The sequence below is a fragment of the Brevibacterium sp. CCUG 69071 genome (genome assembly GCF_021023135.1).
Taxonomy (GTDB): Bacteria; Actinomycetota; Actinomycetes; order Actinomycetales; family Brevibacteriaceae; genus Brevibacterium.
In genome coordinates, this window is the sequence record NZ_PGFV01000001.1 from 1 (window position 1) to 115,343 (window position 115,343).

Below are 115,343 nucleotides of genomic sequence, written 5' to 3' on the forward strand. Positions count from 1 at the left end.
CGGTGGTGATAGTGGTGGGGAAACGCCCGGTTAACCGTTCCGATCCCGGTAGCTAAGCCCATTTCATGCTGATGGTACTGCAACTTGGTGGTTGTGGGAGAGTAGGTGACTGCCGCAATATTTTTTGATGGGGAGGGTGTCTCGCATTTGGTTGCGAGGCACCCTCCCTTTCTTGCATTCACAGGTCGTTTCCCGTCGATGGCCTTGCCTGCACCGATTGTTCGCCTAACTCCGAGCAGAATCAGGCCCGACTCTGCTCGAAGATGGCCAAACAATCGCAGTGAGGGCGGTTCTCGCCGCTGCTCACGACTCGGTGAGCCCGATGAAACGACGGAACACCTCGGCGCCTTCGACGGATATCTTATCTTCGTCCTCCGTGAGAGCGGCAGCGTCGAGGACCATGCCATGCTCCGTGCGGGCCCGGCCGTCCTGGGCGACGGCTCTGTGCCCACCGTTGGGGGCGTAGCCGAGCTTCTCGGATACACGACGACTGGCCTCATTCCCGTCGAAATAGGCAGTCTCGAATCGTGCGGCCGAGAATTCCTCAGCGAAGGCTCGGACCACCGCGGCCCTCATCCTCGTCCCGATGCCGTGCCCCTGTTCCTGTCGGGCCAGCCAAGATCCGGTGGTCACTGTGCGCGTCTTGAGGTAATCCTTCGCGCTTACCCCTTGCACCCCGACGACCCGTCCGGAGGCCCTGACAGCGAATTCGACGGTCCAGTCCTCAGGTGTGAATTTGGCACGCGTCGACCATTGGTACTGGGCGATGGACCGGGCAATCGAGACATCGTTCCCGGTATCCCAGTCGACGAGGAATGCTTGCACTCCGTCTCGGCGGACCCCGCCTCGCGCGATCTCAGCCAGCTCCGGATAGTCGGATTCTCTGATCGGGGACAGTTCGATGTCGCCCGAGCGGATGGTCAGGGCGAACGGCGGCCAGATTTCATGGAGATCCATGGCCCGATATTAGACGATGACGCTTCGCAGCGGCACGGATAGCGATTTCTGCAAGTCGCCCTGTATCCGTCAATGACCACCACACGTCCATTATCCGGTCGTTGCATCTCATAGTTTCAACATCGGGTATTTTCGTGTGCATGAGCTTACATCCTTCACTGCAGCCAATCTTCGACACCGTTCTCCATCGCAATCCCGGAGAGTCGGAGTTTCACCAAGCGGTACAGGAAGTTCTTCACTCCTTGGGTCCCGTCGTCGACAAGCACCCCGAGTATCTGGAGCTCTCCGCTTTCGAGCGCCTGTGCGAACCGGAACGGCAGATCATCTTCCGGGTCCCCTGGATCGATGACGCCGGCGTCGTCCAGATTAACCGTGCCTTCCGCGTGCAATTCAACTCCGCACTCGGACCCTATAAGGGCGGTCTGCGCTTCCACCCCTCGGTCAACCTCGGCATCGTGAAGTTCCTCGGCTTCGAGCAGATCTTCAAGAACGCGATCACCGGCCTGCCCATCGGCGGCGGCAAGGGCGGCTCCGACTTCGATCCGAAGGGCCGCAGCGATCAGGAAGTCATGCGCTTCTGCCAGTCATTCATGACCGAACTCTACCGACACATCGGCGAGTACCGCGACGTCCCCGCTGGCGACATCGGTGTCGGCGGACGCGAGATCGGCTACCTGTTCGGCCAGTACAAGAGACTGACGAACTCCTACGAAGCCGGAGTGCTGACCGGAAAGGGTCTATCTTACGGCGGTTCGATGGTCCGCACCGAAGCCACCGGCTACGGTGTGGTCTACTTCCTCAAGGACATGCTGGCCGCGGCGAAGAAGAACCTTGACGGACGCACCGTGTCCATCTCCGGATCCGGAAACGTCGCTGTCTTCGCAGCTGAGAAGGTCGAGGCATTCGGCGGCACGGTCATCACCCTGTCCGATTCCTCCGGATACATCCACGATCCCGACGGCATCGACACCGAGATCGTCAAGCGCATCAAGTTCGAAGAGCGCGGGCGGATCTCCGAGTACGTCGCACAGCGCGGAGGACGCGCCTCGTACCACGAGGGCGGAAACGTCTGGAGCGTCGAGGTCGATGTGGCGCTGCCCTGTGCGACCCAGAACGAACTCGACGGCGACTCCGCGAAGGCTCTCGTGTCCAACGGAGTCATCGCGCTGGCTGAGGGTGCGAACATGCCCTGCACTCCGGAGGCCGTGAAGATCTTCTCCGACGCCGGCGTCCTCTTCGCCCCGGGCAAGGCCGCCAACGCCGGGGGAGTGGCCACCAGTGCTCTCGAGATGCAGCAGAACGCCAGTCGCGACTCCTGGGACTTCGACTTCACCGAAGCCCGCCTCGCCGAGATCATGGGCGATGTCCACGACAGCTGCGCGGCCGCAGCCGATGAGTTCGGCTCGCCCGGCGACTACGTGGCCGGAGCGAACATCGCAGGCTTCATCCGCGTCTCCGAGGCCATGCTGGCCCAGGGCGTCGTGTGAGCCTGCGCACCGCTGATTGAATCAGAATCCAGCAGATTCAGGTTCAGTCAGACTCAGGTTCAAGACGGGTTGATTCAGGTTCGATCAGATTCAGGGTCCATCGCCTGATCCGCAGCATCCTCCGGGATGCGCAGATCAGAGCGGTGGGCCCTGAACTCATTCACTAACTCATTCACTAACTCATTCACTGTCGAGTCAGCGCGCAGTCGAGTCAGCCGCGCAGTCGAGTCCGCGCACTGTCGAGTCCTCGCACTGTGGAATCAGCGCGGACCGATCGTGCCGTATCCCTTGCGCCAGCGCAGCAGCGGTCGGCTCGTCCCCGCCCTCTCACCGGCACCCTGGGAGATGACTTCGCCGACCACGAGGTTGTGGGTGGCCACCTCGAGCACCTCGGTGGTGCGCAGCTCGAACCAGGCGATCGCCTCGGCGAGCACCGGCTGCCCGGCCTGCGGCGCGGGAAAGGTGTCGATGCCCTTGAGCGAGCCGTAGAGGGGCTGGCCCGGCGCGCCCAGGCGCTCAGAGATGTCCCGTTGGGAGGAATTCAGCAGCGAAATCGCGAAATATTCGCTCGTCTCCAGGGTCTCCATCATCCGCGAACCGCTGTAGATGCTCACCGCCATGGTCGGGGGATCATAGGAGACATCGAGGAACGAGTCGACTGTGATCGCATGCAGGGCGCTGCCGCGCTTCGCCGACACCACCGCCACGGCGGCTGCGATGTCGTCGCTGAGCTCGCGATAGCGCTCTGTGAGGGAATCCTCGTGAGTTCGGTCCATGACACTCATTCTAGGCAACTACAATGGAGCCATGACCTATCCAGCTTCAGGCGGTTCAGCAACGATCGAACGCGAGCAGTCCGAGCAGCTTGTCGAACCCGGAGACCATGAACGCTTCAGCCACTATGCGCCGAAGGACAAGATCATGGAGTCCATGGTGACAGGGACTCCACTCATCGCCCTGTGCGGGAAGGTCTGGGTGCCCACCCGCGATCCGGAGCGGTTCCCGATCTGCCCGAAGTGCAAAGAGATCTACGCCTCGATGTCTGAAGGACCCAAGGAGTAGATGTCCGCGGAACGTCTCCCAGGGACCTCCGCTGCTGAACAGCTTCCACCGGCTTTCCCCGAACGTGCGGCGTGGGGAACGGCCGGAAAGCTGCGTGCGTGGCAGGCTGAGGCTCTCGATCTGTACTTTGAGCAGCAGCCGAAGGACTTCCTCGCAGTGGCGACCCCCGGAGCGGGAAAGACCACCTTCGCGCTCCGCCTCGCGGCCGAACTTCTGGCACAGCGGGTCGTCAACAGAATCACCGTGGTCGCCCCCACCGAACACCTCAAGGTGCAGTGGGCCGACTCGGCTGCCCGCGTCGGCATCAGACTCGATCCGCACTTCAAGAACTCACAGGGCAAGCACGCCCCCGGGTTCCACGGCGTCGCCCTGACCTATGCCCAGGTGGCGGCCAAACCCGTCCTCCACCACAATCGCACCGCGGCCGGTCGCACCCTCGTCATCCTCGATGAGGTCCATCACGGCGGCGACGCCCTGTCCTGGGGCGACGCCGTACGGGAGGCCTTCGGCCCGGCCGTTCGCCGACTCTCCCTGACCGGTACGCCGTTCCGCTCGGACACCTCGCCGATCCCGTTCGTCACCTATGCGCCGGACGAGAACGGGATCCGCACCTCGGTGGCGGACTACTCCTATGGATACGGACGAGCCCTGAAGGACTCCGTCGTCCGCCCCGTGCTCTTCCTCGCCTACGCCGGCGCCATGTCCTGGCGGACGAAGGCCGGTGACGAGATGTCCCACGTCCTCGGCGAGGAGACGACGAAGGACATCAACGCCCAGGCATGGCGGACCGCCCTCGACCCGAAGGGCGACTGGATCCCCGCCGTGCTCAAGGCCGCGGACCTCCGGCTGACCGAGGTGCGACGCACCGTTAATGACGCCGGCGGACTCGTCATCGCCACCGATCAGGAGTCCGCCCGCGCCTACGCGAAGCGCCTGCACGAGATCACCGGCGAGAAGCCGACCGTCGTACTCTCCGACGAAGTCGGTGCCTCCGAGCGGATCGAGAAGTTCCAGAACTCGACCGACCGGTGGATGGTCGCCGTCCGGATGGTCTCCGAAGGCGTCGACGTGCCCCGACTGTGCGTTGGGGTCTACGCGACCTCCTCGTCGACCCCGCTGTTCTTCGCCCAGGCCATCGGACGTTTCGTCCGTGCCCGCAAACGCGGAGAGACCGCCTCGGTGTTCCTGCCCTCCGTGCCGATCCTGCTGGCCCTGGCCAACACGATGGAGGTCGAACGCGACCACGCGCTCGACCGCCCGAAGAACGAGGACGAGAACGATGTCGTCGTCTTCGACGAACAGGCCATGGAGCAGGCCAACCGGAGCGAAGGCGCCTCGGCTGACCAGCTCGGCTCCTTCGAAGCCCTCGGCGCCGAAGCCCTGTTCGACCGGGTGCTCTTCGACGGCGGCGAATTCGGCACCGGCGGAGCGATCGGCTCCGAAGACGAACTCGACTTCATCGGCATCCCCGGCCTGCTCGAACCCGACCAGGTCCACGAACTCCTGCGTACCCAGCAGGCCAGGCAGGCCCAGCGGAAGACCGCAGCGGCACCGCCGGCGCCCGAAGTCGAGACGAGCGAACTCGACCACCGGGCGATGAAGGAGGAGCGCAATCAGCTCCAGAGCCTCGTCGGGGCCTGGTCGAGGCGGACGGGTACGCCGCACAAGACCGTCCACGTCGAACTCCGCAAAGCCTGCGGCGGTCCGGCCGTCGCCCAAGCCACCCGGGAACAGATCCAGGCGAGGATCGCCAAGCTGCAGGGCTGGTTCGTCGGCAAGAAGTGAGAGCCGGGCGCCGGAGTTCTCCGTCCCGGGCAGTGTCAGCCGCGGGAAGAGCCCTCAGCCCTGGTAGAACACGGTCGGAATCGCCGGTTCCCCGTCCTGCAGCCGCCGCGCCGATCGCGGCAACTCGGCCAGGGACTCATCGTGCCTGGCACACGCCTTCGTCACGCCGTCGGGTCCGATGAACGAGTCGTCGATCTCCCCGTTGACGACGAGGTCGACGCTCAGGGCGCGACCGTCACCGAGATCGTCGGGCAGGGTGGGAATTCCGACGGCCTCTTCGACGGCGATGGCCCCATCGATGATCCGCAGAGCGTCCTTGTGCCCGCCGCGGGAGGGCTTGCCCGTCGAATTCTTCGCCACCGCGGTCCACGTTCCCGCTTCGTCGGCGCGGGCGACCAGTTTGTACACCAGCCCCGCCGCCGGGGCACCCGAACCCGTGACCACGCGGGTGCCGACCCCATAGGAGTCGACGGGGGAGGCTGCCAGCGCCGCGATCGCGTATTCGTCGAGATCGCTGGTCACGGTGATGGTGGTGTCATGGGCGCCGAGGCGGTCGAGGCCGGCTCGGACCTCACTGGCCTGTTCGACGAGGTCGCCCGAGTCGATGCGCACCCCGCCCAGCCGATTGCCGGCGAGATCGATAGCGGTCGCCAGCGCCTCCTCGACGTCGTAGGTGTCGAGCAGAAGGGTGGTGTCGGTGCCGAGTGACTTCAGCTGCGCGGCGAAGGCCTCCCGCTCCGAGTCATGGAGGAGGGTGAAGGAATGGGCGGAGGTGCCTATCGTGCGCAGCCCGTACTTGAGTCCCGCTGCGAGATTCGAGGTGGAGGCGAAACCGCCGATCACAGCGGCCCGCGCCGCCGCGACGGCGGCGTGCTCGTTCGTCCGTCGCCCGCCCATCTCCGCGCAGGGCCGGTCGCCGGCCGCCTGCGCCATGCGAGAGGCCGCCGAGGCGACCGCGCAGTCGTAGTTCATCGCTGAGAGGATGAGCGTTTCGAGGATGACGCCCTCGGCGAAGTTCGCCTCGATCGTGAGCAGCGGGGAACCCGGGAAGTAGATCTCGCCCTCGGCATATCCGCGGATGGTGCCCGAGAACGAGTAGTTCGCGAGCCAGTCGATGGTCCGCGCATCGACGATCTGCTCCCGGCTGAGGTAGGACAGCTCCGCATCGTCGAAGCGGAAGTCCCTGATCATCTCGAGGATCCGACCGGTGCCGGCGACGACTCCGTAGCGGCGACCGGCGGGCAGGCTGCGACCGAAGACTTCGAACAGGCTCCTGCGGTGAGCGGCGCCCGATTCCAAGGCGGCCTGCACCATTGTCAATTCGTACTGATCGGTGAAGAAGGCAGTCGAATCAGCGCGTGTGAGATCACTCATAGGCGCGATCTTACGTCACGACAGCGTCTGTGTTCTGCCGTAAGCTGGAAAGGTGAGCAATCCAACGACACCAGTTCTGGAGCCGGAGGTCGACGTCCGGCCTGCGGAGGATCTGGCCAAGCCCTGGAAGACCGTAGTCTTCAACGACCCGGTCAATCTCATGAGCTATGTCAGCTACGTATTCCAGAGCTACTTCGGGTACTCCACCGAGAAGTCCCACGCGCTCATGCTCGAAGTCCACGAGAAGGGCCGGTCCGTGGTCGCCACGGGAGGGCGCGAAGCCATGGAGCGCGACACCCAAGCGATGCACGAGTTCGGTCTGTGGGCCGCGTGCCAACCCGAAACAGGATCCGACTGACACATGGCAGCCATTGACGCTCGAGGGGACGATGTCGTCCTCAAGCTCGAGGACAACGAACGTTCCCTCATGCTCACCGTCTTCTCCGACCTCGCGGCACTGCTCTCCGAAGGACAGGAGGGCACCGAGGGCGACGACCGTCCCGACTCGGAGAACTGGGAGGCGCGGCTCGGCCTCGTCGAGCGTCCGCGCCCCGAGGACCCGGCCCTGCTGCGGCTGTTCCCCGATGTCGACCCTGAGGACGCCGAACGCTCCGAGGAGTTCCGACGGCTCACCGAGTTCGACCTCAAACAGGCCAAGGCCCACAATGTGCGCATCGTGATGACAGGTCTGGGCCGAGGCGAGTCGATCACCCTCAGCCGCGATGAAGTGCTCGCCTGGATGAAGGGCCTCAACGATCTGCGTCTCGTCCTCGCCGTCCGCCTCGGCATCGACACCGAAGAGACGCAGGAGGCGATGTACGCCAACCGGGCGGACCTCGGGGAGTCCGAAGAGCTGACCCTGACCCTCTACGACTTCTTGACCTGGATCCAGGATCGACTGACGACGACCCTGCTCGAGGGAATGCAGGACGGGGAGGAACGATGAAGCTCACCGCCATCGGCACCTCCGGATCCTTTCCCGGACCGAACTCCGCCGCCAGCTGCTACCTCATCGAAACCGACGAGGAATCGCCGACCCGCATCGTTCTCGACCTCGGGTCGGGCGCGCTCAGCCCGCTCCAGGCCGTCATCGACACGGATGCGCTGGACGCGGTCGTGCTCAGCCACCTCCATCCCGATCACTGCATGGACATGACCGGTCTCTACGTCAAGCGCTGCTTCGACCCGAGATTCTTCAACGGAGACATCACCGACACCGGGACGATCCGCACCCGCACCCCCGTCTACGCACCGGCCGGCGCGCAGGAGAGACTGACCCGGGCCTACTACACGGACCCGGGCAAGTCCCCGGTCGCCAACGGCGGCGACGACTCGGACCTGTCCCATGCCTTCGAATTCTTCGACATCGACCACGGGGACAGCCACCAGATCGGCAGTCTGCGGGTCGAGAGCTTCCTCGTCGACCACCCCGTCGAGGCCTATGCACTGCGCATCACCGACGTCCAGGGCCACGTCATCACCTATTCCGGTGACAGCGACGAATGCGAGAACCTCGTCGAGGCCGCACGGGGCGCCGACCTGTTCCTCTGCGAAGCCGCCTTCCAGGAGGACCGCGACACCGCCCGCGGCATCCACCTGACCGGCCGACGCGCCGGACGTGTCGCCCAGACCGCCGAGGCGGCAGCGCTCGTGCTCACCCACATTCCGTCCTGGACCGACTGCTCGATCGTCCGCGGCGAGGCCGCCGGCGAATACCGGGGACCGATCGAGCTCGCCAAGCCCGGGGCCAGCTGGACCCTCTGACTCAGGGCCCGGAGTCTCAGAGTCAGACGATCCGGCACGAATCCAATCAACCGAGAATCGAAAGAGGCAGACAGTGCGCGCAGATGGACGCAAGGCCGATGAACTCCGCGAAGTGACGATCACCCGCAACTGGATCAACACCGCCGAAGGCTCCGCGCTCGTGGAGTTCGGCAACACCCGTGTGCTCTGCGCGGCCTCACTGACCGCCGGTGTGCCCCGGTGGCTCAAAGGTCAGGGACGCGGCTGGGTGACCGCCGAATACGCGATGCTCCCGCGCGCCACCGACTCCCGCAACACCCGCGAGTCCGTCAAGGGCAAGCTCGGTGGGCGCACCCACGAGATCTCCCGGCTCATCGGCCGCAGCCTGCGTGCGATCATCGATCTCGACAAGCTCGGAGAGAACACGCTCGTCCTCGACTGCGATGTCCTCCAGGCCGACGGCGGGACTCGGACCGCCTCGATCACCGGGGCCTATGTGGCGCTGGCCGACGCCATCGACAAGGGACGTTCGACCGGCATCATCCCCGCCGCGCACAACCCGATCACCGATTCGATCGCGGCGATCAGCGTCGGCATCGTGGGCGGCGAACCGGTCCTCGACCTGCCCTATGTCGAGGATTCGACGGCCGAGACCGATATGAACGTTGTGATGACCGGCTCCGGGAAGTTCGTCGAGGTCCAGGGCACCGCCGAAGGCGCACCCTTCGACCGGGACGAACTCGGCGCGCTGCTCGACCTCGCGGCCAAGGGCTGCACCGATCTCACCGCCATCCAGTCCGAGGTCCTGGCCCGATGACCGCCTTCGTCCTCGCCACCCACAACGAGGGGAAGAAGCGCGAACTCCTCGCCATCCTGACCCCCGCCCTCGGCGCAGGCACCGAGGTGAGGACCGCCGGCGAGATGGGACTCGGAGACGTTCCGGAGACCGGAGTGACTTTCGCCGAGAACGCCCTGATCAAGGCCCGTGCCGCGGCCGCGGGAACCGGTCTCACGGCCATCGCCGATGATTCGGGTATCGCCGTCGACGTGCTCGGCGGGGCTCCCGGCATCTTCTCTGCCCGCTGGTCGGGTCGGCACGGCGACGATCGAGCCAACCTCGACCTGCTCCTGGCGCAGCTCTCCGACATCGCCGCCGAACACCGTGGGGCCCAGTTCCGCTGCGCCGCGGCCGCCGTGACCGCCGACGGACGCGAGTTCACCGCCGAGGGCGTCATGCCCGGGCGCCTCGCCACCGCCCCGGCCGGAGAGAACGGATTCGGCTATGATCCGATCTTCGTCCCCGAGGGCTCCGAGCTCAGCGCCGCCGAGATGAGCGCGGAGGAGAAGAACTCCCGCTCCCACCGCAGGGTCGCCTTCGACAAGCTCGCCGCGATCCTCGCCGAACAGTCGGGACTCTGAAGCCGGGCCTCAGGGCAGGGGGCGCCGCCTCAGGGCAGGGGATGCCGCCTCCGGCCGCCATGTGAACAGGACCGCCTCGTCTGCTGAGATCTTCGGTTAGACTCTGACCATGCCCGGTGACGAACTCGTTCACCGTGGTCAGAGGGCTCAGGATCCCCGCTGCGGGACCGGCGAAACGAGGAGAGCGATGAAGACTCCGCGCATCATGGCGTGGGTGGCGGCAGCAGCCGCCACAAGCCTGTTCCTGACGGCCTGCTCGGCGGGGGCTTCGGACTCCGGTGAGGATGCTGCGAAGAAGGATTCGATGACGATCGCGTTCACCGCCGAACCCGTCAACCTCGACTTCACCTCCACCTCGGGCGTCGCGATTCCCGAAGCCCTGATGGAGAACGTCTACGAATCGCTCGTCCGCGTCGACGGCGAAGGCGGGATCCAACCGGCGCTGGCCGAGGATTGGGACGTCTCCGACGACCGCAAGACCTACACCTTCCACCTGCAGGAAGGCGTGAAATTCTCCAACGGCGCCGATCTCACCAGCGAGGACGTGAAGTTCTCCTACGAACGGGTGCAGAAGGACTGGAAGAACGCGCTGAAGTCGAAGATGGACATCGTCGGCTCCATCGACACCCCCGATGACGCCACCGTCGAGATCACGCTGAAGAAGCCCTCGAACACCTGGCTGTTCAACCTCACCAGCCTCGTCGGCGCGGTCTTCGACACCGAGGGCACCGGCGACCTGGCCAATGAGGCCATCGGCACCGGACCCTTCGAGATCGAGAAGTTCAGCCGCGGCCAGTCCATCGACTTCACCGCCAGAGACGATTACTGGGGCGAAGCGCCTGCAGTCCAGAACGTCCAGTTCAAATACTTCAAGGATGCCGTCTCCGCCTCGAACGCGCTGAAGTCCGGTGAGATCGACGTGGTCTCGAACCTCCAGGCCCCCGAACTCGCCGGAGAGTTCCAGAGCAGCGACTATCAGATCGTCTCCGGGACTACGAACGGCGAGGTCGTGCTGTCGATGAACAATGCCGAGGGCATCTTCAAGGACAAGGCGGCCCGAGAAGCGGTCATGCACGCCATCGACCGCAAGGCCGTGCTCGACACCGCCTGGGCCGGCTACGGGGAGCTCATCGGGTCGATGGTCCCGCCGACCGATCCCTACTACGAAGACCTCACCTCGGTGTGGGACTACGACCCGGAGAAGGCGAAGGAGCTCGTCAAGGAGGCGGGCATCGACGGGGAGGAATTCGCCTTCACCGTCCCCAACCTGCCCTATGCGAAGGCGATCTCCGAGATCGTGTCCTCCCAGCTCGAGGAGGTCGGACTCACTGCGAAGATCGAGACCCAGGAGTTCCCCGCGGTGTGGTTGGACAAGACCTTCACCGAACACGACTTCGACATGTCGGTGATCAACCACGCGGAACCCCGCGACATCCTCACCGTCTTCTCGAAGGACTACTACATCGGCTACGACGATGCGAAGACCGCGAAGGTCGCGGAGAAGGCCGACACCGGCACCGAGGAGGAGTACATCTCCGGGATGAAGGAGATCGCCAAGACGATCACCGAGGACGCGGCCTCTGACTTCCTGTTCCTGTTCCCGAACCTCGTCATCGCCAAGGCCGATGTCGCGGGCATCCCCGCCAACCGGGTCTCCGACGCCTTCCGGATCTCGGATCTCAGCTGGAACTGAGCGCAGCCTCCCATGCTCACCTATGTGGCCAATCGTGCGCTCCAGTTCGCACTCGCGCTCATCGTCGCCTCGGTGGTGGTCTTCGCACTCATGAGCGTCCTGCCCGGCAACGCCGCGCAGGTCGCCCTGGGCACTAACGCCACCCCTGAGGCGGTGGCCGCGCTCGAGGCCCAATACGGCCTCGACCAGCCTCCGGCCACCCGCTACCTGGGCTGGGTGACTGGGATGCTCGGCGGGGACTTCGGCACCTCCTACGTCACCGGTGCCGCCATCACCCCGGTGATCGTAGGCAGCGTCCAGGTCACGGGCATCCTCGTCGTCGCCGCGATCGCCCTGGCCATCGTCATCGCCGTGCCGCTGGGCACCTTCGCCGCCCTCGAACAGCGCAACTGGATCGGGGTGACGATCTCCGCGCTCAGTCAGATCGGCATCGCCGTCCCGAACTTCCTCGCCGCGGTCATCCTCGTCATCGTCTTCTCCCTGACCTTGGGCTGGTTTCCCTCCCAGGGCTGGATGGCCCCGATCGAAGGCTTCGGCGGATTCCTCGCTCGGCTCGTCCTGCCCGTCGTCTCCCTCGCCCTCGTCCAGGCCGCGATCCTCACCCGCTACGTGCGCTCCGCGGTCCTCGACGTGATGCGCGAAGACTATATCCGCACCGCCCGAGCCAAGGGGCTGACGAGGACCAGGGCACTGTTCGCCCACGGGCTGCGCAATGCCGCGATCCCGGTCATCACCGTCGCGGGAGTGCAGCTGGCGACCCTGCTCGTCGGCGCCGTCATCATCGAACAGATCTTCGTCATCCCCGGCATCGGCTCTGAGCTCGTCCGCGCCGTGGCCAACCGCGACCTGCTCGCGGTGCAGGGCATCGTCATGGTCCTCGTCCTCCTCGTGCTCATCATCAACCTCATCGTCGACATCCTCGTGCCCGTAGTCGACCCCCGGATCCGGAACGCCGCATGAACGAGAACCCGAGCCCCACCTCGGCGGGGGAGACGAACCCCCGCGATGCCGTCCGCGCCGATGGGATGCCCGCAGCCGGCACCACGAGGACTCCTGCCACCGGGCGCCGCGGGGGAGGACTGCGAGCGAATGCGTCGATGATCATCGGAGCGATCCTCGTCCTCCTCATCGTCCTTCTGGCGCTCGTCTCCTTCGTGTGGACCCCCTACGACCCCAGCGCCGTCGACCCCGTCGCCCGACTGCAGTCCTCGAGCCTCGAACACCCGCTGGGTACGGACAAGTTCGGGCGCGACACCCTGACCTGGGTGATGTACGGTGCCCGGATCACGCTCATGGTCGGTCTCGTCGCCGTCGGCATCGCCCTGCTCATCGGCACCCCGATCGGGATCATCGCCGCCGTCGTCGCCCAGTACCCGTGGGGCGTGTGGCTGGGAGCGGTGATCATGCGCGCCAACGACATCCTGCTGGCCTTCCCCGCGCTGCTGCTGGCGATCATCTTCGCCGCCGTCTACCAACCCGGAACCGGGCCGGCGATGGTCGCCGTCGGCATCGCCGCGATCCCCGGCTTCGCTCGCGTCGCCCGTTCGGGCACCATGCAGGTGCTCGGCTCCGAATACGTGCGCGCCGCGAAGGCCTCGAACCGCAGCGCGCCCGCCATCGCCGTCGTCCACGTGCTGCCGAACATCGCCGGCATGGTCATCGTCCAGGCCTCCGTGGCCTTCGCGATCTCCGTCCTCGCCGAGGCGGGGCTGTCCTTCCTCGGACTCGGCACCCAGGCTCCCGTCCCCTCCTGGGGGCGGATGCTGCAGGAGTCCCAGCAGTTCCTCTCCACCCACCCCGAGCTGGCGTTGTGGCCGGGACTGTTCATCGCCCTGGCCGTGCTCGGCTTCAACCTGCTCGGCGATGGTCTGCGCGACCGCTTCGACCCGAAGATGGAGGTCCGCCGTGGCTGAGCAGCTGCTCGAGATCCGCGATCTGAGCATTACCCCTGCGGGCAGTCAGACCCCGGTGCTCTCCGAGGTGTCCCTGTCGCTGGCGCCGGGGGAGCGGGTTGGCCTGATCGGCGAATCCGGTTCGGGGAAGTCACTGACCGCCTCCTCCGTCATGGGTCTGCTGCCCGAGGAGCTGCACGCCGGTGGAACCGTCAGCCTCGCCGGCTTCGAGGGCAACGTCCTCGAGGCGAAGGAATCGCGGCTGGCCCGGATGCGTTCGGACCTCGTGTCGATGGTGTTCCAGGAGCCGATGAGCGCACTCAACCCGCTCATGCGCATCGGTGACCAGATCGCCGAGGTGCTGCGCATCCACGGCGGTGCGAGCCGTGCCGAGATTCCCCGGCGGGTCCGTGACCTCCTGACGAGTGTGCACATGCCCGATCCCGACGGTGCCCGCTTCGCCTACCCGCATCAGCTCTCCGGGGGTCAGCGACAGCGCGTGATGCTCGCGATCGCCCTGGCGAACTCGCCCCGGCTGCTCATCTGCGACGAACCGACCACGGCCCTCGACGTCACCGTGCAGAAGCACATGCTCGAACTCATCGCCGAACGTGTGGATGCGGTGGAGGCCGGTCTCCTGTTCATCACTCACGACCTCGCGGTGGTCGCCGGAATCTGCGACCGGGTGATCGTGATGAACGCGGGCCGGATCGTCGAGACCGGCAGCGTGGAGGAGATCTTCACGAACCCGCGGCACGAGTACACGCGCGGACTCCTCGCCTCCTCCGACCTCGAGGCCACCGATGAGAACGGGAAGCTGTTCACGCTGCGCACGGCGCTGCGGTACTCCGGGCCGGGGGATGCGCCGGCGCCCCGGGGCAGGGCGGCGCTCGCAGCGGCCGACGGGGCGGTGTGCTCGGATGGGGCAGGACGCTCGGACTGCGCAGGACGCTCGGACTGCGCAGGACGCTCGGATGGGGCAGTGCGTTCGGACGGCGCAGCAGACGTCGTCGACCGGGTGCACCCCGGCACCACCTCGGCGTCGGGCACCGCCCCGTCGTCGGGCACCGCCCCGTCGTCGGGCACTGCCTCGGCGTCGGAACAGGGTGCGCTCATCGAGGTCACCGGGGTGACCAAGCTGTTCCGCCCACGGGGACTGCTGCTCCGGCGCAGGGCGGCGGTGCAGGCCCTGGGCGGCATCGACGTCAGCGTCGCCGCGGGCAGCCGACTGGGCATCGTCGGCGAATCCGGATCGGGCAAATCGACTCTGCTCAATATCCTCTCCGGACTCGACCGGCCCACCTCCGGACACGTGCGGGTCGGGGACATCCGCGTCGAATCGGCGAGCACCTCGGCGCTGCGGAGGCTGCGAGAGAACCTCCAGATCGTCTTCCAGGATCCCTTCGCCTCCCTCGACCCGCGGATGCGGGTGGAGGACATCGTGGCAGAGCCGCTCGTCGCTGCGGGAGTGCCCGGCGATGAACGCACCGGCCGGGTCGAGGAGATGCTGCGAGCCGTCGACCTCGACCCCTCATCGATGCGACGCTACCCGCACCAGTTCTCCGGAGGACAGCGGCAGCGGATCTCCATCGCCCGCGCCCTGGTCACCCGCCCTCGCATCCTCGTCGCCGATGAACCCGTGTCCGCACTTGACGTCTCCGTCCGTGCGCAGGTACTCAATCTGCTCACCGATCTCGTCGACGACTACGCGCTGACGCTGCTGTTCGTCTCCCACGACCTGGGCGTCGTCCGTCACCTGTGCTCCGAGGTCATCGTGATGAAGGACGGCGGAATCGTCGAAGCCGGCGCGACCGAAGACATCTACGCCGATCCCCGCGAGGACTACACCCGTAAACTCATCGCAGCCACCCCCAGCCTGGCGGGAGCACTCGCAGCGCGAACCTGACCACGCTGCGATCCCGTCGACACGAATGCAGAAGAGAGAGGACGGCACTTGAGCACCTACACCCTTGCCGACCACACCGCGGCGGCACTGACCGCAGGATTCGCGACCGGAGATGTCGACCCCCGCGAGGTCCACGCCGCAGTCGTGGAGAGGATGGACGACTGGGAACCGGTCATCAACGCCCTCCACCACCGCGACGACGAACGCTCCCGCAGCGCCGCCGAAGCCAGTGCCGAACGCTGGCGGGAAGGCCGACCCCTCGGTCCTCTCGACGGCGTCCCGGTGACGATCAAGGAGAACATCGCCCGTCGCGGTGTGCCCATGCCCAGCGGCCACGCCTGGGTCGAGGTCCCGGTCTCGACCCACGATGCGCCGATCACCGAACGACTCGAGGAAGCCGGGGCCGTGATCCTCGGATCCACGACCATGCCGGACTGGGGGATGCTCTCCTCCGGGGTCTCCTCCCTCCACGGGATCACCCGCTCACCGCTGGATCCGAGCCTGACGACCGGGGGATCAAGTGCCGGCGCTGGGGCCGCGGCCGCCGCCGGATACGGGCCCATCCACATCGGCTCCGACATCGGCGGATCGATCAGACTGCCCTGCACCTGGCTGGGGCTGGCCGGACTCAAACCCAGCTTCGGCCGAGTGCCCCTCGACGCTCCGTACATGGGACGCTGCGCCGGACCGCTCGCGCGAACCATGGCCGACGTCAAGGCCGCGATGGACATCATCTCAGCCCCCGATGACCGGGATTTTTCGCGCCTGCCGCGCTTCGCCACCGATGACCAGGGTGCGCTGCCCGGTGGGGGTCCATCCGGGTTCTCTCCACGGGGGATGCGGATCGGACTCCAGCTCGACGCGGGCTGCGGCGTTCCGGCCACCTCGGAGACCGTGCGGATCATCGCCGAGGCGGCCGATCGTTTCGCTCGGGCCGGTGCCGAGGTCGAGACGGTCGAGGCCTTCATCGATGACGACCTGCTCACCGACATGGACCTGTTCTGGCGGGTCCGATCATGGAACGATCTGCGGGCGCTGCCCGTCGAGGAGCAGGCGCTCATCCTGCCCTACATCCAGGCGTGGGCGCAGGGCGGGGCCGATGTCACGGGCCTGCGACTCATGGAGTGCTACAACAGTGTGCAGGAGATCCGCCGGCGCACCGTGGCCGCCACGGCTGGCTTCGATCTCGTGATCTCGCCGACCGCTCCGGATGGGGCCTTCCCCGCTGAGCAGCCGATGCCCTTTCCGCAGGTCCACGAACCGATGGGGCATATCGGCTTCACCATGCCCTACAACATGTCCGAACAGCCGGCGGCGACCGTGCTCGCCGGCTTCACCGCCGACGGACGGACGGTCGGGGCGCAGATCTCCGGACGCCGGTTCGCCGACGAGGTCGTCATGGCCGCCGGTGCATGGTTCGAAGCAGAGGCGGACATCGAGCTGCCGAAGCGGGCGGAGCTGGGCTGAGAGCACAGCCGGAGCGGGGCTGGACGGAATAGAGAAGGCGGGGCGAACCGAATGGTTCGCCCCGCCTCTGCGTGGGATCGATCAGAAGTCGAAGAACTCGACCTCGAGCTTGTCCCCGTTGATCTTCACGCTGCCGGAGACCGACAGGGTGTTGCCGTTGGAGAAGTACGAAGACCCGGCCTTCTTGCCCTGCACGGTGAAGTCGAACTTGCCCGGCTTCTCCGTGAAGAACGACCCGGTGTTCGTGTCACCGGAGCCGAAGTCTGCCTTGACCTTGGGCATGTCCTTCATGTTCCACTTCGCGGTGTCCTTCTTGGCCAGATCATCGAGCTTGTCGTCGCTGCCGCCGACCGGGATCTCGGTCGGATCGAACTTGATGAAGTCGCACTTCGGTTCGATGCTCTTGTTGTCGAAGCACTTCTTGAGTTCGGCCTCGACCTGCTTCTGAACTTCCTTCTGGAAGTCATCCGTGGGGGAGAGGTCGAGGTTGAGAGTGGTCGGGGACACCTGATCGGTGTTCGGCTCGCTGCCGGGGGCGAAGGCCTGTGGGAAGTTGACCGCCGCGGTGTCCTGGGCCTCGCTGACCCACTTGCTGGACGGGATCTGGAAGTCGTAGTTGCCCGGGTAGACCGCGAACGAGGTGGTGCCCGCCTTGGCCTTGTAGTCCTCGCCGTTGACCGAGAGTCCATCGGCGGCGGGAATGTCGAGGGAGATGACGTTGAGAGCGGGTCCGGTCAGTGTCCACTTGTCGAAGAACAGGTCCTGCTTCCCGTCCTTCTTCGCGGTCAGTTCGACGTTGTAGGTGCTGCCGTCGAGATCGTAGGACACGACGACCGTGCCGTTATCTCCGTCGACCTGGGAGGAATCGACCTTCGCGTTCTCGATCTTCGCCGTGGAGGCATCGGTGAAGTTCTTCGACAGCAGATCGAGGTTGGTGCCCTCGGGTCGCGGTGACGGGGCGATCTTCTCCGCCGCAGCGAAATCGCCCTCGCTCAGTGCCGAGACATAGTCCTCGGCGACCTGATCCGGGCCGTAGTTGTTCTTGTTGACATTGTGCACGACGAGGAATCCGACGAGCACGAGGACGATGACGAGCGCAACCGAGCCCAGAGCGATGAACAGGGGAAGTCGGCTCTTCTTGCGCTCCGGGCGGGTCTCGGCGAGAGTGGCGGTGCCGGCCTGAGCGCCGGCGAATCCCGGTGCCGGAGCGGGCTGCGGAATCGCCTGCGAACCGCCGGGGCCGGAACCGGTGCGCTGGGCGTCCGGGCCGGAGCCGGTCGGGTACTGGCCGTTCGGCTGGGAGCCTGCCTGGCCGGGTGCGGACTGCGCCGACTGATAGCCGGCTCCACCGGGGTAGGGGGCACCACCCTGGTACTGACCACCCTGGTACTGGTTGTCCTGGTACTGATTTCCCTGCTGCTGATTCGGCTGCTGGTTCGGCTGGTACTGGCCGGGCTGCTGGTACGCACCGGCCTGCTGGTCGCCCGAGTACTGACCGGGCTGCTGGGCTCCGGGACCGTACTGCGGTGCTTCGTTCGGTTCGGAGGGAGCCGAGCTCTGCGCGGAGTTCAGCGGGGGAGCCTGGCCGTCCGTGTAGGACGGGGCCTGCGGAGCGTCCGTGGAGGACGGTGCCTGGGGTTCCTGGTCAGAGGTCTGCGCTTGGTCAGATGCTTGGTCAGCCGCCTGGTCGGAGGGCTGATCTTCGCCGGATGTCTGTGCGTCCTCACCGAAGGAGGGAGCGGGCATCGCCTGCGTGGCATCGGTGGTGTCGGCCGTGGTCGAATCCTCAATGTGGTCATCCGCCGGGGTCTCCGCACCAGTACCCGTGTTGCCGTTGCTCGGGGGGTTGCTGGGAGGTGGCGGGAAATTGGGCTGATCGTTCCCGTTGCTCATCGCTGGATTCATCCTTCGTGTTTGCAAGCCTGTCCTGGCGCAATTGTACTTCCCGCGAGTGGGAATCGCGTGGTCAATACCGAGAAGCGAGCATGACGTCAGCGAAAATGGTACTGATGCACACTTCTCCACATCCTCACACCACTCGCCACCCGGTCCTGCTGGGACTGCTGGAGGCTCTCAGGATCGACCTCATCGTCGTGCCCTCAGCCTTCGTCGTCGCCACGATCTTCTGGATCATCGGACTCGGCTCGCAGCTGCCGTACTCGATCATTCCCGAATGGGCCTTCGCCCTCTGGTCGGTCGTGCACGGGTTGAGCGTATCGACCATCGGATTCGACTTCTCTCTGGCCCCGAGCCTCGTCTCCTTCGGTGTGTGGCTCTTGGTCGCTTTCGGTGCCAAGCGTCTGGTCACCTCGGTCTCCGGGGACGACCAGGTGGAGATCGATGACGATGCGGCGCAGTGGTGGAAGACCATCGCACTGTCCTTCGGCGGATTCGTCCTCGCCTATGTGGTGCCTCTTCTCGTTCTGGCGCTGGTGCTCGGGCAGGCCGTCGTGACCCCCTTCGGATTCCTCCGACTCCTCCTCTTCTCGGTCTCTGCGCTCGCCGTGGGATTCATCTGGGCGCGCGGTGTCTGGGACATCCCCGGCCTGCGGGTGATCGACCCCGACACCTGGGACACCGGGGTGCGACTGTGCCGCAGACTCCTCTGGGGCTCGCTGATCCTCTCGGTCGTCATCATCGGCGTGGGTCTCGCTCTGCGCTGGGACGATGCAGCGGAGACGCTGCAGAGCTACAGCTCCCCGGCAGCAGCGGGAATCGGCCTGCTCATCATCCAGGTCCTCTTCGCTCCCGGAGCTCTCTTCTCGGCCCTGTCCTGGGTCGCCGGCACAGGAGTGGCGATCGGCGGGGACGGGCCGAGCTCGGTCTTCCATCCGAGCCCGGGCCCGGTCCCTGATGTGCCCGTTCTGCAGCTGCTCACCGAAGGGTATCCGGCGTGGACCGCCGCGGCCCCCGTGCTGCTCGTCCTGCTGGGCCTGCTCAGCGTGATACTCGGCCGCGAACGAGCCCGCGCCGTGATGGAGTCCTCATGGCCCGGACTGGGAGTCGCGCTGGCCTGCAGCTTCGTCATCTTCGAGATCCTCGCCCTGTTCTCCAGCGGTGCCATGGGTCCGCTCGGACTCTCGGACTTCGGGCCTTCGGCACTGACCGCCGGACTCGGTGTCACGGCGTGGTTCGGTGTGGGGCTGTGCGGGGGACTGGCTCTGACGAAGCTCTCGCACATGCAGTACGGTGCGAACTCGGATGCCGCAGATCAGGACGCCGATGACGATGCGGCCGCGATCGACGACCCTGCCGCCTCTGAGATCGAAGCCGACGAAGTCCTTGCCGAAGAGACCGAGGACGAGACTCGGTAGAATACCCGGAAGTTCAGGGTGCCCGACGATCAGAACACCCGTAAATTCAGGTGACCTCGACGATCAGAACACTTGGAAGTTCGCGCGAGTCCGCGCAGACTCAGTTCGTGCCGGGAATGTTGAGGTCCTGACCGGTGATCTGCTTGAACCAATCGCCGAGACCGGTCTGGTAATCGCTCGTGCACGAGAGCTGCGCCTGCTGGGTGATCGCATCGCGCACACATTCCTCGTACTTGGTCTGAACCGGCCACAGAACGACCGAGGACATCGTCGAGAAGATGAGATAGATGCTCAGCAGACCGCCGAGGATGCCCAGAGACATGTTGCGCTTCTGCTTCGTCTTGACCACAGCGATGATGTAGCGGATCGACCAGACGACGGCGGCGATGGCGAAGGCGATGGCCGCGAGTTTGAACGGCAGCGGGTAGGTGAACGTCAGGACCGATGCGAGGATCAGCAGGATCAGGACGAGACCATGCCGCGCGGGTGCGGCCTGCTTCTCCTCGTCCGGAGTCGGCGCGTTCTTCTCTTCGGTGCTGTTTGGTGGCGTCACACCGCTAGTTTCTCACAGTCGACTGACAAATGCCTTGGCGGGTGGGCCTGGGCAGCGACGGGGGCGACAGCCGTTAGAATGGCCGGGTGCGCATCGTTCTTCTGGCCTCCGGCTCCGGTACCCTCACGCAGGCAGTCCTCGATGCGTTTGCCGAGTCAGGGCCCGGCGACCCCGGTGACCACGGAGTCGAGATCGCAGCCATCGGCTCGGACTCCCCGTCCGCCGGTGTCCTCGAGAGGGCCCGCGCGCACTCTGTGCCCACCTTCGTGCTCAGCCCGAAGGACTGCGCGGACCGTGACGATTGGAACCTCCGCCTCCGCGATATCGTGGCCGAGCACCGCCCCGACTGGGTCGTCTCGGCCGGATTCATGCGTATCCTCGGCGCCTCGTTCATCGCCGCCTTCGACAATCGCATCATCAACACGCATCCGGCCCTGCTGCCAGCCTTCCCAGGAGCCCACGGAGTCAGGGACGCGCTGGCTCACGGTGTCCGGATCACCGGTGGGACCATCCACCTCGTCGACGCCGGCGTCGACACCGGACCGATCATCACCCAATACGCCGTGCCGATCACCGATGAGGACACCGAGGACACCGTGCACGAGCGCATCAAAGCCCGTGAGAGAGCCGAACTCGTTCGACTGCTCGCTCATCTCGCCCACCATGACCTCGTCATCGACGGTCGGCATGTCCGTGGATATGCCACCTCGGCGGCGGCCCCGATCTGACCACCCGCCGATGTCCCATACGGATCGGCAACCGAGCCTTCAAGGAGGACCTGTGACAGGAACCCGCGCGATCAGAAGAGCGCTCATCAGCGTCTACGACAAGACCGGTCTGGAGGACCTGGCCCGCGGACTCGCCGCCGCCGGAGTCCAGATCGTGTCCACCGGATCGACGGCTGCCAAGATCTCCGAGGCGGGTGCCGAGGTCACGAGGGTCGAAGAGCTGACAGGGTTCCCCGAATGCCTCGAAGGACGGGTCAAGACCCTGCACCCGCGGGTGCACGCCGGAATCCTCGCCGATATGCGCAAGGCCGACCACCTCAGCCAGCTCGATGAGCTCGAGATCGAACCCTTCGATCTCGTCATCGTCAACCTCTACCCCTTCGCCGACACCGTGGCCAGCGGGGCCGGCTTCGACGACTGCGTCGAACAGATCGACATCGGTGGTCCCTCCATGGTCCGCGCCGCGGCGAAGAACCACCCGAGCGTCGCCGTCATCACCGACCCGGCCGACTACGCGGCCGTGATCGACGCAGCGGAGAACGACGGCTTCGACATTGCGGCCAGGCGTGCCTTCGCCGCCCGCGCCTTCGCCCACACCGCCGCCTACGACACGGCCGTGGCCTCGTGGTTCGCCGCCGAACTCTCCGGAGAATCCGCCTCGGCGGACGATGCGCAGGCCGAATCCGTTACGCAGCCGGCGTTCGCGGGCGTGACGGGAGAGAAGATCACGGACCTGCGCTACGGGGAGAACCCCCACCAGGCCGCCGCCGTCTACTCCGACGGGACCCGCGGAATCGCCGGGGCGAAGCTCCTCGGCGGCAAGCCCATGTCGTACAACAACTACACCGACACCGATGCCGCGATCCGCGCCGCCTTCGACTTCGATCGCCCGGCCGTGGCGATCATCAAGCATGCCAACCCCTGCGGCATCGCCGTCGCCGACACTGCGGCGGCTGCGCACAAGGCCGCTCACGAGTGCGATTCGCTCTCGGCCTACGGGGGAGTGATCGCAACGAACCGTGAGGTCGATGCGGAGCTCGCCGCTTCCATCAAGCCGATCTTCACCGAGTGCCTGGCCGCTCCGTCCTTCTCTGCCGAGGCACTCGAGATCCTCTCGACGAAGAAGAACCTGCGTCTGCTCGAACTCGGCGATGTCGACTTCTCCGCCTCCGAGATCAAGCCGATCACCGGGGGGTTCCTCGTCCAGGATCGCGACGCCTTCCAAGCCGAGGGCGATGCCCCCGGCAACTGGACGCTGGCCGCCGGTCCTGCCGCCTCGGCGGAGGTGCTCGCCAATCTCGAGTTCGCGTGGAAGGCCTGCCGCGCAGTGAAGTCCAACGCCATCCTCGTAGCCAAGGACGGGGCCTCCGTCGGCGTCGGCATGGGTCAGGTCAACCGCGTCGATTCCGCCAAGCTCGCCGTCGAGCGAGCCGGAGCCGACCGGGTGACCGGATCGGTGGCCGCCTCCGACGCGTTCTTCCCCTTCGCCGATGGCCTCCAGATCCTCATCGATGCGGGAGTCACCGCCGTCGTCCAGCCGGGCGGATCGATCCGCGACGAGGAGGTCATCGCCGCCGCGGAGAAGGCAGGAATCACGATGTATCTGACCGGGAGCCGCCATTTCTTCCACTGAGAAGGTCACGGCCTACCCGCGCCATGCCAGGCGCGGGCGAGGCCCGATCTCCAAGCGCTGGATCTACTGGAAGCGGCGCTACTCGAACCCGGCCAGGCGTGACTGGGTGCTCCTGGCATGTCTGCTGGGCATCGGCATCGCCGGAGCCTGCGCCTTCGTCGACTTCCGCTTCGGGGCGATAGTGCTCGCGCTCTTCCCTGCCGGCCTTGCCGCCGTCCGTGCGCTGCCCACTGTGTGGGGAGAGGCCTGGACGAACAGGTCGAAACTCGTCGACATTGTGACCTGCCTGCTGTTTGCGGTGCTGCTCGTCGGCATCGCCTTCGTCGTCCCGCTTTCACGGTAGAGTTCGGCCTGCTGTCACGGTAGAACTCGTTCCGCTTTCGCGCTGGAACGTGTCCCGCTTTCGCGCTGGAACACTGGCGAATCGAAGTTACTGAGGGTGTAGTCGAAGTCACCTTGTGCATTCGCTGGGAAAGGCAGAAATCCGGTGTTGTGGCACCCGAATCAGTGGCAGGGTGAAACACGTCAGCAGGTTCGCTTCGAACCTTTTCCGATGAAAGGAGACAGCATGGGACTGGACGATCTCACTAACAAAGCCAAGGACGCCTTGAATAGCGATAAGGGTGAAGAGATCAGCGATCAGGGCCTGGACAAGGCCTCTGATGCCGCCAACAATGTCACCGGTGGAAAGTTCGAAGACCAAATCAATCAGGGTCGCGACGGAGCCGACGACAAGCTTGGCAACGAATGATCTTTAATCCATAGCCGCGTCCGGCATGGATGGGCGCCGAGGAGAACGACAGTTCTCCTCGGCGCCTTCTTCTTTTCTGGCGTCGGTCACCGTGAATTCTGCCGTGGGCCACCGTGAAGCTCGGAAAAGTCGTCACCAGTGACGACTTCTCCGAGCTTCACGTTGACCGACGGGATTGAGTGCCGCGCCGGGTCCGACCGCGTGGCCGAACTGTGTCTCAGCCGAGCTTCTCGATCGGAGCGTAGCGCAGCAGGAGCCGCTTCGACCCCAGGGAACCGAAGTCGACGACCGCAACCGTCTTGTCGCCGACACCGTTGACCTCAGTGACCGTGCCGAGACCGAACGATTCGTGGGAGACCTTCTCGCCCACCGCGACCGTGATGACTTCCCGATTCGGTCGAATGCGATTCGGGAAGCCGGCGACAGGACCGGAGGACGATGAGGTCGACCTGGACCGGGAGGACCCACCGAAGCCGCGCGAGGAACCACCACGGGAGGAACCGAAACCGCCCGACCCTGATCCATAGCCGCCGGACCCGGAGCCGTAACCTGATGAGCCGTAGCCGCCGGAGGAGAATCCCGAGCCCAGGGCAGAGGAGAAGCTGCCGGTGCTCTCCCACTCGATGAGGTTCTCGGGAATCTCCGCGAGGAATCTGCTCGGCGGGTTGTACTGCGGCTGACCCCACATGCTGCGAGTCTCCGCGCGTGAGACCAGCAGGCGCTGACGGGCACGGGTGAGGCCGACATAGGCGAGTCGGCGCTCCTCCGAGAGCTCATTGGGATTCTCGAAGGAGCGAGCGTGCGGGAATCCGCCGTCCTCGAGTCCAGTGAGGAAGACGACCGGGAACTCGAGTCCCTTGGCCGTATGCAGGGTCATCAGCGTGACCTGACCGAGTTCCGCGTCCGGAATCTGATCCGTGTCCGAGGCCAGAGCTACCTGCTCGAGGAACTGCTCGATCGAAGCCGCTCCGGCTCCCGGGGCAGGACCATCCGCAGTCTCGGCCTCGGTGGCTGCTTCGTCGGTCTCGGGAACGGACTCCGTGCGATCTTCGCTCGCGGCATCCTCGGTCGGCACGCCTGCGAACGCATCGGCAGCGACCACCTCGGCGACGGCCGATTCCGACGTCGATTCACCCTCGGCCACGTCGCCCTCCGTCGGCTCACCCTCGGCCGCCTCGGCCTCTGCCTCGGTGGCGGCGAGCTCTTGGGTGGCCACGAAATCTTCGGCCACGGCGACGAGCTCGGCGAGGTTATCCACCCGGGACTCGTCCTGCGGGTCGGTGCTCTTCTGCAGGGACTCGAGGTAGCCGCTCTGTTCGAGGATCGCCTCGATGACACGTGAGAGCGGCGCAGCCTCGGCGATGGTCGCCAGATCCTGCATGAGGTCATAGAACTTCGCGACCGAACTCGCCGCCCGCGAACTCAGGTGCGCGATCTCATCGAGGCGCCCCAGCGCGGTGTAGAAGCTGATGCCCTCCCGGTCGGCGAAGTCGGCGATGATGCCCTCGGTGCGGTCGCCGATCGAGCGTTTGGGGACGTTGAGGATCCGGCGCAGGTTCACATCGTCATCGGGATTGGCCACGACGCGCAGGTAGGCGAGGGCGTCCTTGATCTCCTTGCGCTCGTAGAAGCGCGTGCCGCCGACGACCTTGTACGGGATACCCGAGCGCACCAAGGCGTCCTCGATGGCACGGGACTGCGCGTTCGTGCGATAGAAGACGGCGAAGTCCCCGTAGGTGTACTTCTCCTCGTCGATGAGGTCATCGATGCGATCGACGATGAAACGGGCCTCGGCCTGCTCGTTCTCGGCGACCCAGCCGATGATCGGACGGCCCGAGCCCTCGGAGGTCCACAGCTTCTTCTCCCTGCGGTCCTCGTTGTTCGCGATCACCGCGTTCGCGGCGTCGAGGATGTTCTGCGTCGACCGATAGTTCTGCTCGAGCAGGATCGTCTCTGCGTCTGGGAAGTCCTTCTCGAACTCGACGATATTGCGCACCGTGGCCCCACGGAACGCGTAGATCGACTGGTCGGCATCGCCGACGACCGTCAGCTCCGCACCGGAGGGACCGCCTGCACCGTCACCGGCCAGGGCCCTGATCAGCGCATACTGGGCCGGGTTCGTGTCCTGGTACTCGTCGACGAGGATGTGGCGGAAGCGACGACGGTAGGAGTCAGCCACCTCGGGGAAGGCCCCGAAGAGGTGAACGGTCTCGGCGATGAGGTCGTCGAAGTCGAAGGCGTTGGCCAGGCGCAGCCGAGAGGTATAGCGCTTGAACACATCGGCCAGCACTTCGTCAGCGGGATTGTTCGGGCGCGGCGAGAAGTCGTCGGGGGTCTGCAGATCGTTCTTGAGGTTGGAGATCCGGTGCAGCATCGCCCGCGGCGCGTACTTCTTGGTGTCGAGGCCGAGCTCCTTGAGGATCTGCGAGACCAGGCGCTGCGCGTCCTGGGCGTCGTAGATCGTGAAGTTCGACTTCATGCCCAGGACCTTCGCCTCGCGGCGCAGGATCCGCACGCACGAGGAGTGGAAGGTCGAGACCCACATGGCCCGGGAGGCCGGTCCGACGATGGTGCTGACGCGTTCGGCCATCTCCTTGGCCGCCTTGTTCGTGAAGGTGATCGCCAGCACCTCTCCGGGGTGCGCGCGGCCGGTGGCCAGGGCATAGGCGATGCGGCGGGTGAGGACCGTGGTCTTGCCCGATCCGGCACCGGCGACGATGAGCAGGGGAGACCCGGTGTGGATCACGGCCTCCCGCTGCCGGGGATTGAGTCCGGTGAGGAGTTCTGCCGTGCGGGAGTCGGCTCCGGCGGCGGCCTTGGCGGGGTGTTCAGCTGCAGCAGTCATGTCGGGGACAACGATACCGTCCGCTGCTGACACGACACGATCCCGCCGTCCCTCCGCACTCCCAAACACAGGTGACGTCGGCCCAGCACCCTGGCGCGAGGGTGCTGGGCCGCCGTCGGGTAGCACTCAGCGGAGGAAGACGGCGATGAGGACGTTGAGGACGGCGAAGGAGAAGGTCAGGTGCGCCAGTCTCGCCGAGGGGTTGGTCACGGACGCAGGAGCGATGGTCTGAGTCGCAGGTCCCGCTGGTCGGGCTGGCCCCGCAGGTCCTGCGGTCGTCCCCGGGAGGCCGGGTGTGAGCTGCTCGGTGGCCTCCTTCTCCTGCCGCCGACCGAGGAAGGCGAAGACGGTGACGAGGATCGCGATGACGAGCTTCAGCCCGATCTTGACATGGTCGACCTGCCCATCGCCCATCTCGGCGAGGGTGAGCAGGGCCAGTCCGGTGAGCAGCTGGAGGTAGGAGGCGTGGAGCATTCCCGCCAGCACTTTGGGGGACCGGATGACCGTGAAATACCCGCCGACGATGATCGCCATGCCGAGCAGATGCAGGGTCAGCAGTATCTCCCGTAGAATTTCCATAGCGTTCATCGTAGTGGCATGATGGTGTCTCGTGAGCGCGGGCCCTGAACTGGTGCACGCTGTTCCGCCCTGGTGTAATGGCAGCACGCCGGCCTTTGGAGCCGTGCAGTATAGGTTCGAATCCTATGGGCGGAGCTGGCCCAATCCGACTTGCGAAGGATTCAACAATGTCGCAGACCCGACCCACCGCCGTCATCGTCCTGGCTGCGGGCCAAGGAACTCGAATGAAGTCGACCCTTCCCAAGGTCATGCACCCCATCGGCGGACGGTCCCTGCTCCATCATGCGGTCGCCGCGGCCGCCGGCACCTCCCCGGAACACCTCGTCGTCGTCGTCCGGCACGAACGCGAACAGCTCGTCGCTCACCTCGACTCGCTGCCGGTCGCCTCGACGCGGACCGTGCTCATCGCCGACCAGGATGAGGTCCCCGGCACCGGGCGCGCAGCCGAATGCGCGCTCACCCAGCTGCCCGAGGACCTCTCCGGCACCGTGGTTGTGACTTACGGCGATGTGCCGCTGCTGACCGCGGAGACGATCAGCAGCCTCGTCGAGGTCCACGAATCCGCGCGCAATGCCGTCACCGTCCTGTCCGCCGAGGTGGACGAACCCACCGGATACGGCCGCATCGTCCGCGACGCCTCCGGTGCGCTGCTGCGCATCGTCGAGCAGAAGGACGCGAGCGAGGACGAACGCGCCATCCGCGAGATCAACTCCGGCATCTACGCCTTCGACGTCGCCGACCTCCGCGCCGGCCTGGCCTCTCTGACCACCGACAACGCGCAGGGCGAGAAGTACCTCACCGACGTCATCGGCCACTCCCGCGAAGCCGGACGCCCCGTCGCCGCAACCGCCACCGATGACCTGTGGCAGGTCGAAGGCGCCAATGATCGAGTCCAGCTGGCCAAGCTCGGCAAAGAACTCAACCGCCGCCAGTGCGAGAAGTTCATGCGCGCCGGAGTCTCCATCATCGACCCCGACACCACCTGGATCGACACCGACGTCGCCATCGGCCAGGACGTCACCATCCTGCCCGGCGTCCAACTCCTCGGGGCCACCGACATCGCCGCCGGTGCCGTCATCGGACCCGATTCGACGCTCAAGGACACCGAGGTGGGAGCCGGCGCACACGTTGTGCGCACCCATTCCGAACTCGCCGCCATCGGCCCCTCGGCCAACGTCGGACCCTTCGCCTACCTGCGACCGGGGACCAGCCTCGGCGAGGGCGGGAAGATCGGCACCTTCGTCGAGACGAAGAACTCCGAGATCGGCAAGGGCGCGAAGGTTCCGCACCTGTCCTACGTCGGCGATGCGGAGATCGGGGAGGGCTCGAACATCGGAGCCGCCTCGGTGTTCGTCAACTACGACGGCGTCAACAAGCACCGCACCGTCGTCGGCAAGCATGCACGCATGGGGTCGGACAATATGTACGTCGCCCCAGTGACAGTGGGCGACGGCGCCTACTCGGGTGCGAGCACCACGGTGCGCAAAGATGTCCCTGCAGGAGCGCTCGCCATCACCGTGGCGCCACAGCGCAACCTGGAGGGCTGGGTCAAGGCCAACCGTCCCGGCACGCCTGCAGCGCAGGCCGCCGAGGCCGCAACCGAAGGGGAACCGGCAAGTGAATGAGATTACGACGGCGGGCGAGAAGAAGCTCGTCCTGGTCAGCGGGCGCGCGAACGCCGAACTCGCTGAACAAGTCGCAGAGAACCTGGGGACCGAGCTCCTCCCCACCGACATCTACAACTTCGCCAACGGCGAGATCTATGTCCGGTTCTCCGAATCGGTCCGCGGCTGCGACGTCTTCGTCCTGCAGTCGCACAGCGCACCCATCAACGAATGGCTGATGGAGCAGCTGATCATGGTCGACGCACTCAAGCGCGCCTCGGCCAAGCGGATCACAGTCATCGCCCCGTTCTTCCCCTACGCCCGGCAGGACAAGAAGCACCGCGGACGCGAGCCCATCTCCGCCCGTCTCGTCGCCGACCTCTACAAGACCGCCGGTGCCGACCGCATCATCACCGTCGACTTGCACACCGCGCAGATCCAGGGCTACTTCGACGGCCCGGTCGACCACCTCATCGCGATGCCGATCCTCGCCGGCTACGTTAAGGACAAGTATCCGACCGACCTCGCCGTCGTCTCACCCGACGCCGGCCGCATCAAGGTCGCGGAGAACTGGTCGAATGCCCTCGGCGGGGTCCCGCTGGCCTTCATCCACAAGACTCGCGACATCACCCGGCCCAACGAAACCAAGGCCAATCGCGTCGTCGGTGAGGTCGAGGGGCGGATGTGCGTGCTCGTCGATGACATGATCGACACCGGCGGCACCATCGTCCAGGCCGCCGACGCCTGCATGGCCGCCGGGGCCACCGGCGTCATCGTCGTCTCGACCCACGCGGTGTTCTCCGGGCCCGCCGTCGAACGCCTGTCGAACTCCGTGGCGCAGGAGGTCATCGTCACCAACACGCTGCCGCTGACCGAGGACAAGATGTTCGACAAGCTCACCGTGCTCTCGATCGCGCCGCTCATCGCCCGCGCCGTGCATGAGGTCTTCGAGGACGGATCGGTCACCAGCCTCTTCGAGGTCTGAGCCGATACGGTCCGGGCGGGCTCGGTCTGAACTGACCGTGTCTGAACCGACCAGATCCGAACCGACCAGATCCGAACTGACCCGATCTGAACAGCGGAGGCCCGACCGGCCCTCCGACGAACCCCGAACCGCACCTGCGGTTCGGGGTTCGTTCTACACTGGAGACAACCGAGCGAAGGGAACCGCGACGATGTCGTCTCACGATTACAACCGGTACCGCGTTGACGTGACCGGCGGGCAGCTGTCCGTCGGGGTCTGGGAGCCGATGGCCGCCGAGCCCGGCCGCGTGCCCACCGTGTGCGTCATCCACGGCATCACCTCGAACCATCTGTACTTCGCCGGACTGGTCTCCGCCCTGCCCGGGGTGCGCATCATCGGCCCCGACCTGCGCGGACGTGCGGACTCTCGGCTGCTGCCCGGCCCCTACGGCATGGCCGTCCACGCCGCGGATGTCCGCGCCGCCATCGACGCCTTCGCCCCCGAAGGGCCGGTGACCCTCGTCGGGCACTCCATGGGCGGATTCGTCGCGATGACCGTGGCCGGCACCGCGACGGATGAGGAGTCCTCCGCCGAGGCGGCCCGTCGTTTTCGCGGACCCGTGCTCATCGACGGCGGACTTCCCCTGCCCGTTGCCGATGCGCACGGTGATCCGCTCGATGATCTCAATGATGAGGAGCTCGACACCGACGACCTCATCGCGGCCGTGCTCGGCCCAGCCGCGGAGCGTCTGGCGATGAGCTTTGCGAGCGTCGAGGAGTATCTCGCCTTCTTCGCCGCCCACCCGGCCTTCGTCGACGGGCTCGACACCGTCGCCACGGAGAGCTTCGTCTACGACCTCGCAGCCAAGGACGACCACAGCTTCCAACCCTCGACCTCGATCGAAGCGATGCAGTCCGACTCGGCCGATATGTACACAGGACAGGACTACGCGCAGGCGCTCGAGACTGTGATGGGCGATGAGCGCAGGCAGGCCGAGGTCACCTTCCTGTTCGCCGAGCGGGATCTCGTCGCCGCCGAACCAGGGCTCTACCCTCCCGAACTGGTCGCAGACTACACGGCGAGGTGGCCGAAGATGAACGTCATCGACGTTCCGGGCACGAACCACTACGACATTCTGCTCACCGAGACCGGCCTCGAAGCCTGCGCCGAGGCGGTGACCGGCTGACTTGGAAGCGACGAGGACTCTGCCGTAGACTGAGCTGGTTGCCTCGGCGAGGGAGACTCCTGTCTCCGTGATCGACGCGGTCCTGACCCACGCAGCTGCGTGGCCCGAACTCGGGCCGATGAACGCAGCCTTCCGTGCGGATGGTGGCTGTTTCGCCGTGGTGCTGATGAATACCTCACCACGAAGGAGAGAAAATGGCTGACTTCAAACTCATCGCCGAACCCCGTGACGAATTCGGCAAGGGCGCTGCCCGCCGCATCCGCCGTTCCGGACGCATCCCCGCGGTCGTCTACGGCCACGGCGGAGAGCCCGTCCACATCTCGCTCGAAGGCCACGCCACCATGATGGCCCTCAAGCACGCCAACGCCCTGCTGGAGATCGAGAGCACCGACGGCTCGAAGAACGTGCTGGCCATCGCCCGCGACGTGCAGATCGAGCCCGTCCGCCGCGAGATCGAACACCTCGACCTCATCATCGTCAAGCGCGGTGAGAAGATCGAGGTCGACGTGCCCGTCCACGTCATCGGCGAAGCCGCTCCGGGAACCATGGTCTCCCAGGAGGAGTCGACCGTCGCCATCCTGGCCGATGCGACCAAGCTGCCCGAGCTCATCGAGGTCAACGTCGAAGGCCGTCCCGCAGGCGAGCACCTGCTCGCCGGTCAGATCGAACTGCCCGCCGGTGTCGAACTCGTCGCCGATCCCGAGCTGCTCGTCGTCAACGTCTCCGAAGAGGCCGAGATGGACACCGAGTCCGATGCGGATGAGACCGACGAAGAGACCGCAGAGGGCGAAGAGACCGCAGGCGAGTCGTCGGAAGGCGACTCCGAAGGAGATGAGTCCTCCGACGAGGAGTGATCTCACTCATCTGCTCCCGCGCATCGGCTGCGCCGATGTGGGGGACGCAGCCTGAGTCGAGAGTTCGGTGGGTCGTTGAGTCAACGGCCCACCGAACTTGTTCCACAAGCATACGAGGAGTGAAGGACGGCGATGACGAACGAAGCCTGGCTGGTGTTCGGTCTGGGCAATCCGGGCCCGAAGTACGAATCGACCCGCCACAACATCGGGCAGATGGTCGTTGCCGAACTCGCTCACCGCATCGGAGTCACCCTCACCCGCACGAAGCTGCGCTCGAACGTCGGCACCAGCCGGCTGCCGACCGGCACAGTGCCCGGTCTGCCCGGACCGCGGGTGGTGCTCGGCACGTCGACGGGGTATATGAACGAGTCGGGCGGACCGGTCAGACAGCTCGCCGACTTCTACTCGATCGCACCCGAGCGCATCATCGCCGTCCATGACGACGTCGACATCCCCTTCGACACGATCAAGGCGAAGCGCGGCGGGGGAGAGGGCGGCCACAACGGACTGCGCTCGATGACCTCGGTGCTGGGGACGAAGGACTATCTGCGCATCCGCGCCGGGGTGGGGCGACCGGTCGGTCGGCAGGACACCGCCGACTACGTGCTCAAACCCTTCTCCAAGGACGAACGGACCACGCTGCCGATCTTCGTCTCGGATCTCGCCGACGCCGTCGAGATGCTCATCAACGAGGGCCTCGAGGCGGTCCAACAGCGATTTCACTCGCGCTGAGACAGGCGCGGGGAACGGCTGACCGAGCCCGCGATCGTCACTTCTTCGTCGCGGCGAGCTCCGGGCGCTTGCGGTGGAGCAGCCACGCGGCGAAGACGCCGCCGGCGAAGCCGAAGAGGTGGCCCTGCCAGGAGATGCCGTCGCCCTGCGGGAGCATCCCGAAGACCATCGAGGCGCCGTAGGTGACGAAGACGATGAGGCCGATCGCGAAGTAGATGATCTTGCGGATGACGTCATCGGTGAACCAGGTGCGCACGGCGAGGTAGCCGAAGAACCCGAACACGATGCCCGAGGCGCCGATGATGTGATGTCCGGGCCAGGTCGTCAGCCACGCGCCGAGGCCGGAGGCCAGAGCGGTGATGCCGGTGACCAGCCAGAATCGGCGGGCCCCTTCGAAGGCGATGAACAGTCCGAGGACGAGGAACGGGAACGTGTTGGCCATGAGGTGGCCGAAGCCCGAATGCAGCAGCGGCGAGGTGACGAGGCCGTAGAGCGAGAGCGGGTTCCACGACTGCAGGCTGAGGACATCGAGGTCGGCGGGCAGGATCGCATCGACGATCTCGACGACCCACATGATCGCCAACAGCACGATGACCGGGACGAAGCGTGAGAGGTGATGGTTGCGGTCGACGGTGGTGCGCAGCTGTGCGACCTGCGGTGATTCCGAGGAGGGGGATTCGGCGCCGAAGAGGAACTGGGATTCCGCTGCGGAGAAGCGAGGGGACTGTTTGGAACTCATGGTCCAATTGTGGGTCATGAAGATTGGAGAACCCCGAAAAACCGGGGGTGCCGGACAATCGTGACCGATCCGTTAACCCTGTTACAGACTCGAGATGTTCGGGCCTGCGCACCCGCGAACCGCCGTTCGTGAGCGCAGAGAATCACCCGCACGCGGTCAGATCGAATCGGGCGTTCTCGGGTCGGATCGATTCGGTCGTTCCCGGGTCGGATCGATTCTGTCGATCCCGCTCGGATCGGATCAGCCGTTTCCGGGCCGCACCCGAGTGGAGCCGAGCGTCTCGCCGTCGTCATCGAGGGCCTCGACGATGATCCGCGATCCTTCCGGTTCGACATCGGCCGCGGTCTCGAAGCCCTGACGGTCGACGACGGCCGTCTCATTCAGATTCTCTTCGTCATCGCCGCTGAGGATCCGCCAGGCCGCCACGTCCGTGGCACCGTTCCAGCTCATGTGGATCCGCGTCACTCCCGCCTCGGGCTCGGACTTCGTCGCCGTCGGCGGTGCCGTGGGCCTGCCGTGCCAGTCGAAGCGGTAGGCCCGGTAGTTCGACCCGCCGGTGAAGGTGAGATCTGAGAGCAGCTGCCCGTCCTTCGTGAACTCCGAGACGTAGGGCTGCGAACCCCACCCGACGACGACATTGCCGTTGTCGAGTTCCTGCAGATTTCCCTGACTGCCCGAGGACCGATCGTCGGGGGCCGGATACTCGGTGACCACCTCGGCGCGTCTGCTCTTCTCATCCACGTCGAGTCGCAGACCCCTGGTGTCCCCGAGACGCGGAGCCGCATGATTGTCGAACAGGGTCAGGGTCCCGTCGTCCTGACGTTGGGCATCGTGCTGCCAGGCGAAGGCCGCACCCTCGCCCATCTCGAAGTCCGTGGCCTTGCCGCCGAGGACCCAGTTGAGATCGGCCGACTCCCGGTCGAGCTGGTACACGGCATGGGTGTTGCGGGCGGAGACGAGGAGGGACTTCCCACCGTCGTCGTCGGACACGGAATTGAGGTGGATGTAGTCGAAGGGTTCCTCCTCAGTGCCTTCCCCGTCCTTGAGTGGGGCCTCCGACTGATCGACGGGAACGTCGCCGAGCGAGCGCCATTCGAAGAGGGGCTTTCCGGTCTCGATGTCGACCTCCTGGACCACACCTTCCCAGACCCAGCCGTCGGTGGCCCCGCCGACAGAGCTGAGATCGGTCTGCGTCTTGATATAGGAGAGCAGGAGCATCGTGTCGTCGTCGGTGATCGTCGTCTCGTGCAGATCGGAGGTGTCCGTGGGCAGCTGACCGCCCATGCCGACGCGGGCGATCTCCTGATAGCTGTCGTCGAGCACGACGACCTCCCCGGCCGTGTGAGGGGTCTCCGCCAGACCCTCCCACCAGGTGAGCACCGGCTCATCCTGGTACTCCTGGACCCGCAGGTCCCACATCTGTCCGGAGTTCCCGCGGATCCAGAGGGGGTCGCCCGCGGAATCGAGGATGAGCCCGCCGACCCAGGAGGTGTCATCGGCGTCGGTCTGACCCTTCGGGGCGATGAAGGTCTCGAGCTCCTCGTCGTCGGACGGCATGGTCGTCGAGTCGATATCGACCTTCGGCGGGTCGAGCTCAGGGCGGGTGTGGAAGTCCCAGCGTTCGGCGACAGCGACCTCGTCATCGCCCTCGGCGGTGCACCCGGACAGCAGCAGCGCCGTCGCGGCCAAGCCCGCAAGGACGGTTCTCGTTGTGACCATGGTCTCATCCTCACACGTTTCGCTCCCGGCTTAGAGTCCAGTACCCGCCCTCCCGCGCCGAGGTGGTCCGCCTTTGCCGCGCCTGCGCGGTGTCCGTGCCGTGGACTAGAATCGTGTGGTGCTCAACGGACTCGATCTCACACGCCGCAATCCGACCATCACCCGCCTCGTCGAAGCATTCAACGATGCGAGCACGACCGGCGGAACGATCGACGCGATCAAGGGCCTGTGGCCTTCGATCCTGCGCCGCACCGTCCTGGCCGGTGCCGAAGGGCAGGCCTCCTCGGCGCCTCAGCTCATCGTCACCGCGACCACGCGAGAGGCCGAGGACCTTGCCGCGTCCCTGGCCGACTGGGTTCCGGAGTCGACGATCGCGGTCTTCCCCAGCTGGGAGACCCTGCCGCACGAGAAGCTGTCCCCGCGGTCGGACACGGTGGGCCAGCGCCTTGAGATCCTCCGCCGCCTGGCCCATCCCGTTCCGGGCCGGGAGCTGACATTCATCATCGCGCCGGTGCGCGCCTTCCTCCAGCCGCTGGCCAAAGGCCTCGGGGACATCGAACCGGTGGAGCTGGCCGTCGGTGACGACTGCGAGATCGAGGGCCTCGCGCAACGGCTGACCGAACTCGCCTACTCCCGCGTCGACATGGTCTCGCGCCGAGGGGAGTTCGCGGTGCGCGGCGGCATCGTCGACATCTTCCCGACCACGGCCGATCACGCCCTGCGCATCGAGTTCTTCGGCGACGAGGTCGATGAGATCCGCGAATTCTCCGTCAGCGATCAGCGTTCGATCCCCGCCGAGGAGGATGATCGACCCCTGCAGCTTTCGGCCCCGCCCTGCCGGGAGCTGCTGCTGACCGAGTCCGTGCGGCAGCGCGCGGCCGATCTGGCCCCGAGCCTGCCGGCGGCGGCCGACATGCTCGAGAAGATCGCCGGCGGCATCGCCGTCGAAGGCATGGAGTCCCTGTCCGCCGTGCTCGCCGACGGTATGGAGCCGATGATCGCCTTGCTGCCGGCGGCGACGAAGATCATCGTCACCGAGCCCGAACGCGTCGAAGCCCGCGCGGCCGATCTCGTCGAGACCACGAACGAGTTCCTCGAGGCCGCCTGGTCGGGCGCCGCGGGCGGGGGAGAGACTCCGATCGACCTCTCGGCGGCGACTTTCCGCACCTTGGCCGAGATGGAGGAGGGGGCCGGCCTGATCGGTCTGGCCTGGTGGCGCCTCGGCGGCTTCGCCACCGATGAGGAGCTCGTCTCGCCGACCGAGAATGTCTTCGCGATCCCCGCACGAGCCCCGAAGGGCTACGCAGGAGACGTCGAGGCGATCCTCGCCGATGTCAAAGGCCTCGTCCACGAGAAGTGGCGCATCCTCGTCCTCACCGAGGGTCAGGGTCCGGGACGCCGCATGGTCGAGGTGTTCTCCGAAGCCGGAGTGCCCGCGACCTTCGTCGACGATCCCACCGACCTCCCCGAGGCGCTGGTCACCGTGACCACGGCCGCGTCCTTCGGCGGCTTCGTCTTCGACGACCTCCGACTCGCGGTGCTCACCGAAGCCGATGTGCTCGGCCGCGCGGCGGCCACTTCGACGCGGGACATGCGCCGACTGCCCACCCGGCGCAGGCGCAACCAGGTCGACCCGCTCAACCTCGCTCCCGGCGACTACGTCGTCCACGACCAGCACGGGGTCGGCAGATTCGTCGAGATGACCCAGCGGACCTCGGGTCGGGGTGCGGACAAGCACACCCGCGAATACCTCATCATCGAATACGCCCCGGCCAAGCGCGGCCAGCCCGGGGACCGCCTGTACGTGCCCAGCGACGCTCTCGACCAGGTCAGCCGCTATGTCGGCGGGGAGAGCCCGAGTCTGAACAAGATGGGCGGCGCCGACTGGCAGACGACGAAGGCCAAGGCGCGCAAGGCCGTCAAGGAGATCGCCGGCGAACTCGTCCGCCTCTACTCGGCACGTCAGGCCACGGTCGGCCACACCTACGGCCCCGACACTCCCTGGCAGCGGGAGCTCGAGGACGCCTTCCACTATGTGGAGACCGCCGACCAGCTCACGACCATCGACGAGGTCAAATCCGATATGGAGAAGCCGGTCCCGATGGACCGACTGATCTGCGGCGACGTCGGCTACGGCAAGACCGAGATCGCGGTTCGGGCGGCCTTCAAGGCGATCCAGGAGGGCAAGCAGGTGGCGGTGCTCGTGCCCACCACCCTGCTCGTCCAGCAGCACTATGAGACCTTCGCCGAACGCTATTCGGGGTTCCCGGTCACGGTGGGGGCGCTCTCACGCTTCCAGACCAAACAGGCCTCGGAGAAGGCCAAGGAGGATCTCGCGGCGGGCACCCTCGACCTTGTCATCGGCACCCACCGGCTGCTCAGCGGCGAGGTGCGGTTCAAGGATCTCGGGCTCGTCATCATCGATGAGGAGCAGCGCTTCGGCGTCGAGCACAAGGAGACGCTCAAGGCGCTGCGCACGAACGTCGACGTGCTCGCGATGTCGGCGACCCCGATCCCGCGCACCTTGGAGATGGCGGTGACCGGGATCCGTGAGATGTCGACCCTGGCGACTCCGCCCGAGGAGCGCCACCCGGTGCTGACCTATGTCGGTAAACGCGAGGACAAGCAGGTCAAGGCTGCGATCCGACGCGAACTCATGCGCGAGGGCCAGGTCTTCTACATCCACAACCGGGTCAGCGACATCGAGTCTGTGGCCGGCCACCTCGCCGAACTCGTTCCCGAGGCGCGGATCGCCATCGCCCACGGCAAGATGAACGAACACCGCCTCGAGCAGGTCATCGTCGACTTCTGGGAGAAGAAGTACGACGTGCTCGTGTGCACGACCATCGTCGAGACCGGCATCGACATCGCGAATGCGAACACGCTGATCATCGACCATGCCGACCGTTTCGGCCTCTCGCAGCTCCACCAGCTGCGCGGTCGGGTGGGACGCGGCCGGGAACGGGCCTATGCCTACTTCCTCTACCCGCCGGAGACGCAGCTGACCGAGACCGCCCACGATCGGCTGACGACCCTGGCCGCCCACACCGAGCTGGGTGCGGGCATGCAGGTGGCGATGAAGGACCTCGAGATCCGTGGGGCCGGCAACCTGCTGGGCGGTCAGCAGTCCGGACACATCGAAGGGGTCGGCTTCGACCTCTATGTCCGGCTCGTCGGTGAGGCGGTTGCGAAGTTCCGCGGCGAGGACACCGAGCCCGAAGCCGATATGCGCATCGAACTGCCCGTCGACGCTCACCTGCCCGCCGAGTACGTCGATCACGAGAGGCTGCGACTCGAGGCCTATCGGAAGCTTGCGGCGGCGGCGAACGAGCAGGAGCTGCAGGAGGTCCTTGACGAACTCGTCGACCGCTACGGTCCCTACCCGGAGCCGGTGGGCGTCCTCGCCGACGTCGCCCGGCTGCGGATCCGAGCGAAGGCCTCGGGCGTCAACGACATCGTCAGCCAAGGCAACTTCATTCGCTTCGGACCTCTCGAACTCGCCGATTCCCAGGTCGTGCGGCTCAAACGCCTGTACCCGAAGTCCCTGCTCAAACCCGCGATCCGGTCGGTTCTGGTGCCCAAGCCGAAGGCCGGCAGCGGTTTCGATGCGAAGGAGATGACGGACTCGGACATCCTGCGCTGGGCCCATCAGTTCCTCGACGCGATCGTGCCCGTCGTCGCCTCCGAGGCGGTCGAGGCCGGTTCGGAGTGACCGAGCGATCTCGACTCTCCTGAGGGTGGGCGGGCTCGACCGGCCGCTGCTGTGACCGCCGCTGCGGTCGGCGGTCGAGGCGGTCTCTGAGAAGTCGATGGCTGTTCGCACGCGATTTCCCCCGGGCGTGCGTTCATGGCGTAGAGTGCGAAGCACGGGAAAATCCGCTCCATTCGACCAAGGAGATCTGCCATGGGCGTTGACGACAAGTTCGAGAACAAGGCCGAAGAGTTCGGCGGCAAGGCCAAGGAGACCGTCGGTGACGTCACCGGCGATGACGAGCTCAAGGCCGAAGGCGCGACCGATCAGCTCAAGGCCAAGGCCAAGGATGTCGGTGAGAAGGTCAAGGACTTCGGCGAAGACGTCAAGGACAAGTTCACCAAGTAATGAAGAAGTCGGCCCCCATCGCAGCTGCGATGGGGGCCCTTCTTGTCAGCGGACCGATGACCGGAGAGATTCGGGCGAAGTCGGTGATTCCGATGATTCCGGCGGTGTCGGAGGGAAGGGAACGGACGTGAGCCAAGCGCGGACCGACGGCGTGATCGAGGCGATGGCGACCCTGCGCAGGCGCTGCCCGTGGTCGAGCATCCAGGATCACACGAGTCTCGAGAAGTACGCCCGGGAGGAGACAGAGGAACTCGTCGAAGCCCTCGACCGCTTCACCGCCGAGGCGAGTGCAGGCAATCGGGCGGCCGTGGTCGAAGAGCTCGGCGACGTCTTCTACCAGGTCCTCTTCCACTCCGCCCTGCTCGACGAGAGCGACTCTCAAGACTACGGACACACATTGGGTCTCATCCTCGACGGCCTCGAGCAGAAGCTCATCCGCCGGCATCCGCTGGCCTTCGGCGATGACGGCAAGGACGGTGAGATGCCCGCGCTCGAGTACGTTGAGCGCGAATACCGACGGATCAAGGCCGAGGAGAAGACAGCGGGGGAGACGCAGCGGTGAGTCTGGAGCGAATCGATATCGAGGGCACCTTCAACTTCCGTGACATCGGTGGTTCCCCCACCTCGGCGGGGGATTCGACCGTCAGCCGAGGAAAGATCTTCCGCGCCGACGGGCTCGCCCAGCTGACCGATCGGGCACGGGCGGATCTCGGGTCCTTGGGTGTCGGCACCGTCGTCGACCTCCGGGACATCGGGGAGAGGTCGAAGCTGCCGGATGCGCTGACCGGACTCGACGTCGAATACATCGAACTGCCGATCTTCGGTGACCACTTCTTCCCCACCACACCGCTGAGTCGGGAGGAGATGAAGGCCGCGGCGAAGGCCACCGGGATGGACCTCAGCGACCGCTCGCTTCGTCGAATCTACGATCTGATGATCGCTCACTTCGGCGACAGGCTCGCGCTCGCCGTCGACACCGTCGCCGCACATGCAGAGACGGGAGTGGTGTTCCACTGCTCGGCCGGCAAGGACCGGACCGGCATGGTGGCCGCGTTCCTGCTCGACCTCCTCGGCGTGGGCAGGCAGGACATCATCGAGGAATACGCGATCACCTCCACGCATCTCTCCGGTGGCTTTCTCGAGTCGATCACCAGGAACTTCTCCGATGCCGGAATTTCGGGCAACCTCGCCGAGACCGCGACGGCGGCACCGCCGGAACTCCTCGATCGGATCCTCGACCAGCTCGCGGACGAGTACGGTCCCCGCGGTGTCGAGGATTACCTGCTGGCACACGGAATGGACCCCGCGACCCCGGACCGGCTGCGGTCGGCTCTGCTCGGGCCGGCGGCGTCCTCGGAACCGGCGTGAGCCCGGCGGCGCGGTGCATTAAGCTGTTCATCAGGCACATGTTCCCCATGTGAAACCAATTGCAAAGGAGTAATCAGTGGCTGAGATCGTTGCCGCAAACGCCCGTGAAATCCTGGATTCCCGGGGAAATCCCACCGTCGAGGTGGAAGTGCTGTTGGCCGATGAGTCCGTCGGCCGTGCCGGAGTTCCCTCCGGCGCATCCACAGGTGAGTTCGAAGCTGTCGAACTGCGCGACGGTGACCCGGAGCGCTACCTGGGCAAGGGCGTCGCCAACGCCATAGAAGCCGTCGTCGACGAGATCGACGAGGTCATCGTCGGCCTCGAAAGCGATGACCAGCGCCTTGTCGACCAGGCCCTGATCGAGCTCGACGGGACCGACAACAAGTCCCGACTCGGTGCCAACGCGATGCTCGGCACCTCGCTGGCCGTGGCCCGAGCGGCCGCCGTGTCCGCGGACCTTCCGCTCTACCGCTACCTCGGTGGACCGAACGCCCATGTCATGCCCGTGCCGATGATGAACATCCTCAACGGCGGATCCCACGCGGACTCCAATGTCGACATCCAGGAATTCATGATCGCTCCGATCGGTGCGGCGAGCTTCCACGAGGCCCTGCAGTGGAGCGTCGAGGTCTACCACGCGCTCAAAGGCGTTCTCAAAGACCGCGGACTCTCCACCGGTCTCGGCGACGAGGGCGGCTTCGCGCCTAACCTCGAGTCCAACGCCGCCGCTCTCGACCTCATCCTCGAAGCCATCGAACTGGCCGGCCACCGTCCCGGCCGTGACATCGCCGTCGCTCTCGATGTGGCCTCCTCGGAGTTCTGCAACGACGGCGTCTACGACTTCGAAGGCGGGAAGAAGACCGCCGAGGAGATGGCCGCCTACTACGAGGAGCTGCTCGCCAAGTACCCCCTCGTCTCGATCGAGGACCCCCTCGACGAGAACGACTGGGACGGCTGGGCGACGCTGACCGCATCGATCGGTTCAAAGGTCCAGCTCGTCGGCGACGACCTGTTCGTGACCAATCCCGAGCGCCTGCAGCGCGGCATCGACAACTCGACCGCGAACTCGCTGCTGGTCAAGGTCAACCAGATCGGCACCCTGACCGAGACCCTCGATGCCGTGGCCCTGGCCCAGACCAACGGGTACACGACGATGATCTCGCACCGTTCGGGCGAGACCGAGGACACGACGATCGCCGATCTGGCCGTGGCGACCAATGCAGGTCAGATCAAGGCCGGTGCTCCTGCCCGGTCAGAGCGTGTGGCGAAGTACAACCAGCTGCTGCGTATCGAAGAGCAGCTCGGCGACGCCGCCCGCTACGCCGGTCGCGGCGCCTTCCCGCGCTTCGATGGCTGAGGCGCTGCCACGGGTCGTTCGGGGCCGCGAGCCGCGGTCCTCACGCCGCGCCGTGTGAGCTTCTAGCCGCATAACCTACCGCGAGTGACATGTCCTACGGGTGCAACTGTAGGACGTGTCACTCGCGGTTTTTGTCGTTCACGCGGGAGCCTTTCGCGACGAGGCGATGGCCCGTGAGATTTCGAAGAATCTGGCGTCTCTGAACAGCTCCTTCCAGCTGACCCTGATGATCCGCCACCCTCGATCGCGGAGCCACTGCTCACGGCGTCGCTCTTTCTCGAGCTCATCGCGAGGGACGCCCGAGCCGAGGTAGAGCTTGCCGATCCCGTCGATCTCCACGATGAGGCGAGCTGCCTGATGGCAGAAGTCCACGCGAATGGTTCGGCCCAGGGATTCGGCCCAGAACTTGACCTGGGGTTCCATGCCGCGGATGCCGTGCTGATAGAAGCGCACCGCGGCGATCGATTCCGCAGGCGATTCGCGCCGTGCGTCGGCGAGTTCGAGAGCCAGCACAGCCTTCTTCGTATTGCGCTTCTCACGGCACTGAGCCAAGACCACACGGATCCTCTCCTTCGTCGTCATCTTTCGGTGCAGCGCATCGTCGAGCATGGTCACCGAGATGTCGAGGCCATAGCTGCGTGCGACATCGACGAGGGTGCGCTCGAGCGTGGTCACTTCGCCGCCGTCGATCATTTGGTGGTGTGATCGGGGAATCATGCCGCCCCGGACATGAATGCTCTTGAACCGGCGATTGATGCCCAGCCGCATCACCTCGGCTTGCCGGGTGACCGGGTAGGCGACAGGCAGACCGTGGATGAGAGCGGCGGAGATATGTGAGAAGATCTCCGGCTCGCGAGAGGAGTCCGGATCGTCGCTGTTGCGTCGCTGTCGGACGGCGAAACGCGCCATCACCGAGGCGTTGAGTGCCGCGGTCTCGTCGCGGATGTCTCCGTATTCCTTAAATGGTTCGTGGAGATTGGCCTCGATGCTCGCCCACAGCGGTCGATGAGCCTTCTCCTCGCAGACGTGTTTGACGAGGTACACGCCGTAGGAGAGTCGACGGAGGCAACACCATTGTGCGCGGCGGATGTCTCGATGAGTGAAGCCGAGCCGGGTGATCTGGTGAGTGCGCAGCAGTTTGTACATTCATCTAAGATGCATCAAACGATAGTAAACAGCAATGAACACATATGAAAGTGTGGATAAGCCTGTGGATAACTCAACGGGGTGGGGCGGCGGCGCGATTGTGAGGTGGTGTGGTGGTGCGAGCGTCTTCGCGGCCGAGTGGCGTCGCGCCTCGGGCATTTGGAGTGCCTGTGAACGGCATCCCTACGTGAAAATGACATAACATACCGGAAGCCCGCGAGGTTATGTCACATGTGTGTGTTTATGCGGCGCGCGACGACGGCGGCGCGCGCGACGACCGCGGCGCGGGCGGCGACGCGCACGATGACCGCGACGCGCGCGAGGCCGTGAGGGAATCGAACACGCCACGCGGCGCAAATCCTCGCACCTTCACCCGGGGCACGGCAGACTTGGATGTGTTGCGTCCGCCTTCCCCATCCCCGGCCGCAGAGGAAAGAGTCATGGTTCCGAGCAAGCCCAGAAGAAGCGCCCCCAAATCGGCTCCGGGCAGAGCCACTCCCCGTCGACGCCCGACACCGGTCGTCGAGGCCGACACCACCGCCGAGGTGCACCGCCGTCGGCTCTCCTGGCGCACCGGAATATTCCTCGCCGTCATCGCCATCGTGCTCCTGGCATTCCTCTCACCCATCAACTCCGCACTCAAGCAGGCCCAGCAGATCGCGGCCCTGAACAACGAGATCGAAACCACGAAGTCCGAGGTCCAGAGCCTCGAGGAGAAGAACGAGAACCTCAAGGACCCCGACTACATCAAACGCAAGGCCCGCGAGGACCAGTACTACGTGGAGGAGGGGAAGAACGCAGTCATCGTGACGAACCAGGAAGCCATCGAGGATGACGATTCGGATACGGATCGCCCGGTTCGCAAGCAAGCCTGGTACCTTGAGTTGCTGGAGTCGATTCAAGAGGTCGGCAATACAGTGGAGAAGGGCTGATGATCACAGACTGCACCGAGGCGGATTTCGCGAAGCTCGAGGACCAGCTCGGACGCGTTCCCCGCGGAGTGGTCGGCATCGCCGCACGCAGCACCTCCGGTGACCCGCTCGTGGTGGCGACCGCGCCCCGCCTCGAAGACGGCACCCCGTTCCCCACGACCTTCTACCTCACCCACCCGGCCTACGTCGCCGAATGCTCACGCCTCGAAGCCTCCGGAATCATGGCCGAATGGACGACCGAGCTGAGCGAGGACGAAGAGCTCTCCACCGCCTATGCGCGGGCCCATTCCGCCTACCTCGCCACGCGCTCCGAGATCGGTGAGAAGGCGGGAATCGCCGAGGTGGTCGAGATCAAGGACTACTCCGCCGGCGGCATGCCCACCCGGGTCAAATGCCTCCACGCCCTCGTCGGGCATTCCCTGGCCGCCGGGCCGGGAACCAATCCGATCGGCGACCGTGCGATCTCCTTCATGACCGATGTGCCACCTGTCTCCGAGACGAAAGAGTAGGACACTCATGCGTGTAGCCGCCTTCGACTGCGGAACCAACTCACTCCGCCTGCTCATCGCCGATGTCGCCGAGGACGGCACCCTGACCGACCTGCGTCGGGAGACCCGGATCGTGCGTCTCGGCCAGGGGGTCGACGCGACGGGGGAGTTCGCTCCGGAAGCGCTCGAACGCACCTTCGCCGTGGCTCGGGAATACGCCGAGGTGGCCGCGGAGTATGCGCCGGAGAAGCTGAGGTTCGTCGCCACCTCGGCGAGTCGAGACGCACGCAACCGTGACGAATTCTTCGCCGGCATCTTCTCCATCCTCGGCGTCGTCCCCGATGTCGTCACCGGCGACGAAGAGGCACGCCTGTCGTTCCTCGGCGTCACCGCAGACCTGCCGACCGAAGCCGGCCCGTTCCTCGTCATGGACCTCGGCGGAGGCTCGACCGAACTCGTCCTCGGCACCAGGGACGTCGAGGCCGCCGTGAGCATGGACATCGGCTCGGTGCGACTAACCGAACGTCACATGCCCGTGGAGACGCCGAACGACGAGCAGATCCGAACAGCATTGACCGACATCGACGCACAGCTCGACCAGGCGGCGCAGGTCGTCGATTTCGCAGCCCCGCGCACGTTCATCGGCGTCGCCGGGACCGTCACCACCATCACGGCCGGAGTCCTCGGTCTCGACAGCTACCAGCGGGAGAAGATCCACGGGGCCCGTCTCAGCGTCTCGGACGTCGACGCCGAGGCCCGGCAGCTGCTGAGCCTGGACCGTGAAGCCCGGGCAGCGCTGCCGTATATGCATCCCGGACGCGTCGACGTCATCGCCGCCGGCGGACTCCTGTTCTCCCGGGTCATCGCCCGGATCGCCGAGGCGGTCGAGGCCGGCGGGGGAGACCTCGACATCATGATCTCCGAAACGGACATCCTCGACGGCACCGCGCTCGATCTTGCGCGCTCGCAGTCGTGAAGCCGACCCGGCCCTCGATTCTGCGTCCGCGCGCCTCACGCGTGAGTCGCGGGAACGTCGCTGAACGGAGCACCAGGCTCACCGTGATCGGGACCCTCGTCCTCGGACTCGTCATCGGCACGACGCAGCCCGCCCTGGCCGCTCCCGAGGCAGGCCCGGGGCAGTGGTTCATCAAGGACTACGGCATCGACAAGATGTGGAAGAAGTCGACCGGCAAGGGTGTCAAGGTCGCTGTCATCGACTCCGGAGTGAATTCCGACCACGAGAACCTCGAAGGAGTCGTGAGCAAGGCCAAGGACTTCAGCGGACTCGACAAGGACGGGACCACCCCGATCGGCGGGAAGTCCACGATCCACCATGGCACCGCGGTCGCCGGTGTCATCGCCGGCCAGGGCACAGGCGCTGGGCCGATGGGCGTAGCTCCCGATGCCGACATCCTCTCGGCCTCGATGTGGTTGGGCCCGGACCGGCCGAAGGAGTCGGGGTCCACCCGAGAACAGGCCGACAAGGCGATCCGCTGGGCCGTCGATTCGGGCGCCCAGGTCATCAACATGTCTCTGGGCTGGGACGACCCGGCCTGGCCCGAGAGCTGGGACGAGGCCTTCGCCTACGCGTATGAGAAGGACGTCGTCATCGTCGCCTGCGTCGGCAATGCCTCTCAGGGAGCGACGCAGGCCTGGTCGCCCTCGACCGTTCCAGGCGTCATCGGCGTGGGCGGCCTCGGTGAGAACGGCAAGGTGCTCGCCGACTCGACGGCCCCCGGAACCGCAGTCGACCTCATGGGACCGGCCGCCGACATTCCGATCCCGTACTACTCCGGAGGATACGCGGAGGGTCAGGGCTGCTCCTTCGCCTCTCCCGTGGTCTCCGGGGTCACCGCGCTCATCCGCGCCGATGACCCGGACCTGTCCGCCGACGAGGTCCGTGCCAAACTGCTCTCGAGCGCCGAGCCTGTCTCCGGGCACAAAGGCACGAGCAAGAAGGACAAACCCGATCCGATCGTCGGCTGGGGGCGACTCGACCCCGAGGCGGCGCTGAAGTCCGATGTCCCGAAGTCCGTGCCCTCGGCCGAAGAGGAACTCGCCGACTGGGTGAAGATGCACCGTCGCGGCGATGCCGACTCCACCGAGACCGAAACGGCTTCCCCGGCCGAGGATGAGAGTCCGAAGGCGGTGGCGCCCACAGACGTCGCGGCCTCGGAATCGACTCCGAAGCTCGGCTTCTCCGTGTTGGCCGCTGGTGGGTTGGTCGCGGTGGTGCTGCTCGTGATCTCGACCGTGGTCTTCCTCCGCCGCCGCAGGTGATTCGAGGCCCGCTGCCTCTCCTGCGCGAGCGGTCCGCGGCCCGAGCTGACGCTTCCGGTGCCTCTGATCTGGGGGATCGGCATCCGTCGCAGAAACAATTAGTGAAAGTTTTCACAAGGGCCTAGGATGGGGATATGGCACTCATCAGAAACTCAAAACTGCGTCCTCGAATCCTCGTCGTCGGTGGCGGCTACCTCGGTCTCGTCACCGCACAGAATCTGTTGAAGAACCTCGGACGGGGCGAAGCCACCGTCACCGTGGTCGATCCCAACCCGTACATGACCTACCTGCCGTTCCTCCCCGAGGTGGCAGCCGGTTCGATCGAACCTCGCCACGCCGTCGTGCCGCTGCGCCGCAACCTCAACGGCGCCGAGGTCATCACCGCCAAGGTCACCTCGATCAACCACGCCGACAAGTTCGTCACCGTTGAGCCTGAGAACGACGAGGCCTTCGAGCTCGACTACGACCACATCATCATGGCCGCCGGCTCCGTCGCCCGCGCCCTGCCGATCCCGGGTCTCAAGGAGCACGCGATCGCGCTCAAGCGCATCGAAGAAGCCGTCGCCCTGCGTGACCACCTCCTCTCGCGTCTGGCCGATGCCTCGCTGATGGAAGATGACGAAGAGCGTCGCAAGGCACTCACCTTCGTCTTCGTCGGCGGCGGCTTCGCCGGCATCGAGCTGCTCACCGAGCTCGAGGACGTCGTCCGTTCCGCCGTGGCTCAGTACGAGACGCTGACCGAGGCCGATGTGCGCTTCGTGCTCGTCGAGGCCCTCGATCGTGTGATGCCCGAGGTCGGCGAGGCTCAGGCCCGCTGGGTCGTCGAGCACATGCGCGAACGCGGCATCGACGTCTACCTCGAGACCTTCCTCCAGGACTGCACCGACAAGCACATCAAGCTCTCCAACGGTGAGGAATTCGACGCCGACACGATCGTCTGGTCGGCCGGTGTCAAGGCCAACCCCATCCTCGTCGATTCCGATCTGCCCCTGGACGAACGCGGTCGCGTGACCGTGCGTGCCGACCTCCGCGTCGAGGGAGACGACGGCGTCGTCGAGGGCGCCTGGGCGGCCGGCGACAATGCCGCCGTGCCCGATCTCTCCGGTGGCGGCGTTGGCGGCTACTGCGTGCCCAACGCACAGCACGCCGTGCGTCAGGCCCCGGTGCTGGCAGCCAATGTTCTCGCCGCTCTGCGCGGAGAGACCGAGTTCAAGCAGTACTTCCATAAGACCATTGGCACCGTCGCTGGCCTCGGACTGTACAAGGGCGTGTCCCAGATGGGCGACTTCGAGGCTCGCGGAGTCCTCGCCTGGCTCATGCACCGCGCCTACCATGGTTACGCGATCCCGACGGTCGACCGCAAGGTCAAGGTCTTCGGCAACTGGATCATCAATGCCGTCGTCGGTCGCGACAGCATGCCGCTGGCCGATCTCGATGTGCCGCGGAAGAACTTCGTCGAGGCGGCGAATTCGAAGCCGGCACCGAAGAAGGAAACCGCAAAGGCCTGATTGCGTGAAATCTCAGCCGGGCCCGCTCGGCTGAGAACTCTGATGAACCGCGAAACGCCGGGGATGCTCAAGCAGCATCCCCGGCGTTGCCCGTCTCCGCGATCAGTTCGCGACGGTGAACCTCGCGTCGATGTGCGCAGGTGTGACGATCTCATCGACCATCGCCACGGCGAAGTCTTCCGCTGAGATCGAGTCTCCCGCGGGGACCTCGAGTTCGGTCTTGTAGCTGCCGGTGCGCTCACCCGGGCCGATCTCCGGTGCGGGGAGATGAGCGTCCACGGTGACCAGTCGCCCTCGCGCAGCAGTTCGAGTGCGCGGGTGCCGGTCTCCGATTCCGTCTTGTATTCGGCCGGGAATCCCTCGGTGTCCTTGAGCATGGTGTCCCCGACGAAGAGGGAGCCTGCTCCGCCGACGACGAAGATGCGGGTGTCGCCGCTGGCCTCAGCCAGCGTCTTGAGGGCGTCGAGCCATTCCTGGTGGTCTCCGCCGGCACGGCTGGGGCCGGTGGTCGAGACGATGACATCGTGGTCGGCGGTGATCTGGGCATCGAACTGTGCATCGCCCATATCGCCCTGGAGCGAACGCAGGGCTCCGGGGACCTCGGCGCCCGAGCGGGTGATGGCAGTGACTTCGAGTCCGCGCTCGGCGGCTTCCTTGGTGACGCGGGATCCGATCATTCCGGATGCTCCGAAGAGTGCGATCTTCATGTTCGTTCCTTTCCTGCGGCTGCGCTGTCGCGGTGCCGCCGAGGTGGGTGCTTGTGTCTGACATCATGACACTATCGTTTGGATACCGAGTACCTCAAAGATACTATTGGACTATGACCATGAATGTTTCCTGGGAAGGCGATGCCTTCGATCCGGACTGCCCGACCCGAGTCGTTCTCGATCGGGTGGGAGACAAGTGGACGGTGCTCATCATCTTGATCCTCGATGAAGGTCCCAAGCGGTTCAACGAGATTCGCCTGGCGATCGGCGGCATCACTCCGAAGGTGCTCACTTCTACCCTGCGCTCGCTCGTCGCCGACGGGCTGGTGACCAGGGAGGTCTTCGCCGAGGTGCCTCCACGCGTCGAATACGGCCTGACGGATCTGGGCCGTTCCCTGCTCGAGCCGGTCGCGGCCCTGAGCAAGTGGGCCGAGCGCAATGTCGCCTCGATCGAAGCGAACCGCGAAATCAGCGCGTCATGATCTCGCCGAGGACGGTGACGAACTCACGGAGCTGACCGGCCACCCGGTAGACGCGGGGAGACCCCGAGTAGACCCAATTGTTCGTGATGATCGAGGCACTGCCGCCGTTCGTCGCCGTCTTGAACTCGGAGACATCGAGCGTGGCCAGCGGATCATCGATGAGACGCTGTCGCAGCTGAGGCGTCATCTGAACCCAGTGGTCGGCGGCCTCGTAGCCGATCTCGACCCAGTAGCCACCGGATTCGCGATAGGCGTGCGGGCGGCCGGCGAGCGCATCCGTGACCGAGCAGGCACTCCCGGAGGCGCCTGGTTCGCCGGATCCTGCGGACGACGCGGCATCCGGGGACTCGGAATCGAGGACGACGGCCGGCCCGGCCGTGCTGGGGATCGCCCGGTCGTCAGCGCCGTCAAGCGAGCGGACTGTGAAGTCGGGGGCGAGGAGATACAGTGCCATGCGTCGATCATGCCGCAGGTGAGGGCGGTTTGCGAAGCCGACCGGGGTTCAGCCCGACATCGTCTCCGGCAAGGATCGCGACCCGCTGGGGGAGTCTTCCGCGACGATCGTGGTCCCCCCACTGGGACTCGAACCCAGACTGAATCGATTTTAAGTCGACTGCCTCTGCCGATTGGGCTATAGGGGGAGGTGCCAGCACTCACTGTATAACCAAATCCCGCCTGCCGCGATCTGAGACGCGCGGACCCTGTGCGCGGCGGCGGACTACCCTCGAGCCTATGACAGAGACTCCGCCCAGCAGACAGGCCTGGGTGATCCTCGTCATCGGAGTGCTGACGCAGATGGCGGCCACCGTCGCCATCACAGGCCCGGCCTTCCTCATCCCGTACATGCACCGTGACCTCGGCTATACGCTCACCCAAGCCGGGACAGTTGCGGCCGCACCGAGCTTCGGACTCATCCTCACGCTCATCGCCTGGGGCGCCTTCGCCGACAGGTACGGCGAACGCCTCGCAATGACCTTGGGCATCGGACTGACCGCTGTCGCCACGGCGTTGGCCCTGCCTATCACAGGCTCGCCGATCTGGCTGATCATCGTCATCGCCGCCTCGGGAGCCGCGGCGGCCTCCGTGAACTCGGCCAGCGGACGCGTCGTCATGGGATGGTTTCCCCGGCACCGCCGCGGCCTGGCGATGGGCATCCGGCAGATGTCCCAACCCCTGGGGACGAGCGTGGCCGCTCTCGCCGTCCCGCCGATCGCGGCCGCCGGCGGGTTCTCCGGCTATCTGTGGTTGATCATCGGCGTCACCGCTGCGATGACGCTCATCTGCTGGGTGCTCGTGCGGAATCCGCCGCGCACCGAGGCGACCCGCACCGAGTTCACCGATGCCGAGCCCGAATCGGAACCCGAATCGGAACCCGAATCGGAACCAGATCCCGCGCTGGGACGCGAGGATTCCGCTCAGGCGGGGGCCGCCTCGGCGGGGGGACCTGCGTCGGCGGACCTGGGCAGGACCAACCCCTACCGAGCCGATTCCTTCCTATGGCGGATCCACGGAGTCTCCGCGCTGCTGGTCATCCCACAGTTCGCCTTCTCCACCTACGGCCTGATCTGGCTCATCGCGAACCAGCACATCAGTGCGGGAATCGCCGGCGGCATCGTCGCCGCCTCCCAGATCGTCGGTGCGTTGGGTCGCCTGGTCATCGGGGGACTCTCGGACCGCTTCTCCTCACGGGTCGGACTGCTGCGCATCGTGGCCGTCGCGGCCGCCGTGCTCGTCGCGGCAATCGCTCTGATCTCGCTGACCCCGATGCCGGTCGTCGCGGCCATCGTCTTCATCCTCGCCTCGACGGTGTCGGTGGCCGACAACGGTCTCGCGTTCGCCTCGGTGGCGGAGGCGGCCGGCCCGCGCTGGTCGGGCAAGGCGATGGGGGCGCAGAACACGGGGCAGTTCGTCATGTCCGCGATCCTCGGGCCCGGATTCGGCGCCCTGGTCACGGTCTTCGGTTATCCGCTGTCGTTCGGAATCGTCGCTCTCGCCCCGCTGATCGGGCTGGGAATCATTCCTAAACGTGACGTCGATCGCATAACCTGATGTTCACCTCGGCGCGTTACGTTGCCGAGGTGCGAGAGCACGACGACGGCGCGAGTGCGTTCGGCGTCGGGGATGAGAAGGAGAGATCTTGTGAACAACCTGCTCCAGGAGAATCTGCGGGAGTACATCGACAAGCTCCGGCTCGAGGGCTACACAGTCCAGGACAGCCACACCACGGATCCGCACCTCATCGATCCGTTGGGGCGGGCGGTCGAAACCTGGCGTGAGGGCTACCCGTACTCCGAGCAGATGAACCGTGAGGACTACGAGCTCGAGAAGTATCAGCTGCAGGTCGAACTCCTGAAGTTCCAGTACTGGGGGCAGGACACGGGCTCCAAGCACGTCATCCTCTTCGAAGGCCGCGATGCCGCCGGCAAGGGCGGAACGATCAAGCGGTTCACCGAACATCTCAACCCGCGAACGGCGCGCGTCGTGGCCCTGAATAAGCCGTCCGACACCGAATCCGGACAGTGGTACTTTCAGCGCTACGTCAGTCACCTGCCGACCGCCGGTGAGATCGTCATGTTCGACCGTTCCTGGTACAACCGGGGCAATGTCGAACGCGTGATGGGCTTCTGCAGCGACGACGAGTACGAGACGTTCATGGAGCAGGCTCCGGTGTTCGAGAAGATGCTCATCGATTCGGGCATCCATGTCACGAAATTCTGGTTCTCCGTGACTCAGCGGGAACAGCGCACACGGTTCGCGATCCGCCAGATCGATCCCGTGCGGCAGTGGAAGCTCTCTCCGATGGACCTCGAGTCGCTCGACCGCTGGGACGAATACACGAAGGCGAAGGAAGAGACGTTCCGCCGCACGGACACCGACCACGCCCCGTGGGTCACGATCAAGAGCAATGATAAGAAGCGGGCCAGGCTCAATGCGATCCGCTACTACCTCAACCAGTTCGACTACGAGGGCAAGGACTCCTCGGTCGTCTATGATGCCGATCCGCTCATCGTCCGTCGTGGACGGGACGCCGTCGACGACTGAGCGCAGGTTCGGCCGGTGCAGCTTCAGTCCGGGGGCTCGGGGTCCTCGTCATCGGACTTGGAATCCCCGCCGCGGACGTCCGGGCGTTCCTCGGACGCACGCGTGTCTTCGTCCTTGGCCGCGTCGACGTCGCCGTCGATATTGACACCGTGTTCGGATGCGATGCGGTCGAGCTTCTGCTCCGGAGTCTCATCCGGTGAGCCCGAATCCATGGCCGTCGTGGACTCGTCCTCGATCTCATTCGACTCGCCCGTGGGTTTCGGCGTGTTCGTCTCGGCATTCATGACTCTGCCTCCTGTTCGCATGGACTCATCGTTCGGCATGGACGGTGGGTTTCAGATTGGTCGCGGATCGGGTGCAGACATCGTGCACTGTGGCCTCTCCGCTGTCTTCCGACGCTAGTCTCCTTCGCCCTGCGCATCAAGATATCGACGGACGGCACAACGAATTGTCATCCTGTGTGCATCGAGCGGACAGGACCACCAGCGCGGATGTACGCTGCGGCTTCGGCCGGGCGAACGGAACTCGTCCGGGCGAAAGGAACTCGAGCGAGACTCGGCCGGGGGAAAGAAATTCGGCCGGGTGGAAGGGGAAAGACCACCCGGCCGGGATTATGGGGCGGGCCGAAGCCCGCTGATTGCTCAGACTCGAAGCAACTCAGGCCTCGGCGTCTCGCAGCGCCTTCCGACGTGCGCGGCGCTTCTTGTGCCCGGCGAAGCTGAGGCAGAAGAGGACGATGGCGAGGAGGACGAAGAGTCCGCCGCCGCCGATGCCGGCATCGACCCAGAACTGCGGCGGGAACAGGCGGATGAGCGAATCATCGGAGTAGAACTCCCAGGTTCCGTCCTTGAAGAAGATCGAGTGGAAGCCGCGGAAGAAGCTGTCCCAGCCGAGCACTGCGACGACCGCGATCGCGGCCATGAAGATGATGCTGAAAATCGAGCCGAGGCGGACCCCGGTGTGGATGCCCATTCCGTTCCTCCGGCACATGTAGAGGCCGAAGAGGATCGCTCCGATGAGCCCGATCAGGGCAACGAGGTAGAGGAGCGAGATGAGGCCTTTGACATCGGCCATGTGGTTGAGCTCTTCGGAGATGAAGATCGGCTCGCCGTTGGGCATGATGACGTCGGCGAGGTAGCGGCGAGAATCCAGATTGTGCAGATAGTCGATGACATAGGTGCCGTAGTGCTCGCGGTCGGCCTCACCGAAGCCGAACTGATCGGCCGGGAAGCCGGGACGGAAGTACTCGAACTTGAGGAACAGTCCCGAGGCGACGAAGCGCACCGCCAGGGCCAGCAGGATGAACGGGGTGGCGAGCATGATCCAGATCGTGCCGATGACGTCGAGCGCGCTGCGGCGACGTTCGGGAACCTCGGGTTCGTGGGTGTCCCTCTCCGTCGCAGCCTTGGTCACGGCCGCCCATTCCGCTTCGCTCATCACCGCGGTGCGACCGTCGCTCGGAACCTCACGGGTCCGGGCGACCTCGGCATCGGGGGCCGAGGTGCTGTCGGCTCCGTGCCCGGCGTAAGCGGGTGTCGCCGAGGCGGCAGGATGAGGGTTCGACGAATGGGCAGGGGTGACGCGAACCGGGCCGGTCGAGGGCTTCGCATCTGCGGAATGCTTCGGGCCCTCCTCGGCGATGGGATCGGTGATCGGGTCGAACGCCTCGGTGTCGGTCGAGGGATCGTTGGCGGCCTCCAGAGAGGACCGCGACTGCTTTTCGGCAGCACTGCCCGACCCTGAGCTCATTCGTCTGCTCAGAAGGTCTTCGGTCTCGTTCTTCTCGTCTCCAGCCACATCCCCATTGTCAGTGACCCCACCGTCCAACCGGGGGAGGACACGCCACAAGGGCCGATATCGCCGAGGTTGGGCCCGGGACCGCGCGGAACCGGGCTAACCGAGGAGCGCGGCGACGATGACGAGGGCCGGGACGGCGAGGACCGTGGTGATGAACACGGCATCGCGCATCAGCGCCTCGGACTGCCGGTACTGCATCGAATAGATATAGACGTTCTGCGCGGTCGGCAGGGCGGAGGTGACGACGATGGCGAACAGGTCGATGCCGTCGTAGCCGAGCAGCGGACCGCCGATGACCCAGGCGATGACCGGCTGGAGGACGAGCTTCGCGAACGTGATGTAGCCCAGCTGGGACCGGGTGCCCTTGACCGGCAGGGCCCAGCCGTCCTTGAGGGAGATCCCGAAGGCCAGGAGCGCTCCGGGCACGGCCGTGGCTCCGATCATGTCGATGGGTTCGAAGACGAAGCGGGGCAGTTCGAAGCCCGTCGCCGAGGCGGCCACTCCTGCCGCTGCGCCGAGCACGATGGGATTCTTGATGACCTGCAGCGGCGCCGAATACCAATGCGAGTCGTGCTGCTTCTTGCCTGCACCGTCGAGCACGGCCATGCCGATCGGGGCGAGGATGAGCAGCTGGAACAGCAGCACGGGAGCGACGTAGCCGATGTCGTGGAGGACGTAGGCGGCGATGGGGATCCCGAGGTTGCCGATGTTGACATAGCTGGTCGCCCAGGCCGAGAACATGGCCTCGCCGGTGCTGCGTTTGCGGATCCAGCGGGTGAGGACGAAGAGGAGGAGACCGACGACGATCGCCGAACCTCCGGTGGCGAAGAGGGCGGTGTTGAAGATCAGCCCGAGGTCGGTCTCGGAGACGGTGACGTAGAGCAGGGTCGGGGTGCCGGCGTAGAAGACGAGCTTCGCGATGACCTGCTGACCGTGCGGTCCGAGCACGCCGGTGCGGCCGAGGATGAACCCGACGAGGATGACTCCCGCGATGACGGCGAAACCTTCGAAGACAGCCAGCATGGCCTACCCGTGGCCCTCGCTTTCTTAGAGCAGTGGAAGTTGCCTAACTGCGCAGCTGTGGTCTGAGCTGCGATGAATGGAGCGGCGGCTCAGTTCGCGTCGGCGGCATCCGAGGCCAGGTAGGCGGCCGCGGCGCTGACCGCGCTGACGGTGAGCACCGAGGGCCAGGCGCCGATCTTCTTCGCCAGGGGATGAGAGGCGCCGAAGCCGCCGAGGTAGGCCAGTCCGAGGCCTGTGGCCACGGGCCAGCCCTTCTTCACGTACCACGAGCGAGCGGCATAGGCGCCGGCCGCCGCGAGCACGACACCGCCGAGCGGGCGGATGCCCGTTTCCCGGGCGGTGAGGAAACCGCCGACGAGTCCGACGGCGACGAGTGGAGCGGTGGAGACTTCGCGTGCATCCTTCATGGCCACCAGTCTAGGCAACGCCGCCCGGCGACCGAACGGCGGTCTCACAACGAGGAACGCAGGATCGCTCCGCACCGCTCGCGTGAACGGTGCGCATGAGCGGTTCGCGCGGGCCGCTCGGGTGAGGGCGATCCGGTTCGGGCGGGCACGATCCGGCTCAGGTGAGGGCGATCCTGATCACCGAGGCGATCCCGAGGGCGGCGACGAGGCACACCGAGGTGGCGAGGAAGAGCACGGCCATCGGCGTGGGCCGGCCCCGCTCGGCCCGAATCGAGACCGAACCGAGCCGGTAGCGTCTGACCTGCATCGCGATTGCGGTGATCGCCAGGCCGAGGCAGATGACGAAGATCGCCACCGACAGGCCGCCGAAGACGTGGATGAAGCGGATGAAGAGGAGGCTGACGACGGTCATCGTCAGACTCGTGCGCAGCCACGACTGGGTGGTGCGCTCGGGTTGGAGACCCGGATCCGCGTGGGGCTGCGGGTGCCGGGGCGGGGGAGTGCTCACAGCAGTCCGGCGAACACCAGCACGAGGAGTCCTGCCCCCAGCGCCGAGGCGAGGCTGACGATGGGAATGATCAACGGCAGCGGCAGCGAGGTCTTGTGCCGCATCGCCGATTCGATCCGGTACCAGCGGAAGGCAGCGCCCGCGGCGAGGATGAATCCGATGACCATGAGGACGATCGACAGGGTCGCCCGCAGGCCGGGAGTGAAGATCGCCGAGGTGAATGCTTCGACCGCGATGCCTCCGCCGATGAAGGCCAGAGCGGTGCGGATCCAGGACAGGAAGGTCCGCTCGTTGGCGAGCGTGAAGCGCGGATCCGGGTCCTCCCCGTCGGGGAAGATCCTCCGGGCGATCCGGCTGCGTGAATCGTCTTGGGTCACACCTCGAGGATAACGGCAATTCGGTCCGCGTGTTCGCCGGACCCGTTCGACGGAGCTGTTCCCCGGGGCCGATGATTCCGGCAGACTTAAGCCATGGTCGACGATGACGCGATGAAGACGGTGCTCGCAGCCTCCCTGGCGACGGCACGGAGCAGCCTGCTGTTCAAGCTCGATGGGCTGAGCGAACGCGAACTGCGACTGCCCAGGACCCCGACCGGGTTCAACCTCCTCGGCGTCGTCAAGCACATGTCCCAGGTCGAGATCGGCTACTTCGGCGACACCTTCGACCGGCCCTGGCCGAACCGCGCCGAGGTGGTCACCCTCGTACAGATCGACGCCGATCCGCAGGCCGACTGGTACGCCACCGAGGCAGAGACCGCCGAGTCCGTGTTCGACCTCTACCGACGCGTGATCGAATTCGTCGAGACGAGCGTCGACTCCCTGCCCCTCGACGCGGTGGGCACTGTCCCGCATTGGTCGGCACCGGAGAACAGCGTCACCCTGGGCCAGATCATGGTCCACGTCCTCGTCGATCTCACCCGCCACCTCGGGCAGGTCGACATCATCCGCGAATCCATCGACGGCCAGGTCGGTCTCAGCGCCGCCAGTCCCAACATGCCCGAGGGCCATGACTGGGACGCGTACTCGCAGAAGCTGCGCAGGATCGCCGAACGCTTCTGATCCTCCAGCCGCTAAACTTGAAGGGCAATGGCAGAAGAGAACCCCACCCCGTCGCCTCGGACCTCGGAATCGAGCACTCACCAGCCGCCTCGGCGCAGGAAATCCGGCCGTGGCAAGCCGCGCCGGAAGACCGGTGCCGCGCACCATCATGAGCGCCGTGCCCGCCTCAAGGCTGCCCGGGAAGCTGGACAGGTCGCGATCACCTACCCGGCCGAACTGCCGGTCAGCGGGGCGAAGGACGAGATCGCCGCGGCGATCCGGGACAACCAGGTCGTCATCATCGCCGGTGAGACCGGCTCCGGCAAGACCACCCAGCTGCCCAAGATCTGCCTCGAACTCGGCCTCGGCGTCAACGGGCTGATCGGGCACACCCAGCCTCGGCGGATCGCTGCGCGCACCGTGGCCGAGCGTATCGCCGATGAACTCGGCGAGGAGCTGGGATCCACGATCGGCTACCAGGTGCGCTTCACCGCGCAGGTCGCCGACTCCACCCGGGTCAAGGTGATGACCGACGGAATCCTGCTCTCCGAACTCTCCCGCGACAAGCTGCTGCGCGACTACGAGGTCATCATTATCGACGAGGCGCACGAACGCAGCCTCAACATCGACTTCCTCCTCGGCTATCTCAAGGAGGTGCTCGGCAAACGTCCGGACCTCAAGGTCATCATCACCTCGGCGACGATCGACCCCGAGTCCTTCTCCGCCCACTTCGACGATGCTCCGATCATCTCCGTCGAGGGCCGAACGTACCCTGTGGAGGTCCGCTACCGTCCGCTCATCGACGAGACCGATGACGACGACGTCGACGGATCCGGGGAGTCGGGCAGCTACGAGACCGGCGTGGAGGAGCAGACCGAAGGCATCATCTCAGCCGTCGACGAGCTGACCGCCGAAGCACCAGGGGACATCCTCGTCTTCCTCTCCGGAGAGCGGGAGATCCGCGACACCGCCGATGCGCTCGAGGCCCACCTGCGGAAGAAGCCGAAGCTGGGCAGCTGGGAGGTCGTGCCGCTCTTCGCCCGACTCTCCGCCGGCGAGCAGCAGAAGGTGTTTCGACCCCACTCGCGCCCGCGCATCGTGCTGGCCACAAACGTCGCCGAAACTTCCCTGACGGTGCCCGGCATCAAGTACGTCATCGACGTCGGCACCGCCCGGATCTCCCGGTACTCCAACCGCACCCGAGTCCAGCGTCTGCCGATCGAACGCATCTCCCGGGCCAGCGCGAACCAACGCAAGGGCCGCTCGGGTCGTACGAGCGAGGGCATCTGCATCCGCCTGTACTCGGAGTCCGACTTCGAGGCCCGGCCCGAGTTCACCGACCCGGAGATCTTGCGCACCAACCTCGCCAGCGTCATCCTGCAGATGGCGGGCCTCGGCTTCGCCTCCAGCGACCAGGAGATCCTCGAGTTCTCGTTCCTCACCCCGCCAGAGGCCAAGGCCGTCCGCGACGGGCGGACGATGCTCGCCGAACTCGGGGCGCTGACCAGCGACAAGACCGGCACGATCGCGGTCACGGAGATCGGGCGGAAGCTGTCCGTGCTCCCGATCGATCCGCGCCTGGCTCGGATGGTCATCGCCGGCGCCGAGGCGGGATGCGGGGGAGAGGTCACCGTGATCGTCGCGGCCCTGTCCATCCAGGACCCCCGCGAACGCCCGACCGAGGTGCGGGCGGCCGCCGACGAGAAGCACGCCCGGTTCACCCACCGCGGCAGCGACTTCCTGTCACTGCTCAACCTGTGGAACTACCTCGAGGAGCAGCAGGCGGCGCTGACGAGTTCGAAGTTCCGTCGCCTCTGCAAGGCCGAGTTCCTCAACTTCGTGCGGATCCGCGAATGGCAGGACCTCGTCGGTCAGCTGCGGTCGCTGCTCGGCTCCGCCGGCATCCGCGTCGACCGCTCCACTTGGCGCCCCGAGCGCAGCCAGGAGGCTGCCGGTGATCCCGGGGCCGACGAGGCCACCGGATCGGGCAAGTCCGGGCATGCTGCCTCAGCCGGCGCCGCGGTGGCGGCTCGGTCCGCAGGCGGTGCGCGGTCGCGCGGTGCTGGGTCTACCGGTGGCGCGTCGACCGGTGCTGGGTCGTCCGGTTCCACGTCGACTGGCGCCAGGCAAACGGCCACGGGTGCGAGCGGCAAGATCGGATTCGCCGAGCTCAGCGCCGCCAAACGCAGCGCCAAGAAGAACGGCGGCGCCGATGACGGCAAGGGTGCTGCGCAGGCGGTCGCGAACGTCAAACTCGACCCCCATGCGGCCGCGATCCACCGCGCGCTGCTGGCCGGACTGCTGTCGATGATCGGCTCCCGCTCCGAGCGGCAGAAGGACTACCAAGGTGCCCGCGGCACCCGCTTCGCCATCTTCCCGGGCTCGGGCCTATTCAAGGTCAAGCCCGACTTCGTCATGGCCGCCGAGCTCGTCGAAACCTCCCGGCTGTGGGCCCGCACCGTCGCCGCGATCGACCCGGACTGGGTCGTCGAGGCCGCCGGTGACCTCGTGACCCGGCAGCATTCCGACCCGCACTGGTCGAAGAAGGCCGGATCGTCGATGGTCTACGAGAAGATCTCGCTCTACGGGGTGACCCTCATCAGCGACCGTCGAGTCGGCTACGGAGCCATCGACGCCGAAGCGGCCCGCGACATGTTCATCCGCAAGGGGCTCATCGAGGGCGACTGGAACGAACGCTTCGGCTTCCTCGAGCACAATGCCGAGGTCATCGCGGAAGCGGAGGATCTCGCTTCCCGCACCCGCAACCGCCGAGTGCTCGACCAGGACGATGCCCTCTTCGAATTCTTCGACGAGCGGATTCCGGCCACAGTCACCTCGGCGGCGGACTTCCGGTCGTGGTGGAAAGGACAGAAACGTCGGGACTCGCACCTGCTCGACCTGACCACAGCGGTGCTGCTCAGCGACGACAGCGAGGAACTGACCGCCTCGGCGGCCTCCGACTTCCCACTGGAATGGGAACTGGCAGACGGCACCCGGGCCAAACTCCGGTACTCCTTCGACCCCGGCAGCACCGAAGACGGAGTGACCGTGGAGATCCCCGCCGAGGCGGTGCCGCTGGTCGACCAGGACGAATTCTCCTGGCAGGTGCCCGGCTTGCGGGAGGAACTCGTCGGTGCCTATATCCGCTCGCTGCCGAAGGGCAAGCGCCGCTACTTCGTGCCCGCTCCCGATGTCGCCCGCGACATCCTGCCCAGCCTCACGCCGTACCGGGGGAGCCTGCCCGAGGTGCTCGCGGCACATCTGAGCGAGCGTGCCGGTGGGGGAGGCCTCCACGACCTCGTGCCGATCACGGTCGCCGCCGATGATTTCGACCGGGACCGGATTCCGCCGCATCTGCGGATCCGCTTCCGGGTCATCGACGGGGGCCGAACCGTGGGCGTCGGCGAGGACCTCGCCAAGGTGACGACGAAGGCGAAGCCGCAGGTGAAGAAGGCGCGGGCGAAGCAACTCGACTTCTCTCCGCGCACCGGGCTGAGCACGTGGAGCTTCGGCACCCTGCAGAACCCTGACGAGGCCGAACCGGGCGCGATCCCCGGACTGGCTGATCGCGGCACCCACGTCGATCTCGTGACCTTCGACACGGCGGCCCAGGCCAGGGCCGCGAGCCGGGAGGGACTCATCACCCTGCTCGGGCTGCAGGCGAACGAGGCGCTGAAATACCTGCGGGACGGGCTGACGACCGAGGAGAAGCTCGTCCTCGCCGGGCACCAGAAGTTCGCGGACGAACTGCTGCAGGCGTTGCTGAGGGTCGGCATCCGTGGTCTTGTGGCCGAGCACGTGGGGCTCGTCGAAACCACGTGGGTCGGTGATGCCGAGGCTTTCGCGCAGCTGAGCAGATCCGTTCAGGCGGGGCTGCCCGAGCTGTGCGTCGCGCTGCTGCCGTCCCTGCTCAAGGCGCTGCGGGCGGCGACCGAACTCGACCGACTGGTGTCGAAGGCCTCGTCGTTGGCGATCCTGTCCAACCTCGCCGATGTGCAGGCTTGGCGTGCCTCTCGGGTGTCCGGACCGGCGGTGGCGGCGCTGACGCCGCAGCTGCTTCGCGACCTGCCGCGCTGGGTGCAGGCCGAGGTCGTGCGCATCGGCGGAATGCAGGATTCTCCGATCCGGGACAAGCAGCTCATGGACCGTGTCACCGGCAGTCAGGACGCCGTGGACAAGAAGGTGGCGAATCGGTTCCCGGAGCTTGCGAAGGCCGACTGGTCGCAGATCCTCGTCGCGCTTCCGAACGATTGGAGTGAGGTGCTCACCATGGTCGAAGAGTTGCGGGTGAGTTTCTACGCGAATTCTGTGGGTACCGCACACCCCGTGTCGGAGAAGCGCATCGCGAAGGCCCTCGCGCAGCTCTGAGCGTCGTGGTGGCGTCGCAAGCTCCCGCGCAGCGTCGCTATAACCTACAGCGAGTGACACATCCGAGCGGTGCTCCCGTAGGGTGTGTCACTCTCGGGGCGTTACGGCTCAGTAGCGGGGCGTTACGGTTCAGTAGTAGCCGAAGACGAGCCACCACAGCGGCATGATTCCCGCGGCGAGAAGTGCCGCGCCGGCCCACCAGAGGCGCCACTTCCACGTGCGGCGACGGCTGCCGATGAAGAGGAACGCGAGCCAGAAGATCACGCAGAAGGCACCTGAGAGGCTGAGCAGCACCATTGCGGCAGCCTCCAACCCCGAGGTGCCGATGTCGAAGATGTAGCTGGTCACCTGCGCGATCGAGAGCGAGAACATGATCGCCAGGGCAAGGCACGGGATCCCGAGCAGTGCGGCGACGATGAGCGGCAGGGCCTTGAGCCACCGTTCCTTCGGTTCGGTACGGCCCGCGTAATCAACAAATTCCTCAGTCATCGCCCACCAGCATAAAGGCGGAATCCGACAGGATGCTGGATGCGTCCGCGGCGTCGTTGCGCCGCCGCGGAGTCGTCGCAGGCACACGCCGTGTGGCCGTGCACGGTCTCTGTGACTGACCGGACACGCGACCGGAGGCGCGGCCGGGTGGAGAAGGGCGATAGGATATTGCGGTGACTTCCGGCCAGTATTCCGATAAAGACATTCGAACCCAGGCGGCCCGCCGCCGCACGTTCGCCGTCATCTCCCACCCCGACGCGGGTAAGTCGACGACGACCGAGGCGCTCGCCCTGCACGCCCGGGCGATCGGCCAGGCGGGAGCCACCCACGGCAAGGCCGGCCGACGCGCCACCGTCTCCGACTGGATGAAGATGGAGCAGGACCGCGGGATCTCGATCTCCTCGGCCGCCCTGCAGTTCGAATACCGGGACGCGGTGTTCAACCTCGTCGACACCCCCGGCCACGCCGACTTCTCCGAGGACACCTACCGCGTCCTCTCCGCCGTGGACTGCGCCGTCATGCTCATCGACGCCGCCAAAGGCCTCGAGGCGCAGACGATGAAGCTCTTCGAAGTCTGTGCCCACCGCAACATCCCGATCATCACCGTCGTCAACAAGTGGGATCGACCGGGCCTCGACGCCCTCGAACTCATGGACGAGGTGCAGGAGCGCACCGGCCTTCTGCCCACCCCGATCACCTGGCCTGTCGGACAGTCCGGAGACTTCCGCGGTGTGCTCGACCGGATCACCGGCGACTACACGAAGTACACCCGCACCGACGGCGGGGCGACCATTGCCGGGGAGGAGACCTTCCCCGCAGAGAAGGCCGCCGATCTCGAAGGCGATGCCTGGTCGACGGCCGTCGACGAATCCGAGCTGCTCGACATGGAAGAGCAGAACCACGACCAGCAGACGTTCCTCGCCGGTAAATCGACCCCGGTGATGTTCGCTTCCGCGGTGCTCAACTTCGGTATCCACAAACTCCTCGACATGCTCGTCGACCTCGCCCCGGCCGCAGAAGCCCGCGAGGACAAGAACGGCGAACCGCGCCCCGTCGACGCCCCGTTCTCCGGCTTCGTGTTCAAGGTCCAGGCCGGCATGGACTCGAATCACCGCGACCGACTCGCCTACATCCGCGTGTGCTCCGGAGTGTTCGAACGCGGCAGCGTGCTCACCCACGCCGCCACCGGCAAGCCCTTCGCCACGAAGTACGCCCAGCAGGTCTTCGGCCGCGACCGCGACGTCGTCGACGAGGCCTTCCCAGGTGACGTAGTCGGTCTCGTCAACGCCTCCGCCCTGCGGGTGGGTGACTCCCTCTATCTTGAAAAGAAAGTCGAATTTCCCGGCATCCCGACCTTCTCTCCCGAACACTTCATGGTCATCCGCGCCAAGGACTCCTCGAAGTACAAGCAGTTCCGCCGCGGCATCGAACAGCTCGACCACGAAGGTGTCATCCAGGTGCTGCGCTCCGACCTGCGCGGCGATCAGGCGCCGGTGCTCGGAGCGGTCGGACCGATGCAGTTCGAAGTCGCCGAGGACAGGATGGTCAACGAGTTCAACGCCCCGTGCGCGCTCGAACGTCTCAACTTCTCTCTGGCCAGGCGCACCACCCCCGAGTGCGTGTCCACCCTGTCCCGGGAACGCTCCGTCGAGGTCCTCCACCGCTCCGACGGAGAGCTGCTGGCCCTGTTCTCGGACCGCTGGCGCCTGCACGGAGTGCAGAAGAATCACCCTGATCTCGTGCTCGAGCCGCTCGTCGTCAGCTGATCGGCCGCACCGTGATCCCCTGGGCCGCGGGGTCCGGGCGATCACATGCCTCGCCACTTTGACGAGGAGTTTAAGATGAATAGTCGGGTCTGGTCGAAAACCTGACCCCGTCAGGAATATCCGAGGTTCGAAACCCCTTGAATCCTCGGGACACTTGGCACTCGGGGAGACCCGAAACAATAAAGGAGAAGTCACAGACGTGGGAACGAAATCGATTCGAGTCGCGATTGCCGGATTGGGCAACTGCGCCTCATCCCTGATCCAAGGTGTTGAGTACTACCGGAATGCGGCTCCGGGGACGAAGGTGCCGGGTCTCATGCATGTGGAGTTCGGGGATTATCACGTCGGTGACATCGATTTCGTCGCCGCCTTCGACGTCGACGGCAAGAAGGTCGGATCCGACATCGCCGAGGCGATCACCGCCAGTGAGAACAACACCATCAAGCTCGCCGACGTCGAACCCACCGGCATCGAGGTGCTGCGGGGACCGACCCTCGACGGACTCGGCGAGTACTACCGCGAGACGATCGTCGAATCCGACCGCGAAGCCGTCGACGTGGTCAAAGCTCTCAAGGACGCCGAGGCTGACGTCCTCGTCTGCTACCTGCCCGTCGGATCGCAGGAGGCCGTGGAGTTCTACGCTCAGGCCGCCATCGACGCGAAGGTCGCCTTCGTCAACGCCCTGCCCGTGTTCATCGCCGGGACGAAGGAATGGGACGAGAAGTTCCGCGCCGCCGGCGTCCCGATCGTCGGCGACGACATCAAGTCCCAGATCGGAGCGACCATCACCCACAGGGTCATGGCCAAGCTCTTCGAAGACCGCGGAGTCGTCCTCGACCGCACCTACCAGCTCAACGTCGGCGGCAACATGGACTTCAAGAACATGTTGGAGCGCCAGCGACTCGAATCGAAGAAGATCTCGAAGACCCAGGCCGTGACCTCGAACACCAACGCCCAGCTGGCCGACCGCGACGTCCACATCGGACCCAGTGACTACGTCGAATGGCTCGACGACCGCAAATGGGCCTTCGTCCGCCTCGAGGGCCGCAACTTCGGTGACGCCCCGGTGTCCCTGGAATACAAGCTCGAGGTCTGGGACTCCCCGAACTCGGCCGGAGTCATCATCGACGCCGTCCGCGCCGCGAAGATCGGCCTCGACCGCGGCATCGGCGGAGCGCTCATCTCCGCGTCGTCCTACTTCATGAAGTCACCGCCGGAGCAGACCGACGACGACTCCGCCCACGAGGCCGTCGAGGCCTTCATCCGCGGAGACATCGAACGCTGATCCCACACTGACGGCAGCGCACCGACTCAGCGCGCAACGTTCACGGAAGCCCCGCCTCGGCGGGGTTTTCCGTCCCCGCCCCCGCAGCCGATCGAGCCCCCAGGTGAGCAGGCCGACTACGGCTCCGACGATGGTGCCCGTGAGCAGGCTCGAACCGATGGCGAAGACGCGGACGATGAGGCTCGAGAGGCCGGGATCGAGTCCGGCGAACCTTCCGCCGAGGCGGGGCAGGGCACCGTCGAACTGTGCAGTCCAGAAGAGCTGATGTCCCACGGCGAGGACGAGACCATAGATGATCCCGACGGTCAGGAGGGTGAGGAAGGCGTTCGGCACTCTCGCCCACAGGGTCACAAGCACCCAGACGAGCAGCGGGACGGCAACGAAGAGCGCGTTGATTCCCGTGCCCTCGCTGATGATGCCGAGGTCGTGGAGGACCATGCGGGGCGCGGCGAGCAGAGCCAGGGCGATGATCGCCCAGACCGGCAGGCCGAGTCGCCGAGGTGGTCGTGAGGTCTCATCGGGGGTCCGGTGGCCGTCGGAGGAGTGGCCGTCCTGAGGGCCGTCGAAGGCGGGATGTGCGCTCATGTTCCGAGCCTAGGGAGGCATACCCCCGGACACAGTCGCCAAGGAGCGACAGTGCTGTGCGCCGCTCGGCGACATCCAGAATATGAGATTCCTTTGTTGCAATCGATCCTGTCCATAGACTGGTGACTTCCCGCGTGATCGCGCTCACAGAGCGAATCGCGGCCTGGGGCGCCCACCGGTGCCGACACGACCGAGGAGAACCCATGTCGAGCAACTCCGCCGCCGTCGACGAGAAGTCGAACGCACCCTCCGACCTCAGCTGGCTGATGCGCCTGTTGGTCATCATCGAGAGGGCCGGCAACAAGCTGCCTCACCCGTTCTGGCTCTTCCTGTCGCTGGCCGTGATCGTCATGATCCTCTCGTCGATCTTCTCCGCCACCGGGCTCAGCGCGGTCAATCCCGCCACCGATGAGAAGGTGACGGTGACCAACCTCTTCTCCACGGAGTCCCTGCGCGAGATCGTCGCCGGAGCGACGAACAACTTCGTCACCTTCCCACCGCTCGGGCTCGTGCTCATCGTGCTCATCGGCGTCGCCGTCGCCGAACAGTCGGGGCTCATCCCGGCGATGCTGCGCGGGACCATCGCCGGCGCCTCGCCGAAGTGGATCACCTTCATCGTCGCCCTCGCCGGAACCGCCTCGTCGATCGCCTCCGACGCCTCGTACATGATCATGATTCCGCTCGGCGGACTCGCTTTCAAAGCGGTCGGCCGTAACCCGCTGCTCGGCTGCCTCGTCGCCTATGCGGCCACCTCGGGCGGCTATTCTGCGGCTCCGATGGTCAACTCGCTCGACACGATCCTCGGCGGACTCTCCACCTCGGCGGCGCAGATCATCGACGCCGACTATACGGTCAGCCCGGTCGCGAACTTCTACTTCAACTTCGTCTCGATGTTCGTCGTCGCCGCTGCCGTCACCCTCGTCACCGAACTCCTCCTGTCCAAGCGGGCAGACCAGATCGAACTCGACGCACCCGATGAGAACGATCCCGAGAACTTCGACGTGAAGATGGAGCTCGACGCCAACGAGAAGCGGGGCATGGTCTTCGCGGTCATCAGCATCGTCGCCTGCGCGGCCATTCTGTTCTTCCTCGCCCTGCCCGCTGGCTCCTTCCTCCGCGACGAAGCCGGCGGCTTCGGACCCGAGTCGGGGCTGATGGCGGGAATCGCGGCCATCATCGGCTTCGGTTTCTTCATCGTCGGCATCGTCTACGGCTACGCCACCGGATCGATCAGGAAGACCTCGGACATTCCGGACATGATGGGCAAGGGCCTGCTGCCTTTCGTCCCCGTCATCGTCCTCTTCTTCGCCGCCAGCCAGTTCCTCGCCCTGTTCAAGATGTCGAGCCTCGGCGAGATCCTCGCCATCCGCGGTGCGGAGTTCTTCGGTTCGCTCAACACCGGGCCCTTCATCATCCTCCTCGGCGGGTGGCTGCTCGTGGCCTTGGGCGCGATGTTCCTGACCTCCGGGTCGGGGCTGTGGACGCTCATGGCTCCGGTGCTCATTCCGATGTTCATGCTCCTGTCCATCGCCCCGGAGACCACCCAGGCGCTCTACCGGATCGGTGATTCGACGACGAACATCATCTCCCCGATGAGCCCCTACTTCGTCGTCGTCCTCGGCTTCATCCAGCGTTATAAGCGCGATGCCGGCATCGGCACAGTCCTCTCGTTCACGATTCCGCTTTCGTTCGCGATGTTCATCTTCTGGGGGCTGCTGTTCTTCGTCTGGTGGGCCACCGGAATCCCCTGGGGACCGGGTGCGGCCACCCACTACCAGATGGGCTGAGTCGGAGTACCGGAATGGCTGGCTGTTCGGCAGCGATTGGCAGGCTTGAACAGTCGCGACGGCCCCAGGGAATGCCGGGCATTACGATCGTGCAACGCTCGCCGTTCGGGGCCTGGGAATTTCAGTGTCCGCCCAGGTGTTATCGCTAGACTTGAACCGTGAATCACCACTCGCGTGACACCGCGTCACCGCGAAGTCTACTCAGATCGAAAGGATCTCGACCGTGAGTAACCCCATGATGAACCGGGCGATCAACCAGGGCGCCCAGGCGGGCCGCAATCAGCCCGTCATGTCCGATCAGGAACTCAACAACCTGTTCAATCAGCCGGCAGCGGAGAACCGCAACGCCGGACCGCAGGTCGCCGACCGTGCGATGACCTACGACGATGTGATGATGAAGACCGGCATTCTCTTCACCATCCTCCTCGCCGGTGCCGTGCTCGGCTGGTTCGTGCCGGTCCTCGCCTTCCCCGCGATGCTCATCGGCCTGGTCCTCGGCCTCGTCAATGCCTTCAAGAAGGAACCGAGCAAGGCGCTGATCATCGGCTACGCCGCGTTCGAAGGCGTGTTCCTCGGCGGGATCTCCGGAATCTTCGAGAGGATGTACGACGGCATCGTCATTCAGGCGGTCCTCGCCACCCTCTGCGTCTTCGGCGTCATGCTCGCCCTCTTCAAGTTCAAAGGCGTGCGCTACGGCTCGAAGATGAAGAAGTTCATGTTCATCGCCGTCGGCGGTTATGCGATCTTCTCGCTCATCAACTTCGGCATCGCCATGTTCACCGGAACCGGAGGAGCCCGCAGCATCGAGGTCTTCGGCATTCCGCTGGGAATCATCATCGGCATCGTCGCCACCGTGCTCGCCGCGATGACCCTGATCATGGACTTCCAGATGATCGAAGAGGGCGTCAAGCACAAGATCCCGGAGAAGTACTCCTGGATGTGCGCCTTCTCCCTCATGGTCACCCTCATCTGGCTCTACATCGAGATCCTGCGCCTCATCTCCTACTTCAGGAACTAGGCCGGTCGCCGGTCGAAGCAGCAAACGCTTCGTCCGCAGCACCACGTCCTCAGGGCGGATTCCCCTTCGGGAGTCCGCCCTGCGGCGTTTCCGGGGAGACAGCGTGTGCAGAACTCCGAGGAGACAGCGTGTGCAGAACTCCGGAGGGATCGTGTGCAGAACTCCAGATCGCTGTGGAGAATCGGCTATTGCCTGTGATCACAGGCTTGCCTAGGGTCGGAGCAACGAGGTTGCCCGCCGTCACCGAGGCTCGGCTGCCTCGAAACTGAGAGCGAAAGGACCATTCGATGACGAATCCGATGCGTGGCGTCTTCGCCGTACCGACCACCCCTTTCGACGAGGACGGAGAACAGCACCTCGACCGACTCGCCGCCCGGGTCGACGAAGTCCTGGGCACCGGCGTCGAAGGCATCCTCTGCCTCGGCGCCACCGGTGAGGCCCTGGCACTCAGCGACGCCGAACGGGAGGCCCAGATCCGGGCGATCGTCGACGCAGCCGGAGGCCGCGCCAACATCGTCGTCGGCTGCATGGCCTACACGCCCGCGCAGATGAGCGAACACATCGCGAACGCGCAGGCGTGGGGCGCCGATGCCGCCATGATCACTCCGCCCTTCTACGGCGGCCTCGAACCCGACTCCGCGACCGCCGCCCTGCACCAGGTGATGACGAACTCGCCGCTGCCGGTGATGGTCTACAACAACCAGCATTCGACCGGCACCGATCTGCTCCCGGAGCACCTGGCCACCCTCGCCGACACCGGGGCCCTCTGGAGCGTCAAGGAGACCTCCGGGGCGGCCACCCGAATCCGCGAGCTGCGCCGCGAACTCGGCACCGAGGTGGAGGTCTTCGTCGGGGCCGACGGAATCGCCCTCGAAGGCTTCAGCCAGGGAGCCAGCGGCTGGGTGGCCGCCTCGGCGTGGCTGCTGCCCCAGCAGTGCCAGACACTGTGGGCACACGCCCGGGACGGACGCTGGGCGGAGGCGATCGAGCTGTGGAACGGTCTGTCCGACGCGCTCGCGCAGATCGAGGACAACCCTGCGTTCATCTCTCTGATCAAACAGTCGCTCAGCCGCCGCGGCATCGACCAGGGGCCGGTGCGCCCACCTCTGCCCACCGCCGATGCCGAATCGCTCGAGGGCCTGCTGGCAACGATCACCGCGCTCGAGAAGGGACTCTGACATGGCTGACTCAGACACCGGCCGACAGGCACTTTCCACCATCATCGACAACAACCTCGGCGTCTTCACCGACGGTCGAGCGACCACCGGGCAGGGCCCGGCACTCGACCTAATCGCCCCGGCGAACGGCGAGCTCATCGGCACGATCAACGAAGCCTCCGAAGACCAGCTCGACGCCGCGGTCGCCTCCGCCCGCCGGACCTTCCGGGAAGCATCCTGGGCCGAGGACGGAGATCAGCGGGTGCAGGTGCTCCGCCGCCTCGCCGACCTCGTCATCGACAATGCCGAACAGATCGCCTACCTCGACGGAATCGAGGCCGGCAAGGTGTTCGCCGGCAGCGTGGCCGAAGACGTCGAGGACGTCGCCGCCAACCTGCGCTACTGTGCCGATCTCATCTCCCGCGATGACGGCCGGCACCTGCAGGGTCCGGACGGCTGGGGCTGGGTGCGTTCGGTGCCCATCGGCATCGTCGGTGCCATCCTGCCCTGGAACTACCCGATCGCGATGCTCGGCTGGAAGGTCGCACCGGCGCTGGCGGCCGGAAACGCGATGATCATCAAACCCTCCGAGGATTCCACGCTCAGTGCCCTCCACTTCGCCGGACTGGCCAAGGAGGCCGGAGTCCCGGACGGACTCTTCCACGTGCTCATCGGCACCGGGGCGAACATCGGGGCCCTCATGGGACTGCACCCGGACATCGACGTGCTCACCTTCACCGGATCCGGGCCCGTGGGACGCTCCTTCCTCGAGTCCTCCGCAAGGTCGAACCTCAAGAAGGTCTCCCTCGAACTCGGCGGACGTGCGGCCTATATCGTCGATGCTGAGTTCGCCTCCGACTTCGACGCCATCGCCGCCGACATCGCTGGAGCCGCCTTCGGCACGAGCGGACAGAACTGTACCGCCGCCTCCCGGGTGATTGTCGTGGGTGACGATGACGCCCGGTTCGACGAGTTCCGGACCGCTCTGATCTCCGCCGCCGAGGCGGTCACCGTCGGCGACCCCTTCGCCGACGGCACCGACATCGGCCCGGTCATCAACGTCAAGGCCCGCGACAGGATCACCGCCTGGGTCGACGAAGCCGTGGGCAAGGGCGCGCGGATCCTCAACACCCGCGCCGAGGTGCCCACCGCGGGCACCTGGTATCCGCCGACGGTCATCGAGGGCGTGCCCGATGACAGCGAACTCGGTCGCGGCGAGATCTTCGGACCGCTCACCCAGCTGCTGCGCCGGTCGACTCGCGCCGAGGCGGTGGCCGCGATCAACGACGAACCCTTCGGACTGGCCTCGAGCGTGTGGTGCGAGGATCTGGGGACCGCGAAATGGTGGGCCGATCGCATCCGCGTCGGCACCCTCGCGATCAACGGCTACAGCGAAGGCACCGCGGCGACCCCGTTCGGCGGACATCGCCAATCCGGATTCTGGGGACGGGACAACGGCCCCGAGGCGCTCGACACCTACCAGGAGACGATGACGGTGTGGATCGCCCCGAACTGAGCCGGATCCCGCCCGGACCGACCCCGCCGGCGACTGACTGAACCGGAACCCGTCCGAACCGGGACCGCCCGGAGCGGGCCCGCCGTCGATCGACTGAACCGGTCACCGCGGGACCTGGCAGCCGCCTCGGCGGGGTAGAGTCGAAGACCGAACCCGAGACGAGGAGGAGCCGACATGGGAGTCGACGCGGAAGACGTGCGGTACTTCCACGTCCTCGCCCAGGCCGGCACCCTCGTCCGGGCCGGGGAGGAACTCGGGGTCGATCACACAACGGTGAGCCGGCGCGTCCAACGACTCGAACACGCCCTGGACCAGCGACTATTCACCCGCACCCGCAGCGGGTGGGCGATCAATTCCAATGGGGAGAGGCTGCTGCCTGCGGCTCGGATGGTGGCGCTGGGCAGCGACGCTTTCTCCACCGGGGATCCGACCCGGCTGGGACCCGAGGAATGGACGATCCTCAGCCCCGACGGGTTCGCCGCCAGCGTGCTCACTCCGGCGAGCGCCCAGCTGTTGGCCACCCAGGCCGTCGCCCTCCACATCCTCTCGGCACCTTCCCTGGCCTCCCGCGAGGGCAATGCCTTCGACGTCGCCATCGTGCGCTCGCAGCCGTCCTCGTCGACGGTGCGGGCACGCCGGCTCGCCGACTACGAGATCGGGGTCTTCGCGCACAGAGACTATCTGCACAGACATCGGCCGATCACCGAGCCGGCAGACCTCGACGGACATGTGCTCGCCTGGTACGCCGATGATCCCATCGCCGGAGTCCCCGAATTCGAGGCGCTGCGCCCGCAGCTGCCCACTGAGATCCGACTGCAGTCGAACAACCTCAACGTCCATGAGCAGGCGGCCCTGTCCGGAGTGGGCCTGGCGATCATGCCGACCTACACAGCGGCCCGCCACGAATCGCTCGTGCGCGTGCTGCCCGAGGCCATCGGCTTCCGCGGCCACTACTGGGCGGTCGTGCCCACTACCCAGCTGCGCGAGCGGACCACGCAGCGCGTGCTCGACTTCCTCACCGCCGCAGTCGCAGCCGCCGGTCTCGAACGAACGGAACTATGATGGCCCCATGACTGAGACCGCGGACATCGAGACCGAGATCCGGCGTCTGCGTGTGCGCATCATCGGACTGACCACCGTCCAGCTCGCCGAGGCGGGGGAGAATTCCCCCGTCGCTGACTCAGGTGAGCGGCTGAGCAGAAGAGCGACCATCGCCGAGGCGCTCGCCGAGTTCTCCGCGATCGGCTCCGAGGGCCGGCCGGTTCCCGAGCTGAACGACGAGAGTCTGCCGGACCAGGTCGTCGTCCTCCTTAGCCACGGTATGCGCACTGCTTCCGAGCTGACCGAGCCCGATCGTGAGGAGATGCTCGCCGCACTCCTCGACGCCGCCGTGCGTCTGCGCCGGGCACTGGCCTGAGGCCCGCGATGAGCGCACACCGACTGCCGATCTTCATCCTCGCAGGCGCCGTCGCCACCCTCATCTACTTCGGCGCGGCCGAGTTCATCGCCGCTGCCGTGGCGGTCACTTCGGCGCCGCTGCTCATCCTCGGTCGGGCCGTCATCCCGCTGACCCCGACAGCTCTGATCAAGGTCGCGATCGCGCTGTTCGGCACCCACGACAAGTTGGCCCTCGTCATCACCATTGCCGTGGTGGGCACGATCCTCGGCGGCCTCATCGGGTGGATCGGTCTGCGCCGGCGCGGGCTCTCACTCGTCCTACTCATCGGCTTAGGGATCCTGCCGCTGGTGCTCACCCTGGGCACGGGCGGAGGGGTCATCGACATGCTCCCGACGCTCGGGGGAGTGGTGCTGGGAACTGCGGGCTTCCTCGGGCTCATCCGCCTCGGCGACCGGGGGACGGCGGTCTCGGAAGGGACGTCGGTTTCGGAGGGGGAGCAGGTGGAGGAGCCTTCGGCCCCGGACGGGGCGCCGGACCGGCGGACCTTCTTCGGTGTGGCCGGCGGGCTCGGTGCCCTCGGCATCGCCGCGATCGCCGCCGGACAGTCGACGGCGGTCCTGGCCAGGAGTGCGGCAGGCACGGTGACGAAGCTGCTGCTGCCACGGCCGGCCACCTCGGCACCGGAGATTCCTGCCGGTGCCGATCTCGACATCGACGGACTCGCCCCCATCGTCACCGCCAGGGATGACTTCTACCGCATCGACACCGCACTCATCCCGCCGGCCGTGTCCGCGCAGACATGGTCGCTGCGCATCCACGGGATGGTCGAGGAAGAGGTCACGATCACCATGGATGAGCTGCTGGCCCTGCCTCTCGAAGAGCACTACCTGACCCTCACCTGCGTCTCGAACGAGGTCGGCGGAGACCTGGTCGGCAACGCGAAGTGGCTGGGCTATCCGGTGCGCGAGCTGCTGGCCCGGGCCCGACCGCAGGCCGGAGCCGATATGGTCCTCTCGACCTCCGATGACGGGTTCACCGCTTCGACCCCGCTCGAGGCGCTCACCGATGACCGGGATGCGCTGCTTGCGGTGGGGATGAACGGTGATCCGCTGCCGCGCGAGCACGGATTCCCCGCCCGCCTCGTCGTCCCCGGACTCTACGGATTCGTCTCGGCGACCAAATGGGTGACCGAGCTCGAGGTCACCCGGTTCGCCGACAAGCAGGCCTACTGGACGACAAGAGGCTGGTCTACGCACGGGCCGATCCTCGTCGCCTCCCGTGTGGATGTGCCGCGCGCCGGTGCCCGCGTCGAATCGCGCGACGGCGGCGGCATCGTCACCGCGGGCATGGCCTGGGCACAGCACACCGGGATCGCCGAGGTGCAGGTGCGCTTCGATTCCGGTGACTGGCACACCGCCGAACTGAGCGAGGAGCTCACCGTCGACACCTGGCGGCAGTGGCGATTCGTCGCCGACGATCTCGACAAGGGCACCCACACGGTGACCGTGCGCGCTACGGATGCCGACGGCAATGTGCAGATCTCGCAGCACCGTCCGCCGATCCCCGGCAGCGCCACAGGCCTGCACGACCGTCAGTTCACGGTGGTGTGAGCGCGAGAAGTCTGTGAACCGCCAGGTGGGTGCTGTCCTCAGCCCCAGTTCTTCGCATCTGAGATGCAGAAGGGGTGCCCGGCGGGATCGAGGAGCACGACCCAGGTCTCACCCGGCTGTGGTTCGGCCCGAGCGGCACCGAGTTCCACACAGCGAGCGGCCGCGGCTTCGACGTCATCGGCGGCGAGGTCGAGGTGGAACTGCTTGTGCCCGTCGTCGGGCCAGTTCGGCTTCTTGAAATCGGGAATCGTGCCGATGCCCAGCGCGTGGCTGGGTCCGGCGAGCATCGCATAGTTCTCGTCGGAATGGACCAGCGGCCACCCCAGAACCTCGGCATAGAAGCGTCCGAGCTCTGCCGCATCGGGAGCATCGAGGGTGACCATGGCCAGTTTCGCGACCGGCGCCGACTCGGAAGCGGGAGCGACGGGGGCGTCTTTCATCTCTGTGTCAGTCATGTCTGCCATTCTGGTCCCATGGACGATGTCGTCGATAGGAAAAACCCGCCACTCGTGACCCGCGCCCCCGATCACTTCTACGGTCGCGTGCTCAGACCGGGGGAACTGCTCGACCACGCCCGCTATTCGACGGTGCGGGTGGTCCCTGAGACGCTGCGGCCCTTCGTCAAACGCTTCTGGGCGGTCGACTGGGACCTGGAGCCCGGCGAGAAGTATCAGACGGCCACGGTCTCCGAACCGACGATCAACCTCACCTTCGAATACGGCGACATCCGCCGAGCGTCGACGACCGGCCCCGGAGCCTGGATCACCGGACCCATCACCCTGCACCGCTTCGACGTGGGAATCTATGGTCGCGGCGGGGTGTTCGGCGTGAACTTCCACCTCGGCGCGACCCTCGCGTTCTCGGACCAAGCTCCGTCCGATCTCCGAGAGAAGACCGCGTCCGGCAGCACATGGTTCCCGCAGATCGAGGATGACCTCGACCTCGCCGAGGTGCTCGTCGGTCCCAGCCCACCCGACGTGTCCCATCTCGCCGAGGCGGTCGAAGCGTGGCTGCTCTCGCGCCGTCCGCAGGTCACCGACAGTTACGCCCGCTTCCGCCGAGTCCTCGAGGTGCTCGAGGACCCCGCGGTGATCAGTCTCGGCGAGCTCTCGAGTCGGGTCGAGATGAGCGAGCGCTCACTGCAGCGGATGTTCGACCGTTACTGCGGAGTGGGGGTGAAGAAGCTGCTCACCCGGGCCCGCGTGATCGACGCCGTCTCCGCCCTCGACCGCGGGTGGGACGGCACGTTCGCGGAGCTGGGAGCCGGCCTCGGCTGGTTCGATCAGTCGCACTTCAACTCCGATTTCCTCCGCATCACCGGGTACCGGCCGGGGGAGTATGTGCAGCAGATCAGGCGGTAGCCGGACGCCAGGTGTGCGGCGGCCCGGTACGTGGCGGCTCGGCCCGGTGCGCGACGGCCAGGTGTGTGGCGGCCCGGTCGCGGCCCGCTCAGTCGAACGTGCCCGTGACCAGTAGCTGTCCGTCCCTGATGGTCTGTCGGCCCAGGGCAAAGGCATGCCGGATCGAATGGTCGGCATCGAGGAGCAGCAGATCGGCGTCATGACCGGGCGCGATCCGACCCTTGTGGGAGAGTCTGAGGGCATCGGCGGTATTGGCGGTGACGAGGGCGAGCGCCTGGGACACGTCCAGCTCGAGGGAGTCGGTGCAGGCCCAGACCTGTTCGAACAGAGTCGACTGGTTCGCCACCGCCAATTCGACGAGCCGCCCCCGGTCATCGAACTTCGGCAGGCTGCCGTTGGCGTCGGAGGACAGCGTCAGCTGGTTCAGGTCGCCGCCGAGTTCGCGGTACCTTTTCACCGATTCCACGGTCGAGGCTCCGGCCGTCATGTCGACGAACGCCCCTTTTGCCGCCAGGTCCACGGCGTCGGCGAGGAGCTCATCGTCTCGGGTGATGTGGGTGGCATAGACGGCCGGAGGCGCGATCGGATACTCATCGAGCAGTCGGTGCAGCGGGGCGAGCCGACTCGCATGCGATCCGACGTGGAAGTGGGTGACTCCGGCCTTGCCGCTGAGCAGCCCGCCGACATGACATTGGCTGACGATGTCGGCCAGCGCCTCGATCGTCGGTTGGAAGGAGCGGCGTTCGGAGACCGCGATCTCCCCGGCGCCGATGACCTTGTCGATGAGCACGATGTCATCGACGACCGAACCGGTGATCGTCCGTGCCGGAAGCTGGTAGCTGCCGGTGTAGACGAAGGTGGTGATCCCCTCCTCTTCGAGGCCGCGGGCCTTGGCGATGAGGTTCCCGTGGGAGCGGGTGACGGAGTCGGTGCCGAGGCAGCCGACCACGGTGGTCACTCCGGCACCGATGATGTCGGTGATGGTGATCTCGGGAGTCCGCGACGCATATCCGCCTTCACCACCGCCGCCGGTGATGTGGACATGCGGATCGATGAGACCGGGGGCGGCGGTGAGTCCCGAGGCGTCGATGATCTGAGTTCCCGGCACCTTCTCGAGCGCCTCCACGGCTTCTGCGGTGAGCTCGCCGAGGTGGGAGATCCGATGGCCCTCGACGAGGATGTCCTGCCGTCCCATCCGTTCGGGAGCATAGGTCTCCGCCCCGCGGATCACCGTGACCATCGGACCTCCTCGTTGCGTTCGCGGCTGAGCCTCAGCCGGGGATGATTCCCTTGCCGTCGACGCGGGGGATTGCCGCGAGCAGTTTTTGTGTGTACTTGTGTTGCGGATCGTTCCAGATCTGCTCGGTCGACCCTACCTCGACGATGCGTCCGGCCTCCATCACGGCCACCCTGTCGGCGATGTCGCGGACGACTGAGAGGTCGTGGCTGATGAAGATCATCGAGGCCCCGGAGTCGATGGCCAGATCCCGCATCATCCGAGCGATCCTCGCCTGCAGGAACGCATCGAGGGAGGCAATCGGCTCATCCCCGACGAGCGCCTTCGGCCCGGCGGCCAGCGCCCTTGCGATCGCGATCCGCTGGCGTTGGCCGCCGGAGAAGGAATGGGAGTATCGCTGGGCGGAGTCGAGCGGCAGATCGACCGCCTCGAGCAGGGATTCGACGGTCCACGTTCCACCCGGGTCGAGTGCGAGGGCATCGCTGAGCTGGTCGCGGATGCGCCGGCGCGGGTTGAGTGAGGCGTACGGGTTCTGGAACACCATCTGGATGCCGAGGAGGTGCTTCGGGCGTCTGCCCAAGCCCAACGGCTTCACCGGGTGCGCATCGAAGGTGATGGCACCGCCCGCGGGCTTCTCAAGTCCGCAGATGAGTTTGGCCAGCGTGGACTTCCCGCAGCCCGATTCCCCGACGAGACCGAGCACTTCGGAACGACCGAGGTGGAGGGAGACGCCGTCGACGGCGCGAAAGCGTCCGCCGCCGCCGAGCTTGTATTCGCAGGAGACATCGTCCAACTCGAGCAGGTGGTGTGTCTGCGCCGGAGGGCTGTCATGGTTCGGGTTCCGGTCCAGGGTTCCCGGCTCCGATGTGCTCGTCATTGTGAGACCTCCGCTCCGGGCAGGGATTCGATGAGGGAGCGGGTGTACTCGTGCTGCGGGGCGGTGATGACCGCCTCCCGGTCTCCGGCTTCGACGACGACTCCCTCCTTCATCACGACGATCGTGTCCGCGACCGAGGACAGGACGCCGAAGTCGTGGGTGACGAGCAGGACCGCGAGTTCGAGGTCGTCGCAGAGTTCACGCAGCAGCCGCAGAATCCCCGCCTGCACGGTGACATCCAAGGCGGTGGTGGGCTCGTCGGCGATGAGCACCTTCGGATCGCAGATGATCGCCGAGGCGAACGCGATCCTCTGCAGCTGCCCGCCCGAAAACTGGTGCGGGTACTTGCCCACAGCCTCGGTGGGGTGGGGCACCTTCGTGCGTTCGAGGATGTGCACGGCCCGTTCGCGGGCTTCCCTCTTCGAGACCTTCTGATGGTGTCTGAGGTGGTCGGTGATCTGGTCGCCGACGGTGAGCATGGGATGGAATGCCGAGGCGGGATCCTGGAAGACCATTGACAGCTGCACTCCGCGCAGTCGGTTGTGCGCCTTGGCCGGCATGTTGACGAGTTCGACGCCGTCGAAGTCGATGCTTCCGCTCAGCTGGGCACCGGCAGGGGAGAGGCCCATGACGGCCAGTCCGGTCTGGGTCTTGCCTGATCCGGAGGCTCCGGCGACACCGGTGATACGGCCGGCCTCGAGGTCGAAGGAGACGTCCTTGAGGATGTGCTTGGTGGTCTTGCCCGTGGTCACGGACAGGTTGAGGTCTCTGATGCTGATGACGCTCATGAGGTGGTCTCACCCACTTCCTGTGCGGTGTGCGGGTCGAGGGTGTCGCGGAGGCTGTCGCCGATGAAGTTGAAGGCCATGACGATCGTGAGGATGCACAGGCCGGGGAAGAAGGCGATCCACCAGGCGGCGAACTGGGAGACTCCCTCACTGATCATCGCTCCCCAGTCCGGAGTCGGTGGGACGACGCCCAGAGACAGGAAGGACAGACCCGCCATGGTCAGGATCGCCGATCCGACATCGAGGGTGGCGAGCACGACGACGGGGGAAACGACGTTCGGGGCGATCTCGCGGGTGAGTGACTTTCCGGCGCTGAATCCGAGGAGCCTGCCGGCGATGACGTATTCGCTGTTGCGGGCCGTCATCACCAACGACCGGGTGACACGTGCATACGAGGGCCAGGAGACGAGCAGGATCGCGATGATCGCGTTCTTCAGACCCGGTCCGAGGGCGGCGGCGATGACCATGGCGAGGATGATCGTCGGGAACGCGAAGACGAGGTCGGCGATGCGCATGATGATCTCGTCCACGGCTTTGCCGAAGTAGCCGGCGATCGCACCGAGGACCGAACCGAGAACGGCCGAGCAGATGACGACGAATACGGCCGCCGGCAGCGTGGTGCGAGCGGAGACGATGATGCGGGAGAACACGTCTCGGCCGAGGGTGTCGGTGCCGAGGATGTTCTCACCCCCGGGCGGTGCCAGCCGGGAAAAGCTCTGGGCGAGCGGATCGAAGGGGGCGATGAGCGGGGCGAAGATCGCCAGGAGCAGCCAGACGGCGAGGATGACCGCACCGACGAATCCCAAAGGGGTGCGCAGGGACTTCGGGAACCGGATCGTCCACCGTCTGACCCCGGGGTCGACGGGATTGCCCGGATTTCCGGGGCTTCCGGGATTGCCGGGAACCGCCTCGGCGCCGGGGTTCGTGTTCGTCGGCGGCTGTTTGGGTGTGCCGATGCTCATCGCACCCTCACTCTCGGATCCACGAAGCCGTAGATCAGGTCGACGATGAAATTGACGAGGATGTAGACGATGCCGATGACGAGGCCGACGCCCATGATGACGGGCAGGTCGAGTGTCGTGGCGCCGCGGAACGCGTATTGGCCGATGCCGTTCCAGGCGAACACGGTCTCCGTGAGCACCGCCCCGGAGAGCAGGGACCCGAAGGCGAGGCCGACGACGGTGATGATGGGGACCAGGGCGCCGCGGAAGATGTACTTGAAGACGACGGTGCCGGTGGGCAGCCCCTTGGCTTTGGCCGCGGTGACGTAGTCGAGCCTGATGACGTCGAGGACGCTGGATCGGCTGAACCGGGTGAGCAGGCCGATGGTGAACAGGGCGAGCACACAGGAGGGCAGGACGAGGTGGCCGAGCGCGTTGGTGAACGTGGCCATCTGCCCGGAGAGCAGGGCGTCGACGGTGTAGAGCCCGGTGACCTTCGGCGGGGGAGTGATCCACGGGTCGAGGCGTCCGGCGCCGGGGACGACGCGGAGTTTGAAGAAGAAGACGAAGTAGCCGACGGTGGCGATCCAGAACGTCGGCGCGGAGATGCCGATGAGGCTGAGGGTGCGGATCGCGTGGTCGAGGATCGTGTTCTGCTTGAGTGCGCTGAGGAGTCCGAGGAGGAGGCCGAGGATGACGGAGATGAGGATCGCTCCGATGCCGAGTTCGATCGAGGCGGGGAAGACCTGCCCGATCGAGTCGAGCACGGGTGTGCGCGTCTGATTCGAGACACCCAGATCACCCTGGAGCAGATTGCCCAGGTAGGTGAAGTACTGGACGATGAGCGGCTGGTCGAGGCCGAGCCGCTCCCGGGTCTGGGCGACGATCTCCGGGTCCGCGGCGGCCCTGTCGCCGAGGATCGCGGCGACCGGGTCGGTGGGGACGAGGTTCGTGAGCAGGAACGTCACGATGGTCACGCCCCAGATCAGGAGAATCGAGATTCCGATCCGCACGAGGACGTATCGCAGCAGCGGGTGGATCTTCGGGGGTCTGATCCGCTGCGCGGCGTCACCGGCGGAGGCACCCGGACCGGGCACCGCCTCGGCGAGGGTCGACCCTTCGTTCGCGGCTTCCGCCATCCTCACTCGGCCTGAGCGAAGTCGAACGAGGTGTCGGCGTTGGAGACGTACTTCTTCACGCTGTTGCCGACGACGATGGTGTCGACGGGCTGTACCAGCGGAATCCACACACCGGTGTCGGAGAGTGACTTGTACATTTTCGCGTAGGCATCGCCGCGCTTGTCCTCATCGGCCTTCTCGGCAGCCTCGGCGAGCTTCGTGATCTCCGGTGAGGCGTCCTTGTCCCAGTTGACGCGGTCGGCGACGCTGCCGCCGGGGACGAAGACGTTGTAGTTCGACGGATCCGGGAAGTCCGCGCCCCAGGTGCCGATGCCCATGGGCTGCTCGCCGGCACGGAAGCCGTCGAGCTGAGTGGCGCTCGGTGCGGGTTTGAGGGCGAGGTTGATGCCAGCCTCCTTGAGCTGAGCCTGCAGCGTCTCGGCCAGCTGGGCGAGGTCGACGCCGTTGACGGACTGGTCGCTCGAGTAGTGGAAGGGGATCTCCTCGCCGTCGTAGCCGGACTTCTCAAGGAGTTCCTTGGTCTTGTCGAGATCGCGTTCGGGTGCCTGATCCTTCGGCACGGCGCCGTTGAACTCATTCGGTACGAGACCGGCCATGCGCTGGGCTCCGTCTCCGGAGAGTTCGAGGATCTTCTCGTAGTCGATGGCCGAGGTCACGGCCATGCGGAAGTCCTCATTGGTCGTGATGTCGCTGACCTTGTCGTCCATATTGTTGAAGATGTAGAGGCTGCGGGTCGAGGGCAGCGAGGTCTTCTGCGCCATGCTGTCATCGATCGAGTTCGCCTGGTCGGAGTTGAGGTCGTAGGCGACCTGGGCCTGCCCGGACTGGATGTCGGTCAGCTGCGTTTCGGCCGAGACGTTGCGCAGGACGATGCGCTTGTACTTCGGCGCCGGACCGTTGTAGTTCTCGTTGGCGGTGAGCACGACCTGACTGTCCGGGTCGTAGGTGTCGATCTGGTACGGTCCCGAGCCCTGTGAGTTCTCGTTGAGGAACTGCTCCGCTTCGTCCTTCTCATCGGTCGTGCCCTTGTTCTCTTTGACGACCTTGGAGTTGACGATGCCGATCGAGGAGTTGGGGAGGATATAGGGCAGTGCCGGGTTGGGCTTCTCGCTCTTGAGTTCGATCGTCTCGTCGTCGACCTTCTTCACGTCGACCCCGTCGAGGAAGAAGGAGGGATTGCCCTTGAGTCCCTGGAGGCGCTCGAAGGAGAAGACGATGTCATCGACGGTGACGGGATCGCCGTTGGAGAACTTCGCGTCCTTCTGCTTGAGCTTGAGCGTCATCGTCTTGTCGCCATCGGACATCTCGAAGGAGCAGAGACCATCAGTGGGCTTCGTGAGGTCGCCGTCTTCGAATTCGAGGGCGGTCTGATAGACGGCGTTGTCGATCGTCGACCCGGTGAACTCGAACTGCCTATGGGGGTCGATGGTCGTGAGGCTGAACGCGGTCTCGGCGACGAGTGTGTCCCCGGCTCCACCGGCCTGATCGTCGTCGCCTCCGCTGCAGGCGGCCAACCCCAGCGTCAGGGCCAAGGTGGAACAGATCGCGACAGTCGCTCGAGCCAGACGCCTCATGATGTGATCTCCATAACAGTAGGTGTTGTCAGTCACATTAGAGATGTTTGGCAATCTGTGCAATTCAAGTTGCCACAACGCTGAGGACGCTCGGCTGTGCGATTCCTCCAATGGAGTCACAGGTCAGAGGCGGTGAACTGGGGTGAGGCGAACAATCCGCTCACAGTCTGGGGCGGGCTCCCGTCGACGAAGTGTCCGCGCTCGCCGGCTGGAGCCCGAGGGCCGGATCGGTGGCCGCGAATGAGCCCGCGACCGCCTCGGCGTCCCAGGTGCTGCGCTCCATATCGGGGATCGCGCGTTCCATGGTCGCCTGCCAGCCGCGGTGCCACTGCGCGGGGAACGAGCGTCGGAGCAGATCGAGCATGATCGGCACGGCCGTCGAAGCACCTGGGGAGGCCCCGAGTAGGCCCGTCATCGACCCGTCGGCGGAGACGATGAGTTCGGTGCCCTGTTGGATCACGCCGATCCGCTTCGGATCGGGGGTGACCAGCTGTGCCCGCTGACCGGCTGGGACGAGCTGCCATTCGTTGAAGCGGGCGCGGGGGAAGTACTGGCGCAGGCTCGCGAACTTCTTCCGCGGGCTCGCGGCGAGCTCGCCGATGAGGAAGCGCACGAGATCGAGGTTCTGCAGGCCCGCGGCGGCGATGACGTGGAGGTTGTCCCGGCGCAGGGTGGTGAAGAAGTCGGTGAGCCTGCCATGTTTGAGCAGCTTCGTGGAGAACGTGGCGAAGGGGCCGAAGAGCAGGTGCTCCTGCCCGTCGATGACGCGTCGGTCGAGATGGGGCACCGACATCGGGGGAGCCCCGACGGCGGCCTGACCGTAGACCTTGGCCTCGTGGCGGCCGACGACGGCGGGGGTCGATGAGCGGTAGAAGGCTGCGCCGACGGGGAGGACCGCATAGCCCTTGACCTCGGGAATGCCGGCCTTCTGCAGGAGTCTCAGCGCAAAGCCGCCGGCCCCGACGAACACGGTCTTCGCCCGAATCGAGAATCGTCCGCGCGGGGCCGAGCCGGTGATCGTCCAGCCGGCGTCGTTCGAGCGCAGGCCGGTGACCCGGTGTTCGAGGTGCAGTGCGTTCCCCGCCGAGGTGTCGGCTGCGGTGCTGGTTGGGCCGCCGGTCGGGGTGCCGGCTGAACTGTCGGCAGGAATGCCGGCGGAGTCGCCTGTGATGATTCTAGTCAGCGCCCGGGTCAGGGCACCGAAGTCGACGTCGGTCCCGCGGGGATGGCGGGCGGCGGTGATCGGCTCTCCGTCGTCGGCCCGACCCTCCATCGTCAGCGGTGCCCAGCCGGAGATGAGCTCGCGGTCCTCCGTGTACTCCATGCCGGAAAACAGCGGATCACGGCGCAGGGTCTCCACCCGATGCCGCAGATAGGCGACGTCGTCGGCGCCGAAGACGAGGTTCATGTGCGAGGTGGAGTGGATGAAGTCCGCGGGGTCGAGCAGACCGCGCTCGGCCAGGTGCGCCCACCATTGGCGGCTGAGGTGGAACTGGCCGGCGATCGCTGCGGGCTTCGTGCCATCGGCGGGGTCGGCCATGTAGTTGAGTTCGCAGAATCCCGAGTGTCCGGTGCCCGCGTTGTTCCAGGGATCGCTACTCTCTCCGCCGATCTGTTCGGCGGCTTCGAGCATGACGATGCGCAGATCGGGGTCAAGGAGGGTGAGCATCGATCCGAGTGTGGCCGACATGATCCCGCCGCCGATGAGGACGACGTCGGCCTCGGGGATCGGGGTCATCTGTGCTGCGGTGTGAGTGTCCATGGCTTCACGATGCCTCCGGCTGATTCATCCGTCTAATGAAGAAAGTGGACGATATGATCGATATATGGATGATCTGCTTCGCGGTCAGTTCCCGCAGCTCTCCGTCCTCGTCGAACTCGTCGACCAGGACGGACACATGACCGAGGCGGCCGCCTCGCTCGGCATTCCCCAGTCGACGGCCAGTCGTCGCCTCCATTCGCTCGAGGATCACCTCGGCGTGGCTCTCGTGGTGCCCAGCGGGCGGGCACTGTCCCTCACACCCGCCGCCCGTGAGCTCGCCGCCGCCGTCCGAGCACCGCTGCACGAGATCGGCACGGCGCTGGCCGACCTCGCCGAGGCGGCCGATCCCGACCATGGGGTGATCAGGTTCGGATTCCCGCTGACGATGGGCACCGGGGTGATTCCGGATCTGCTCGCGGAGTTCGCGGCGGTGCACCCCGGCATTCGCCTTGACCTCAAGCAGGCTCACGGTGCCGAGCTGGTGACGGATCTGCGGCGGGGCGATCTCGACCTGGCGATGATCATTCCGCCGCCGGCCGAGATGCCGCACGAGGTGCTGGCCCGGCAGACCATCGTCGCCGCGCTGCCGGTCACGCATCCGCTGGCGAAGCGCAGAAGCATCGACCTCGTGCAGCTCGCCGACGACCGGTTCATCGCCAATCCGGACACGTACAACCTGCGCCGGCTCACCGATCGGTGGTGTCGGCAAGCCGGCTTCGCCGTGCAGGTCAAGACCGAGGTCACCGAGTTCCAGACCATCCGCGAATTCGTCAGTCGCAGTATGGGCGTGGCACTGCTGCCGCGTTCGGGTCGACCACTCGACGGCCTCGCCGAGGTGGAGCTGCGCGGCTCGGGCTACGTCCGTGAGGTTTCCCTGTGCTCAGCCGTGCGCAGGCCCGGCCGGGTGGTCGAACGGCTGCGGGACTTCATCCGGGACCGCGCAGGGGAGTGAGAGCAGCGGCATCGAAGCCAACCGCGCGTCAGAAGTGCAGGTGTAACGAACTAGTCCTATACGCAGGGACTTCTGGCAAGCGGTTGAGCCGGAGCGGCACCTGCAAAGCGCCCAAGCAGCCGCGCCCGTGACCCTACGCCCGGGAGCGGGCCAGCAGGTAGACGAAGTAGGGTGCGCCGATGAGGGCGACGATGAGACCGGCCGGGATCTGCGCGGGAGCGATGATCGTGCGCCCGATTGCATCGGCGATGACGAGGCCGAAGGCTCCCAGCAGCATCGCCACCGGGACCACACGTCCATGCTGTGCCCCGACCAGGGCGCGGGCAGCATGCGGGGCGACCAGCCCGATGAATCCGACCACGCCGACGGCCGAGACGCTCACGGCGGCAAGCACCGCGGCGGTGATGAGCACGCCGAGACGCACGGGTTCACGGGCCACGCCGACCAACCTCGGCGTGTCATCGTCGAGAGCGAGCAGGTCGAGCTCACGGGTCCACACGAACGCCAACGGCACGGCGACGACGAGGACGAGGGCCACGGGTGCGACATCGGACCACACCCGGCCATAGGTCGATCCCGACAGCCACGTGAACAGGGTCGGGGTGTCCCACGGGTTGGCGCGGATGAGGAAGAGCGTGGTCAGGGAGGTGAAGCCGTACCACATGCCGATGCCGATGAGCACGAGCCGATCCGTGTTCATCCCGCCGCGCCAGGCCAGGGCGTAGACGAGGGCGAAGGCCAGGAGTGCGCCGATGATTCCGACGGTGGAGATGAGGACGATGTTCGCGCTCGGCACGAGGGTGATGACGATGACCGCGCCGAGGCCCGCACCGCCGGTGATGCCGAGCAGCCCCGGCTCGGCGAGCGGATTGCGGGCGCTGGCCTGAACGAGGGTGCCCGAGAGACCGAGGGCGGCTCCGGCGGTCAGGGCCGCCGCCACCCGCGGGGCACGCGAGTCGAATGAGAAGTCGATGACCGGAGCCGCCTGATCACGCAGCCATAGCATGACGTCGCCGAGGAGGTAGAAGCGTTCGCCGGTCAGCAGAGCGAGAACTACCACGATCACCACCAGCACACAGCCGCAGACGATGACGACCGCGGCCCGCCGTGTCCCGTGCACGCGTGAGCGTGCCGCCGAGGTGGCCTGAGCCGGACCGGAGGAACGCATCGAGCGGGCGAGGACGACGAGGACGATGGCGCCGAAGATCGTCGTCGTCACCCCCGAGGGCAGGGTGATCGCCGCGGTGGCCCCGACGAGAGCGCGCAGCACGGCATCGGCGAGGATGACGATGATCGCACCGATCATCGCGGTGGCGGGAATGAGCACGGCGTGCTTGGACAGCACGGGAACGGCGCGCGCCAGCAGACGGGCGATGACGGGAGCGCAGAGACCGACGAAGCCGATCGGTCCGGCCAAGGTCACGGCTGTGGCGGTGAGGATGACGGCGAGCAGGATCCCGATCGCCCGGGTCGAGCGGATCGGAACCCCGAGCACCGAGGCGGCGTCATCGCCGTGGCTGAGCAGATCGAGGCGACGGGAGAGGACGACGGCCAGGACGATGATGATCCCGATGACCGGAATCGAGCGCAGTGCCGCGGTGCCGTCGAGCTGATTGAGCGTGCCCGACCCCCAGGAGAACAGGCTCTTCGTCTCCTCCTGGAAGAGGATGAGCAGGGTCGAGGTGCCCGCCTGCAGAGCCATGGCGGTCGCGGTGCCGGCGAGCACGAGGCGCGTGGTCGAGGACGCCGCACCCCCGGCCAGGCCGAGCACGAGGGCGGCCGCGAGCAGCCCGCCGATGAAGGCGACACCGCCCGAGGCCCAGACCGGTATCGCGATCCCGAAGGCCGTGACCACGGTGACCGCGAAATAGGATCCACCGGTGACCGCGAGAGTATCCGGTGAGGCCAGCGGATTGCGCGCCAACGACTGGAACAGTGCACCGGCGACGCCGAGGGCGATCCCGACGAGGATGCCCGCACCCACGCGCGGCAGCCGGGACCCGATAAGGATGTCACGGGCACTGGGGCCCGCCTCGGCGGGGGAGGAGGTCAGACCGACGAGCGCCCGGAACAGGTCGCCGAAGCCGATCCCCGAGGTCCCCTGGGTGATGTGCCAGGCGGAGAGGAGAACGAGGACGACGAACAGCCCGAGCAGGGCCCCGGTGGCCGAGAGGGCCCCGGCGACGCCGACCTTCTTCGTCGACGTCGCCAGCTCCTGGCGCTGATCTGTGGGTGCGAGCATGGACTACTTGGTCAGAGCGTCGACATAGGCATCGAGGGCCTGCTCCGAGGACTTGGGTCCACCGAAGGTCCAGATGCCGGCCGGGAAGGCATAGGTGCGGTCATCCTTGACGGCGGGGATGTTCGCCCAGATGTCGTTCTTCTTCAGCAGCTCGACGTAGTCCTCGGATTCCGGATCCTCGGTGCCGGTGTAGAAGAAGTTCGCGTCGCCGACCTTCGAGATTCCCTCGATGTCGGTCTGGCCGAGTCCGTAGGCGGGGTCGACCTCGCCGTCCCAGACGTTGTTGAGTCCGAGTTCCTCGCCGAGTTCGCCGAACAGCGAGCCCTGGCCGAAGGGACGGATGGCGACGTTCGAGCCGTTGACCCAGCCGTCGAAGTAGACGAAGTCCTTCGTCGGCAGATCGGCATCGGCGAGAGCCTTCTTCGACTCCTCGACCTTGGTGTCGAAGTCGGCGAGCACGGACTCGGCGCGCTCGGTCCGGCCGGTCGCCTCGGCGACGGTGGAGAACGTGTCCTTCATGTACTTAACGGGGTCCTTCCCGTCCGCGCCGGTCATGGCCATGACCGGAATGTCCTGCTCCTCGAGCTGCTTGAAGATCTTGTCATCGCGCGAGGTCGCCTCGATGATGACGAGGTCCGGGTCGGCCGAGAGGATGGTCTCGACGTTCGGTTCCTGGCGGGTGCCGACATCGGTGGTGTCCTCGGGCAGCTTCTCCGCGGTGTCCCACGTGGTGAAGCCCTTGGCGTCGGCCACGGCTGCCGGGTTGACGCACAGGGACAGCAGATCCTCGGTGTACTGCCATTCGAGCGAGACGACCTTCGCCGCCGGCTTGTCGAGGCTGATCTCCTCGCCCGTGTCATCGGTGAGCGTGACCGGGTCCTCGGAGGTCGCGGTCGAATCGTCGGCGCAGGACGTCGAGGCGGTCGACGTCTCGGCGTCCTGCGCTTCGGTGTCGGTGGTTCCGCAGCCGGCCAATGCCAAGGAGCAGATCGCCGTCGCCGAGGCGAGGGCGACGAGGGACTTTCGCGGCAGGGTTGTCATGGGCTGGGTTTCCTTCTGCTGAGCCGATCGGCGGATTCGCCGATCGGGATGGTGGTGTGGTTGGTGCCGTAGTCAGCGGGTCGCGGCTGCGCGGCGACGTCGCTTCGGAAGAGCCTCAACGCGGACGAGTCCGGTGTCCTCGTCGATTCGGGTGGTGATCGGCAGGCCGTAGACCTCGGTGAGGTCCTCGGCCGTGAAGACCTCCTCGCAGGTGCCCGCCGAGCGGATGCGCCCCTGTTCGAGGAGGACGACGTGATCGGCCACGGTGGCTGCATGGCCGAGGTCGTGAAGGACGACGCCGATCGCGGTGTCGTGGTCCTCGGCGAGTTCGCGCATGAGGTCGAGGATCTCGGCCTGGTAGCGCAGATCGAGGTGATTCGTCGGCTCGTCGAGCAGCAGGACGCCGGTGTCCTGGGCCAGGCAGGTCGCCAACCATACGCGCTGGAGCTCACCGCCGGAGAGCTGGTCGACCGGACGGTCGGCCATGCGGGCGGTGCCGGTGAGCTCGAGTGCCTGGTCGATGGAGGCGCGGTCGGCATCGGTGAGTGCGGCGAATCGCTTGCGATGCGGGTGCCGACCGTAGGCGACGACCTCGCGGACGCTGACCCCCGACGGATGCGGCCGGGACTGTGAGAGCAGGGTGACGACGCGGGCGAACTCCTTGGCCGTCAGCGCAGAGGAGGGGGTGTCCGTGCCGTCGGCATGGATCGTCACCTCGCCGGTGGAGATGGGATGGAGGCGGGCGAGTGAGCGGAGCACGGTGGATTTGCCGCTGCCGTTGGGCCCGATGAGAGCCGTGACCCTGCCAGGAGTGATCGACAGGGAGACGTCGTGGACGACCCGGGTGCGGTCGTAGCCGAGGTTGAGGTCGGTGGCGGTCAGAGCTGTCGCATTCACAGTTGATCAGCCTAACCTAAGTCTGCGGTTCGAGTCTCGCACTTGAGATGTCGTATTCCTGCGGGGCGGGGGCTGAGTGAGTCTCGGACGGTCCGATCCGGCCATCTGCCCAGGTGGTGGCCAGCCCTGCGTGGTCACGGGCGACGTGGTCGGCCGTCGAGAACGCATCGCTGATGATGAACATCACATCTCGTGTCAGTGACGATCCGTAGGGTGGGCAGTCAATCATAGGATGGTGTCGAGGACGAGCCGAGGTCGAGGAGAAGCAGATGAGGTTCATCGCCACGGGTGACTGGCAGCTGGGCATGACGGCGCACTATCTCAGTGCCGAAGCCCGTCCCCGGTTTCATCGCGCTCGCCTCGATGCGGTCAAGCGGATCGGACAGATCGCGGCAGAGCAATCGTGTGACTTCGTCCTCGTCTGCGGTGACGTCTTCGAAACCAATCAGCTCGATCGGGCGATCATCGCCCGCACCTTCGAAGTCTTGGCCGCATTCACCGTGCCGGTCGTCCTGCTGCCGGGCAATCACGATCCCCTCGACGCCGCCTCCATCTACGACTCCCCGGCCTTCACCTCCCGGCAGCCTGAGCACGTCCACGTGCTCCGTGACAGCGAACCCTTCGAGGTGAGCGAAGGCATCGAGGTCGTCGGTGCGCCCTGGTTCTCCAAGCGTCCGCAGACGGATCTCGTCGCCCAGGCGACGGAGAACCTCGCCGAGGTGGCCCCCGGGTCCGTGCGCATCATCGCCGGCCACGGGGCGGTGAGTTCCCTCGACCCGGATCGAGAGTCGCTGGCCACGATCGATGAGACCGGGCTGAGGGCCTTGCTCCGGGAAGATCGGGCGCAGTTCGTCGCGCTCGGCGACCGGCACGCGAGCTACGAGGTCGACGACCGAATCTGGTACCCGGGAGCCCCGGAGGTGACCTCGCGACGGGAAGACGATCCCGGCAACATCCTCCTCGTCGACATCGATGCCCAGACTCATGAGGCATCCGTCGAGAAGATCCACATCGGGCAGTGGTCCTATGTCGTCATCGAAGAGGACCTCAACTCGGAAGAGGATGTCGCCCAGTTGGAACAGCGCCTCTCGGACATTCCCGATAAGGACAGAACGGCCGTGTGGCTGGTCCTGCAGGGAACCCTGTCGACGGCCGCGAAGGCGCACCTCGATGACATCCTCGACCATGCCTCCGACCTGTTCGCGATGGTGTCCGAGTGGGGACGGCATACCGACATCGCCGTCATCGCCGCCGATGAGGATTTCGCGGGTCTGGGCCTGAGCGGATATCTCCAGTCCAGCCTCGATGAGCTGGCCGAAGAGGCTACCGGGGAGGACCCCTCGGCGTCGGTCGCCCAAGATGCGCTGGGCTTGCTCTACCGGTTTGCGAGGAGCGGATCATGAAATTCCATTCCATCCACCTGCGCAGCTATCGGGGCATCGAGGACGCGCGAGTCGAATTCGCCGAAGGCGTGACCATCGTCGAAGGACCCAACGAGGTCGGCAAGTCCTCGATCCATGAGGCCATCACCCACCTGCGTGAGCACAAATCCAGCTCCCGCAAGGCCAGCATCAAAGAGACCCAACCGGTCGGAGTCGACGCCGGTCCCGAGGTCGAGCTGCACCTGAGCACGGGCGACTACGAACTCAAGTACCGGAAGCGATGGATCAGGCAGCCCTTCACCGAGCTCAACGTCATCCGACCCCGTCCGGAGCAGCTGAGCAGCGATGACGCCCACGACCGTTTCCTGGCGATCCTTGCAGACACGGTCGACGTGGACCTGCTCGTCGCCCTCGACGTGGCACAGGGGGAGAGTCTCGCACAGGCGCCATTGGCCCAAATCAAAGCCCTGCACAATGCCCTGAGCGAATCGGGCGCCGAGGTCGCCGATCACGACGACTTCCTCGAACGCATCGAAGCCGAATACTCAAAGCACTTCACGAAGTCCGGGAAGCAGACGGGGGAGTACAAGGACGCGAATGCCCAAGTCCCGATCGCCGAGGCCGCCTTCGACGAACTGCGCAAACGCAGCGAGGCGATGGACGAACTCGTGGAGAACCATGCTCGAGCGAGTGCGCGGCTGGAATCGGTCCGCACGCAACTGAGTGAGGCGGTGGAGGAACGAGAAGCAGCGGAGGAATCAGCGCAGGCAGTCGCGGAGCTCAAGGCGGTGCTCGAAAGGGCCGAAGACAATGCGAAGACCGCCCACCGCGACGCCCAGATCGCCCGCGAGGCGCTGGACCGTCGCACCACGCTCATCGGTGATGTCGCTGCCGCCGGTGAGACTGTGGCAGCGGTGGACAAGACGGTCACCGAACTGGAAGCCTCGCAGAGCGACAAGGACGCCGAGGTCGATGGAGCCCAGAAGGCTCTCGACGCGGCCCAGACCGTGCTCGATGCCGCTCGAGCACGTGCGAAGAGAGCATCCAAGGCGGTGGCTCGGGCCCGCGCCCGAGCCGAACTCTCCGACCTCACCCGCCGTCTCGAGGCGATCCGCGAGCACGAGGAGAAGAGGAGCCGGGCGCAGGCGACGATCGGGTCGAACACGGTCACAGGCAAGGACGTCGAGAAGCTGAGTTCGCTCGAGACGGAAGTGCGGATCGCGGAGAATGCGAAGACCGCCGCCGCGGCGCAGATCGACGTCAGGCAGCTCGGAGACCAGCCGGTCAGCGTCGACGGATCCGATCTCGGCGAGGGGAGGACCGAGGAATTCGCGGCCGTCAAAGACGTCAGCATCCGAGTCGAGGGCATCACCGAGATCGCGGTGCGCCCCGGCGCCTCACCGGTCGAATTGGACCGAGCTCTGTCCTCGGCGAAACAGGAATTCGAAGCAGAGCTTGACCGCCTCGGCGTCGAGACGGTGGCACAGGCGCGGGAACGATCCCACACACGCGCCGACGCCGAGGCTGTGGTGGCCGAGGCGAATTCCACGCTGGCTGTGCTGCTCGATTCCGAGAAGCGTGAAGACCTCGAAGCCAAATTGGCTCGCGCCCAGCAGCTCGCCGGCGTAGAAAGCTCCGATGGGGACGAAGGCGAGGTCGCTGACCACGCTGACCGCGGCGACAGCCCGGATGAGAGCGGCCTACGATTGGCGGATCTGGAGACAGCTGTTGCCGCTGCGGAGAAGGACACCGACGAGGCTCAGTCCGAAGTGGATGCCTCCCGTCTCCGCCTCGACCGCAGTCGCGCCTCCCGGGACGAGGCGCGAGTCGAAACGGTTCGAGCTCAGACCAGTCTGCAGGAGGCCCGGACTCAGCGCGATCGGCTGACGGCGAGCCTCGAGACTGCGCGTTCGGCAGAGTCCGATGAGGTGTTGCAAGCCGCGGTTGAAGCGGCCGACGCGAACGCGGCGAATGAGAGAGACGAAGTCGAGATGGCTCGGGCGTCCTATCAGGCAGCGGATCCGCAGACGCTGGAGATGCAGCTGCAGAATGTGCGCCAGCTCGTCGGCAGCAAGGAGACCCAGCGCGAAGAGGTCCGGCAGGAGGTCGATCGGCTTTCTGCTCTCATCGACGATCGGGCGAGCGAAGGCATCTACGACAGACTCAAGGCAGCCGAAGAGGAACTGGAGTCGGCCCAGAAGAAGCAGACGCGATTGGAACGGCAGGCCACGGCGATCGACCTGCTGCGCTCCACGGTGCTCAAGCACAAGGACGAAGCGCAGCGGAAGTACGTTGCTCCCTTCAAGGAGCAGATCGAGAAGCTCGGCCGACTCGTCTTCGGGCCGGGGCTCTCAGTGGAGGTCTCCGAGGATCTCGAGATCGTCTCCCGCACCCTGGGTGAGCAGACTGTTCCCTTCGAGTCGCTCTCCGGCGGGACGAGGGAGCAGCTGGCGCTGATCGGCCGACTCGCGGTCGCGACCCTTGTCGACGGGGACGCGGGGGCACCGGTGGTCCTCGATGACGCCTTCGGCTTCGCCGATGCCGAGCGCCTCAACGCGCTCAACGTCATCCTCAGCACCGTCGGTCAGAGCGCCCAGGTCATCCTGCTCACCTGCCAGCCCGACCGCTTCGCCCGCCTCGGCGGAGCGAAGACGGTGAGCCTGAGCTGACTGTCGACTGTCTGCTTTTCGACACAGTTCAGTCGAGGTACTGCAGGCCAGCCTTCTCCAGTGGCCCACGCATATCGTAGATGTCGAGACCCAGCTTTCCATCCATGAATTGCTGGCGTTTGGATTCTTCATTGTCTTCTCGTTTCTGCGCAGCGTCTGCGACCTCCGCAACTCGAGCACGGGGCACCACGACAACCCCGTCGCGATCGGCGGCGACGACATCGCCGGGATGCACCAAGGCGTTTGCACAGATAACGGGGACATTGACTGAGCCGAGCGTTGCCTTGACTGTTCCCTTGGCGTTGATGGCACGAGAAAAGACCGGGAAGCCGAGTTCCTCGAGTTCGGCCGTGTCACGGCATCCCCCGTCTATCACCAAGCCGCGGCCGCCGCGGGCAATAAGCGAGGTAGCGAGGAGCTCGCCGAAGAAGCCGTCCTCGCTCTCGGTGGTGCATGCGGCGACGACGACATCCCCCTCTTGCACTTGTTCGGCTGCGACGTGCATCATCCAATTGTCGCCAGGTTGCAAGAGCACTGTCACCGCTGGGCCACACAACTCGGCGGTGGGGTAGATCGGTCGGATATAGGGTCTCATCAGACCCACGCGCCCCAGTGCCTCATGGACGGTGGCGACTCCGAACGCACTCAAACGCCTGACGTCTTCAGGATCGGGGCGAGCGATCTTCGTATGGACTTTGCCGAGGTCGAACATGGTGACTTCCCTTGCTGCCGATGACCCTGAGGTGCTGACGGCGATATTGTGAGTGTTTTGGTCTAGACGTGCTGCGTCGATGTTCGACGCGAGTATGAGGCAATTCGCGCCTCGAGCCGCGGGTAGACCCGCCGAGCATTGTGCTCGAAGATGTCCGCGCGCTCCTCTTTGTCCAAGTCGGCATTGTCGATATATCGGACAGTGTCGTCGAAATTGAAGCCCGTAGTCGGATCTACAGTCCTCACGGCTCCGATCATCTCCGAAGCGAAGAGAATGTTCTTGATGGGGATGACTGAAAGGAGCTCGTCGATCCCCGGCTGGTGATAGACACAGGTATCGAAGTACACGTTCCCGAGAATGTGCTGCTCAAGATCGGGCCTCCCGAGCGCCTGTGCCAGCCCGCGGAAACGTCCCCAATGATATGGGGCAGCACCACCGCCATGAGGTATGACGAGCCGGAGTTCGGGATATCTGCCGAAGAGGTCTCCCTCGATCAGCTGCATGACCGCAGTTGTGTCGGCATTGAGATAGTGGGCACCCGTCGTGTGAAACGCAGGATTGACGGATGTCGATACGTGGACCATCCCCGGCAGTCCGTGCTCGATCATCTTTTCGTAGATCGGAAACCACGATTCGTCTGTCAGCGGGGGCGAGGTCCAATGGCCGCCGGAAGGGTCAGGATTGATGTTGAGTGCCACTACGTCATGCTCATTTACGCACCGGTCGATCTCCTCAATGCAGCTGGCAGGATCGGCGCCGGGGGACTGGGGGAGCATAATCGCCGGGGCAAACCGGTCAGGGTACAGACGAGACACTCGCGAACATAGGTCGTTGCATATACGTGCCCAGGCGCTGGATGCCGAGAAGTCACCGAGGTGGTGAGCCATGAATGACGCGCGGGGAGAGAAGACTGTCAGGTCTATTCCGCGCTCGTCCATCAGCTTCAGCTGATTGCCCTCAAGAGATTCTCTAATCTCGTCATCGCTGATCTCAGGTCCGCTCGCGTGTGGCATCGGCCCATTGTCAAGCGAGGCTATCTGGTCATCCCTCCAATCACCGAGCGGAGATGGCGCAGTTGTGTAGTGTCCGTGGCAGTCGATGATCAACTATGTGTTCTTTCTATGCGGCTATCTGACGTGCTGTGCTCCGGAGCCCAGACTTGTTTGGGGACCAGGACCTGACCCGCCATGATCATGCGAGCTGTTCTGGTCAGCCCGGCCCGAATGATGTGGCCCTCGTGGATGTGGAGGTCGACCGGAAATACTCCGCTGGGATGCTCGATCTCAAGAGTGCGTTGATCCCCGTCTCCTGAGTCGGCAAGCGGATGAGCAATGGTTCCGTCCATGCAAGCAGCAGTTGCCACTGTCAGTGCCGCTAGGACCCCGATCGATTGGTGAACTGTGCGTGGAATGAAGCTCCTCGTCGCGATGGCGCCGCCCTGCGTAGGCGGCGAGAGAAGGGTCATCTTCGGGTAGTTTTTGTCCTTCACATCGCCGAGGCCCATCATTCGACCTGCTTCGAGCCGAAGGTGCTCGATCTTTTCCCCAAGGTCGTTGGACGTCATGAGTTCGTCAGGAGTCTCTGTGCCGTCGACCCCGAGGTCGCGAGCCCGCAGCAAGACCAGTGGTTGGCCGTTGTCAATCATTGTGCCTTCGATACTGTCGCCGCTCGGAAGGTTGAGAGAGTCGATCGGCCTACCAGTCGGCAACAGGCCCGGCGCTATTGAACCCGCAGTATTGACGAACATGATCGATATTGGACTCGACCCCCCACTGACACCATCGATTTCAGTAGATCCGTCATAGCTGACTGTTCGTCGATCATCACCGGGAATTTGAGGCGTTCGGATCGAGATGGTGGCAATGAGGCCCGTGTTGGTGGTTCTTACGGTGACTTCTGTTGTGTCCGAGCTCGGAACGATAAGCCCTGTCTCGACAGCAAATGGGGCGACCGCGGCGAGCATGTTCCCGCAGTTGGCGGTGGTCTGTACCGACGAGGCGTCGGGTTGCAGCTGCGCGAATTCGAAATCGAGATCTACTTCTGGAAGCGGCGATTGGGAGACGATGCCTACTTTGCTTGTCAGTGAGTTCCCGCCCCCGATCCCGTCGACCTGGAGCGGATGGGGACTGCCCATCACAGACAGAAGAATCTGATCGCGTTTCTCGACATCGGCAGGTAGATCGGGCCCGAGGAAGAAGGCCCCCCTGGAAGTGCCTCCGCGCATCAGGCACATCCGGAGCGCAGTCTGGTCGCTTCGAGATGTGAAGAGTTGACGCGCGTTGTCAGTTGGATTCATTGCTTGTCCCCAATCGGTGAGTTAGCAGGTGCCTCGAGGAGGATTTCGCCATTCTGGACGGGTGCCACTTTGGTGTTCTTGCCAAACAGGGCAAGCACGATTGCTCCGAGCACCCAGGTGGCCGCAATGAATACGAACACCGATGCGTACCCCGAAGATGTGTACAGCGAAGCGATGACCAATGGGCCGACCGCGTTGGACAGACGGCCGATACCGTAGGCGATGCCGGTTCCCAGCGACCTGGTGCGGGTGTCGAACAGCTCGGGAGAGTAGGCGTAGGCCAAGGATGTGTAGCCTCGTTCGAACATATTCACCAAGAAGCCGAATACGACGATCATGATTGGGTTAAATGTGAGGCCGTAGAGCAGTCCCGAAAGACCGATAGTCGTTCCGAAGATGACGAGCAGCCATTTGCGTTCGAACTTGTCGGTGACGAAGGCCGCCAGGAGCGAACCAAGCGGTGCTCCGATCGTGGCCAGCGCGACGTAGAGAATCGAGTCCTCTACACTGATGCCCTGTTTCGACAGGAGCGTCGGCGCCCAGCTTGAGTAACCGAAGAATCCGACTGTCTGCGTCACCCACAGGACTACAAGCACGAGCAGGGGAACGAAATAGCGCCGCTGCAAGAGGGTGCGAAAGCCGGACTTCTTCTGTTCGCGAACCTCGGCGACTGGGGCCAGCGGTCGGGGGAGAGGTTCACCTGAGAAATCCGAGACCTTGGTTTCCATTTCTCTCAGGACGTCCTCGGCGCAGGCGAATCGTCGTTTGCTCTCAAGCCACAGCGGTGACTCTGGCAGGTACCGAAACATGAAGATGATTACGACGCCGAGCGTGCCCCACAGGAAGACAAGACGCCAAGACCAGTCGCTGATCGGCACGACCGCACTTGCTATGAGGTTGGTCGCGGGAGTGCCGCAGAGGCCGATCACCATGGCGTATGCCAAGTATTTTCCGCGGACCTTTGCGGGAAAGATCTCGTTGACATAGATGACGGCGACGACAGTCATTGCAGATAAGCCGGCACAGGTGAGGAATCGCAGGATTCCCATCGCATAGATATTCCAGGCGAACACTGTGCCGGCGGAGAAGATCGAAAACCACAGGGTTGTGTAAAGGAATGCTCCCTTCCGCCCGACTCGATCTGCCAGCCATCCGCCGCCGAGCGATCCGATGAACATACCAATAAACGAGATTGATGTGATGTAGGCAATGTGATTGACGTCCAGCCCCCAGACCTGTGCGATCTTGGGAGCCGTCGTCGAGAAGGTATTGATGTCGGCAAATTCAAAGAAGTAGGCCACCGCCACCACCACGATGATGACTTTGTGGAATCGGGTGATGGGCAGCCGGTTGATTCTATTGGCCGAGTTCGTCGTCTCCATGGTTCAGTACTCTCAATTCAGAAGAGGTCAGGCCCAATAGAGGGCGTTTGGGTTGTCGACCAGGAGTCGGCGCAGCTGTGCATCCGATTCCGTGATCTCATTGAGGTAGTTCAGCAGGACAGCGTCGTCGGGCATGTGGGTCTCGAGATTCGGGTGTGGCCAGTCGGTGCCCCACAGCACGTGGTCGGGAAATTCGGAGATGACCCTACGCGCGAATGGGACTACGTCTTCGTAGATACGTGTGTTGCCTGCTACAGCAAATGGCCCTGATTGGGAGAGTCGCTCCGGACAACTGACTTTGACCCACGCCGATGTGCGGTCGACAAATGAGATGAAGCGAGAGAACTCGGCGTCAGCTGCCGATACGGAGACATCTGGCCGGCCCATGTGGTCGATGACGAGAGGCACTGGCAGGCCGGCGAGAAAGCCTTCGAGCTCCGGCAGGTCGGCGGCTTCGAAGTAGATGACGATATGCCAACCGAACGCTTTGATCTTCTCTGCGATGAGCGAGAGCTCGTCGTACGGAGAATGGTCCACGAGTCTCTTGACGAAGTTGAAACGTACACCGCGAACACCCTGTTCGTGCATCCCTGAGAGTTCCTCTTCCGTGATGTCCGAAGAGACTGATACTACGCCACGGGTTGAGGCGGGATCGCTGGCGAGAACGTCGATCAGGGCTGCATTGTCGGTGCCGTGGCAAGTGGCTTGGACAACCACTCGCCGGGCGATTCCGAGATCCTGGTGGAGCCGGAACAGGTCTGCCTTTGAGGCATCGCAGGGTGTGTATTTTCGTGTCGGGGCGAAAGGAAATACCTCACCCGGTCCGAAGACATGGCAGTGCGCGTCGATGCTTCCCTTGGGAAGCACGGTCTTCGGCTGAGTTCGGTTGCGTTCCCAGTCCAACCAACCTGGAGTTGGTGCAAAGGACATCATTGTCGTCTTTCTGACGTAGCTATCGTCGCTGATGTAAGAGACTCTACATGTTAACAATATTGTTGACAATCACGACCTGAATCATCTTTCGCCTTCACCACCAGATAGTCTGTGGAAGTTGAGTGCACGTAGATTGTGGGAAGGGTAAGAATGGGCGTCTCACCCGAGGCATCGTCGGCAGAACCGAACGCACAGTCGAAAGCCGCGCCCCGAACGACGGCTGCTGAACTGGGTCGTCGACTTCGTGATGCCGTTGTGAGCGGACAGCTTGTGCCCAATCAGCGGCTGGTCGAAGCGGATCTGGCTGCGGAGTACGGTGCTTCGCGGGGCAACGTGAGAATCGCCCTGACCGAGCTGAGTTCGGAGGGGCTGATTGAGCGAGTGCAGAATCGAGGTGCGCGTGTGCGTGCCATCTCACCGGATGAAGCAGTTGAGATCACTGAGGTCAGAGGGGCACTCGAATCATTGTGTGCGCGAAAAGCCGCCGAACGGGTATCCCGATCGGAAATCGAATTGTTGCGTGATATCGGCAGGCGGATGACGCAGGCCGTAGAGCGCGGCGACCGGGACGCCTATTCTGCTGGAAACACGGAACTGCACGCGCTCATCATCAAGGTCAGTGGCCAGCAGGTTGCTGCCGAGACGATCAACCGGCTGAGAAGCCAGGCCGTCCGCTACCAGTACAGGCTCGCGCAGAGACCGGATCGGCCTGCCCAGTCGTTGCCCCAGCACCTGGCAATAATCGATGGAATCTGCAGTCAAGACGCGGAGGCGGCTGCCAGCGCGATGCAGGACCATCTCAGAAGCGTTGCGGCAGAGATAAGTGCAACGGAAGCTTCCGTCTAGGACTTCCCGCATCAGTGTGTCGCTGATGGCACGCATGCGTAATTGCCGGCGGATTGACGTCGCCGAGCATCGAGGCGGCTACCCGTGCCTGTTTCCGCAACTCTCTTCTTGAGGAACTCAGGTCACTCCGAGGCGCTAGCCTGCTCTCTCGCCGCCTCGGCCGCGGCGACGGCATCCGCGCGGATCGTGCGGCGCAGGATCTTGCCGGAGCTCGTCTTCGGCAGCTCCTCGATGAAGGTCACCTGGTGGGGTGCTTTGAAGGCGGCGAGACGTTCGCGGCAGTAGGCGATGATCGACTCGGCGCTCGCCTCGGCGCCGGGACGGACGGTGACGAATGCGGCGACGTCTTCGCCCCTGTAGTCGTCGGGGAGGCCGATGACGGCGGCTTCCTGGATGGCCGGGTGGGTGTAGAGGACATCCTCGACTTCACGAGGCCAGACCTTGAATCCAGAGGCATTGATCATGTCCTTCATCCGATCGACGATGTAGAGCCACCCGTCCTCGTCCATGAAGCCGACATCGCCGGTGAGCAGCTCTCCATTCGGGATCTCGGAGGCCGTCGCTTCGGGGTCATTGAGATAGGCAGGGACGACGGCCGGCCCTGAGATCGCGACCTCGCCGACCTGATCGGGGCCGAGGGGATGTCGGGAGTCGTCGAGGATTCGGATCATCGTGTCCGCCTGCGGCAGTCCGCAGGCGAGATTTCCGCTGGCCGGATCGACCGGAGCTCGCAGACCGGCCGGGACACTCGCGGCCTGGGCACAGGTCTCGGTCAGACCGTAGCCCTGCCCGAGGTAGAGACCTGTCTTCTCCTCGAACCTGATGGCGAGGCCTTCGGGCAGGGGAGCGCCACCGGACTTGACCCGCTTGAACGACGCGAAATGCTCTTTCGTGAAGTCCGGATGTGCCAACATCGCGGTGAAGACGGTGGCGGGACCGACCATGAAGGTCGGCTGCTCGCGAAGGCACAGTTCAAGCATCGCACCGGCATCGAAGCGGTAGTTGAGGATGAGCCGAGCACCTCCGGCGACCGCTGAGAGGAACTGGCTGACGAATCCGGTGATGTGGAAGAGCGGAGCCAGCGTCGCATAGCGTTCCTCGCCCGGAGCGAAATGCGAAGTGCGCACTGCCTGCCGAGAATTGCTCGAGAGGTTCGCATGAGTCGGCGTGGCTCCCTTCGGCTTACCCGAGGTGCCGGAGGTGAACATGACAAGAGCGGTGTCCTCGGGGGAAGGGGAGTGCGGGGTGAACTCGGCACCGAGGCGCTCCTCGACGACGGTGCGGAAGTCGAAGCGCTCGGGAACCTCGGGCAGTCCGGCGAACTTTCCGAAGATGCGTTCGGGCCCATCCATCTGGAAATCGAGATCATTGCTGAGGACGACCAGGGGCAGAGCATCGGCATAGGGCTTGACGCGGTCGAGATAGGCGGCTTTCGAGACGACGAGGCCCCGGACCTCCGCGGCCTCGAAGATGTGCTCGAGTTCCCCGCGATACATCGGATTGAGAGGCAGGACGCTCCCGCCGGCTTTCCAGATTCCGTAGGTGGCGATCATGAAGGCGGGAGTGTTCTGCTCGTAGATGCCGATTCGGTCGCCGACCCCGAGGCCCTGCTCGGTGAGGAACAGAGCGAAGGCCGAGGTGTAACGGTCGAACTCGTCCCAGGTCAGTGAGAAGCCGTAGTAGCTCAGGGCGATCTCGTCTCGATGGCGTTCGACCGTGTCGGCCAGATCGGCCAAGGTGGTCGAAGGTTCCAATTTGTACGGGCGGACGGCTTCGTCCCCCATCGTCGCCAGCCACGGCCGAGACTCGAACCAATCGCTCATGTCCGAAACACCTTCTTCGCTCTGCATCGTGGATCTCATGGTCGGAGGTGCTGTCGACCCCACGAGTAAGAACGCTACTTCTTCGCTCCTTCAGAAGCAATCGAACGATCGCTCAGACTGGGCGCCCGCCTCACTCCGAGGAGCTCGCCGCGGCCCTCGCTTCCTGTGCGGCGGCGACGGCGTCCGCCCGGATCGTGCGCCGCAGGATCTTGCCCGAACTCGTCTTCGGCAGCTCCTCGATGAAGGTCACCTGGCGCGGTGCCTTGTAGGAGGCCAGCTTCTCGCGGCAGAACTCGACGATGTCGGCTTCGCTGACCGAATCGGCCTCGGGCCCCGACTGCAGCGTCACGAACGCAGCCACACTCTCGCCTCGGTACTCGTCGGGGATGCCGACGACGGCAGCTTCCTGGATCGCCGGATGAGTGTAGAGGACGTCTTCGATCTCGCGCGGCCAGACCTTGAAGCCGGAGGCGTTGATCATGTCCTTCTTCCGGTCGACGATGAAGAGCCACCCGTCCTCGTTCATATAGCCGACATCGCCGGTGCGCAGCTCTCCACCGGGAAGCTGCTCGGCTGTGGCCTTCTCATTGTTGATGTATGCGGAGACGACCTCGGGTCCGGAGATCGCGACCTCGCCGATCTCATTGGGCCCCAGCGCCTCACCGAAGTCATCGAGGATGCGGATCATCGTGTCCGGCTGCGGCAGTCCGCACGAGAGGTTCCCGCTGTCGGGGTCGACCGGTGCCCGCAGCCCGGGCGGAACGGTCGCGACCTGTGCGCAGGTCTCGGTGAGACCGTATCCCTGTCCGATATAGACCCCGGTCCTGTCCATGAACTTCTTCACCAGTCCTTCGGGCAGGGGCGCACCTCCGGACATGATGCGCTTGAACGAGGAGAAGTGCTCCGCGGAGGCGGCCGGATGGGACAGCAGAGCCGTATACACAGTGGCAGGTCCGGCCATATAGGTCGGCCTCTCCCGGAGGAAGAGCTCGAGCAGCGAACCGGGGTCGAAGCGGTAGTTGGGGATGAGGCGGGCGCCGCCGGCGACACCGGCGACGAACTGGCAGATGAATCCGGTGATGTGGAAGATCGGCGCCAGGGTGAGGAAGCCGTCGCCGGGTTCGAACGTCGCCGTGCGCACGCAATAGCGCGAATTGCTCGACACCGAGGCATGAGCTCCCGACGCGCCCTTCGACTTGCCCGAGGTCCCCGAGGTGTAGACGACGATCGCTTCGTCCTCCGGTGCCGGAGCGACCGGAGTGAAGTCGGTGTCGAGAAGCTCCGCGACGACCGCCTCGAAATCGGGGAGGTTCGGAACCTCATCGGCCCCGGGATTCACCCCTGGAACGCCGGGCAGCTCGGCGAACATCGAGAAGATCTCGTCGGGGCCGTCGATCTGGCAGCTCCTGTCATCACTGAGCACGACGACCGGCACGGGTGCGGCATAGGGAGCCACCCGGCTCAGGAACGCCGCCTTGGAGACCATCAGCCCCTTCACCTCGGCGTCGGAGAAGATGTGTTCGAGCTCCCCGCGGTACATCGGATTGAGGGGCACGACCACTCCTCCGACCTTCCAGATCCCGTAGGTGGCGATCATGAAGGCGGGAGTGTTCTGGTCGTAGATGCCGACCCGATCTCCCGCGCCGATGCCGCGTTCGTCGAGGTAGGCGGCGAACGCCGTCGAACGGCGGTCGAATTCCGACCATGTCAGCGAGAACCCGTAATAGCTGATGGCCTCCTCACCGCCGTATGCGGCGACTGTGGCCGCCAGGTCCTCCAGCGGCGTGGAGGTCTCCAGGACGTGCGGTTCCTGTGCGAGCTCGCCCCAGGTCTTCAGCCAGGGGCGGGTGTCGGCCCATGTGCTCATCGGGTCACTTCCTTCATCATCGAACGGGTGCCGAACCGAGTGGTCGGCTGCTACCGGTGCTTCTTGATCTCATTGCGGGCGATGCTGCGTTTGTGCACCTCATCGGGTCCGTCCGCCAGACGCAGGGTGCGCATGTGCGCCCACATGCTCGCCAGCGGGAAGTCCTGGGTGACTCCGGCGCCGCCGTGGACCTGGATCGCCCGGTCGATGATCTTCAGCGCCATGGCGGGAGCCACGACCTTGATCTCGGCGATCTCGTTCTTCGCGACCTTGTTGCCGTGCTTGTCCATCATGTCCGCCGCATGCAGGGTCAGGAGTCTGGCCTGGTCGATCTCGATGCGGGCCTCGGCGATCCAGTCCTGGATGTTCGACCGGGAGGAGAGCTTCTCGCCGAAGGTGACTCGTGATTCGGCACGTCTGACCATGAGCTCGAGTGCTCGTTCGGCCGCGCCGATCGCGCGCATGCAGTGATGGATCCGGCCCGGTCCCAGGCGGGCCTGGCTGATCGCGAAGCCTTCGCCTTCGCCTTTGAGGATGTCCTTGGCCGGGACATGCACGTTCTCGAACGTGATCTCAGCGTGCCCCTCCCGGTCGTGGTAGCCGAACACCGGCAGGTTGCGCACAACGGTGAGACCGGGGGCGTCGATCGGGACGACGAGCATCGACTGCTGGCGGTGCACCTCGGCGTCGGGGGAGGTCTTGCCCATGACGATGAGGACCCGACAGTTCGGATGCATGCCGTTGGAGGCGAACCATTTGCGGCCGTTGAGGACGAATCCGTCGTCGGTGGCCTCCATGCTCATCTCGACGTTCGTCGCATCAGAGCTCGCCACCGCCGGTTCGGTCATGGCGAACGCCGAGGCGATCGTGCCTTCGAGCAGCGGGCGCAGGTACTTCTCCTTGTGCTCGGCGGTGCCGAAGCGGGTGAAGACCTCCATGTTCCCGGTGTCCGGGGCGTTGCAGTTGATCGCCTCCGGGGCGATCTCGATGCTGCGGCCGGTGATCTCGGCCAAGGGCGCGTATTCGAGGTTGCTCAGCCCCGGACCCCATTCGGGGTCGGGATGGAAGAGGTTCCACAGTCCCTGGCTTTTCGCCTCGGCCTTGAGGTCCTCAAGGATCTGCGGCTGCGTGTGCGGGCTGTCCGCTGCGGCCATCTGCTCGGCGTAGACCGGCTCGGCCGGGTGGACGAACTCGTCCATGAACGTGCTCAGACGCTCCTGGTACTCACGTCCGCGTTCAGTCGTCTCCAACATGCGTGCTCTCCTCGTTCGCTCGGTTCTGGTCGTTGAGTCTGTCCTGATAGCGGCTCATGCCCGCAAGCCAACGGTCGTAGTCGCTGCCCTTCATCCGGTACATGTCGAGCACCTCGGCGTGGGGCAGGATGAGGAATTGGCCGGCCGCGACTGCGTCGAGGGCGATCGTCGCGACTTCGGCGGGGGTGAGCACCTGACCGGCTTCGGTGACGGCGCGTTGGGCCGGTCCCGAAGCTCCCGCGGCGCGCAGCAGATCCGTGTCCACTCCCATCGGGCAGATGACGGAGGCCCGAATGCCGTCGCCTCGGTAGGTCAGGGCGAGCCATTCGGCGAAGCCGACCGAGGCGTGCTTGGTCACGCTGTAGGCGGCCGAGCCGATCTGGGTGAGCAGACCCGCCGCCGAGGCGGTGGCGACGAAATATCCGCGCCCGGCCTTCTGCCAGCGGGGCACGAGAGCCTGGGCGGCACGGACATGCGCGCGCAGGTTGACATCGATGATCGTGTCCCAGTCGGCGTCCGAGGCACCCAGGTCGGCGGGTCCGATGATGCCTGCGTTGGCGAAGTACATATCCACCCCGCCGAGGCGGTCATCGGCGAGGGCGATGAGATCGGCGATCCCCTCCACCGAGGCAGCGTCCCCGACCCAGGCATGCGCTCGCGGGCCCAGCTCCTGTGCCCTCGCCTCCACCGTCGGGGCCAGGTCGGCGAGGACGACCGAAGCGCCGCGGGCGATGAGTTCGCCCGCGAGTGCCGCACCGATTCCTCCGGCGGCACCGGTGACGACGGCGCGGCTGCCGCCGAACGGCGTCGCACTCATGACGTCTCCAGCAGGGTCAGCGCCTGGCCGGCGAGGTCTTCGACTCCCGCTCCGGCCGTTACCGGATCGAGGTCGAGGTCGCCCATCTTGCCCGTGGCCAACCGCGTGTAGACGCCCTCGCGGATGCATGCGAGCTTCCACATCGCGAAGGCCGAGTAGTAGCCGACGTCGTGGACTTCGTGACCGCTGACCGACTGATAGCGGTCGATGAGTTCCGCGCTCGTCGGGAAGCCGTCCTGCGGGGTCGGCACCCAGATGCTCGTGTACTCCTCGGGCACGGTGAGCATGGCGATGAAGTAACCGAGATCGGTGAGCACCTCGCCGACCGCAGTCAGCTCCCAATCGACGACGGCTGTCACGGTGCCCTGCGGGGCGAAGATCATATTGTTGGGTTTGAAGTCCCCGTGCGCCAGCCCCACGGGACTGTTCGCCGGGTCGGGCATGGCCTCGAGCAGGACGTCGTGGACTTTGTGGATCATCGGCGTCTCGCGCATGGAGATCGCTTCGACCTGGCCCAGCCACCGACGCAGCTGCCGTTCGATGAGACCACCGGGGCGACGCAGATCGCCGAGCCCCACCTCGTCGATGTCGACCTGGTGGATGGAGGCGAGGGTGTCGATCATTCCGAATGCGCATGAGCGCCGGTCGTCAGGTCCCGGCCCCTGTGGGATGCGTGCCCAGTCGGCGGGTTCGTTGATCGCGAAGCCCGGGCAGTGGTCCATGAAGACGAAGGGCACATCGAGCACCTCGGGATCATCGACGATGTCGATCACGTGCGGGACCGGGACATCGCTGTCGTGCAGGCCCGCCATGATCCTGCCCTCGCGGGCGACGTTGTGGGCGCTGCCACCGGAGTGGCCGAGCGGGGGGCGCCGGAGAACCCACCGCGGATGACCATCGACGGTGATCGTGAAGGTCAGATTCGACCGACCGATCGACATGATCTCGACGTCGAAGTCGGTGACATCGAATCTGTCTTTGAGCCACGCCCCGATGCGGTCTGCGTCGAATCCTGCTGGTACTGCGGTCACCATCGACCTCCCGAGTGAACAATCGTTCAATTTGGTTCAGATTATTCAACGTTCGCGGTTGAGTCAAACCGAAATCGTGATGCCGCTCACCTCGGGGTGTGATAGTGATGAGGGAACGATCGATCGGCTGTGCGGGAATCGACCCGACCGCCGAACCGATCGCAACCGAGACTCAGATGCCGTCAGTGAGGAAAGCATGAAAGCAATTCGAGTTGCCGCCCTGACCGGGCCGGACGATGTCGAGCTGGCCGAGGTGGACCGCCCGCAGCCGGGGCAGAGGGAGGTCCTCATCGAGATCGCCTATGCGGGCGTGACCTTCCCTGAGCTGCTGCAGACCCGGGGGCAGTATCAGACCAAGCACGAGCTGCCCTTCGTGCTCGGGTCCGAGGCGTCCGGCATCGTCGCCGAGGTGGGGCCCGGGTCGCGATTCGCAGTCGGCGATCGTGTGGCGACGATCATCGGAGCGGGGACCTACGCCGAATTCGCCGTCGCCGGCGATGATCAGGTGATGGCCCTGCCCGACACCGTGAGTCTGGCCCACGGTGCGGGGATGCCGATGAACGTGCTCACGGCCGACTTCGCGCTGCGCCTGCGAGCCGGAGCCCGGTCGGGGCAGAGTCTGCTCGTCCACGGCGCCGCCGGCGGTTTGGGATCTGCGGCAGTGCAGGTGGGCCTGGCCATGGGACTCGAGGTCATCGCCGTGGTCTCGACGCAGGAGAAGGCGAAGATCGTCCGGGAGCTGGGAGCTCAGCAGGTCGTTTCGGCCGAGGGCTTCAAAGACGCCGTCAAGGAGATCCGGCCCGGTGGCGTGGACTTCGTCTTCGACCCGGTCGGCGGGGATCGCTTCACGGATTCCACCCGTGTGCTCGCGCCCTTCGGTCGCCTGCTGGTGCTCGGGTTCACCGCCGGAGAGATTCCGAGCATCAGAGTCAACCGGCTGCTTCTGAAGAACATCTCCGTCGACGGTGTCGCCTGGGGAGCCGCGACGGTCGGCGATCCCTCGCTCATCGCCCGGCAGTGGGAGGTGCTGGACGAGCACCTGATGGCGGGACGGCTGAATCCGCGCATCCACGCCACCTACCCGCTGGCGAAGGCAGCCGCGGCGATCAGGGAGCTCGACGAGCGAACGGTGATGGGCAAGATCCTGCTCGAGGTCGCAGGAGGCTAAGCGCCCGGTGCGTCGTCGTGGTCGAGGGCGCTCAGGTCTCCGACCACGACCAGCTTCGTCGTCGCCCGCGACATGCCGACGTAGAGCATGTCGATCGCCCGTGACCGGTCTCTGAAGCCGTTGCTGCACAGCACGACCACTGGGCGTTCGAGTCCCTTGAAGCCGAGGACGTGGCCGTAGAAGACGTCTTCGGCGGCGAAGAATTGGTCCCAGTAGGCCGAAGTGCCCTCGGCTTCGACGATCTCGCGTTGGACGGGATGTCTGCTGCCCGTGGTCAGCAGCGCAATGTCACCGGGGTCCCATCCGGCATCCATGAGGGCCTCGACCTGCCCGTCCGCCTCGGCGAGGGCCGACTCTGCGTCGGTCTCCACCCATTCGATGTCCTCGCCGGGAGCGTTGCGGGGGATTGGGGGTTCGAGAGCGAATCCGGCGAATCCGGCGACGATCTGTTCGGAGTTGCGCAGGTTCTCGTCGAGTTGGATGGGGTTCATCGTGATCGGAGATTCGCCCTGCCGACCGAAAATCCGCTGCCGTTCGTCGGTGAAGACATAGAGCGTTCCGTCGACCTGGTTGCGCAGGCAGGACTGCACGGCCTCCCACCACAGCAGACTGAAGTCCTGGCCTTCGTCGATGACGACCGCATCGAACAGGCTCTTGCGCGGCCGCTCATCGGCGAGGTCCTTCAGGCGCAGAGGCAGCTCGTGCTCCCAATAGTCCGAATCGTCATCGCTGCCCGGTTCCGCGCCCCAGGAGACCGGCAGGTCATGGAACAGGCCGACGAAGGCCGGCCGATCGCTGTCCGGCCACTGGGCGGTGAAGAGTTGGAGGAAGCGTCCGAGGCCGCGGGAATAGCACATCAGCGCCACTCGCAGTCCGGCTTGAGTCAGCGCCCTGGCCTTGAGCAGGGCCAAGTAGGTCTTGCCCGAGCCGGCACCGCCGCTGATCTCCGCCCGATTCTGGTGTCGGAGGATCCGGATGAGCTTCGCCTGCTCTCGGCTGAGGGCATCGGCACGATCGGAGATCTCCGCGGCCCGCAGTCGCACGTTCTCGACGGCCCGATTGGTCCGACGCAGATTCTTGAGCACGTACTCATGCGGTGCGGAGAGGTCGTGACGCTCCGGATCGAAGTCGTAGCGCAGCTGAGCCGAGATCGCACCCGCGAGCGAGTCGAGCTGAGTGGAGTCGGCGAGCTGCCGGCGAGGCGCATCCGGTTGGTCCCAGTCTCCGGGCAGCTGCGTATAGGGCAGAACCGCGAAATGGCTGATGTGTCCTGGCATCGTCGAGACCCGGGAACGGAGGTACTTGACGAGGTTGTGCTTGGCGACCATCGCCTGGTGAAGTGGAGACTCCTTGAGCCGGTTTCGATGTCCCTGCGCGTCTGTGGTGATCCATCGCCCGTCCTCGATCTCAACCCGGCCGCCCTTGACCTCGATCACGGCGATGCCGAGTCCGGGCCAGAGGACGAGGATGTCGATTTCGATGTCCTTGTCGTCTCCGGTCAGGCGCTGGCCATGAACCATCGTCGCCTCGACGGGCAGCTGCTCGCTCAGAGCATTCCACACGGCTTCCTCGGCGGCGGAACCATGGAAATCAGGCTGCGGGGGTATCAACGTGACCATGGGTTGAGACTAACCCACTACAGGCGGGATCGGCGGAGCGACGTGCACGATGAGGAACTGGGTGGGTGCCTGTGAGGACAGAGTTCGGGCCCGCCGGAATGACTCCGACGGGCCCGAACTCTGCACTTGTGTCACTCTGCAGTTGTGTCAGTTCACTTCTTGTCGTCGACGAGTTCGTTGTCGTCGAAGACGACGTCCGCTCCCTCTTCCGGAAGACCCGCACCGCGCATCGAGGCACCCTTGGTCTCCTTCATGAAGATCGTGGCGATGAATCCGATCACGCAGGCACCCATCACATAGTACGCGGGGATGATCGGGTTGCCTGTCGATCCGATGAGGGCATCGTTGACCGACGGTGCCGTTCCGCCGAAGAGCGCGGTCGAGACGTTGTAGGAGATTGCGAAGCCGGCGAAGCGCACCGGGCCGGGGAACATCGCCGGGAACGTCGCCGAGATCGTCGACAGCTGCGGGATGTAGAGGACGCCGAGAACCGCCAGACCGACGAGGGCCCAGACGAAGCCGTTGGCCATGAGCATGAACATCGGGATGGAGGCGACGAAGAGTCCGATGAGGGAGAAGTACCAGACCGGTTTGCGACCGACCCTGTCCGAGATCATGCCGCCGAACGGGATGAGGATCATCATGAAGGCCTGGGCGAGGAACATCACCGTCAGCGAGGCGTTGCCGTCCATACCGACCGGATCTTTCAGATAGGTGGGCATGTAGGACAGAAGTGTGTAGTTGACGACGTTGACCGCGACGACCATGCCGCCGAGGATGAGGAGCTGCTTCCAGTAGTCGGTGAAGAGGACCCGGAAGACCTCCTTGACCGACTTGCCCTGGTCGCTGTCCTCGAGCTCCGTGTACACGGGGGATTCGTCGAGCTTGGTTCGCAGGTAGAGTCCGACGACGCCGAGGACGCCGGCGAGGATGAACGGGAGCCTCCAGCCCCAGTCCATCATGGTCTCTTCGCCGAGTCCGAGCTGGAGCAGCAGGACGATGAGCGAACCGGCGGCCATGCCGGCCAGAGTGCCGAACTCGAGGAAGCTGCCGAAGAATCCGCGACGATGATCGGGTGCGTACTCGGCCATGAAGGTCGCGGCACCGCCGTATTCGCCTCCGGAGGAGAATCCCTGGATGACGCGCAGCAGCATGAGGATGATCGGTGCCGCCACGCCGATGGTGGCATAGCTCGGCAGCAGCGCGATGCAGAAGGTGGAGCCTGCCATGAGCAGGATCGTCAGCGCGAGGACCGCCTTGCGACCGAGCCGGTCGCCCATCGGACCCCAGACGATTCCGCCGAGAGGACGGAAGACGAAGGAGACGGCGAAGGTGAGCAGGGCGAGCAGCTGTCCATGTTCGCCGGGGAAGAAGTGTTGGGTGATGTACGCGACGGAGACCGCGTAGAGGCCGTAGTCGAACCATTCGGTGGCATTGCCGATCGCCGAGGCGGCAACGGCCTTGCGCACAGTCTTCAGGTCGGGCGTGGGTGGGGACGCGAGTGTCGCGGAATTCGGGTGGGAGTTGGGGTTGCTCACGAGATCCTCCGATCGTCTGGGGCCGCCGATCGAGCGGTCCGCTGGGAAGAAGCGACTATGAACGCTACGAGGATCTGCTCAGCCTTTCAACGTGGACTCGCTGTCAAGCCGGCGGCGTGTCGCTGGCGAAAGGTTTACCCTGTGGGCTTCTGACCTGGCGTGATGCCATGAAGTGAGGGAACTTCATCTGTTGGTGAGGTTCACAGGAAACACCAAAGATATCGTCACGCCAAGCTGGTTGACTTCGAAATCGATCAATGGTCTCACCCCGTCGACGGGTTTCGGTGGTGGTAGTCTGCCGATCATGTGACCTGGGACAAACGGGTGCTGGGCCTGACCACGAGGAGAAATTCTCATGGGAGTGCTGAGGAAGAAGGATGTCAACGACGTCATCCATCAGAACGATGACGCCGGTGAAGGCGGGCATCTGCGGAAGAATCTCGGTGCCAAGGACCTCATCGGATTCGGGATCGGCATCGTCATCGGCACCGGCATCTTCACCCTCACCGGCCTCGAGGCCAAGGAGCATGCGGGTCCCGCCGTAATGATCTCCTTCGTCATCGCTGGTGTCGTCGCTCTGCTGGCCGCCCTGTGCTATGCGGAACTCGCCGCCGCCGTGCCGACAGCAGGCAGCTCGTACACCTATGCCTATTCCACGATCGGTGAGATCTTCGCGTGGATCATCGCCTGGGATCTCATCCTCGAGTTCGCCCTCGGGGCCTCGGTCGTCGCCCGCGGCTGGTCGGGATACATCGCCGGAGTGTTCGACCTGCCCTCGGCGTGGTTCGCCGAAGAAGGGTCGATCGTCAACCTCGGCGCGATCTTCATCTCCCTCGTCCTCGGCTGGGTGGCCATGCGCGGGATCCGCGAATCCAAATGGGTGACCAACGGCCTCGTCATCATCAAGGTCCTCGTCTGCATCTTCGTCATCGTCGTCGGAGTCTTCTACATCAAGTCAGCCAACCTCGTGCCCTTCATTCCGCCCGCACAGCCGGTCGAGGAGGGTGCGACTTCGGGACTGCAGGCACCGTTGTGGCAGTGGGTCACCGGGATCGAACCTTCGAGCTTCGGCGTCGTCGGAGTCTTCGTGGCCGCCGCGGTCGTCTTCTTCGCGTATTCGGGATTCGAAGCGATCGCCAACCTCGGCGAGGAGACGAAGAAGCCTTCCCGCGACATGCCGATGGGGCTGTTGGGTACGCTGGCGATCTGCACCGTCCTCTACGTCGGGGTCTGCCTCGTCGTCACCGGCATGGTCCACTATTCGAAGCTCTCCGAGGGTGATGCGGTCGCCGATGTGTTCACGCAGAACGGCCTCGGCTGGGCGGGCATCCTCATCGGCATCGCCGCTGTCGCCGGACTCAGCTCGGTCATCCTCGTCGATATCGTCGCCATGGGCCGCATCGGCTTCGCCCTCTCCCGCGACGGACTGCTGCCCGGCATCTTCGCCCGCATCCATCCCCGCTGGGGAACCCCGGTGCTGATAACGGCCTTGACCGTCGGCTCAGTGGTGCTGCTCTCCGGGCTGGTGCCGATCTCCGTGCTCGCCGAGATGGTGAGCATCGGAACCCTGTTCGCCTTCCTCGTCGTCTCCCTCGCCGTGATCGTCCTGCGCAAGACCTCACCGAACATGAAACGCCCCTTCCGGACGCCGTGGGTGCCGTTTTTGCCGGTGGTCTCCGTCCTCTCCTGCCTCGGCCTGATGGCCAGCCTCGCGGTCGAGACCTGGTTGCGCTTCCTCGTCTGGCTGCTGCTCGGCTTCGTCGTCTACTTCGCCTACGGCAACCGGAAGTCGCGTCTCGCCCGCCGGGAACGTGAGGGAGTCGACCCCGGACCGACCGATACCGGTGCCGGGACGGTCACCACGGAGGCTGATCCGAAATGAGCGTCCTTGTCGGTTTCGGCGTCGACACGAAGAGCCGTGCGAGCGTCCGCTTCGGCGCCGACCTCGCCCGGACTTCGGGGGAGCCGCTGATCCTCTGCTGCGTTGTACAGGATCGATTCTCCTCGGCGCAGATGTCGGACTTCTCCGGGGTCTCCGATGACTGGAAGAAGGAGATACGGGGCATGACTTCGCAGGCGATCGCCGATGCGAAGTCCGCCCTGCCCGATGACGCCACCGCCGAGGTGGTCGTGCGGACCGGGCGATCCGTGACCAGGGTCCTCCACAACGAGGCCGTCGACCGCAATGCGCAGGTCCTCGTCACCGGATCCTCCGTCCGCGGGCCCTTGGGTCGCATCGTGCTCGGGAGCACGACCGATCGCCTCGTCCACTCCTCACCGCTGCCGATCGCCTTGGTGCCCCGCGGGTACAACTCCGACCGCACCGAGGTCAGCAGGCTCGTCTTCGCCGTCGACCCCTCACGCCGGACCGAACGCTACTACGACTCGGTGGCGCGCCTGGCCAGATGGCTGGGCGTCGGCATCGAGGTCGTCACCTTCGCCGTGCGCTCTTCGAAGCCCTCCGGTCTGGGGGCATTTGCCGACCAGGGCGTGTATTCGACCTGGAAGGAGCAGGTCCTCCGCGGTCACCGGTCGATCGTGACGGCCGTGGAAAGCGGAGAGGGAAGTGCTGGCGTCACCGGCACCTCCATCATCACCGGTGACCGGTGGTCGAGTGCGGTCAATTCGTTCGACTGGCAGGACGGTGACGTCCTCGTCGTCGGCTCGAGCGAGTCGGCCCTGCACGGCGTCTTCCTCGGATCGACCGCGACGCACATCATGCGGCACTCGCCGGTGCCGATGATCATGCTGCCCCAACCTCGGCGCTGAGCGGGGAAGCCGAAGGTCCGGTGGCCGTCTGCTGCGGACACCGGACCTTCGTCAATTCGCTCGTGTGGTTCTCACCGATGTGAGGCCGCCGCAGCGATTTTCACCTGTCTGATCCCACCCGGATCTCACTCGGCTGTTTCGGATCTCACTCGGCCATTCGGCTCGCCTTGGCTGCGGCGGCTTTCGTGCGCTGATCCATGGCCGGCGAGGTGTCGATGCCGCGCGCGGTGAGCTTTCTCTTCACGAGCGGCCAGAGGACGACGAGGACCGCGGTGGCCACGAGGCTGGTGCCCACCTGCACCCGACCAAATTCGCTGAGGAGCATGATGACGACGATGCCGAGGACGACGAGGATGAGGAAGAAGTTCAGTCCCGGAGTCAGCCACGACTTCAGGGTCAGCTTTTCCCGTTCCTCGTCAGAGAGCTTCGCGCGCATCCGCCACTGGGCCAGGGAGATGAAGACGTAGACGAACAGCGCGACGAGTCCGCCGGAGTTCATGATGAAGTCGAAGATGCCCGAGGCCGGCATGGTGAAGTTGGCGACCACCGCTGCCAGAGCGCCGAGGCTGGAGGCGATGAGTGCGGCAACGGGCACGCCGGTCTTCGAACGCTTGCGGATGATTCCCGGCGCATAGCCCTTGTCGGCCAGCGAGGCGAACATCCGCGATGCGGAGTAGAGGCCGGAGTTGAGCACGGAGATGACGGCAGTGAATAGCACGATCGTCATGATCGCCGAGGCTCCGGGCAGACCGAAGAGACCGTAGACGTAGGCGAACGGAGCGAGGGTGTCCGGATCCGGCAGCTCGTCCCAGGGCACGGCCATGACGATGATGAAGACGCCCCCGACGAAGAAGAGCATGATCCGCCAGATCACGGTGCGGGTGGCTTGGTTGATGCCGCGTGCCGGGTCGACGGATTCGGCAGAGGCCATGACTGCGATCTCGGTGCCGAAGTAGCTGAAGATGACGGTGGCGACGCCGATCATCACGGCGCTGAATCCCATCGGCATGAAGCCGCCGTGGTTCCAGAGATTGGGCACGGACAGGCTGGCATTGGGCCACACGCCGAGGACGAAGAGAGCCCCGACGACGAGGAAGACGACGATCGTGATGACCTTGACGCTGGCGAGCCAGAATTCGACCTCGCCGAAGACACGGACGGAGAGGATGTTCGTGCCGATGAAGACGATGACGAGGATGAGCGAGAACAGCCACGCCGGAACAGCCGGGAACCAGCCGGTGAGGATTCCTCCGCCGACGACGGCCTCGTAGGCGATGACGCCGACCCAGAAGTACCAGTACAGCCAGCCGACGAGGTAGGCCGCCCATCCGCCCATGGATTCGTTCGCGTATTCCATGAACGATCCGACGGAGGGCTTGCGCGCCGACATCTCACCGAGCATCCGCATCGCCAGGAAGACGAGGAGTCCGCCGATGAGGTAGGAGATGATGGCGGCGGGGCCTGCTGACCGGATGACATTGCCCGAGCCGACGAAGAGGCTGGCGCCGATGATCCCGCCGAGGGTGATCATTGTGATGTGGCGGTTGCGCAGTTTTCCGCTGTCGCTGGGGGACGCCTCAGTGCCGTCGGTGACGGCCTCTGTCGGTTCGCTCATCGTGCATTCTCCTTGAGAACCAGGGCCGCGACGTGGGGCTGCGGGGTCTCCGACATCCGCTGCCTCGTCACTGGCCGACAGGCGGTCACAGTTGAAACCGCCTCCGGGATTCTACACAAAATGTGTTCAACAGAAAGTCGATTCGTCACCCTGCGGTCACGCGTGGTTCACCGCGCACGCGGTCCATTCTCATCGATCCACACCCAGTCCTCAGGCATGGGCGCCCACGCGGCCACATCCCGTCCGGCCTTCGAACTGTCGGCGAGCACGACGACGGATCGGGCGCGTTCGGAGATGAGCTCCTTCGTGTGCGCCTCGTCGAGGGTCGGTTCGCCCAGGCCGTTCTTCTCATCCACCGCATCGGCGCCGAGGAACGCGACGTCGACGTGGATCCGGCCGAGGGCATGGTCGCTCAGCGCCCCGGTGGTGCCGTGGGACTTCGTCGACACCTCGCCGCCGACCATGATGACCTTCGGCCCCATCGGGTGGGCCAGGGCGAGGGCGATCTCAAGACCGCGGGTGATCACGGTGAGTTCGGCGCGGTGCCGAATGCGTTCGGCCACACGCACGGTCGTCGATCCGGCATCGAGGAAGATCGTGCGCACGCTCGAGTCCCTGATATGGGTCAGCGCCCAGGTCGCGATCGTATCCTTGGCCTCGGCATT

The 115,343-nt window shown here is 65.4% G+C and carries 100 protein-coding genes, 2 tRNA genes, 1 rRNA gene and 1 pseudogene (1 of these 104 running past the window's edge); 57 read left to right on the plus strand and 47 right to left on the minus strand.

Annotated features, from left to right (window positions below):
• Positions 1–118: ribosomal RNA gene (gene rrf / locus CV023_RS00005) — 5S ribosomal RNA — on the plus strand; the annotation flags it as partial.
• Between the two features lie 185 nt (positions 119–303).
• On the opposite strand, the gene CV023_RS00010 is transcribed toward rrf, so the two are convergent.
• On the minus strand, positions 304–957 hold the full coding sequence (locus CV023_RS00010) for a GNAT family N-acetyltransferase (protein WP_230743415.1): 654 nt from the start codon (positions 955–957) through the stop codon (positions 304–306).
• 140 nt (positions 958–1,097) lie between these two features.
• Here CV023_RS00010 and gdhA point away from each other — a divergent pair, with 140 nt between their 5' ends.
• Positions 1,098–2,444: an NADP-specific glutamate dehydrogenase gene (gene gdhA, locus CV023_RS00015; RefSeq protein WP_230743416.1), complete on the plus strand. Its 1,347-nt coding sequence runs from the start codon at positions 1,098–1,100 to the stop codon at positions 2,442–2,444.
• 260 nt (positions 2,445–2,704) lie between these two features.
• On the opposite strand, the gene CV023_RS00020 is transcribed toward gdhA, so the two are convergent.
• On the minus strand, positions 2,705–3,220 hold the full coding sequence (locus tag CV023_RS00020) for a flavin reductase family protein (RefSeq protein ID WP_230743417.1): 516 nt from the start codon (positions 3,218–3,220) through the stop codon (positions 2,705–2,707).
• A 31-nt stretch (positions 3,221–3,251) separates the two neighbouring features.
• Between CV023_RS00020 and CV023_RS00025 the strand changes: the two genes are divergently transcribed.
• Together CV023_RS00025 and CV023_RS00030 are read left to right on the plus strand one after the other, a co-directional pair.
• Positions 3,252–3,506, plus strand: coding sequence for a DUF3039 domain-containing protein (locus CV023_RS00025; protein ID WP_230743418.1), 255 nt, complete (start codon positions 3,252–3,254; stop codon positions 3,504–3,506).
• Positions 3,507–5,291 (plus strand): DEAD/DEAH box helicase, encoded by a 1,785-nt coding sequence (locus CV023_RS00030; RefSeq protein ID WP_230743419.1) that lies wholly within the window; start codon positions 3,507–3,509, stop codon positions 5,289–5,291.
• Between the two features lie 54 nt (positions 5,292–5,345).
• Here the strand turns inward: CV023_RS00030 and CV023_RS00035 are convergent, their stop codons facing one another.
• On the minus strand, positions 5,346–6,665 hold the full coding sequence (locus CV023_RS00035) for a nicotinate phosphoribosyltransferase (RefSeq protein WP_230743420.1): 1,320 nt from the start codon (positions 6,663–6,665) through the stop codon (positions 5,346–5,348).
• Between the two features lie 52 nt (positions 6,666–6,717).
• Here CV023_RS00035 and clpS point away from each other — a divergent pair, with 52 nt between their 5' ends.
• The 10 genes from clpS to CV023_RS00085 all read left to right on the plus strand — a co-directional run bounded on the left by clpS (position 6,718) and on the right by CV023_RS00085 (position 16,785).
• The gene (gene clpS, locus CV023_RS00040) at positions 6,718–7,023 is read left to right on the plus strand and encodes an ATP-dependent Clp protease adapter ClpS (protein WP_230743421.1); all 306 of its coding nucleotides are present in this window, start codon (positions 6,718–6,720) and stop codon (positions 7,021–7,023) included.
• A gap of 3 nt (positions 7,024–7,026) precedes the next feature.
• The gene (locus CV023_RS00045; RefSeq protein WP_230743422.1) at positions 7,027–7,611 is read left to right on the plus strand and encodes a DUF2017 family protein; all 585 of its coding nucleotides are present in this window, start codon (positions 7,027–7,029) and stop codon (positions 7,609–7,611) included.
• Positions 7,608–8,429: an MBL fold metallo-hydrolase gene (locus CV023_RS00050; protein WP_230743423.1), complete on the plus strand. Its 822-nt coding sequence runs from the start codon at positions 7,608–7,610 to the stop codon at positions 8,427–8,429. Before CV023_RS00045 ends, CV023_RS00050 begins: the two co-directional genes overlap by 4 nt.
• A 73-nt stretch (positions 8,430–8,502) precedes the next feature.
• Positions 8,503–9,225, plus strand: a complete 723-nt coding sequence (gene rph, locus CV023_RS00055) for a ribonuclease PH (protein WP_230743424.1) — start codon at positions 8,503–8,505, stop codon at positions 9,223–9,225.
• Positions 9,222–9,827, plus strand: a complete 606-nt coding sequence (rdgB, locus tag CV023_RS00060) for an RdgB/HAM1 family non-canonical purine NTP pyrophosphatase (RefSeq protein ID WP_230743425.1) — start codon at positions 9,222–9,224, stop codon at positions 9,825–9,827. Before rph ends, rdgB begins: the two co-directional genes overlap by 4 nt.
• A 187-nt stretch (positions 9,828–10,014) precedes the next feature.
• Positions 10,015–11,520 (plus strand): ABC transporter substrate-binding protein, encoded by a 1,506-nt coding sequence (locus tag CV023_RS00065; protein WP_230743426.1) that lies wholly within the window; start codon positions 10,015–10,017, stop codon positions 11,518–11,520.
• A gap of 12 nt (positions 11,521–11,532) precedes the next feature.
• Positions 11,533–12,480, plus strand: a complete 948-nt coding sequence (locus CV023_RS00070) for an ABC transporter permease (protein ID WP_230743427.1) — start codon at positions 11,533–11,535, stop codon at positions 12,478–12,480.
• Positions 12,477–13,433 carry an ABC transporter permease gene (locus CV023_RS00075; protein WP_230743428.1) on the plus strand — a complete coding sequence of 319 codons (957 nt, stop codon included), beginning with the start codon at positions 12,477–12,479 and terminating at the stop codon, positions 13,431–13,433. Before CV023_RS00070 ends, CV023_RS00075 begins: the two co-directional genes overlap by 4 nt.
• Positions 13,426–15,318, plus strand: a complete 1,893-nt coding sequence (locus CV023_RS00080) for a dipeptide ABC transporter ATP-binding protein (RefSeq protein ID WP_230743429.1) — start codon at positions 13,426–13,428, stop codon at positions 15,316–15,318. The genes CV023_RS00075 and CV023_RS00080 overlap by 8 nt, the downstream gene beginning before the upstream one ends.
• 48 nt (positions 15,319–15,366) lie before the next feature.
• Positions 15,367–16,785 carry an amidase gene (locus CV023_RS00085; RefSeq protein ID WP_230743430.1) on the plus strand — a complete coding sequence of 473 codons (1,419 nt, stop codon included), beginning with the start codon at positions 15,367–15,369 and terminating at the stop codon, positions 16,783–16,785.
• A gap of 81 nt (positions 16,786–16,866) precedes the next feature.
• Here the strand turns inward: CV023_RS00085 and CV023_RS00090 are convergent, their stop codons facing one another.
• The gene (locus CV023_RS00090; protein WP_230743431.1) at positions 16,867–18,678 is read right to left on the minus strand and encodes a hypothetical protein; all 1,812 of its coding nucleotides are present in this window, start codon (positions 18,676–18,678) and stop codon (positions 16,867–16,869) included.
• 116 nt (positions 18,679–18,794) lie between these two features.
• Between CV023_RS00090 and CV023_RS00095 the strand changes: the two genes are divergently transcribed.
• Positions 18,795–20,099 carry a cell division protein PerM gene (locus CV023_RS00095; protein ID WP_230743432.1) on the plus strand — a complete coding sequence of 435 codons (1,305 nt, stop codon included), beginning with the start codon at positions 18,795–18,797 and terminating at the stop codon, positions 20,097–20,099.
• A 100-nt stretch (positions 20,100–20,199) separates the two neighbouring features.
• Here CV023_RS00095 and CV023_RS00100 read toward each other — a convergent pair whose 3' ends face one another.
• Positions 20,200–20,652 (minus strand): hypothetical protein, encoded by a 453-nt coding sequence (locus tag CV023_RS00100; RefSeq protein ID WP_230743433.1) that lies wholly within the window; start codon positions 20,650–20,652, stop codon positions 20,200–20,202.
• Positions 20,653–20,738: 86 nt separating this feature from the next.
• Here CV023_RS00100 and purN point away from each other — a divergent pair, with 86 nt between their 5' ends.
• The 4 genes from purN (at position 20,739) to CV023_RS00120 (ending at position 23,764) form a co-directional block, all read left to right on the plus strand.
• Positions 20,739–21,380: a phosphoribosylglycinamide formyltransferase gene (gene purN / locus CV023_RS00105; RefSeq protein ID WP_230743434.1), complete on the plus strand. Its 642-nt coding sequence runs from the start codon at positions 20,739–20,741 to the stop codon at positions 21,378–21,380.
• A gap of 10 nt (positions 21,381–21,390) precedes the next feature.
• Positions 21,391–23,013 (plus strand): bifunctional phosphoribosylaminoimidazolecarboxamide formyltransferase/IMP cyclohydrolase, encoded by a 1,623-nt coding sequence (gene purH, locus CV023_RS00110; protein ID WP_269066992.1) that lies wholly within the window; start codon positions 21,391–21,393, stop codon positions 23,011–23,013.
• A gap of 106 nt (positions 23,014–23,119) precedes the next feature.
• The gene (locus CV023_RS00115) at positions 23,120–23,356 is read left to right on the plus strand and encodes a hypothetical protein (RefSeq protein WP_230743436.1); all 237 of its coding nucleotides are present in this window, start codon (positions 23,120–23,122) and stop codon (positions 23,354–23,356) included.
• Positions 23,357–23,581: 225 nt separating this feature from the next.
• On the plus strand, positions 23,582–23,764 hold the full coding sequence (locus CV023_RS00120) for an antitoxin (RefSeq protein ID WP_139469677.1): 183 nt from the start codon (positions 23,582–23,584) through the stop codon (positions 23,762–23,764).
• Positions 23,765–23,981: 217 nt separating this feature from the next.
• Here the strand turns inward: CV023_RS00120 and CV023_RS00125 are convergent, their stop codons facing one another.
• Positions 23,982–26,609 carry a UvrD-helicase domain-containing protein gene (locus tag CV023_RS00125; RefSeq protein WP_230743437.1) on the minus strand — a complete coding sequence of 876 codons (2,628 nt, stop codon included), beginning with the start codon at positions 26,607–26,609 and terminating at the stop codon, positions 23,982–23,984.
• Between the two features lie 126 nt (positions 26,610–26,735).
• Positions 26,736–27,188, minus strand: a complete 453-nt coding sequence (locus tag CV023_RS00130; RefSeq protein ID WP_230743438.1) for a hypothetical protein — start codon at positions 27,186–27,188, stop codon at positions 26,736–26,738.
• Between the two features lie 63 nt (positions 27,189–27,251).
• On the opposite strand from CV023_RS00130, the gene CV023_RS00135 reads away from it, so the two are divergent.
• The 6 genes from CV023_RS00135 to pth all read left to right on the plus strand — a co-directional run bounded on the left by CV023_RS00135 (position 27,252) and on the right by pth (position 32,528).
• Positions 27,252–27,323 (plus strand) — tRNA-Gln (locus CV023_RS00135).
• Between the two features lie 32 nt (positions 27,324–27,355).
• Positions 27,356–28,813 carry a bifunctional UDP-N-acetylglucosamine diphosphorylase/glucosamine-1-phosphate N-acetyltransferase GlmU gene (gene glmU, locus CV023_RS00140; protein WP_230743439.1) on the plus strand — a complete coding sequence of 486 codons (1,458 nt, stop codon included), beginning with the start codon at positions 27,356–27,358 and terminating at the stop codon, positions 28,811–28,813.
• On the plus strand, positions 28,806–29,777 hold the full coding sequence (locus CV023_RS00145; RefSeq protein ID WP_230743440.1) for a ribose-phosphate diphosphokinase: 972 nt from the start codon (positions 28,806–28,808) through the stop codon (positions 29,775–29,777). The genes glmU and CV023_RS00145 overlap by 8 nt, the downstream gene beginning before the upstream one ends.
• A 190-nt stretch (positions 29,778–29,967) precedes the next feature.
• Complete coding sequence (locus CV023_RS00150; protein WP_230743441.1) at positions 29,968–30,942, plus strand: alpha/beta hydrolase; 975 nt, start codon at positions 29,968–29,970, stop codon at positions 30,940–30,942.
• A gap of 194 nt (positions 30,943–31,136) precedes the next feature.
• Complete coding sequence (locus CV023_RS00155; RefSeq protein WP_230743442.1) at positions 31,137–31,796, plus strand: 50S ribosomal protein L25/general stress protein Ctc; 660 nt, start codon at positions 31,137–31,139, stop codon at positions 31,794–31,796.
• Positions 31,797–31,928: 132 nt separating this feature from the next.
• A complete protein-coding gene (pth, locus tag CV023_RS00160) occupies positions 31,929–32,528 on the plus strand; it encodes an aminoacyl-tRNA hydrolase (RefSeq protein WP_230743443.1) in 600 nt (199 codons plus the stop codon).
• Positions 32,529–32,565: 37 nt separating this feature from the next.
• Here the strand turns inward: pth and CV023_RS00165 are convergent, their stop codons facing one another.
• A complete protein-coding gene (locus CV023_RS00165; RefSeq protein WP_230743444.1) occupies positions 32,566–33,267 on the minus strand; it encodes a rhomboid family intramembrane serine protease in 702 nt (233 codons plus the stop codon).
• A gap of 240 nt (positions 33,268–33,507) precedes the next feature.
• Positions 33,508–34,986, minus strand: a complete 1,479-nt coding sequence (locus CV023_RS00170; protein ID WP_230743445.1) for an arylsulfotransferase family protein — start codon at positions 34,984–34,986, stop codon at positions 33,508–33,510.
• A 115-nt stretch (positions 34,987–35,101) separates the two neighbouring features.
• Here CV023_RS00170 and mfd point away from each other — a divergent pair, with 115 nt between their 5' ends.
• From mfd to eno, 5 genes are all read left to right on the plus strand, one after another.
• Positions 35,102–38,698, plus strand: a complete 3,597-nt coding sequence (gene mfd, locus CV023_RS00175; RefSeq protein WP_230743446.1) for a transcription-repair coupling factor — start codon at positions 35,102–35,104, stop codon at positions 38,696–38,698.
• A 192-nt stretch (positions 38,699–38,890) separates the two neighbouring features.
• Positions 38,891–39,085, plus strand: a complete 195-nt coding sequence (locus tag CV023_RS00180) for a CsbD family protein (protein WP_230743447.1) — start codon at positions 38,891–38,893, stop codon at positions 39,083–39,085.
• A 127-nt stretch (positions 39,086–39,212) separates the two neighbouring features.
• Positions 39,213–39,647 (plus strand): MazG nucleotide pyrophosphohydrolase domain-containing protein, encoded by a 435-nt coding sequence (locus CV023_RS00185; RefSeq protein ID WP_230743448.1) that lies wholly within the window; start codon positions 39,213–39,215, stop codon positions 39,645–39,647.
• Positions 39,644–40,453: a tyrosine-protein phosphatase gene (locus CV023_RS00190; protein ID WP_230743449.1), complete on the plus strand. Its 810-nt coding sequence runs from the start codon at positions 39,644–39,646 to the stop codon at positions 40,451–40,453. The genes CV023_RS00185 and CV023_RS00190 overlap by 4 nt, the downstream gene beginning before the upstream one ends.
• A gap of 76 nt (positions 40,454–40,529) precedes the next feature.
• Positions 40,530–41,810: a phosphopyruvate hydratase gene (gene eno / locus CV023_RS00195; protein ID WP_230743450.1), complete on the plus strand. Its 1,281-nt coding sequence runs from the start codon at positions 40,530–40,532 to the stop codon at positions 41,808–41,810.
• Between the two features lie 138 nt (positions 41,811–41,948).
• On the opposite strand, the gene CV023_RS00200 is transcribed toward eno, so the two are convergent.
• On the minus strand, positions 41,949–42,956 hold the full coding sequence (locus CV023_RS00200) for a DUF559 domain-containing protein (RefSeq protein WP_230743451.1): 1,008 nt from the start codon (positions 42,954–42,956) through the stop codon (positions 41,949–41,951).
• A gap of 440 nt (positions 42,957–43,396) precedes the next feature.
• Between CV023_RS00200 and CV023_RS00205 the strand changes: the two genes are divergently transcribed.
• The 5 genes from CV023_RS00205 to CV023_RS00225 all read left to right on the plus strand — a co-directional run bounded on the left by CV023_RS00205 (position 43,397) and on the right by CV023_RS00225 (position 48,164).
• Positions 43,397–43,888, plus strand: coding sequence for an FtsB family cell division protein (locus CV023_RS00205; RefSeq protein ID WP_230743452.1), 492 nt, complete (start codon positions 43,397–43,399; stop codon positions 43,886–43,888).
• Positions 43,888–44,397 carry a DUF501 domain-containing protein gene (locus CV023_RS00210; protein WP_230743453.1) on the plus strand — a complete coding sequence of 170 codons (510 nt, stop codon included), beginning with the start codon at positions 43,888–43,890 and terminating at the stop codon, positions 44,395–44,397. The genes CV023_RS00205 and CV023_RS00210 overlap by 1 nt, the downstream gene beginning before the upstream one ends.
• 7 nt (positions 44,398–44,404) lie before the next feature.
• A complete protein-coding gene (locus tag CV023_RS00215) occupies positions 44,405–45,352 on the plus strand; it encodes a Ppx/GppA phosphatase family protein (protein ID WP_230743454.1) in 948 nt (315 codons plus the stop codon).
• Between the two features lie 83 nt (positions 45,353–45,435).
• Positions 45,436–46,656 (plus strand): S8 family serine peptidase, encoded by a 1,221-nt coding sequence (locus CV023_RS00220; protein WP_230743455.1) that lies wholly within the window; start codon positions 45,436–45,438, stop codon positions 46,654–46,656.
• Positions 46,657–46,790: 134 nt separating this feature from the next.
• A complete protein-coding gene (locus CV023_RS00225; protein WP_230743456.1) occupies positions 46,791–48,164 on the plus strand; it encodes an NAD(P)/FAD-dependent oxidoreductase in 1,374 nt (457 codons plus the stop codon).
• A 314-nt stretch (positions 48,165–48,478) separates the two neighbouring features.
• Here the strand turns inward: CV023_RS00225 and CV023_RS00230 are convergent.
• Positions 48,479–48,871: pseudogene (locus CV023_RS00230) on the minus strand (NAD(P)-dependent oxidoreductase); the annotation flags it as partial.
• A 113-nt stretch (positions 48,872–48,984) separates the two neighbouring features.
• On the opposite strand from CV023_RS00230, the gene CV023_RS00235 reads away from it, so the two are divergent.
• Complete coding sequence (locus CV023_RS00235; protein WP_230743457.1) at positions 48,985–49,353, plus strand: winged helix-turn-helix transcriptional regulator; 369 nt, start codon at positions 48,985–48,987, stop codon at positions 49,351–49,353.
• On the opposite strand, the gene CV023_RS00240 is transcribed toward CV023_RS00235, so the two are convergent.
• On the minus strand, positions 49,340–49,807 hold the full coding sequence (locus CV023_RS00240) for a hypothetical protein (RefSeq protein WP_230743458.1): 468 nt from the start codon (positions 49,805–49,807) through the stop codon (positions 49,340–49,342). The two genes, CV023_RS00235 and CV023_RS00240, sit on opposite strands and share 14 nt — an antisense overlap.
• 110 nt (positions 49,808–49,917) lie before the next feature.
• Positions 49,918–49,994, minus strand: a tRNA-Leu gene (locus CV023_RS00245).
• A 91-nt stretch (positions 49,995–50,085) separates the two neighbouring features.
• On the opposite strand from CV023_RS00245, the gene CV023_RS00250 reads away from it, so the two are divergent.
• Positions 50,086–51,402 (plus strand): MFS transporter, encoded by a 1,317-nt coding sequence (locus CV023_RS00250; RefSeq protein WP_442859904.1) that lies wholly within the window; start codon positions 50,086–50,088, stop codon positions 51,400–51,402.
• Positions 51,403–51,474: 72 nt separating this feature from the next.
• A complete protein-coding gene (ppk2, locus tag CV023_RS00255; RefSeq protein ID WP_230743459.1) occupies positions 51,475–52,395 on the plus strand; it encodes a polyphosphate kinase 2 in 921 nt (306 codons plus the stop codon).
• A gap of 23 nt (positions 52,396–52,418) precedes the next feature.
• Here the strand turns inward: ppk2 and CV023_RS00260 are convergent, their stop codons facing one another.
• The 6 genes from CV023_RS00260 to CV023_RS00285 all read right to left on the minus strand — a co-directional run bounded on the left by CV023_RS00260 (position 52,419) and on the right by CV023_RS00285 (position 56,507).
• On the minus strand, positions 52,419–52,679 hold the full coding sequence (locus CV023_RS00260; RefSeq protein ID WP_230743460.1) for a hypothetical protein: 261 nt from the start codon (positions 52,677–52,679) through the stop codon (positions 52,419–52,421).
• A 373-nt stretch (positions 52,680–53,052) separates the two neighbouring features.
• Positions 53,053–54,192 (minus strand): TIGR01906 family membrane protein, encoded by a 1,140-nt coding sequence (locus CV023_RS00265; protein ID WP_230743461.1) that lies wholly within the window; start codon positions 54,190–54,192, stop codon positions 53,053–53,055.
• Between the two features lie 96 nt (positions 54,193–54,288).
• Positions 54,289–55,215 (minus strand): AEC family transporter, encoded by a 927-nt coding sequence (locus CV023_RS00270; protein ID WP_230743462.1) that lies wholly within the window; start codon positions 55,213–55,215, stop codon positions 54,289–54,291.
• Positions 55,216–55,304: 89 nt separating this feature from the next.
• Positions 55,305–55,622, minus strand: coding sequence for a hypothetical protein (locus tag CV023_RS00275; RefSeq protein WP_230743463.1), 318 nt, complete (start codon positions 55,620–55,622; stop codon positions 55,305–55,307).
• Between the two features lie 157 nt (positions 55,623–55,779).
• Positions 55,780–56,130 carry a DUF202 domain-containing protein gene (locus tag CV023_RS00280; RefSeq protein WP_230743464.1) on the minus strand — a complete coding sequence of 117 codons (351 nt, stop codon included), beginning with the start codon at positions 56,128–56,130 and terminating at the stop codon, positions 55,780–55,782.
• Entirely contained in the window at positions 56,127–56,507 is a 381-nt protein-coding gene (locus CV023_RS00285; RefSeq protein WP_230743466.1) for a YidH family protein, read from the minus strand. Before CV023_RS00285 ends, CV023_RS00280 begins: the two co-directional genes overlap by 4 nt.
• Positions 56,508–56,600: 93 nt before the next feature.
• Here CV023_RS00285 and CV023_RS00290 point away from each other — a divergent pair, with 93 nt between their 5' ends.
• Both CV023_RS00290 and hrpA read left to right on the plus strand, forming a co-directional pair.
• Entirely contained in the window at positions 56,601–57,188 is a 588-nt protein-coding gene (locus tag CV023_RS00290) for a DinB family protein (protein WP_230743467.1), read from the plus strand.
• Between the two features lie 27 nt (positions 57,189–57,215).
• Complete coding sequence (gene hrpA / locus CV023_RS00295; protein ID WP_230743468.1) at positions 57,216–61,535, plus strand: ATP-dependent RNA helicase HrpA; 4,320 nt, start codon at positions 57,216–57,218, stop codon at positions 61,533–61,535.
• Positions 61,536–61,664: 129 nt separating this feature from the next.
• On the opposite strand, the gene CV023_RS00300 is transcribed toward hrpA, so the two are convergent.
• A complete protein-coding gene (locus CV023_RS00300) occupies positions 61,665–62,024 on the minus strand; it encodes a hypothetical protein (RefSeq protein ID WP_230743469.1) in 360 nt (119 codons plus the stop codon).
• Positions 62,025–62,197: 173 nt separating this feature from the next.
• Here CV023_RS00300 and CV023_RS00305 point away from each other — a divergent pair, with 173 nt between their 5' ends.
• Positions 62,198–63,790 carry a peptide chain release factor 3 gene (locus tag CV023_RS00305; RefSeq protein WP_230743470.1) on the plus strand — a complete coding sequence of 531 codons (1,593 nt, stop codon included), beginning with the start codon at positions 62,198–62,200 and terminating at the stop codon, positions 63,788–63,790.
• A 199-nt stretch (positions 63,791–63,989) separates the two neighbouring features.
• Positions 63,990–65,075, plus strand: a complete 1,086-nt coding sequence (locus tag CV023_RS00310) for an inositol-3-phosphate synthase (RefSeq protein WP_230743471.1) — start codon at positions 63,990–63,992, stop codon at positions 65,073–65,075.
• Here CV023_RS00310 and CV023_RS00315 read toward each other — a convergent pair.
• The gene (locus CV023_RS00315; RefSeq protein WP_230743473.1) at positions 64,998–65,660 is read right to left on the minus strand and encodes a hypothetical protein; all 663 of its coding nucleotides are present in this window, start codon (positions 65,658–65,660) and stop codon (positions 64,998–65,000) included. The two genes, CV023_RS00310 and CV023_RS00315, sit on opposite strands and share 78 nt — an antisense overlap.
• Before the next feature lie 203 nt (positions 65,661–65,863).
• On the opposite strand from CV023_RS00315, the gene CV023_RS00320 reads away from it, so the two are divergent.
• The 7 genes from CV023_RS00320 to CV023_RS00350 all read left to right on the plus strand — a co-directional run bounded on the left by CV023_RS00320 (position 65,864) and on the right by CV023_RS00350 (position 74,147).
• Positions 65,864–67,447 carry an AbgT family transporter gene (locus CV023_RS00320; RefSeq protein ID WP_230743474.1) on the plus strand — a complete coding sequence of 528 codons (1,584 nt, stop codon included), beginning with the start codon at positions 65,864–65,866 and terminating at the stop codon, positions 67,445–67,447.
• A 235-nt stretch (positions 67,448–67,682) separates the two neighbouring features.
• Complete coding sequence (locus CV023_RS00325) at positions 67,683–68,465, plus strand: Bax inhibitor-1/YccA family protein (protein WP_230744366.1); 783 nt, start codon at positions 67,683–67,685, stop codon at positions 68,463–68,465.
• 287 nt (positions 68,466–68,752) lie between these two features.
• The gene (locus CV023_RS00330; RefSeq protein WP_230743475.1) at positions 68,753–69,643 is read left to right on the plus strand and encodes a dihydrodipicolinate synthase family protein; all 891 of its coding nucleotides are present in this window, start codon (positions 68,753–68,755) and stop codon (positions 69,641–69,643) included.
• A gap of 1 nt (position 69,644) precedes the next feature.
• Positions 69,645–71,138, plus strand: a complete 1,494-nt coding sequence (locus CV023_RS00335) for an aldehyde dehydrogenase family protein (protein WP_230743477.1) — start codon at positions 69,645–69,647, stop codon at positions 71,136–71,138.
• A gap of 174 nt (positions 71,139–71,312) precedes the next feature.
• Complete coding sequence (locus CV023_RS00340) at positions 71,313–72,200, plus strand: LysR family transcriptional regulator (RefSeq protein ID WP_230743478.1); 888 nt, start codon at positions 71,313–71,315, stop codon at positions 72,198–72,200.
• Positions 72,201–72,207: 7 nt separating this feature from the next.
• On the plus strand, positions 72,208–72,555 hold the full coding sequence (locus CV023_RS00345) for a hypothetical protein (protein WP_230743479.1): 348 nt from the start codon (positions 72,208–72,210) through the stop codon (positions 72,553–72,555).
• Positions 72,556–72,563: 8 nt separating this feature from the next.
• Positions 72,564–74,147 (plus strand): molybdopterin-dependent oxidoreductase, encoded by a 1,584-nt coding sequence (locus tag CV023_RS00350; RefSeq protein ID WP_230743480.1) that lies wholly within the window; start codon positions 72,564–72,566, stop codon positions 74,145–74,147.
• A 38-nt stretch (positions 74,148–74,185) separates the two neighbouring features.
• Here CV023_RS00350 and CV023_RS00355 read toward each other — a convergent pair whose 3' ends face one another.
• Entirely contained in the window at positions 74,186–74,602 is a 417-nt protein-coding gene (locus CV023_RS00355) for a VOC family protein (RefSeq protein ID WP_230743481.1), read from the minus strand.
• 18 nt (positions 74,603–74,620) lie between these two features.
• On the opposite strand from CV023_RS00355, the gene CV023_RS00360 reads away from it, so the two are divergent.
• A complete protein-coding gene (locus tag CV023_RS00360) occupies positions 74,621–75,508 on the plus strand; it encodes a helix-turn-helix domain-containing protein (protein WP_230743483.1) in 888 nt (295 codons plus the stop codon).
• Positions 75,509–75,596: 88 nt separating this feature from the next.
• On the opposite strand, the gene iadA is transcribed toward CV023_RS00360, so the two are convergent.
• From iadA to CV023_RS00395, 7 genes are all read right to left on the minus strand, one after another.
• Positions 75,597–76,748 (minus strand): beta-aspartyl-peptidase, encoded by a 1,152-nt coding sequence (gene iadA, locus CV023_RS00365; protein WP_230743484.1) that lies wholly within the window; start codon positions 76,746–76,748, stop codon positions 75,597–75,599.
• A gap of 31 nt (positions 76,749–76,779) precedes the next feature.
• Positions 76,780–77,622: an ABC transporter ATP-binding protein gene (locus CV023_RS00370; RefSeq protein ID WP_230743485.1), complete on the minus strand. Its 843-nt coding sequence runs from the start codon at positions 77,620–77,622 to the stop codon at positions 76,780–76,782.
• Positions 77,619–78,410, minus strand: coding sequence for an ABC transporter ATP-binding protein (locus CV023_RS00375; RefSeq protein WP_230743486.1), 792 nt, complete (start codon positions 78,408–78,410; stop codon positions 77,619–77,621). Before CV023_RS00375 ends, CV023_RS00370 begins: the two co-directional genes overlap by 4 nt.
• Positions 78,407–79,372: an ABC transporter permease gene (locus tag CV023_RS00380; RefSeq protein ID WP_230743487.1), complete on the minus strand. Its 966-nt coding sequence runs from the start codon at positions 79,370–79,372 to the stop codon at positions 78,407–78,409. Before CV023_RS00380 ends, CV023_RS00375 begins: the two co-directional genes overlap by 4 nt.
• On the minus strand, positions 79,369–80,490 hold the full coding sequence (locus tag CV023_RS00385) for an ABC transporter permease (RefSeq protein WP_230743488.1): 1,122 nt from the start codon (positions 80,488–80,490) through the stop codon (positions 79,369–79,371). Before CV023_RS00385 ends, CV023_RS00380 begins: the two co-directional genes overlap by 4 nt.
• A 2-nt stretch (positions 80,491–80,492) precedes the next feature.
• Entirely contained in the window at positions 80,493–82,064 is a 1,572-nt protein-coding gene (locus CV023_RS00390) for an ABC transporter substrate-binding protein (protein ID WP_230743489.1), read from the minus strand.
• A gap of 160 nt (positions 82,065–82,224) precedes the next feature.
• On the minus strand, positions 82,225–83,826 hold the full coding sequence (locus tag CV023_RS00395) for a malate:quinone oxidoreductase (RefSeq protein ID WP_230743490.1): 1,602 nt from the start codon (positions 83,824–83,826) through the stop codon (positions 82,225–82,227).
• A 64-nt stretch (positions 83,827–83,890) separates the two neighbouring features.
• On the opposite strand from CV023_RS00395, the gene CV023_RS00400 reads away from it, so the two are divergent.
• Entirely contained in the window at positions 83,891–84,778 is an 888-nt protein-coding gene (locus CV023_RS00400; RefSeq protein ID WP_230743491.1) for a LysR family transcriptional regulator, read from the plus strand.
• 133 nt (positions 84,779–84,911) lie between these two features.
• Here the strand turns inward: CV023_RS00400 and CV023_RS00405 are convergent, their stop codons facing one another.
• From CV023_RS00405 to CV023_RS00420, 4 genes are all read right to left on the minus strand, one after another.
• Positions 84,912–87,020, minus strand: a complete 2,109-nt coding sequence (locus CV023_RS00405; RefSeq protein ID WP_230743492.1) for an iron ABC transporter permease — start codon at positions 87,018–87,020, stop codon at positions 84,912–84,914.
• 3 nt (positions 87,021–87,023) lie between these two features.
• Positions 87,024–88,061, minus strand: coding sequence for an ABC transporter substrate-binding protein (locus tag CV023_RS00410; RefSeq protein ID WP_230743493.1), 1,038 nt, complete (start codon positions 88,059–88,061; stop codon positions 87,024–87,026).
• A 72-nt stretch (positions 88,062–88,133) separates the two neighbouring features.
• Entirely contained in the window at positions 88,134–88,958 is an 825-nt protein-coding gene (locus CV023_RS00415; RefSeq protein ID WP_230743494.1) for an ABC transporter ATP-binding protein, read from the minus strand.
• A gap of 16 nt (positions 88,959–88,974) precedes the next feature.
• Complete coding sequence (locus CV023_RS00420) at positions 88,975–89,142, minus strand: hypothetical protein (protein ID WP_230743495.1); 168 nt, start codon at positions 89,140–89,142, stop codon at positions 88,975–88,977.
• Positions 89,143–89,227: 85 nt separating this feature from the next.
• On the opposite strand from CV023_RS00420, the gene CV023_RS00425 reads away from it, so the two are divergent.
• A complete protein-coding gene (locus CV023_RS00425) occupies positions 89,228–90,361 on the plus strand; it encodes a metallophosphoesterase family protein (RefSeq protein WP_230743496.1) in 1,134 nt (377 codons plus the stop codon).
• Entirely contained in the window at positions 90,358–93,009 is a 2,652-nt protein-coding gene (locus CV023_RS00430) for an AAA family ATPase (RefSeq protein WP_230743497.1), read from the plus strand. The genes CV023_RS00425 and CV023_RS00430 overlap by 4 nt, the downstream gene beginning before the upstream one ends.
• 28 nt (positions 93,010–93,037) lie before the next feature.
• Here CV023_RS00430 and ligK read toward each other — a convergent pair whose 3' ends face one another.
• The 5 genes from ligK to CV023_RS00455 form a co-directional block, all read right to left on the minus strand.
• Positions 93,038–93,721 (minus strand): 4-carboxy-4-hydroxy-2-oxoadipate aldolase/oxaloacetate decarboxylase, encoded by a 684-nt coding sequence (gene ligK / locus CV023_RS00435; RefSeq protein WP_230743498.1) that lies wholly within the window; start codon positions 93,719–93,721, stop codon positions 93,038–93,040.
• 62 nt (positions 93,722–93,783) lie between these two features.
• On the minus strand, positions 93,784–94,827 hold the full coding sequence (locus tag CV023_RS00440) for an amidohydrolase family protein (RefSeq protein WP_230743499.1): 1,044 nt from the start codon (positions 94,825–94,827) through the stop codon (positions 93,784–93,786).
• On the minus strand, positions 94,824–96,017 hold the full coding sequence (locus CV023_RS00445; RefSeq protein ID WP_230743500.1) for a 4-oxalomesaconate tautomerase: 1,194 nt from the start codon (positions 96,015–96,017) through the stop codon (positions 94,824–94,826). Before CV023_RS00445 ends, CV023_RS00440 begins: the two co-directional genes overlap by 4 nt.
• Positions 96,014–97,399, minus strand: a complete 1,386-nt coding sequence (locus CV023_RS00450) for an MFS transporter (RefSeq protein ID WP_230743501.1) — start codon at positions 97,397–97,399, stop codon at positions 96,014–96,016. The genes CV023_RS00445 and CV023_RS00450 overlap by 4 nt, the downstream gene beginning before the upstream one ends.
• Positions 97,400–97,426: 27 nt before the next feature.
• The gene (locus tag CV023_RS00455) at positions 97,427–98,332 is read right to left on the minus strand and encodes an amidohydrolase family protein (RefSeq protein WP_230743502.1); all 906 of its coding nucleotides are present in this window, start codon (positions 98,330–98,332) and stop codon (positions 97,427–97,429) included.
• 150 nt (positions 98,333–98,482) lie between these two features.
• Between CV023_RS00455 and CV023_RS00460 the strand changes: the two genes are divergently transcribed.
• Positions 98,483–99,178, plus strand: a complete 696-nt coding sequence (locus CV023_RS00460; RefSeq protein WP_230743503.1) for a GntR family transcriptional regulator — start codon at positions 98,483–98,485, stop codon at positions 99,176–99,178.
• 122 nt (positions 99,179–99,300) lie between these two features.
• Here the strand turns inward: CV023_RS00460 and CV023_RS00465 are convergent, their stop codons facing one another.
• The 5 genes from CV023_RS00465 to CV023_RS00485 form a co-directional block, all read right to left on the minus strand.
• Positions 99,301–101,001, minus strand: a complete 1,701-nt coding sequence (locus tag CV023_RS00465) for a class I adenylate-forming enzyme family protein (RefSeq protein ID WP_230743504.1) — start codon at positions 100,999–101,001, stop codon at positions 99,301–99,303.
• 130 nt (positions 101,002–101,131) lie between these two features.
• Positions 101,132–102,868, minus strand: coding sequence for a class I adenylate-forming enzyme family protein (locus CV023_RS00470; protein WP_230743505.1), 1,737 nt, complete (start codon positions 102,866–102,868; stop codon positions 101,132–101,134).
• 50 nt (positions 102,869–102,918) lie between these two features.
• Positions 102,919–104,121, minus strand: a complete 1,203-nt coding sequence (locus CV023_RS00475) for an acyl-CoA dehydrogenase family protein (RefSeq protein WP_230743506.1) — start codon at positions 104,119–104,121, stop codon at positions 102,919–102,921.
• Positions 104,105–104,938, minus strand: a complete 834-nt coding sequence (locus tag CV023_RS00480) for an SDR family oxidoreductase (protein WP_230743507.1) — start codon at positions 104,936–104,938, stop codon at positions 104,105–104,107. The genes CV023_RS00475 and CV023_RS00480 overlap by 17 nt, the downstream gene beginning before the upstream one ends.
• Positions 104,935–105,972 (minus strand): phosphotransferase family protein, encoded by a 1,038-nt coding sequence (locus CV023_RS00485; protein ID WP_230743508.1) that lies wholly within the window; start codon positions 105,970–105,972, stop codon positions 104,935–104,937. Before CV023_RS00485 ends, CV023_RS00480 begins: the two co-directional genes overlap by 4 nt.
• Before the next feature lie 193 nt (positions 105,973–106,165).
• On the opposite strand from CV023_RS00485, the gene CV023_RS00490 reads away from it, so the two are divergent.
• The gene (locus CV023_RS00490) at positions 106,166–107,137 is read left to right on the plus strand and encodes an NADPH:quinone oxidoreductase family protein (protein ID WP_230743509.1); all 972 of its coding nucleotides are present in this window, start codon (positions 106,166–106,168) and stop codon (positions 107,135–107,137) included.
• Here the strand turns inward: CV023_RS00490 and CV023_RS00495 are convergent.
• A complete protein-coding gene (locus CV023_RS00495) occupies positions 107,134–108,756 on the minus strand; it encodes a nuclease-related domain-containing DEAD/DEAH box helicase (protein WP_230743510.1) in 1,623 nt (540 codons plus the stop codon). The genes CV023_RS00490 and CV023_RS00495 overlap by 4 nt on opposite strands.
• Before the next feature lie 152 nt (positions 108,757–108,908).
• Complete coding sequence (locus CV023_RS00500; protein ID WP_230743511.1) at positions 108,909–110,294, minus strand: MFS transporter; 1,386 nt, start codon at positions 110,292–110,294, stop codon at positions 108,909–108,911.
• Positions 110,295–110,649: 355 nt separating this feature from the next.
• Here CV023_RS00500 and CV023_RS00505 point away from each other — a divergent pair, with 355 nt between their 5' ends.
• Together CV023_RS00505 and CV023_RS00510 are read left to right on the plus strand one after the other, a co-directional pair.
• Positions 110,650–112,176 (plus strand): APC family permease, encoded by a 1,527-nt coding sequence (locus CV023_RS00505; protein ID WP_230743512.1) that lies wholly within the window; start codon positions 110,650–110,652, stop codon positions 112,174–112,176.
• Entirely contained in the window at positions 112,173–113,063 is an 891-nt protein-coding gene (locus CV023_RS00510; RefSeq protein WP_230743513.1) for a universal stress protein, read from the plus strand. Before CV023_RS00505 ends, CV023_RS00510 begins: the two co-directional genes overlap by 4 nt.
• Before the next feature lie 145 nt (positions 113,064–113,208).
• Here CV023_RS00510 and CV023_RS00515 read toward each other — a convergent pair whose 3' ends face one another.
• Together CV023_RS00515 and CV023_RS00520 are read right to left on the minus strand one after the other, a co-directional pair.
• Positions 113,209–114,678, minus strand: a complete 1,470-nt coding sequence (locus CV023_RS00515; RefSeq protein ID WP_230743514.1) for an amino acid permease — start codon at positions 114,676–114,678, stop codon at positions 113,209–113,211.
• Between the two features lie 167 nt (positions 114,679–114,845).
• Positions 114,846–115,343, minus strand: the 3' portion of a protein-coding gene (locus CV023_RS00520) for a DeoR/GlpR family DNA-binding transcription regulator (protein WP_230743515.1). 225 nt of this gene lie beyond the right edge of the window; the window shows 498 of its 723 coding nt (coding positions 226–723); its start codon lies beyond the right edge, outside the window; the stop codon is at positions 114,846–114,848.

Excerpts from the sequence above, each read along its gene's own strand:
- CV023_RS00035 (WP_230743420.1), bottom strand. The coding sequence starts at position 6,665 with ATGAGTGATCTCACACGCGCTGATTCGACTGCCTTCTTCACCGATCAG.
- CV023_RS00420 (WP_230743495.1), bottom strand. The coding sequence starts at position 89,142 with ATGTTCATCATCAGCGATGCGTTCTCGACGGCCGACCACGTCGCCCGT.
- CV023_RS00290 (WP_230743467.1), top strand. The coding sequence starts at position 56,601 with ATGGTCGACGATGACGCGATGAAGACGGTGCTCGCAGCCTCCCTGGCG.
- CV023_RS00405 (WP_230743492.1), bottom strand. The coding sequence starts at position 87,020 with ATGCTCGCACCCACAGATCAGCGCCAGGAGCTGGCGACGTCGACGAAG.
- CV023_RS00270 (WP_230743462.1), bottom strand. The coding sequence starts at position 55,215 with ATGCTGGCTGTCTTCGAAGGTTTCGCCGTCATCGCGGGAGTCATCCTC.
- CV023_RS00515 (WP_230743514.1), bottom strand. The coding sequence starts at position 114,678 with ATGAGCGAACCGACAGAGGCCGTCACCGACGGCACTGAGGCGTCCCCC.
- CV023_RS00485 (WP_230743508.1), bottom strand. The coding sequence starts at position 105,972 with ATGGTGACCGCAGTACCAGCAGGATTCGACGCAGACCGCATCGGGGCG.
- CV023_RS00480 (WP_230743507.1), bottom strand. The coding sequence starts at position 104,938 with ATGAGTGCGACGCCGTTCGGCGGCAGCCGCGCCGTCGTCACCGGTGCC.
- CV023_RS00130 (WP_230743438.1), bottom strand. The coding sequence starts at position 27,188 with ATGGAAATTCTACGGGAGATACTGCTGACCCTGCATCTGCTCGGCATG.
- pth (WP_230743443.1), top strand. The coding sequence starts at position 31,929 with ATGACGAACGAAGCCTGGCTGGTGTTCGGTCTGGGCAATCCGGGCCCG.
- CV023_RS00090 (WP_230743431.1), bottom strand. The coding sequence starts at position 18,678 with ATGAGCAACGGGAACGATCAGCCCAATTTCCCGCCACCTCCCAGCAAC.
- CV023_RS00460 (WP_230743503.1), top strand. The coding sequence starts at position 98,483 with ATGGGCGTCTCACCCGAGGCATCGTCGGCAGAACCGAACGCACAGTCG.
- CV023_RS00030 (WP_230743419.1), top strand. The coding sequence starts at position 3,507 with ATGTCCGCGGAACGTCTCCCAGGGACCTCCGCTGCTGAACAGCTTCCA.
- CV023_RS00320 (WP_230743474.1), top strand. The coding sequence starts at position 65,864 with ATGTCGAGCAACTCCGCCGCCGTCGACGAGAAGTCGAACGCACCCTCC.
- iadA (WP_230743484.1), bottom strand. The coding sequence starts at position 76,748 with ATGGTCACGGTGATCCGCGGGGCGGAGACCTATGCTCCCGAACGGATG.
- CV023_RS00495 (WP_230743510.1), bottom strand. The coding sequence starts at position 108,756 with ATGGTCACGTTGATACCCCCGCAGCCTGATTTCCATGGTTCCGCCGCC.
- CV023_RS00380 (WP_230743487.1), bottom strand. The coding sequence starts at position 79,372 with ATGAGCATCGGCACACCCAAACAGCCGCCGACGAACACGAACCCCGGC.
- CV023_RS00445 (WP_230743500.1), bottom strand. The coding sequence starts at position 96,017 with ATGAATCCAACTGACAACGCGCGTCAACTCTTCACATCTCGAAGCGAC.
- glmU (WP_230743439.1), top strand. The coding sequence starts at position 27,356 with ATGTCGCAGACCCGACCCACCGCCGTCATCGTCCTGGCTGCGGGCCAA.
- CV023_RS00355 (WP_230743481.1), bottom strand. The coding sequence starts at position 74,602 with ATGACTGACACAGAGATGAAAGACGCCCCCGTCGCTCCCGCTTCCGAG.
- CV023_RS00505 (WP_230743512.1), top strand. The coding sequence starts at position 110,650 with ATGGGAGTGCTGAGGAAGAAGGATGTCAACGACGTCATCCATCAGAAC.
- CV023_RS00390 (WP_230743489.1), bottom strand. The coding sequence starts at position 82,064 with ATGAGGCGTCTGGCTCGAGCGACTGTCGCGATCTGTTCCACCTTGGCC.
- CV023_RS00250 (WP_442859904.1), top strand. The coding sequence starts at position 50,086 with ATGACAGAGACTCCGCCCAGCAGACAGGCCTGGGTGATCCTCGTCATC.
- CV023_RS00045 (WP_230743422.1), top strand. The coding sequence starts at position 7,027 with ATGGCAGCCATTGACGCTCGAGGGGACGATGTCGTCCTCAAGCTCGAG.
- CV023_RS00205 (WP_230743452.1), top strand. The coding sequence starts at position 43,397 with ATGGTTCCGAGCAAGCCCAGAAGAAGCGCCCCCAAATCGGCTCCGGGC.
- CV023_RS00065 (WP_230743426.1), top strand. The coding sequence starts at position 10,015 with ATGAAGACTCCGCGCATCATGGCGTGGGTGGCGGCAGCAGCCGCCACA.
- CV023_RS00490 (WP_230743509.1), top strand. The coding sequence starts at position 106,166 with ATGAAAGCAATTCGAGTTGCCGCCCTGACCGGGCCGGACGATGTCGAG.
- CV023_RS00260 (WP_230743460.1), bottom strand. The coding sequence starts at position 52,679 with ATGAATGCCGAGACGAACACGCCGAAACCCACGGGCGAGTCGAATGAG.
- purH (WP_269066992.1), top strand. The coding sequence starts at position 21,391 with ATGTCCCATACGGATCGGCAACCGAGCCTTCAAGGAGGACCTGTGACA.
- CV023_RS00050 (WP_230743423.1), top strand. The coding sequence starts at position 7,608 with ATGAAGCTCACCGCCATCGGCACCTCCGGATCCTTTCCCGGACCGAAC.
- gdhA (WP_230743416.1), top strand. The coding sequence starts at position 1,098 with ATGAGCTTACATCCTTCACTGCAGCCAATCTTCGACACCGTTCTCCAT.
- CV023_RS00240 (WP_230743458.1), bottom strand. The coding sequence starts at position 49,807 with ATGGCACTGTATCTCCTCGCCCCCGACTTCACAGTCCGCTCGCTTGAC.
- CV023_RS00340 (WP_230743478.1), top strand. The coding sequence starts at position 71,313 with ATGGGAGTCGACGCGGAAGACGTGCGGTACTTCCACGTCCTCGCCCAG.
- CV023_RS00400 (WP_230743491.1), top strand. The coding sequence starts at position 83,891 with ATGGATGATCTGCTTCGCGGTCAGTTCCCGCAGCTCTCCGTCCTCGTC.
- CV023_RS00180 (WP_230743447.1), top strand. The coding sequence starts at position 38,891 with ATGGGCGTTGACGACAAGTTCGAGAACAAGGCCGAAGAGTTCGGCGGC.
- ppk2 (WP_230743459.1), top strand. The coding sequence starts at position 51,475 with ATGAGAAGGAGAGATCTTGTGAACAACCTGCTCCAGGAGAATCTGCGG.
- CV023_RS00350 (WP_230743480.1), top strand. The coding sequence starts at position 72,564 with ATGAGCGCACACCGACTGCCGATCTTCATCCTCGCAGGCGCCGTCGCC.
- CV023_RS00070 (WP_230743427.1), top strand. The coding sequence starts at position 11,533 with ATGCTCACCTATGTGGCCAATCGTGCGCTCCAGTTCGCACTCGCGCTC.
- CV023_RS00125 (WP_230743437.1), bottom strand. The coding sequence starts at position 26,609 with ATGACTGCTGCAGCTGAACACCCCGCCAAGGCCGCCGCCGGAGCCGAC.
- CV023_RS00210 (WP_230743453.1), top strand. The coding sequence starts at position 43,888 with ATGATCACAGACTGCACCGAGGCGGATTTCGCGAAGCTCGAGGACCAG.
- CV023_RS00200 (WP_230743451.1), bottom strand. The coding sequence starts at position 42,956 with ATGTACAAACTGCTGCGCACTCACCAGATCACCCGGCTCGGCTTCACT.
- CV023_RS00450 (WP_230743501.1), bottom strand. The coding sequence starts at position 97,399 with ATGGAGACGACGAACTCGGCCAATAGAATCAACCGGCTGCCCATCACC.
- CV023_RS00020 (WP_230743417.1), bottom strand. The coding sequence starts at position 3,220 with ATGGACCGAACTCACGAGGATTCCCTCACAGAGCGCTATCGCGAGCTC.
- CV023_RS00465 (WP_230743504.1), bottom strand. The coding sequence starts at position 101,001 with ATGAGCGATTGGTTCGAGTCTCGGCCGTGGCTGGCGACGATGGGGGAC.
- CV023_RS00170 (WP_230743445.1), bottom strand. The coding sequence starts at position 34,986 with ATGGTCACAACGAGAACCGTCCTTGCGGGCTTGGCCGCGACGGCGCTG.
- CV023_RS00275 (WP_230743463.1), bottom strand. The coding sequence starts at position 55,622 with ATGAAGGATGCACGCGAAGTCTCCACCGCTCCACTCGTCGCCGTCGGA.
- hrpA (WP_230743468.1), top strand. The coding sequence starts at position 57,216 with ATGGCAGAAGAGAACCCCACCCCGTCGCCTCGGACCTCGGAATCGAGC.
- CV023_RS00155 (WP_230743442.1), top strand. The coding sequence starts at position 31,137 with ATGGCTGACTTCAAACTCATCGCCGAACCCCGTGACGAATTCGGCAAG.
- CV023_RS00315 (WP_230743473.1), bottom strand. The coding sequence starts at position 65,660 with ATGAGCGCACATCCCGCCTTCGACGGCCCTCAGGACGGCCACTCCTCC.
- CV023_RS00455 (WP_230743502.1), bottom strand. The coding sequence starts at position 98,332 with ATGATGTCCTTTGCACCAACTCCAGGTTGGTTGGACTGGGAACGCAAC.
- CV023_RS00075 (WP_230743428.1), top strand. The coding sequence starts at position 12,477 with ATGAACGAGAACCCGAGCCCCACCTCGGCGGGGGAGACGAACCCCCGC.
- CV023_RS00095 (WP_230743432.1), top strand. The coding sequence starts at position 18,795 with ATGCACACTTCTCCACATCCTCACACCACTCGCCACCCGGTCCTGCTG.
- CV023_RS00425 (WP_230743496.1), top strand. The coding sequence starts at position 89,228 with ATGAGGTTCATCGCCACGGGTGACTGGCAGCTGGGCATGACGGCGCAC.
- CV023_RS00375 (WP_230743486.1), bottom strand. The coding sequence starts at position 78,410 with ATGAGCGTCATCAGCATCAGAGACCTCAACCTGTCCGTGACCACGGGC.
- CV023_RS00410 (WP_230743493.1), bottom strand. The coding sequence starts at position 88,061 with ATGACAACCCTGCCGCGAAAGTCCCTCGTCGCCCTCGCCTCGGCGACG.
- CV023_RS00510 (WP_230743513.1), top strand. The coding sequence starts at position 112,173 with ATGAGCGTCCTTGTCGGTTTCGGCGTCGACACGAAGAGCCGTGCGAGC.
- CV023_RS00010 (WP_230743415.1), bottom strand. The coding sequence starts at position 957 with ATGGATCTCCATGAAATCTGGCCGCCGTTCGCCCTGACCATCCGCTCG.
- CV023_RS00370 (WP_230743485.1), bottom strand. The coding sequence starts at position 77,622 with ATGACGAGCACATCGGAGCCGGGAACCCTGGACCGGAACCCGAACCAT.
- CV023_RS00385 (WP_230743488.1), bottom strand. The coding sequence starts at position 80,490 with ATGGCGGAAGCCGCGAACGAAGGGTCGACCCTCGCCGAGGCGGTGCCC.
- CV023_RS00025 (WP_230743418.1), top strand. The coding sequence starts at position 3,252 with ATGACCTATCCAGCTTCAGGCGGTTCAGCAACGATCGAACGCGAGCAG.
- CV023_RS00215 (WP_230743454.1), top strand. The coding sequence starts at position 44,405 with ATGCGTGTAGCCGCCTTCGACTGCGGAACCAACTCACTCCGCCTGCTC.
- CV023_RS00360 (WP_230743483.1), top strand. The coding sequence starts at position 74,621 with ATGGACGATGTCGTCGATAGGAAAAACCCGCCACTCGTGACCCGCGCC.
- ligK (WP_230743498.1), bottom strand. The coding sequence starts at position 93,721 with ATGTTCGACCTCGGCAAAGTCCATACGAAGATCGCTCGCCCCGATCCT.
- CV023_RS00235 (WP_230743457.1), top strand. The coding sequence starts at position 48,985 with ATGACCATGAATGTTTCCTGGGAAGGCGATGCCTTCGATCCGGACTGC.
- rdgB (WP_230743425.1), top strand. The coding sequence starts at position 9,222 with ATGACCGCCTTCGTCCTCGCCACCCACAACGAGGGGAAGAAGCGCGAA.
- CV023_RS00300 (WP_230743469.1), bottom strand. The coding sequence starts at position 62,024 with ATGACTGAGGAATTTGTTGATTACGCGGGCCGTACCGAACCGAAGGAA.
- CV023_RS00470 (WP_230743505.1), bottom strand. The coding sequence starts at position 102,868 with ATGAGCACATGGGCCGACACCCGCCCCTGGCTGAAGACCTGGGGCGAG.
- CV023_RS00165 (WP_230743444.1), bottom strand. The coding sequence starts at position 33,267 with ATGAGTTCCAAACAGTCCCCTCGCTTCTCCGCAGCGGAATCCCAGTTC.
- CV023_RS00225 (WP_230743456.1), top strand. The coding sequence starts at position 46,791 with ATGGCACTCATCAGAAACTCAAAACTGCGTCCTCGAATCCTCGTCGTC.
- CV023_RS00325 (WP_230744366.1), top strand. The coding sequence starts at position 67,683 with ATGATGAACCGGGCGATCAACCAGGGCGCCCAGGCGGGCCGCAATCAG.
- CV023_RS00120 (WP_139469677.1), top strand. The coding sequence starts at position 23,582 with ATGGGACTGGACGATCTCACTAACAAAGCCAAGGACGCCTTGAATAGC.
- CV023_RS00395 (WP_230743490.1), bottom strand. The coding sequence starts at position 83,826 with ATGGACACTCACACCGCAGCACAGATGACCCCGATCCCCGAGGCCGAC.
- CV023_RS00150 (WP_230743441.1), top strand. The coding sequence starts at position 29,968 with ATGTCGTCTCACGATTACAACCGGTACCGCGTTGACGTGACCGGCGGG.
- CV023_RS00330 (WP_230743475.1), top strand. The coding sequence starts at position 68,753 with ATGACGAATCCGATGCGTGGCGTCTTCGCCGTACCGACCACCCCTTTC.
- CV023_RS00475 (WP_230743506.1), bottom strand. The coding sequence starts at position 104,121 with ATGTTGGAGACGACTGAACGCGGACGTGAGTACCAGGAGCGTCTGAGC.
- CV023_RS00335 (WP_230743477.1), top strand. The coding sequence starts at position 69,645 with ATGGCTGACTCAGACACCGGCCGACAGGCACTTTCCACCATCATCGAC.
- CV023_RS00345 (WP_230743479.1), top strand. The coding sequence starts at position 72,208 with ATGACTGAGACCGCGGACATCGAGACCGAGATCCGGCGTCTGCGTGTG.
- CV023_RS00430 (WP_230743497.1), top strand. The coding sequence starts at position 90,358 with ATGAAATTCCATTCCATCCACCTGCGCAGCTATCGGGGCATCGAGGAC.